Source organism: Nocardia sp. Marseille-Q1738 (genome assembly GCF_965283145.1).
Genome location: NZ_CBDIMS010000012.1, coordinates 115344 through 206531, shown reverse-complemented (window position 1 = coordinate 206531; position 91188 = coordinate 115344). Strand labels below are relative to the sequence as shown.

At 68.7% G+C, this 91188-nt stretch carries 87 protein-coding genes and 1 pseudogene (1 of these 88 cut by a window edge); 34 read left to right on the top strand and 54 right to left on the bottom strand.

Annotated features, from left to right (window positions below; genetic code table 11):
• Window positions 1-317 precede the first annotated feature (317 nt).
• Entirely contained in the window at window positions 318-923 is a 606-nt protein-coding gene (locus tag ACWPXK_RS31475) for a TetR/AcrR family transcriptional regulator (protein WP_454199794.1), read from the bottom strand.
• Window positions 910-1776 (bottom strand): alpha/beta fold hydrolase, encoded by an 867-nt coding sequence (locus tag ACWPXK_RS31470; RefSeq protein WP_454199793.1) that lies wholly within the window; start codon window positions 1774-1776, stop codon window positions 910-912. Before ACWPXK_RS31470 ends, ACWPXK_RS31475 begins: the two co-directional genes overlap by 14 nt.
• A gap of 150 nt (window positions 1777-1926) precedes the next feature.
• Here ACWPXK_RS31470 and ACWPXK_RS31465 point away from each other — a divergent pair, with 150 nt between their 5' ends.
• Window positions 1927-3357 (top strand): amidase, encoded by a 1431-nt coding sequence (locus ACWPXK_RS31465; RefSeq protein ID WP_454199792.1) that lies wholly within the window; start codon window positions 1927-1929, stop codon window positions 3355-3357.
• A 54-nt stretch (window positions 3358-3411) separates the two neighbouring features.
• On the opposite strand, the gene ACWPXK_RS31460 is transcribed toward ACWPXK_RS31465, so the two are convergent.
• Both ACWPXK_RS31460 and ACWPXK_RS31455 read right to left on the bottom strand, forming a co-directional pair.
• On the bottom strand, window positions 3412-3858 hold the full coding sequence (locus ACWPXK_RS31460; RefSeq protein WP_454199791.1) for a PaaI family thioesterase: 447 nt from the start codon (window positions 3856-3858) through the stop codon (window positions 3412-3414).
• Window positions 3859-3928: 70 nt separating this feature from the next.
• Entirely contained in the window at window positions 3929-5179 is a 1251-nt protein-coding gene (locus ACWPXK_RS31455) for an erythromycin esterase family protein (RefSeq protein WP_454199790.1), read from the bottom strand.
• 349 nt (window positions 5180-5528) lie between these two features.
• Between ACWPXK_RS31455 and ACWPXK_RS31450 the strand changes: the two genes are divergently transcribed.
• Together ACWPXK_RS31450 and ACWPXK_RS31445 are read left to right on the top strand one after the other, a co-directional pair.
• A complete protein-coding gene (locus ACWPXK_RS31450) occupies window positions 5529-5780 on the top strand; it encodes a hypothetical protein (protein WP_454199789.1) in 252 nt (83 codons plus the stop codon).
• A gap of 107 nt (window positions 5781-5887) precedes the next feature.
• Entirely contained in the window at window positions 5888-6481 is a 594-nt protein-coding gene (locus ACWPXK_RS31445) for an NUDIX domain-containing protein (protein ID WP_454199788.1), read from the top strand.
• A 234-nt stretch (window positions 6482-6715) separates the two neighbouring features.
• On the opposite strand, the pseudogene ACWPXK_RS31440 reads toward ACWPXK_RS31445, so the two are convergent.
• A pseudogene (locus tag ACWPXK_RS31440) lies at window positions 6716-6862 on the bottom strand (GTPase Era); the annotation flags it as partial.
• Window positions 6863-6943: 81 nt separating this feature from the next.
• The gene (locus ACWPXK_RS31435) at window positions 6944-7438 is read right to left on the bottom strand and encodes a nitroreductase family deazaflavin-dependent oxidoreductase (protein WP_454199787.1); all 495 of its coding nucleotides are present in this window, start codon (window positions 7436-7438) and stop codon (window positions 6944-6946) included.
• Between the two features lie 148 nt (window positions 7439-7586).
• Between ACWPXK_RS31435 and ACWPXK_RS31430 the strand changes: the two genes are divergently transcribed.
• The gene (locus ACWPXK_RS31430) at window positions 7587-8366 is read left to right on the top strand and encodes a hypothetical protein (protein WP_454199786.1); all 780 of its coding nucleotides are present in this window, start codon (window positions 7587-7589) and stop codon (window positions 8364-8366) included.
• A gap of 117 nt (window positions 8367-8483) precedes the next feature.
• On the opposite strand, the gene era is transcribed toward ACWPXK_RS31430, so the two are convergent.
• From era to ACWPXK_RS31400, 6 genes are all read right to left on the bottom strand, one after another.
• Complete coding sequence (gene era / locus ACWPXK_RS31425; protein ID WP_454199785.1) at window positions 8484-9407, bottom strand: GTPase Era; 924 nt, start codon at window positions 9405-9407, stop codon at window positions 8484-8486.
• Entirely contained in the window at window positions 9400-9786 is a 387-nt protein-coding gene (locus ACWPXK_RS31420; RefSeq protein ID WP_454199784.1) for a cytidine deaminase, read from the bottom strand. Before ACWPXK_RS31420 ends, era begins: the two co-directional genes overlap by 8 nt.
• Complete coding sequence (locus ACWPXK_RS31415; RefSeq protein WP_454199783.1) at window positions 9783-11147, bottom strand: hemolysin family protein; 1365 nt, start codon at window positions 11145-11147, stop codon at window positions 9783-9785. The genes ACWPXK_RS31420 and ACWPXK_RS31415 overlap by 4 nt, the downstream gene beginning before the upstream one ends.
• Window positions 11144-11698: an rRNA maturation RNase YbeY gene (gene ybeY, locus ACWPXK_RS31410; protein WP_364327761.1), complete on the bottom strand. Its 555-nt coding sequence runs from the start codon at window positions 11696-11698 to the stop codon at window positions 11144-11146. The genes ACWPXK_RS31415 and ybeY overlap by 4 nt, the downstream gene beginning before the upstream one ends.
• A gap of 62 nt (window positions 11699-11760) precedes the next feature.
• The gene (locus ACWPXK_RS31405; protein WP_454199782.1) at window positions 11761-12852 is read right to left on the bottom strand and encodes a PhoH family protein; all 1092 of its coding nucleotides are present in this window, start codon (window positions 12850-12852) and stop codon (window positions 11761-11763) included.
• A gap of 122 nt (window positions 12853-12974) precedes the next feature.
• Window positions 12975-13907: a LysR family transcriptional regulator gene (locus tag ACWPXK_RS31400; RefSeq protein WP_454199781.1), complete on the bottom strand. Its 933-nt coding sequence runs from the start codon at window positions 13905-13907 to the stop codon at window positions 12975-12977.
• A 68-nt stretch (window positions 13908-13975) separates the two neighbouring features.
• On the opposite strand from ACWPXK_RS31400, the gene ACWPXK_RS31395 reads away from it, so the two are divergent.
• On the top strand, window positions 13976-15199 hold the full coding sequence (locus ACWPXK_RS31395) for an MFS transporter (protein WP_454199780.1): 1224 nt from the start codon (window positions 13976-13978) through the stop codon (window positions 15197-15199).
• A gap of 23 nt (window positions 15200-15222) precedes the next feature.
• Here ACWPXK_RS31395 and ACWPXK_RS31390 read toward each other — a convergent pair whose 3' ends face one another.
• From ACWPXK_RS31390 to hrcA, 3 genes are all read right to left on the bottom strand, one after another.
• The gene (locus ACWPXK_RS31390) at window positions 15223-15963 is read right to left on the bottom strand and encodes a 16S rRNA (uracil(1498)-N(3))-methyltransferase (RefSeq protein WP_454199779.1); all 741 of its coding nucleotides are present in this window, start codon (window positions 15961-15963) and stop codon (window positions 15223-15225) included.
• Window positions 15964-17118: a molecular chaperone DnaJ gene (gene dnaJ / locus ACWPXK_RS31385; protein WP_454199778.1), complete on the bottom strand. Its 1155-nt coding sequence runs from the start codon at window positions 17116-17118 to the stop codon at window positions 15964-15966. It abuts the gene before it with no gap.
• 149 nt (window positions 17119-17267) lie between these two features.
• Complete coding sequence (gene hrcA / locus ACWPXK_RS31380) at window positions 17268-18299, bottom strand: heat-inducible transcriptional repressor HrcA (protein ID WP_454199777.1); 1032 nt, start codon at window positions 18297-18299, stop codon at window positions 17268-17270.
• Between the two features lie 180 nt (window positions 18300-18479).
• Here hrcA and ACWPXK_RS31375 point away from each other — a divergent pair, with 180 nt between their 5' ends.
• Window positions 18480-18863, top strand: coding sequence for a hypothetical protein (locus ACWPXK_RS31375; RefSeq protein ID WP_454199776.1), 384 nt, complete (start codon window positions 18480-18482; stop codon window positions 18861-18863).
• Between the two features lie 10 nt (window positions 18864-18873).
• Window positions 18874-19068, top strand: a complete 195-nt coding sequence (locus ACWPXK_RS31370; RefSeq protein WP_454199804.1) for an AraC family transcriptional regulator — start codon at window positions 18874-18876, stop codon at window positions 19066-19068.
• On the opposite strand, the gene ACWPXK_RS31365 is transcribed toward ACWPXK_RS31370, so the two are convergent.
• The 4 genes from ACWPXK_RS31365 to ACWPXK_RS31350 form a co-directional block, all read right to left on the bottom strand.
• Window positions 19003-19218, bottom strand: a complete 216-nt coding sequence (locus tag ACWPXK_RS31365; RefSeq protein ID WP_454199775.1) for a hypothetical protein — start codon at window positions 19216-19218, stop codon at window positions 19003-19005. The genes ACWPXK_RS31370 and ACWPXK_RS31365 overlap by 66 nt on opposite strands.
• A 255-nt stretch (window positions 19219-19473) precedes the next feature.
• Entirely contained in the window at window positions 19474-20679 is a 1206-nt protein-coding gene (hemW, locus tag ACWPXK_RS31360) for a radical SAM family heme chaperone HemW (protein ID WP_454199774.1), read from the bottom strand.
• Window positions 20676-20819: a hypothetical protein gene (locus ACWPXK_RS31355; protein ID WP_454199773.1), complete on the bottom strand. Its 144-nt coding sequence runs from the start codon at window positions 20817-20819 to the stop codon at window positions 20676-20678. Before ACWPXK_RS31355 ends, hemW begins: the two co-directional genes overlap by 4 nt.
• A 107-nt stretch (window positions 20820-20926) precedes the next feature.
• Window positions 20927-21334: an SgcJ/EcaC family oxidoreductase gene (locus ACWPXK_RS31350; RefSeq protein ID WP_454199772.1), complete on the bottom strand. Its 408-nt coding sequence runs from the start codon at window positions 21332-21334 to the stop codon at window positions 20927-20929.
• 208 nt (window positions 21335-21542) lie between these two features.
• Here ACWPXK_RS31350 and ACWPXK_RS31345 point away from each other — a divergent pair, with 208 nt between their 5' ends.
• The 6 genes from ACWPXK_RS31345 to ACWPXK_RS31320 all read left to right on the top strand — a co-directional run bounded on the left by ACWPXK_RS31345 (window position 21543) and on the right by ACWPXK_RS31320 (window position 27428).
• The gene (locus tag ACWPXK_RS31345; RefSeq protein WP_357721293.1) at window positions 21543-21635 is read left to right on the top strand and encodes an Ms4527A family Cys-rich leader peptide; all 93 of its coding nucleotides are present in this window, start codon (window positions 21543-21545) and stop codon (window positions 21633-21635) included.
• 126 nt (window positions 21636-21761) lie between these two features.
• Window positions 21762-23573 (top strand): nitrite/sulfite reductase, encoded by a 1812-nt coding sequence (locus tag ACWPXK_RS31340; RefSeq protein WP_454199771.1) that lies wholly within the window; start codon window positions 21762-21764, stop codon window positions 23571-23573.
• Between the two features lie 20 nt (window positions 23574-23593).
• Window positions 23594-24310, top strand: a complete 717-nt coding sequence (locus ACWPXK_RS31335) for a phosphoadenylyl-sulfate reductase (RefSeq protein WP_454199770.1) — start codon at window positions 23594-23596, stop codon at window positions 24308-24310.
• Window positions 24307-25239, top strand: coding sequence for a sulfate adenylyltransferase subunit CysD (gene cysD, locus ACWPXK_RS31330; RefSeq protein ID WP_454199769.1), 933 nt, complete (start codon window positions 24307-24309; stop codon window positions 25237-25239). Before ACWPXK_RS31335 ends, cysD begins: the two co-directional genes overlap by 4 nt.
• A gap of 1 nt (window position 25240) precedes the next feature.
• Window positions 25241-26536 carry a sulfate adenylyltransferase subunit 1 gene (locus ACWPXK_RS31325; protein ID WP_454199768.1) on the top strand — a complete coding sequence of 432 codons (1296 nt, stop codon included), beginning with the start codon at window positions 25241-25243 and terminating at the stop codon, window positions 26534-26536.
• Between the two features lie 130 nt (window positions 26537-26666).
• A complete protein-coding gene (locus tag ACWPXK_RS31320; RefSeq protein WP_454199803.1) occupies window positions 26667-27428 on the top strand; it encodes a sirohydrochlorin chelatase in 762 nt (253 codons plus the stop codon).
• Window positions 27429-27780: 352 nt separating this feature from the next.
• Here ACWPXK_RS31320 and ACWPXK_RS31315 read toward each other — a convergent pair whose 3' ends face one another.
• Window positions 27781-28398 (bottom strand): TetR/AcrR family transcriptional regulator, encoded by a 618-nt coding sequence (locus tag ACWPXK_RS31315; RefSeq protein WP_454199767.1) that lies wholly within the window; start codon window positions 28396-28398, stop codon window positions 27781-27783.
• A 104-nt stretch (window positions 28399-28502) separates the two neighbouring features.
• On the opposite strand from ACWPXK_RS31315, the gene ACWPXK_RS31310 reads away from it, so the two are divergent.
• Together ACWPXK_RS31310 and ACWPXK_RS31305 are read left to right on the top strand one after the other, a co-directional pair.
• Complete coding sequence (locus tag ACWPXK_RS31310; protein WP_454199766.1) at window positions 28503-29915, top strand: MFS transporter; 1413 nt, start codon at window positions 28503-28505, stop codon at window positions 29913-29915.
• Between the two features lie 8 nt (window positions 29916-29923).
• The gene (locus ACWPXK_RS31305) at window positions 29924-30607 is read left to right on the top strand and encodes an SGNH/GDSL hydrolase family protein (RefSeq protein WP_454199765.1); all 684 of its coding nucleotides are present in this window, start codon (window positions 29924-29926) and stop codon (window positions 30605-30607) included.
• Between the two features lie 265 nt (window positions 30608-30872).
• On the opposite strand, the gene ACWPXK_RS31300 is transcribed toward ACWPXK_RS31305, so the two are convergent.
• Window positions 30873-31847 carry a helix-turn-helix transcriptional regulator gene (locus ACWPXK_RS31300; protein ID WP_454199764.1) on the bottom strand — a complete coding sequence of 325 codons (975 nt, stop codon included), beginning with the start codon at window positions 31845-31847 and terminating at the stop codon, window positions 30873-30875.
• A 100-nt stretch (window positions 31848-31947) separates the two neighbouring features.
• Between ACWPXK_RS31300 and ACWPXK_RS31295 the strand changes: the two genes are divergently transcribed.
• Window positions 31948-32358 carry a VOC family protein gene (locus tag ACWPXK_RS31295; protein WP_454199763.1) on the top strand — a complete coding sequence of 137 codons (411 nt, stop codon included), beginning with the start codon at window positions 31948-31950 and terminating at the stop codon, window positions 32356-32358.
• A gap of 153 nt (window positions 32359-32511) precedes the next feature.
• Here the strand turns inward: ACWPXK_RS31295 and ACWPXK_RS31290 are convergent, their stop codons facing one another.
• Together ACWPXK_RS31290 and ACWPXK_RS31285 are read right to left on the bottom strand one after the other, a co-directional pair.
• The gene (locus ACWPXK_RS31290; protein ID WP_454199762.1) at window positions 32512-33306 is read right to left on the bottom strand and encodes an HAD family hydrolase; all 795 of its coding nucleotides are present in this window, start codon (window positions 33304-33306) and stop codon (window positions 32512-32514) included.
• A gap of 220 nt (window positions 33307-33526) precedes the next feature.
• A complete protein-coding gene (locus tag ACWPXK_RS31285) occupies window positions 33527-35716 on the bottom strand; it encodes an Hsp70 family protein (protein ID WP_454199761.1) in 2190 nt (729 codons plus the stop codon).
• A 507-nt stretch (window positions 35717-36223) separates the two neighbouring features.
• Here ACWPXK_RS31285 and ACWPXK_RS31280 point away from each other — a divergent pair.
• The gene (locus ACWPXK_RS31280) at window positions 36224-36985 is read left to right on the top strand and encodes an SDR family NAD(P)-dependent oxidoreductase (protein ID WP_454199760.1); all 762 of its coding nucleotides are present in this window, start codon (window positions 36224-36226) and stop codon (window positions 36983-36985) included.
• Between the two features lie 53 nt (window positions 36986-37038).
• Here ACWPXK_RS31280 and ACWPXK_RS31275 read toward each other — a convergent pair whose 3' ends face one another.
• The 9 genes from ACWPXK_RS31275 to ACWPXK_RS31235 form a co-directional block, all read right to left on the bottom strand.
• Entirely contained in the window at window positions 37039-38619 is a 1581-nt protein-coding gene (locus ACWPXK_RS31275) for an FAD-dependent oxidoreductase (RefSeq protein ID WP_454199759.1), read from the bottom strand.
• 5 nt (window positions 38620-38624) lie between these two features.
• A complete protein-coding gene (locus ACWPXK_RS31270; RefSeq protein ID WP_454199758.1) occupies window positions 38625-39641 on the bottom strand; it encodes an AurF N-oxygenase family protein in 1017 nt (338 codons plus the stop codon).
• Between the two features lie 214 nt (window positions 39642-39855).
• On the bottom strand, window positions 39856-40989 hold the full coding sequence (locus ACWPXK_RS31265) for an Hsp70 family protein (protein ID WP_454199757.1): 1134 nt from the start codon (window positions 40987-40989) through the stop codon (window positions 39856-39858).
• Between the two features lie 549 nt (window positions 40990-41538).
• On the bottom strand, window positions 41539-42534 hold the full coding sequence (locus ACWPXK_RS31260; protein WP_364327690.1) for a sulfate/molybdate ABC transporter ATP-binding protein: 996 nt from the start codon (window positions 42532-42534) through the stop codon (window positions 41539-41541).
• Window positions 42531-43337 carry a sulfate ABC transporter permease subunit CysW gene (gene cysW, locus ACWPXK_RS31255; RefSeq protein ID WP_454199756.1) on the bottom strand — a complete coding sequence of 269 codons (807 nt, stop codon included), beginning with the start codon at window positions 43335-43337 and terminating at the stop codon, window positions 42531-42533. Before cysW ends, ACWPXK_RS31260 begins: the two co-directional genes overlap by 4 nt.
• Window positions 43338-43386: 49 nt before the next feature.
• Window positions 43387-44187: a sulfate ABC transporter permease subunit CysT gene (cysT, locus tag ACWPXK_RS31250; protein ID WP_454199802.1), complete on the bottom strand. Its 801-nt coding sequence runs from the start codon at window positions 44185-44187 to the stop codon at window positions 43387-43389.
• Between the two features lie 129 nt (window positions 44188-44316).
• Window positions 44317-45363 (bottom strand): sulfate ABC transporter substrate-binding protein, encoded by a 1047-nt coding sequence (locus ACWPXK_RS31245; protein ID WP_454199755.1) that lies wholly within the window; start codon window positions 45361-45363, stop codon window positions 44317-44319.
• Between the two features lie 201 nt (window positions 45364-45564).
• Window positions 45565-45654, bottom strand: a complete 90-nt coding sequence (locus ACWPXK_RS31240) for an Ms4533A family Cys-rich leader peptide (protein ID WP_312038717.1) — start codon at window positions 45652-45654, stop codon at window positions 45565-45567.
• A 474-nt stretch (window positions 45655-46128) separates the two neighbouring features.
• Entirely contained in the window at window positions 46129-46410 is a 282-nt protein-coding gene (locus ACWPXK_RS31235; RefSeq protein ID WP_454199754.1) for a hypothetical protein, read from the bottom strand.
• 101 nt (window positions 46411-46511) lie between these two features.
• Here ACWPXK_RS31235 and ACWPXK_RS31230 point away from each other — a divergent pair, with 101 nt between their 5' ends.
• The gene (locus ACWPXK_RS31230) at window positions 46512-48494 is read left to right on the top strand and encodes a glycoside hydrolase family 15 protein (RefSeq protein ID WP_454199753.1); all 1983 of its coding nucleotides are present in this window, start codon (window positions 46512-46514) and stop codon (window positions 48492-48494) included.
• A gap of 264 nt (window positions 48495-48758) precedes the next feature.
• On the opposite strand, the gene ACWPXK_RS31225 is transcribed toward ACWPXK_RS31230, so the two are convergent.
• The 3 genes from ACWPXK_RS31225 to lepA form a co-directional block, all read right to left on the bottom strand.
• Complete coding sequence (locus ACWPXK_RS31225; protein WP_454199752.1) at window positions 48759-50579, bottom strand: dynamin family protein; 1821 nt, start codon at window positions 50577-50579, stop codon at window positions 48759-48761.
• Window positions 50580-50661: 82 nt separating this feature from the next.
• Window positions 50662-52887: a hypothetical protein gene (locus ACWPXK_RS31220; protein ID WP_454199751.1), complete on the bottom strand. Its 2226-nt coding sequence runs from the start codon at window positions 52885-52887 to the stop codon at window positions 50662-50664.
• A 401-nt stretch (window positions 52888-53288) separates the two neighbouring features.
• The gene (gene lepA / locus ACWPXK_RS31215) at window positions 53289-55166 is read right to left on the bottom strand and encodes a translation elongation factor 4 (RefSeq protein WP_454199750.1); all 1878 of its coding nucleotides are present in this window, start codon (window positions 55164-55166) and stop codon (window positions 53289-53291) included.
• A gap of 342 nt (window positions 55167-55508) precedes the next feature.
• Here lepA and ACWPXK_RS31210 point away from each other — a divergent pair, with 342 nt between their 5' ends.
• Both ACWPXK_RS31210 and ACWPXK_RS31205 read left to right on the top strand, forming a co-directional pair.
• On the top strand, window positions 55509-56063 hold the full coding sequence (locus ACWPXK_RS31210) for a type II toxin-antitoxin system PemK/MazF family toxin (protein ID WP_454199749.1): 555 nt from the start codon (window positions 55509-55511) through the stop codon (window positions 56061-56063).
• Window positions 56064-56069: 6 nt separating this feature from the next.
• Window positions 56070-56474 carry a DUF5360 family protein gene (locus ACWPXK_RS31205; RefSeq protein WP_454199748.1) on the top strand — a complete coding sequence of 135 codons (405 nt, stop codon included), beginning with the start codon at window positions 56070-56072 and terminating at the stop codon, window positions 56472-56474.
• 18 nt (window positions 56475-56492) lie between these two features.
• Here ACWPXK_RS31205 and ACWPXK_RS31200 read toward each other — a convergent pair whose 3' ends face one another.
• Complete coding sequence (locus ACWPXK_RS31200) at window positions 56493-57281, bottom strand: aquaporin (RefSeq protein ID WP_364327666.1); 789 nt, start codon at window positions 57279-57281, stop codon at window positions 56493-56495.
• 436 nt (window positions 57282-57717) lie between these two features.
• Between ACWPXK_RS31200 and rpsT the strand changes: the two genes are divergently transcribed.
• Both rpsT and ACWPXK_RS31190 read left to right on the top strand, forming a co-directional pair.
• Entirely contained in the window at window positions 57718-57978 is a 261-nt protein-coding gene (rpsT, locus tag ACWPXK_RS31195) for a 30S ribosomal protein S20 (RefSeq protein ID WP_454199747.1), read from the top strand.
• 168 nt (window positions 57979-58146) lie between these two features.
• Complete coding sequence (locus tag ACWPXK_RS31190; protein WP_454199746.1) at window positions 58147-58392, top strand: hypothetical protein; 246 nt, start codon at window positions 58147-58149, stop codon at window positions 58390-58392.
• Between the two features lie 6 nt (window positions 58393-58398).
• Here the strand turns inward: ACWPXK_RS31190 and ACWPXK_RS31185 are convergent, their stop codons facing one another.
• Window positions 58399-59310, bottom strand: a complete 912-nt coding sequence (locus ACWPXK_RS31185) for a helix-turn-helix domain-containing protein (RefSeq protein ID WP_454199745.1) — start codon at window positions 59308-59310, stop codon at window positions 58399-58401.
• 125 nt (window positions 59311-59435) lie between these two features.
• Between ACWPXK_RS31185 and ACWPXK_RS31180 the strand changes: the two genes are divergently transcribed.
• Window positions 59436-60506, top strand: a complete 1071-nt coding sequence (locus ACWPXK_RS31180) for an aldo/keto reductase (RefSeq protein ID WP_454199744.1) — start codon at window positions 59436-59438, stop codon at window positions 60504-60506.
• Between the two features lie 162 nt (window positions 60507-60668).
• Window positions 60669-60926, top strand: coding sequence for a DUF2798 domain-containing protein (locus tag ACWPXK_RS31175; RefSeq protein WP_454199743.1), 258 nt, complete (start codon window positions 60669-60671; stop codon window positions 60924-60926).
• A 92-nt stretch (window positions 60927-61018) separates the two neighbouring features.
• Here ACWPXK_RS31175 and holA read toward each other — a convergent pair whose 3' ends face one another.
• From holA to ACWPXK_RS31125, 10 genes are all read right to left on the bottom strand, one after another.
• A complete protein-coding gene (gene holA / locus ACWPXK_RS31170) occupies window positions 61019-61990 on the bottom strand; it encodes a DNA polymerase III subunit delta (RefSeq protein ID WP_454199742.1) in 972 nt (323 codons plus the stop codon).
• A 133-nt stretch (window positions 61991-62123) separates the two neighbouring features.
• Window positions 62124-64715 (bottom strand): ComEC/Rec2 family competence protein, encoded by a 2592-nt coding sequence (locus tag ACWPXK_RS31165; protein ID WP_454199741.1) that lies wholly within the window; start codon window positions 64713-64715, stop codon window positions 62124-62126.
• Window positions 64716-65059: 344 nt separating this feature from the next.
• The gene (locus ACWPXK_RS31160) at window positions 65060-66097 is read right to left on the bottom strand and encodes a helix-hairpin-helix domain-containing protein (RefSeq protein ID WP_454199740.1); all 1038 of its coding nucleotides are present in this window, start codon (window positions 66095-66097) and stop codon (window positions 65060-65062) included.
• Window positions 66098-66360: 263 nt separating this feature from the next.
• A complete protein-coding gene (locus ACWPXK_RS31155; protein ID WP_454199739.1) occupies window positions 66361-67203 on the bottom strand; it encodes a DegV family protein in 843 nt (280 codons plus the stop codon).
• A 3-nt stretch (window positions 67204-67206) separates the two neighbouring features.
• Entirely contained in the window at window positions 67207-67944 is a 738-nt protein-coding gene (octT, locus tag ACWPXK_RS31150; RefSeq protein ID WP_454199801.1) for a diglucosylglycerate octanoyltransferase, read from the bottom strand.
• A 709-nt stretch (window positions 67945-68653) separates the two neighbouring features.
• Complete coding sequence (locus ACWPXK_RS31145) at window positions 68654-69313, bottom strand: histidine phosphatase family protein (RefSeq protein WP_454199738.1); 660 nt, start codon at window positions 69311-69313, stop codon at window positions 68654-68656.
• Window positions 69314-69385: 72 nt separating this feature from the next.
• Window positions 69386-69802, bottom strand: a complete 417-nt coding sequence (gene rsfS, locus ACWPXK_RS31140; protein WP_454199737.1) for a ribosome silencing factor — start codon at window positions 69800-69802, stop codon at window positions 69386-69388.
• Between the two features lie 55 nt (window positions 69803-69857).
• Window positions 69858-70499, bottom strand: a complete 642-nt coding sequence (gene nadD, locus ACWPXK_RS31135; RefSeq protein WP_454199736.1) for a nicotinate-nucleotide adenylyltransferase — start codon at window positions 70497-70499, stop codon at window positions 69858-69860.
• Between the two features lie 94 nt (window positions 70500-70593).
• The gene (locus ACWPXK_RS31130; RefSeq protein ID WP_454199800.1) at window positions 70594-72549 is read right to left on the bottom strand and encodes a hypothetical protein; all 1956 of its coding nucleotides are present in this window, start codon (window positions 72547-72549) and stop codon (window positions 70594-70596) included.
• Window positions 72550-72551: 2 nt separating this feature from the next.
• Window positions 72552-74390, bottom strand: a complete 1839-nt coding sequence (locus ACWPXK_RS31125) for an HSP90 family protein (protein ID WP_454199735.1) — start codon at window positions 74388-74390, stop codon at window positions 72552-72554.
• Window positions 74391-74756: 366 nt separating this feature from the next.
• On the opposite strand from ACWPXK_RS31125, the gene ACWPXK_RS31120 reads away from it, so the two are divergent.
• Entirely contained in the window at window positions 74757-74978 is a 222-nt protein-coding gene (locus ACWPXK_RS31120) for a hypothetical protein (RefSeq protein WP_454199734.1), read from the top strand.
• A 68-nt stretch (window positions 74979-75046) separates the two neighbouring features.
• On the opposite strand, the gene ACWPXK_RS31115 is transcribed toward ACWPXK_RS31120, so the two are convergent.
• Genes ACWPXK_RS31115 through ACWPXK_RS31095 form a run of 5 tightly spaced genes read right to left on the bottom strand, consistent with a single transcriptional unit; the run spans window position 75047 to window position 79391 of the window.
• Window positions 75047-75388, bottom strand: a complete 342-nt coding sequence (locus ACWPXK_RS31115) for an MmcQ/YjbR family DNA-binding protein (protein ID WP_454199733.1) — start codon at window positions 75386-75388, stop codon at window positions 75047-75049.
• A 10-nt stretch (window positions 75389-75398) separates the two neighbouring features.
• On the bottom strand, window positions 75399-76823 hold the full coding sequence (locus ACWPXK_RS31110; RefSeq protein WP_454199732.1) for a vWA domain-containing protein: 1425 nt from the start codon (window positions 76821-76823) through the stop codon (window positions 75399-75401).
• A 3-nt stretch (window positions 76824-76826) separates the two neighbouring features.
• Entirely contained in the window at window positions 76827-77732 is a 906-nt protein-coding gene (locus ACWPXK_RS31105; protein WP_364327616.1) for an AAA family ATPase, read from the bottom strand.
• A gap of 49 nt (window positions 77733-77781) precedes the next feature.
• Window positions 77782-79047 (bottom strand): glutamate-5-semialdehyde dehydrogenase, encoded by a 1266-nt coding sequence (locus ACWPXK_RS31100; protein ID WP_454199731.1) that lies wholly within the window; start codon window positions 79045-79047, stop codon window positions 77782-77784.
• Window positions 79044-79391 carry a hypothetical protein gene (locus ACWPXK_RS31095; protein WP_454199730.1) on the bottom strand — a complete coding sequence of 116 codons (348 nt, stop codon included), beginning with the start codon at window positions 79389-79391 and terminating at the stop codon, window positions 79044-79046. The genes ACWPXK_RS31100 and ACWPXK_RS31095 overlap by 4 nt, the downstream gene beginning before the upstream one ends.
• Window positions 79392-79492: 101 nt before the next feature.
• Between ACWPXK_RS31095 and ACWPXK_RS31090 the strand changes: the two genes are divergently transcribed.
• The 6 genes from ACWPXK_RS31090 (at window position 79493) to ACWPXK_RS31065 (ending at window position 87547) form a co-directional block, all read left to right on the top strand.
• On the top strand, window positions 79493-80371 hold the full coding sequence (locus ACWPXK_RS31090; RefSeq protein ID WP_454199729.1) for a ribokinase: 879 nt from the start codon (window positions 79493-79495) through the stop codon (window positions 80369-80371).
• 51 nt (window positions 80372-80422) lie between these two features.
• On the top strand, window positions 80423-81790 hold the full coding sequence (locus ACWPXK_RS31085; protein WP_454199728.1) for a glutamine synthetase: 1368 nt from the start codon (window positions 80423-80425) through the stop codon (window positions 81788-81790).
• Between the two features lies 1 nt (window position 81791).
• On the top strand, window positions 81792-82871 hold the full coding sequence (locus ACWPXK_RS31080) for an amidohydrolase family protein (protein WP_454199727.1): 1080 nt from the start codon (window positions 81792-81794) through the stop codon (window positions 82869-82871).
• A gap of 94 nt (window positions 82872-82965) precedes the next feature.
• A complete protein-coding gene (locus ACWPXK_RS31075; RefSeq protein WP_454199726.1) occupies window positions 82966-84189 on the top strand; it encodes an RtcB family protein in 1224 nt (407 codons plus the stop codon).
• A gap of 176 nt (window positions 84190-84365) precedes the next feature.
• The gene (locus ACWPXK_RS31070) at window positions 84366-85319 is read left to right on the top strand and encodes an alpha/beta fold hydrolase (RefSeq protein ID WP_454199725.1); all 954 of its coding nucleotides are present in this window, start codon (window positions 84366-84368) and stop codon (window positions 85317-85319) included.
• A gap of 104 nt (window positions 85320-85423) precedes the next feature.
• Window positions 85424-87547, top strand: coding sequence for a RecQ family ATP-dependent DNA helicase (locus ACWPXK_RS31065; protein WP_454199724.1), 2124 nt, complete (start codon window positions 85424-85426; stop codon window positions 87545-87547).
• A 93-nt stretch (window positions 87548-87640) separates the two neighbouring features.
• Here the strand turns inward: ACWPXK_RS31065 and ACWPXK_RS31060 are convergent, their stop codons facing one another.
• Both ACWPXK_RS31060 and ACWPXK_RS31055 read right to left on the bottom strand, forming a co-directional pair.
• A complete protein-coding gene (locus ACWPXK_RS31060; protein WP_228838422.1) occupies window positions 87641-87949 on the bottom strand; it encodes a hypothetical protein in 309 nt (102 codons plus the stop codon).
• A 46-nt stretch (window positions 87950-87995) separates the two neighbouring features.
• A complete protein-coding gene (locus ACWPXK_RS31055; RefSeq protein ID WP_454199723.1) occupies window positions 87996-88235 on the bottom strand; it encodes a hypothetical protein in 240 nt (79 codons plus the stop codon).
• Window positions 88236-88675: 440 nt separating this feature from the next.
• Between ACWPXK_RS31055 and ligD the strand changes: the two genes are divergently transcribed.
• The 3 genes from ligD to ACWPXK_RS31040 form a co-directional block, all read left to right on the top strand.
• On the top strand, window positions 88676-89650 hold the full coding sequence (gene ligD / locus ACWPXK_RS31050; protein WP_454199722.1) for a non-homologous end-joining DNA ligase: 975 nt from the start codon (window positions 88676-88678) through the stop codon (window positions 89648-89650).
• Window positions 89651-89851: 201 nt separating this feature from the next.
• Complete coding sequence (locus tag ACWPXK_RS31045) at window positions 89852-90802, top strand: D-isomer specific 2-hydroxyacid dehydrogenase family protein (protein WP_454199721.1); 951 nt, start codon at window positions 89852-89854, stop codon at window positions 90800-90802.
• Window positions 90803-91016: 214 nt separating this feature from the next.
• Window positions 91017-91188: the 5' portion of an alpha/beta hydrolase gene (locus tag ACWPXK_RS31040; protein WP_454199720.1), read on the top strand. Its footprint extends 812 nt past the window's final position; 172 of the gene's 984 nt are visible here — the first part of the coding sequence; its start codon is at window positions 91017-91019; its stop codon lies beyond the right edge, outside the window.

Below are 91188 nucleotides of genomic sequence, written 5' to 3'. Positions count from 1 at the left end.
CAGCGCCTGCGGCGCTGGGTGTTCGCGGCCCCTTTGTGGCTCGCGTCCGAGCGACCGCCGCTGGCGACTTCGTCGCGGACGCGGCGGCCACTCGGACGCGAGCCGGGCCGCGAACGGGCAATGCTCGGTCTCGCTGCGCTCGAAATCGGGAGTCGGGCCGATACGGTTGCGTGCGGCGGAAACCGCGAGACCTCGAAGTTCACCGCTCAGCCGGGTGCCTGCTCAGCCAGTGTCAGCGGCTGGGCTTCAACGCCGAGCTGAGGCCGACGACCAATGGTCCGGTCGCCGGTTCTCAAAGCTGGTCACGCCGGGCCGATTCAGCCGTCGGTAAGGATGAGTCCGGAGATCAACAGCAGCACTGATTGCTGGGCCTGCGCGCGGGCGGTGTCCGGGTCGTCGGCGTGCGCGACGATCAAGGCGGCCTCGCTGATCACGCTGACGACGAGCTGGGCCAGCACGGGGATCGGGGCGTCGGCGATCAACCCGGCATCGCGGGCGCGCTCGAGCTGGGCGGTGATCAGGCCGAGGCCGTGGGCCGATTCGAATTCCCGCCAGGCCTGCCAGCCGAGCACGGCGGGGGCGTCGGTGAGCGCGATCCGCAACATCGCCGGGCGCTGGCAGATCTCCAGGAAGAGACCGAGGCCCGCCGTCATCCCGGCCATCACATCGTCGGAACCGACTGCGGCAATGGCATTTTCGATCTCTTTGGTCGTCTCGACCTCGATCTGCTCCAGCACCGCGAGGAACAGGCCGCGCTTGTCGCCGTAATGATGGTGCAGCGCGCCACGGGTGACGCCCGCCTCGGTGACCAGCTCTTCGGCCGAAGTTCCCGCGAAGCCGCGCTCGGTGAACAACCGCCGTCCGGCCTGTTCGAGCGCGGCTCTGGTGGCGCGAGAGCGGTCTTCCTGGCTACGGCGTGGCATGCAGCCGAGTGAACTCCAGAATCGATTCGGCGAGCAACTCGGGCTGGTCCTCCGGCAGGAAGGTGTAGGAGTCGTCGATGAGCGTCAGCGTCGCGTTCGGCAGGTCGCGGGCCAGGCGTTCGGCGAACGACACCGGGAACAGGCGGTCCTCGCGTGCCCAGGCCAGCAGTACCGGGATGTCGACGCCGGCGAAGTGCCGCGCGGCTTCGAGGGTGTACCGGCGATGCGCGGATTTCAGGAAGCGGCGCAGGTCTTTCCGGATCGCGGCCGACTTGCGGCTCGGCAGCAGATAGGAGTCGGTGATCTCCGGCGGCATCGGCCGCTTGGTGACCCAGCCGAAGGCCATCGGCAGGCGATGCAGTGCCCGGATGCGCATCACTTCGGTCAGCAGGCGGAGCGACCCGGGGATTTTCGCCAGCAGCGGGAGCGCCGTGAACGGCTGCGGCAGGAAGCCCTCGTAGCTGTCCACCGAGGCGAGTACGACGCGGCCGATCCTGGAACGGTCGCGGGACAGCAACACCTGAGTGATCGCTCCGCCGGTGTCATTGGCGACCAGCGTGACGTCGGTGAGGTCGAGGCGCTCGAGGAAAGCGGCGATCAGATCGGCGACACCGACCGGGGTCAGCTCGGCGTCGGGGACCGGAATCTCGTGCGAGCCGAGCGGCCAGTCCGGCGTCAGGCAGCGGTATCCGGCGGCGGCGATCGCGGGTACCACCTTGCGCCACAGGTCGGCGTTGACGAGCAGGCCGTGCACGAAGACGACCGGAGCGCCCTCCCCCGTCTCGTGGTAGCGGATGCGGCCGCCGGGCAAGTCCACCTCGTGGATGCGGCCTAGTGCTGTGCTGGTTGCCATGGGTCCTCCAGTCGTGTCGGGTCCTGGCCACTTTTACATACATACGGTATGTATGTCTATCCTACCCAGGGTGGATTTCGGGCCATTGATATGGACGCTTGACCAGATCGGTGGATACGGTTATCCGAAACACGACGAGACGGAGCTCAGATGACGGTGTCCGATCCGACCCGCCTTCCACCCGATACGCGGGAGCTGGGGCTGGCCGAACTGGCTGCAGCACTCGCGAGCGGCGCGATGACCTCGACCGCGGCGGTCAGCGGCGCACTCGACCGGATCGAGGCGGCGCAATCCACGCTCAACGCCTTCCGGATCGTGCGCCGCGACCGGGCGCTCGCCGAGGCCGCCGAGGCCGACCGGCGGCTGGCCACCGGGGAACGGCTGCCGCTGCTGGGCGTGCCCGTCGCGGTGAAGGACGACACCGACATCGCCGGCGAGCCGACCGCCTTCGGCTGCGGCGGCGAATTCGCACCGAAAACCGAAGACGCCGAATCGGTCCGGCGGCTGCGCGCGGCGGGCGCGGTGATCGTCGGCAAGACCAATACCTGCGAACTCGGCCAGTGGCCGTTCACCAGCGCCGCCTCGTTCGGCCACACCCGCAATCCTTGGGACCGCACGCGGACGCCCGGTGGGTCCTCTGGCGGGTCGGCGGCGGCCGTCGCGGCCGGATTGGTCCCTGCCGCATTGGGTTCCGACGGGGCAGGCTCGATCCGCATTCCGTCCGCCTGGACCAACCTGGTCGGTATCAAGCCGCAGCGGGGGCGGATCTCCACGTGGCCGGAAAGCGAACTGTTCTACGGGCTCACCGTGCACGGACCCCTGGCGCGCACCGTCGCGGACGCGGCGCTGCTGCTGGACTCCGCAGCCGGTCCGCACACCGGCGACCCGCACACGCCCGCCCCGATCACCGCCTCGGACGCCGTCGGCCGCGACCCCGGCCGGTTGCGGATCGCGTTGTCGCTGCGAATTCCGTTCACCACGACCAAGACCGCCCTCGATCCCGAGGTCGAGCAAGCCGTCCGAAAAACCGCCGACACCCTGCGCAAGCTCGGCCACACGGTGACCGTGGCCGACCTGCACTACGGCATCATGATCGGCGCCTCGTTCCTGCCGCGTTCGCTGGCGGGCATCCGGCGTGTGTACAACCGGATGCCCGGCCTCGAAGTCGACCCGCGCACCACCGCCAATGCCCGGATCGGCCGCGTGTTGGACGGCCCAGCTCTATACGCGGCACGCCAACTGGAACCATTGCTACACAGGCGAATCGGCCACTTCTTCCGCGACTACGACGTGGTCCTCGCCCCCACCACCGCGACTCCCCCACCGCGCGCCGAGGAGATCGACGGCATCGGCATCACCGCCACCAACAACCTCATCACCGCCGCCTGCCCCTACACCTGGCCCTGGAACGTCCTCGGCTGGCCGAGCGTCAACGTCCCCGCGGGCTTCACCGACTCCGGCCTCCCCGTCGGCGCCCAACTGATGGGCACGGCAAACACCGAAACCCTCCTGATCTCGCTGGCCGCCCAACTCGAATCCGAACTGAACTGGCAACGCCACCGCCCCACGCCCTGGTGGTGACCCGGCACGATTCGACAAACTATTCCGCCGGGTTGGCGGATAGTGTTCGAGCCGTCAGACAGCCGTGACGCCGAACGGGATCACCTTCGTGGTTGCGGTGGCGGTGGCGACCACCGTTCCATCGGAACCGGCCAGCGATGCTTCGACCCGCACGATGTCCCCGTTGCGGTGCACGATGCGCCCCCGGCCGATCAGACGCCCCGGAGCGACGGGCTCGAGGAAATTGACGTTCAAGTCGAGGGTGGACTGAAACTCGTCAGGCCCCAGTGTGGCCAGCACGCACGGGCCGATGGTGTCGTACAGCATCGCAGCCAGGAAGGCGCCGAGCACGTTGCCCATCGGATTCACGAAATCTTCGGTCGCCGTGAATGCCAGCTCGATCGTGCCTGCTTCGAGATCGGCGTCGATGAACTCCAGCCCGAGCGTCGTCGCAGCCGGCGGCATGGGCGCATCACCGCGCATCGCATCCCAGAACGGTCCCGATCGGTCTTTGTCGGACAACATCACTCCTCAACTCGACGAAAAAGGCTGTCCCACAATGACTGCCTGCGGAGTACGCGGCGCGGCCGGTCTAGAACGACATTGTGAAGTGCGCGGTGACGGTGGGACTGGACAGGACCGCGTCGAACGCGTCCGCGACCGGCATCTCCATTTCCGCACTCTGACTGCGGATTCGGTCGGGGAACGACCCTCCGGCGAACGGTCGGAGGTCGGTGAGCGTGATGTCCGCACCGAGCCCTGCGTCGACGAGCGCGCCCTCGACACTTCCGGGTCCGGGCGGGGCAATCGGGATATCGGCTACGGAGAACCCCACGTCGGGCGTGTCGTCCGGGTGCATCTCGGGGACGCTCGCCGCGGTATGTGTCAGCGCCAGCGCCCGGTAGTCTTCGCCCAGTTCCCGAGCCAGATAGTGGCCCATCGGGTACGCCCACAGCGCGCCGCCGTAGGAGATCGGCGTCTTCTGGATGTGGTTGTTGTGGGCGGCCAGCACGATGCGGGTGCCGGGTGCGGCGCGGTCGAGGTGCCAATGCACCATCTTCGACATATAGCGCTCGCGCACGGAGGTATCGAGGGACAGCCCACCCTCGGCGAAGACGGCGCTCATCGCCCCGAACATGTAGTCGGCGTGGCAGGCCGCTTCGATGTCACGCAGGGCGATGTCGTAGCGGCCCTGGTCACTGCGGGCGACGTAGTGCGGTTCCAGAGCACGTGCCCGCAGCAGCAAGCGAGCCAGGGACGCGGTCAGGGCGTTCTGATCGGCCCGATCCAGCTTCTCCCAACCCGGCGCTGCCGCCGCCACCGAGCCTCCGGAGAACCGGTCGGAGACCCGCAATGCCGTCTCGATCAGTGGAACGGCCTCGGGGTCCACCGTGCGCAGGTAATCCGCGACGGGCTCCAATGCCGGACGCAACGTACCGCCCGCCTGAGGGATATCGATGCCGACGAAGTCGACCGGGTGCCCGCCGTTCCGGTTGTACCGCCGCAGCCAGTGCGCGAACTCCCCGGTCACACCGGCGAACGTGGTGCCCCGCATCCCGGGCAGGTCGGCCTCGTCGGCCGTGCCGCGCAGCCAGCGGTCGAGTTCCCTGCCTTCGGGGAACCCGAACTCGAATGCCAGCACGGTGAACCCACACTGTTCGGCGAGGTAGCGGACAATCCGCTGCCGGGCGGCGGTGAATTCGCGGACGAAGTGGCAACCCTCGCCGACCGCGAAGACGCGCGCGTCGCCGACGACGTCGCGCAGCGGCTCGAGGTCGTCCAGTGGTGCGTCCGGGTCGAGAGTGCTCAGGACAGCGGTGTGCCGACGGATGTTTTCGGACATGAGAAAATGCTCCGTTCTCGGGGTACGAGTTCGAGGGAAATCACCGAGGGAGAGCAAGGCGGCCCGATTTCCGATCAGCTCGATCGGTCGGTGCCCGCGCTCCGGTGGAGCGCGTCAGAGAAAGAGGCTGCCGGTTGCCATGATCACGACCGTACCGGCTGGGCGCTGCCGCGACCACCGGTGACCGCTACGACGGATCGTGGCTGCCGTCAGCAGCGGGGTATGTTGCGCCGGGCGTTGGCAGAACTAGTCCTTCGTCAGGATCCTGGTGAACAGGAATGCCCTCTTCGGGGGCGGTTCTCGCATTTCCGTCGATACCCATTCTCACGCGTGTGATAGGGATGGTTGCATGGCAACCGCACACCCGCCGCCACGGATCCCCCAGTGCGAGTTGTGTGGCGGCCCCCAGATCGGCAACCTCCGCCTGGTGAGCCAGTACCACGTCGGCATACACCCGAATAGCCGCAACCTCTGGGCGAAGCCGCTGTCGGCATTGAACGCTGTCATGTGCCTGCGCTGTGGACATACGATGTTCTTCGCCGCCGAGCTCGCGAAGGTCCAGGAGGAGGCCGAGAAGCACCCCGAGCGGTTCACCTGGTGATACCGCCGGACTCCCCGGTTACCGTAGAACCTCCCTGCTTCAACTCTTCTCGATCACTACATCAGAAGGTCAGCGGGTGAGTGCCGATAGGTTTGTGCTTGTCGGCGATGTGCCATGTGCGGAAGCCCTGTCCAGCTGCGTGCAGACGGACGGGTCGAAACCCACGCGGGTCCAGTGGTGACAAGATCGCCCAGTGCCGTATCGCCTCGGCCGACTGTGGAACTCGAGGAGATGCCGATGGCGGACCGTCACCTGGTAGACGTTCACATCCTGCTCGTGCGCGACGACGAATTGCTGCTGACTCAGCGCCGAGGAGATATGTTCGCAGGCCGGTGGCATCTACCATCGGCAAATTGGATGCAGGCGAGCCGATCACCGCTGCCGCCGTCCGTGAAGCCCATGAGGAAGTCGGCGTGCTCATCGACCCGACCGACCTCCGATTCGTCCACGCGGTACACGCCGCCGGTTCCGGCCCGGAGCCCCGGCTGGGGATGTTCCTTCAGGCACGTCGGTGGGTCGGGGAGCCGGTAAATCGGGAACCGGAGAAGTGCGCGGCTGTGCAGTGGTTCCCGATAGACCAGCTGCCCGATGACTTGATCGAGTACCCCGCCATCAGGATCCGCGCGTTCCTCGACGGCCGAGCGCAGCTCAGCGAGCACGGCTGGAATACACCGGCTGCGGTCGCCGCCGTCAGCCTCTAACCGGTGGTTGGTGCGCTCATGCTGGGCGTGCGCCAGCTCGACCAGCTTGGCACGGATGTAGCTGGTTGGCGCTTCGGCGAGCTGGAGGTTGACTGAGAAATTGAACTCGTCGCGGGCCAGCATCGACTCATCGACACCCCCGTCGGTCAAATCCACCGGCGTATCGCGGTAGTGATCAGCGCACGCGCCTGGCTGCCATAGCTTGCCTAGGGCAACGCTCGGCAGGACCTTCTAGATGACGACCGCCAGCGAGTGCGGCAGTTCTCGCGGACGCCGTCGAGAGCGGCCTCGCAGATGAGCTTGGACGATTGGGGCCCTCGAGCTCGTAGGTGAGCTCGCCGTCGGGTAGAAGGCCGGGCCCTCCGGCATCTTCGCGGCGATGCCTCGATCAAGACCTCGACAGGCGCGAATGGCATACGGGCCATGGTTTTCTCCGGGTCAGGAGCCGGACAGTCGGCGCTCTCACCGCTCGATCCGTGTCTTGCGCAGGCGCAGGACCTCGTTCACACCGAAGAGCCGCAGTCCGAAACGTTCCGATCTCGACTGAGCCTGGGCGACTGATGCGGCGGGGACCAGTTCGGGTTCGGTGACCTGGTAGGAAGCACCTTCGTGGATCACCTCGGCGGTGCCGGTGGCCAGCACATTTTTGAGCCAGTCGGGTGTGGTGCCGTAGGGCAATGAAATGAGGAAGTGGTCTGCGGCTTCGGTGATGCCGATCGGTGTTTCGTAGGCGTTGCCGCTGGACCTGCCCGTGTGGCGGACCACAGAGGCATAGGCGCCGGGTCGCCCGGCGGTCTTCATGGCGCGAGGGTTCATGAAGCGGCGGTTGAAGTGGCGGACCACTGCGAGGCCGGGAGCGTAGCTCGTGCGCATCACCACCAGCAGGAAGAGGCACCAAGCCAGGGCCAGCCCCACCGGCGTGCCCGCGACTATCGCGATCCATATCCACATGGTCACGCCAATCTCTTACGTTGTAAGTCGGGTATTGCAAGGGAAGCATTACAACGTAAGGCTGTCAAGAGCGGGTAACCGATGGCGTCGAACTTTGATCGACCGGCCCGCGGCTGTCATGCTCAGTCGCCGATCGGATCGGAGGAGGACACGCGTGGGCACATGGGGCGTGGTATGCGCGTTCGACGAGGAAAAGTTCCGGACCGCTGTCATCCCCGCCTTGAGGTCGGGGCCTGACCACCCAATCGTCGCGAATGGCATTCGTCGCTGGCGAGCCCACTCCCTCGTGGCGCTCAGCGTCGAGACCCCTGGTGATTTCGAGGGACTGGCTACGGTGATGACCCATGTCGACGACTCGTTCTCCGCCTGCGATCTCGGACGTGACTTCCACGTCGTGAACGGGACGCTCGCCAAGGGGTTCGAGCCGGTGGGCGACGGATCGGACTACGACGGATCGGTATGGGATTACGTTGATTTCGTCGACCTTGTGGAGTGGATCATCACCCGTGAGTCGCTGCGCGCCTACGCGTGGCTCGGCAGCCGGGGGTCGTATGTCTCGCGGGTCTTCAGTGAGTACCCGCGCCGAGAGCCCTCACCTGCCACTGAACTCGACAAACTGCTCGAACGACTGGACAACGGCGCAGCTTACTTGATCGAAGGTGCCAGTGGAGAGGGTATCCACGGCTGGCTCGACGCCGCCGAAACCCGACGCTTGGCCTCCCTGATATCACCGAAACCCGAGGGCGATGTCGGCGAGCTCTCCACGACCGACAAACGCTGGATGCAGGCGCAGTTATGGGCGGTCTTGGACTGGGCGATCGACCGCGATCTCGGCCTGCTGTGGGGACGTGACCTCACGATCCTCTACGACAAACATCCTGAGGCCACATTCTTCGACGAAGGCGAAACGCTGCCGATAGAGCTATGGCGGTGACCGCCTGCATGACTCTGAATCCCTGGTTCACAGCTGTTCCAGCGGCGTCTCTGACCGAGGCTGTATCGGACCGGCGTCGAAGGAAGAGTTCACTGGAAACTCCCCTGGGTGAATCGATCAGAACCCGAGTTTGCCCAGTTGCTTGGGATCGCGCTGCCAGTCCTTCGCCACCTTCACATGCAAATTCAAATAGATGCGGGTGCCGAGGATGTGTTCGATCTGTTTGCGGGCGTTGGTGCCGACTTCCTTCAGGCGGGAGCCGCCCTTGCCGATGACGATGGCTTTCTGGCTGGGGCGCTCGACGTAGAGCAGGGCGTGGACGTCGAGCATGTCCTCGCGCTCCTCGTAGGGCAGGATGTCCTCGATGACGACGGCCAGCGAGTGCGGCAGTTCGTCGCGGACGCCCTCGAGCGCGGCCTCGCGGATGAGCTCGGCCATCAGGGTTTCCTCGGGCTCGTCGGTGAGCTCGCCGTCGGGGTAGAAGGCCGGGCCCTCCGGCATCTTCGAGGCGATGACGTCGACCAGGACCTCGACCTGTTCGCCCTTGACCGCCGACACCGGCACCACGTCGGCGTCCGGGCCGAGCAGCTGGGCGACCGCGAGCAGTTGCTCGGCGATCTGGTCACGGCTCACCTTGTCGATCTTGGTGACCACGCCGAGCAGCGTGGTCTTGGGCGCCATCTGCTTGATCTGTTGCACGATCCAGCGGTCGCCAGGGCCGATCTTCTCGTCGGCCGGGATGCACAGCGCGATCACGTCGACTTCCGAATACGTATCCCGCACCAGGTCGTTGAGGCGCTGGCCGAGCAGTGTGCGCGGACGGTGCAGGCCGGGCGTGTCGACCAGAATCAACTGGGCGTGCTCGCGATGCACGATGCCGCGAATGGTGTGCCTGGTGGTCTGCGGACGCGAGGAGGTGATCGCGATCTTCGCGCCGACCAGCGCGTTGGTCAGCGTCGACTTACCGGTGTTCGGCCGGCCGACGAAACAGACGAACCCCGAACGGAATTCGTCCTCACGGGCCTTCGATCGATCACCCACCGTGCACCTCGCCCGAGTCGGCGGTCACCGCGTCGGCGGCGTCGGCCGAATCGTCGACGATTTCGAACACCGCGCCGTCGCGGTCGGTGAAGATGATCCGCGCCTCCGCGGAGACCTCACGCACCGCGGTGACGCCGAAATCGGACAACCGCCCACCGACCACCACGGCCGCCTCGAATCCCTCGGCGCCACTGGAGAGCGCGGCGGCCACCGCTGCTTGCAACGCCGTCAGCCGCAGCGCGGTCAGGTTCACCTCGCCCGCGGCGTAGGTGCGTCCGTCCGTATCGCGGATGGCCGCGCCACTCGCCCCGCCGGTGCGGCCGAGCGCCCCGCGGGCCAGCACGACCAGCTTGTTGTCCTCGGCGTCCAGTTCGGTCATTCGGTGTCTCCGTCCTCGTCGCGATCGGCCGGGCTCTCCCGCTCCGATCCATTGGCCTTGCGCTTCCCATTGGGATTGTCGCCGCTGGTTTTCCCCGCCGGGACCCTCTCGCGCGCTTTGCGGACCACGACGGTGTTCACCCGCACCCGCCCCCGCGCGTCCGCGCCGCCTTCGCCGCGCAGCACCAGCCCATGAACCTCGACCTTCGAACCGGGCAGCGGCACCCGCCCGAGTTCGTGGGCCATCAGGCCGCCGACGGTGTCGACGTCCTCTTCCTCGATCTCCAGCCCGTACAGCTCGCCGAGGTCCTCCACCGACAGCCGGGCCGATACCCGGTAGCGCCCATCGCCGAGGTCTTCGATGGGCGGGGTCTCGTCGGTGTCGTACTCGTCGGCGATCTCACCGACGATCTCCTCCAGCACGTCCTCGATGGTCACCAAACCCGCGATGCCGCCGTACTCGTCCACCAGCAGCGCCATGTGGTTGCGCCTGCGCTGCATCTCGTCGAGCAGGCTGTCCAGCGGTTTGGAGTCGGGCATGAACACCGCCGACCGCATGACCTGACGCACCCGCACCTTGCGGCTGCGATCCGCATACGGCACAAGGTCTTTCAGGTAGACCACGCCGAGGATGTCGTCGACGTTTTCGCCGATCACCGGAATCCGCGAGTGCCCGGAGCGCACCGCGAGCGACATCGCCTGCGCCGCGGTCTTGTCCGCCTCGATCCAGACCATCTCGGTGCGCGGCACCATCACCGCGCGGGCGGGGGTGTCGCCCAGTTCGAAGACCGACTGGATCATCCGGCGTTCGTCGTCGGCCACCACGCCGCGCTCACTGGCCATCTCGACCACTTCGCGCAACTCGATCTCGGAGGCGAAGGGACCGTTGCGGAAACCTTTGCCCGGCGTGATCGCGTTGCCGAGCAGAATCAGCAACCTGCTGAGCGGGCCGAGCAGCGCGCCGATGAACTGCAGCGGCAGCGCCGCGGCCAGCGCGATCGAGTACGCGTGCTGACGGCCCAGCGTGCGCGGACCGACTCCGATCACCACATAGGACACCAGCACCATCACCAGCGCGGTGACCAGCAGCGCCCAGTTCTGCTCCCAGACCGTCATCAGCCCCGCGACCAGCAGCACCGTGGCGCCGATCTCGCACAGAATCCGCAGCAGCACCATGAGATTCACGTAGCGCGCCCGGTCGGCGACGATCCGGGTCAGGCGCACCGCACCCGGCCGGTCGGCTCGGACCATGTCTTCGGCGCGCGCGGGGGAGATGGTGTTCAGCGCGGAATCGACCCCGGCGAAGACCCCACCCACCGAGATGAGCAGGACCGCCAGCAGAACGAGGGTCAGGGAATTCACGCGGGATCCAGGGAATCACCCGGTGTGGTGAAGCCCGCCTTACCCAGCAACCGCGCGTCGCGTTCGGCGAGCTCGGCCCGCCGCCGCGCTTCATTCAGGCTCTCGTACCACTCCTCGAGCAGCGTAGCCTGCAGCGCGAACATCTCCTTCTCCTCCTCCGGCTCGGCATGGTCGTAGCCGAGCAGGTGGAGCACGCCGTGCACGGTGAGCAGCGCGAGTTCGTGGTCCAGCGAGTGACCCGCCTTGCGCGCCTGGCCGGCGGCGAATTCGGGGCACAACACGATGTCGCCCAGCATGGACGGGCCGGGCTCGGGGCTGTCGGGCCGTCCGCCCGGCTCGAGCTCGTCCATGGGGAAGGACATGACGTCGGTCGGGCCGGGCAGGTCCATCCAGCGCATGTGCAGGTCGGCCATGGTATCGAGATCGACGAGTACCATCGACAGCTCCGCGGCCGGGTGCACGTCCAGCCGGGCGATCACGAACCGCGCGACGCTGACCAGCTCTTCTTCGGGCACGTCGATACCCGACTCGTTGGCGATCTCGATGCTCACCCGAATAGCCTACGATCCCCGCGATCGCGTCGGCGGAGCGGAGCCCCGCCCGGCGGAACGCGTTATCGGCGCTCCGACCGGCTCGCGGCACGCCGCTGCGCCCGGTTGCCGCCGTAATGCGGAGCGACCGGCGGACGTGCCTCGGCCTCGGCCCGGTCGTAGGCGTCGACGATGTCCGAAACCAAGCGGTGGCGGACCACGTCGCTGCTGGTGAGCTCGGCGAAGTGGATGTCCTCGATTTCGCCGAGGATCTCGCTGGCCGCGCGCAGACCCGACCGCGCGCCGGTGGGCAGGTCGACCTGGGTGACGTCACCGGTCACCACGATCTTCGACCCGAACCCGAGCCGGGTCAGGAACATCTTCATCTGCTCGGCGGTGGTGTTCTGCGCCTCGTCGAGGATGATGAACGAGTCGTTGAGGGTCCTGCCGCGCATGTATGCCAGCGGGGCGACCTCGATGACACCGGCCGCCATCAGCTTCGGAATGGCCTCCGGATCCATCATGTCGTGCAGCGCGTCGTAGAGCGGGCGCAGGTACGGGTCGATCTTCTCGTTCAGCGTGCCGGGCAGGAAGCCGAGCCGCTCCCCCGCCTCGACCGCGGGCCTGGTGAGGATGATCCGGTTGACCAGCTTGGATTGCAGCGCCTGGACCGCCTTGGCCATCGCCAGATAGGTCTTGCCGGTACCCGCGGGACCGATGCCGAACACGATGGTGTTGGCGTCGATCGCGTCGACGTAGCGCTTCTGATTCAGCGTCTTGGGCCGGATGGTCCTGCCGCGCCGGGACAGGATGTCCAGGCTGAGCACCTCCGCCGGAGATTCGCTGGAGCCCTCGGTGAGCATCGATACGGTGTGACGCACCGCCTCGGGAGTCACCACGCGATTGCGGCCGGTGAGCGCGACCAATTGCTCGATGACACGCTCGGCGAGCGCGACGTCGGCCGCCTTGCCGGTGAGGGTGACGGAATTGCCTCGGACGTGGATGTCCGCGTCGAGCAGGGATTCGAGTTCACGCAGATTCTGGTCGGCGGAACCGAGGAAAGGGAACACGGATTCGGGAGCGAGTTCGATACTCGAACGCACGGTGCGCGCTGCGGGATCCGAACCGGTGTCGCCGGCGCCGATGCCTGCCGCTGGGGTGATCGGGTCGCCCATCTCGCCTTGTGCTCTCAAAAGTGGCTATAGCCTGCTTTCCGGTCTCGACTGCTGTGTTGAGAAAAGTTTAACCCGCCCCACCGACACGGCCCAGTGAATATGCTGCTAACGGACTCCGGTGCTCACCGGATTCCCCCACGCCGCCGCGCCCAATCCTCGGTGAAATCGCGGAAGCGCCGCACCGCGTCCGACGGCGTGGCGGCGGCAGGCCAGACCATCCCGACCGCGCGAGCCGCGCCCGCGTCGGCGAGCGGCACCGTCACCGGGCCGGACAGCGGCCCCGCCGACAGCCGATCTTCCCGCGGCAGGATCGCCACCCCCAATCCGGCCGACACCAGCCCTGCCACGGTGACCAGATCGCTCGATTCGAACGCGATCCTCGGCCGGATATCCTCCGCGGCGCACAACTCGTCGAAGATTCGCCGCATCCCGAACCCGCAGTGCATCGTGATGAACTCCGCGTCGGCCACCTCCGCGAGCCGGACCTGCCGCCGCCCGGCCAGGCGATGCTCCGGCGGCAGAGCGAGGACCAACGGCTGCCGCAGCACCACCCGCCACCCGACGCCCGCGACGGCCGGACGAGGCGAGACGATGCCCAGATCCGCCGCACCCTCGAGCACACGCTCGGTCACCGCTTCGGCCGCGCCTTGCCACAGCGTTATCGTGATCCGTCCGGAGACCCGCCGGAACTCGCTGATCAGCTGCGGCACCAGCGAAGCGCCGAAGGAATGCTGGAAGGACAGCCGGACGACGCCTTTGGCCGGGTTCACGCGATCGGCGACGGCCTGTTTCGCGGCATCGAGCTCGGATCGGGCGCGACGCGCGTGTTCGTAGTAGATCCGGCCGAACTCGTTGAGCGTGATGCGCTTGCCGCGCCGGTCGAACAGTTCGACGCCGACCCTGCGCTCCAACCGCGCCAGCATGCGCGAGAGGGTCGGCTGGGCGATGTGCAGCCGCTCCGCCGCCGCGCCGACGCGTTCCATCTCGGCGAGGGTCGTGAACCACTCCAGATCCTCGCCCAGCATCTGCGGCCTCTCTATATGCGCGTACTGCATCAACTTTATCGTTATTATTCATTTCCGTTCCGAAGTGCGGCTGGCGATCCTGGATGACAGGAGGAGCCATGACCACGACGCAGAGCACAGCGGCGACGGACGTCGCGCACGAACGCAGGATCACCGCGGCACTGTTCGCGGCGGGTCTGACGACCTTCGCGTCCATGTACAGCGCTCAGGCCCTGCTGCCGAGCCTCTCGGCCGCGTTCGGCGCCACACCGGCGCTTGCAGCGCTCGCGGTGTCGCTCACCAGCGGTTTCCTGGCGCTGGCGATCATCCCGGTGAGCGCGTTGTCGTCCCGTATCGGACGGACCAAGGTCATGATCGGCTCCGCTGTCGCGTCGGCCGCGATCGGACTGCTGCTGCCGATGAGCCCGTCACTGGAGATACTGCTCACCGGCCGAGCGCTACAGGGGATAGCGCTGGCGGGCGTGCCCGCGGTGGCAATGGCCTACCTGGCGGAGGAGATCGGCGGCGATGGATTGGGCGCCGCGATGGGAATCTACGTGGCGGGTACCACGATCGGAGGGCTGGCCGGGCGCTTGATTCCGGCGTTCACCCTGGACCTGGCGTCCTGGCGCTGGGCGCAGGCGGCGGCCTCGATCGCCGCGGCGGGCTGCACGGTGTGGTTCGTCCGGTGGTTACCACCGTCTCGCGGGTTCGTCCCCCGGCCCGCCGGAATCCACACGGTGCTGGGTGACCTCGCCGGTCAGCTGCGTCATCGGGGGCTGCTCGCGCTGTTCGGATTGGCGTTCGTGCTGATGGGCGGGTTCGTCTCGATGTACAACTACCTCGGCTACCGGCTGACCACGGCGCCGTTCGGGTTGCCGGAAGCGCTGGCCGGACTGGTGTTCGTGCTGTACCTGGCCGGAACGGCGGCGTCGGCGGTGTCCGGGCGACTGGCGGATCGGGTCGGCAGGCATCGCGTGCTGGGGATATCGCTGGGTGTGATGACGGTCGGGCTCGCGGTGACGGTGCCGAACCACATCGGCACCGTGGTTCTCGGCGTATTGCTCTACACCGCGGGGTTCTTCGGCGCGCACACGGCGGCGAGCGCATGGGTCGGCGCGATGGCCCGAGGCAACCGTGGTGCCGCGTCGTCGCTATACCTGTTCGCCTACTACCTCGGCAGCGCGATTGTCGGCGGCGTTGCGGGCATCGCCTACGCCGCGGGCGGGTGGATCGGATTGTCCGGCGGCATCGGCGTGCTGCTGGTGATCGCGGCATTGCTGGTGTGGGCGTTGACGGTTTATGGACGTGGGTCGCCGCGGACCGCGATCGTCGGCGACTGATCGCGAACGTCAGCTCGGTGACTTCACCAGCGTGGCGTCAGAGCGCCCAGGGCGCCGAGGGCGACCGCGGCGGCGGTGGACGTGCGCAGAACCGTTGGGCCGAGCAGGGTTATTTCGGCGCCCGCCGCGGACAGCGCGGTGAGCTCCGCATCGTCCAGCCCGCCTTCGGGGCCGACCACGAGGACGATTTCGGCGGCGTCGGCGAAGGGCAGTCCGGTGAAGCGGGCGGTGCCGGATTCGTGCAGCGCCGCGACGATCGCGCCGTCCGCCTTCGCCTGCCGGACCAGCTCGAGCAGATCCCTGGTGCGATGCAGGTCGGCGACCTCGGGAATGTAGGCGCGGCGGGACTGGCGGGCGGCCGAGCGGGCCGCGGCGCGCCACTTGTCGACCGCCTTGGCCGCCTTGCCTTCCCAGTTGGCGACACAGCGCGCCGCCTGCCACGGGATGACGGCGTCCGCGCCCGCCTCGGTCATCAACTCGACCGCGAGCTCCGAACGGTCGGATTTGGGCAACGCCTGGACAACGGTCACCAGCGGCGCCGGTGGGGCGACCAGCACTCGGTCGCGCACCGTCAACTCGAGCCGATCACGTTGCGCCGCTACGACTTCCGACTCGGCCAGCACACCGCGGCCATCGGAGAGCGTGATCGGCTCCCCGACCCGGATGCGGCGCACCGTGGCGGCATGCCTGCCCTCCGGGCCGTCGAGCACGGCGATCGCGCCCGGCTCGGGCACCTCGTCGAGGTAGAAGACGGTCGCGGCCACCTAGCGCCCGCTGAATGACGCGCGCAGCCGCGCGAACAACCCACTGTTGTGCTCGGACTGCGCCGACATCACCTCGGCGCGCTCCCGATCGCGCATCCCCTTGAACTTGCGCAGCAACTCGGTCTGCTTGCCGTCCAGCTTGGCCGGGATCACGATGTCCAGGTGCGCGAGCAGATCACCGCGCGCGCCCGAACGCAGGCGCGGCATGCCGTGACCGCGCAGCACCGAGATCTCCCCGGGCTGCGTGCCCGCCGGAATGGTCAGCTCGGTCGGGCCGTCCAGGATGGTATCGATCACGACGGTGGTGCCCAGTGCAGCGTCGACCATCGGCACTCGGATGGTGCAGTGCAGGTCGTCGCCGTCGCGGACGAACACGTCGTGCGGCTGCTCCACGATCTCGACGTATAGGTCACCCGCGTGGCCGCCACCGGGACCGACCTCGCCCTGCGCGGCCAACCGCACCCGCATGCCGTTCGCGACACCCGCCGGAATCGGCGCGGCGATCTCCCGGCGCGCCCGCACGCGGCCGTCACCGCCGCACTTCTGGCACGGATCCGGGATGGTCTCGCCGGCGCCGCGGCAGGTCGGGCACGGACGCGAGGTCAGCACCTGACCGAGGAAAGAACGCTGCACCGACTGGACTTCGCCTGCGCCGCCACAGGTTTCGCAGCGAACCGGCCTGGATTTGCCGTTCGTGCCCGCACCCTGGCACAGGTCGCAGAGGATCGCCGTGTCCACGGTCAGGTGCTTGGTCACGCCCACCGCGCACTCGGCCAGGCTCAGCCGGGTGCGGATCAGCGAGTCCGCGCCCGGCTGGACGCGGCCGCGCGGCTTGCGCGCGCTCGTCGATCCGCTCATACCGCCGAAGAACGCCTCGAACACGTCGCCGAGCCCACCGAAGCCCGCGCCGTTGAAGCCGGCACCACCGGCACCGGCGGATTCCAGCGGGTCACCGCCCATGTCGACGATGCGCCGCTTCTCCGGATCCGACAGCACCTCGTAGGCGGTCGACACTTCCTTGAACTTGGCCTGCGCCGCCTCGTCGGGGTTGACGTCGGGGTGGAGCTCACGCGCCAGCTTGCGGTATGCCCGCTTGAGTTCCTGGTCGGTCGCGTTCTTCGCGACGCCGAGCAGTCCGTAGTAGTCCCGTGCCACTTGAGTCTCTAGTCCTTGGTCGTTTCGACGGTGCCGCCGGTGCCCGCGCACGCGTTCACCGCGCGCCGACAACAGCATTAGTCTTGTGCACTCAACTTTATCCGGCCGAAAGGTCGAGCGTAGCAGTGGCGTGGGTGGCCGGTGTCACGTCAGCGCTCGGCCAGGACCTCGCCGATATACCGGGCGACGGCCGCTACCGAGGCGATCGTCCCTGGGTAGTCCATCCGGGTCGGTCCGAGCACGCCCATGCCGCCGAGCACCGCACCCGCCGCGCCATAGCCGGTCGACACCACCGAGGTGCCGCGCATTTGCTCGACCTGCGTCTCCTCGCCGATCCGCACGGTGACCCGCCCCGGCTGCTGGGCCGCGGCGAGCAGCTTCAGCACGATCACCTGTTCCTCCAGCGCCTCCAGCACCGCGCGCAGCGAGCCCGGGAAGCCGAAGTCGGCGGCATTGCGGGTGAGGTTGGCGGTGCCGCCGAGCACCAACCGCTCCTCCGGATGCTCCACCAGCGTCTCCACCAGCACCGTGGACACCCGGATCAGCACGTCACGCAGGCGCACCGGCGCGTGCTCGGGCAGCTCCGCGACCGACGCCGAGGCCGCGGCCAGGCGCTTGCCGTCCATCGCGCCGCCGAGCATGCCGCGCAGCGCGGCCAGATCCTCGTCATCGATCACCGCGCCGAGGTCCACCAGGCGCTGGTCGACGCGGCCGGTGTCGGTGATCACCACCAGCAGCAGCCGCGCCGGATTGAGCGCGACCACCTCGATGTGCCGGACCGTGGACGCCGACACCGTTGGGTACTGCACGACCGCGACCTGCCTGGTCAGCTGGGCCAGCAACCGGACACCGCGGCGCAACACGTCGTCGAGATCGACGCCGGACTCCAAGAACTCCATGATCGCCCTACGCTCGGCCGGCGACAGCGGCTTCACCTCGGAGATCCGGTCCACGAACTGCCGATAGCCCTTGTCGGTGGGGATGCGCCCGGAACTCGTGTGCGGTTGCGTGATGTACCCCTCGGCCTCGAGCACCGCCATGTCGTTGCGCACCGTCGCGCTGGAAACACCCAGGTTATGCCGCTCGACCAGGGTCTTCGACCCGATCGGCTCCTTGGTCGCGACATAGTCCGCGACGATCGCGCGCAGGACCTCGAAGCGCCGATCCTCGGTGCTCGACATCGGCACCTCCTCGCTTTCGTCTCCGGTCGCGCCGTACTACCGGCGCCCACCAGCCATTACAGGCGAATTCCCGGTTCGTCTGGTTATCCAGTCTAATTGCCGGCAGCCGGATCGCTCGCCTGTGCGGGCTCCCCGTCGCCCGGACGCTGACCGAGCCGCACCGGCACCTGATCCGAACGCGTGCAGGACAGCCCGCACTATCGGCTGCTGGCCAACCACATCGTCCAGTTGACCACCGACGCCGAAGCGCTCAGTGCCGACCCGGCGGCCGCGGTGTCCGGCTGCGCCGGCATCGAATTGATCCGGGGACTGTTGTTGTCGGCGGGGAGCGACGACAGCAACGCCGCCGTCATCCCGTCCGACATCCTGCTGTCCCGCATCCGGGCCTACGTGCGGCGCGACCTGACCGACCCCGATCTGGGCGCGGAACATCGCCAAGGCGCACAACATATCGGTCCGGCAGGTGTACAAGATCTGCGCGAACGCGGAATACAGCCTCGAGTAGTGGATCATCAGTCAGCGGTCGAACAGGTGCGCGCCGATCTGATCAAGTTCGGAGCATAAGCACCGGACGATTTCGACGATCGCTCGACGCTGGGGTTTTCGCGACCCGTACCACTTCGCCCGGCGCCTTCGCGCCGCCTACGGACTCTCGCCGCGGGAATGGCGCAGGATCACGCCGGCCGCGGACGAGCCGCGTGGGTCAGCCGCGATCCGCGACTCTGGCCTGCTTGCCCGCGCGGGCGTCCAGGCCGAGCATCGCCAGTAACGACTGGCAATCGGAGGCGTCCTCCGCGTAACTGGCTACGGTGCGGGCGGCGACGGCGCACTGGCGCGCGGTCGCCGCTTTCTCGGCTGCCCGCGCTTCCGCGAACTCGCCTGGTTCATGGACAAGAGTGATGTGTCGTGCCGACGCCATGAGTCTCCTTGGGGGTTGGGTCGCAGCCTACGTTGCCTGTTGCCGCCGCGGGGCCGAAACCGGACGCGGAGTTCGCCGAATCCCCGAATCCCCGACTAGGAGTCGGACCGGGCCGGTGCGGAGCACCATTACACGCCATACCGCTTGTGCGAGTTACCAATGCGGTCGTCTGCGCCGATCCGCTGCCCAATTCCCCTCGGCGTAAAGGGAAATGGTCGTCGTCGGGGTAGGGCCCTCGTCGGGTGCCGATGCCGTTCAAGCGAGCAGCTCACGGACGACGCCGTCAGCAAGGAGGCGGCCTCGGTCGGTGAGGACGAGACGATCGTCGGTGCGGAGGGCGAGACCGTCGGCTATCACGTTGTCCACGGCGGAGATGGCGTTGGGGGCCAGCTCGGCCAGGGACAGGCCGGTGCGCAGTCGAACCGCGAGCATGATCCGCTCGGTATACCGCTCGCCGTCGGTGAGCGCTTCCCAGCCTGCCGCGGGTAAGCCGCCAGCACCGACCCGGTCGGCGTACCGCGCCGGGTGTTTCACGTTCCACCAGCGCACTCCCCCGACATGACTGTGCGCGCCCGGCCCCGCGCCGAGCCAGTCGCCACCGTCCCAGTAGCCGATGTTGTGCCGGCAGATCGCGGCGGCGTTCGCCGCCCAGTTCGACACCTCGTACCACTCGAGTCCGGCCGCGCGCAGCCTGGTGTCGATGCGTTCGTAGCGCGCGGCGAGCACGTCGTCGTCGGGTGCGGGCAGTTCGCCGTGACGCACTCGGCGGGCCAGCGCGGTGCCGTCCTCCACGATCAGCGAGTAGGCCGAGACGTGGTCGACACCCGCGCCGAGCACCGCGTCCAGGCTGGCGTCGAGATCGGCGTCACGCTCGCCCGGCGTCCCGTAGATCAGGTCGAGATTGACGTGCTCGAATCCGGCGGCGCGCGCCTCCCGCGCGGCGGCCACCGCACGCCCCGGGGTGTGCGTGCGGTCGAGCACCTTCAGCACGTGCGCCGCGGCGGACTGCATGCCCAGCGACACCCGGGTGAACCCCGCCTCGCGGATGCGGTCGAAGAATTCCGGTGACGTGGATTCGGGATTGGACTCCGTGGTGACCTCGGCGTCGGCGGCGAGGGGGAACTCGCCCCGCACGGCGTCCAGTACCGCGGCCAGCCCGTCACCGCCCAGCAGCGAGGGTGTCCCTCCGCCGACGAAAACGGTGGACACCTCCGGTGTGGCGGTCGGCAACGCCGCGAACTCCCGCGCTGCGGTGGCCAGCTCGCCGCGCAACGCCTCGAGCCACGACTGCGGCGACGCCGACGTGCCGAGCTCGCCCGCCGTGTAGGTGTTGAAGTCGCAGTATCCGCACCGCGTCGCGCAGAACGGGACGTGCACGTACACCCCGAACGGTCCCCCTCCGAAATCGCGCAGCAAGGGCGCGGAGGTGGCGCTCCGGGGCGCGGTGACGGAAGGACTCACGTGTCCAGTGTGAACGTCGCCGTGTCGGCCCCGACATCCGGGACACTCGCGGCGGGGCCGGGCACGACCAATTCGTCCTCGTTCTTCCCAGCTCCGGCCAGCGAGCGGCCGCGCCGCCGGACGCGAGTCGATGTCCGCACCGCGCCGGAAAATCACCTCGCGAGTGGACCGGAAACTCCGGCGGCGCCGAGTTCTACGCCGCCCACCGGCCGCGCTGATCACATCGCGCGGCCGCCGCGCGAACGGCTCAGTCCGCCACGACCGGGGTGTTCTGGTTGGCGGTGAGCAGCCAGCGGCCGTCCTCCTTGGACATCACGTACATCGGCGAACCCTCGCTGTCCATGGCGCCGTCGTTGGTGAAGTAGCGCTGGCGCACCTTCACCGCCGCCACGTCGGGCCGGATGAACAGAACGTGCTCGACCTCGTAGGTCGCCTTGCCGTGCGCGGTGGCCCCCGGCAGCACCTTGGCGGTGAACTCGGCGATGGCGGCGCGGCCGTAGAGCCGTTTTCCGTGCCCGGTGGTCCAGATGGCGTCTTCCCGGAACAGCGCGATGAACTCGTCGACCAGCTCGTTGTGCTGGGCGTGTTCGACGGCGGCGACCACCGCGCGGATGGCTTCGATCTCGGCGGTGGTGTCGATGGCTGCTGTACTCATGGCGAACAGCCTGTTACCTCGACCTGACTCAAGGTCAAGCGGCGTGCGTGGCGTCACACCGAAACCGGACGTAGCACTCGCCGCGCTCGCGCCCGAACTATGACTGCCGTCACAAACGAGGTCGAGCGTCCAGGGGATTTCCCGCCATATCGCGGAAAATGCTGCCAGTGGGGTCGGAAGGCCCTGGCTGACGTGGCACAATGGCCGCATGCGCGCTTCGGGAGTACGACTGGTGGCACGTCGCCACGTCGATTACAAGCGCGTCTGCAGCGCCTGCTGTCTGCCCGGTTCCCTCCGGTAGCTCAGCGGCGCCCGATCCCGGGTCCCCGGCGATCCCCGACTTCCTCGGTCCGCTGACACCGTAGGCGTGAGTCAGCCCCTCACGCCCTCAGCAGGATGTACCACCCACCCCGCAGGAGCGACCCCCATGACGTCGAGCACCGACGCCGGTCCGACCGATCAGCCCACGCCCGAATCCCGGCCGGGGCAACAGACGCGCCCCGAACGCCCCGCCTCCGAACGCCGTGTCCGCCCGGACCGCCCGCGCCGCGAGGCACCCGCGGGGCCGCGCGTCCGCACCGGCAAGCCCGTGCGCCGCAAGGCCGAGGGCCAGTGGGCGCTGGGTTACCGCGAGCCGCTGAACCCGAACGAACAGTCCAAGAAGGACGACAACCCGCTCAACGTCCGCGCCCGGATCGAGAACATCTACTCGAAGACCGGATTCGACGGCATCGACAAGGGCGACCTGCGTGGCCGGTTCCGCTGGTGGGGCCTCTACACCCAGCGCGAGCAGGGCTACGACGGCAGCTGGACCGGCGACGAGAACATCGACATCCTCGAAGCCAAGTACTTCATGATGCGCATCCGCTGCGACGCGGGCGCGCTGAACGTCGCGCAGTTGCGCACGCTGGGTCAGATCTCCACCGAGTTCGCCCGCGACACCGCCGACCTCTCCGACCGCGAGAACGTGCAGTACCACTGGATCGAGGTGGAGAACGTTCCCGAGATCTGGAAGCGGATCGAGGCGGTCGGCCTGAAGACCACCGAGGCGTGCGGCGACTGCCCGCGCGTGGTGCTCGGTTCCCCGCTGGCGGGCGAGTCGCGCAGCGAGATCATCGATCCGACGCCGGCGATCGAGGAGATCGTGCGCCGCTACATCGGCAAGAAGGAGTACTCCAACCTGCCGCGCAAGTTCAAGACCGCGATCTCCGGCCAGCAGGACGTGGTGCACGAGATCAACGACGTCGCGTTCGTCGGCGTGGTGCACCCCGAGCACGGGCCCGGTCTGGACCTGTGGGTCGGCGGCGGCCTGTCCACCAATCCGATGCTTGCGCAGCGGGTGGGCGTGTGGGTGCCGCTGGACGAGGTTCCCGACGTGTGGGAAGGCGTGGTCGCGCTGTTCCGCGACTACGGCTATCGCCGCCTGCGCACCAAGGCCAGGCTCAAGTTCCTGGTCAAGGATTGGGGCATCGAGAAGTTCCGTCAGGTGCTCGAAGACGAATACCTGAAGCGCAAGCTGATCGACGGCCCCGCGCCGGAGCAGCCGACCGAGCCGATCGACCACGTCGGCGTGCAGCGGCTGCGCAACGGGCTCAACGCCGTCGGCTTCTCCCCCATCGCGGGCCGGGTCTCGGGCACCATCCTGACCAAGGTCGCCGACGCGGTGGAGCGGATCGGCTCCGACCGCATCCGGTTCACCCCGTACCAGAAACTGATCGTGCTCGATGTTCCCGACGACAAGGTCGACGCGCTGATCGACGAGCTGGAACCGCTCGGCCTGCAAGCCCGCCCCTCGCTGTGGCGGCGCAACTTGATGGCCTGCTCCGGCATCGAGTTCTGCAAGCTGTCCTTCGCCGAGACGCGCAAGCGTTCCCAGGCGCTGGTGCCGGAGCTGGAGGAGCGGCTGGCGGATCTCAACGCGCAGCTGGATGTTCCGATCACCGTCAACATCAACGGCTGCCCGAATTCCTGCGCCCGCTCGCAGATCGCCGACATCGGCTTCAAAGGCCAGCTGGTCGACGACGGCAGCGGGAATCAGGTGGAGGGTTTCCAGGTTCACCTCGGTGGCAGCCTCGGCTTCGACAGCGCCTTCGGACGCAAACTGCGTCAGCACAAGGTGACCACCGGCGAACTCGGCGACTACATCGAGCGAGTGGTGCGCAACTTCGTCAAACAGCGCGAGGACGGCGAACGATTCGCGCAGTGGGCGGTACGCGCCGACGAAGCCGACCTGAGATAAGTGTCGACGGGAGATCAACTGTGACAACCGAACTCGCGGAAAAGCTGTCCGAGGACGAGCTCCGCGCCATCGCCGCTCGCGGTGCGGCCGAACTCGACGGCGCCTCGGCCACCAAACTGCTGCGGTGGACCGAGGACACCTTCGGCTCGGGCTACATCGTGGCCTCCAACATGCAGGACGCGGTGCTGGTGCATTTGGCCTCCCAAGTGCGCTCTGGCGTGGACGTGCTGTTCCTGGACACCGGCTACCACTTCGCCGAGACCATCGGCACCCGCGACGCGGTGGAGGCGGTGTACGGGGTGAACGTGGTCAACGTCCGGCCGGAACACACTGTGGCCGAACAGGATCAGTTGCTCGGCAAGGATCTGTTCGCCCGCGAACCGAACGAGTGCTGCCGGTTGCGCAAGGTCCTCCCGCTGCAGAGGTCGCTCGCCGGATACAACGCCTGGGTCACCGGCATCCGCCGGGTCGAAGCGCCGACGCGGGCGAACGCGCCGCTCATCTCCTTCGATGACGCGTTCGGACTGGTGAAGATCAACCCGATCGCGCCGTGGTCCGACGACGAGATGCAGGACTACATCACCACCCACGGCATCCTCGTCAATCCCCTGGTGGAGGAGGGGTATCCGTCCATCGGCTGCGCTCCGTGCACACGGAAGCCGGAGCCGGGATCCGATCCGCGAAGCGGCCGTTGGGCCGGCCTCGCCAAGACCGAATGCGGGTTGCATCAATCATGACCGAAACGATTCGTAGCGAACGTTCGCTCGGCATCAGCGATTTCGACACGCTCGCCGCGCTGGAGTCCGAGGCGATCCACATCTTCCGCGAGGTGGCGGGCGAATTCGAGCGGCCGGTGATCCTGTTCTCCGGCGGCAAGGATTCGACCGTGCTGCTGCACTTGGCGCTCAAGGCGTTCTGGCCCGCGCCGCTGCCGTTCGCGCTGCTGCACGTGGACACCGGGCACAACCTGCCCGAGGTGCTGGAGTTCCGGGACAAGGTCGTCGAGCGTTACGGCCTGCGCCTGCACGTGGCCAAGGTGGAGGACTACCTCGCCGACGGCCGCCTCACCGAGCGCCCCGACGGAATCCGCAACCCGCTGCAGACCATCCCGCTGCTGGACGCGATCAGCGAGAACCGATTCGACGCCGTGTTCGGCGGTGGCCGCCGCGACGAGGAACGCTCGCGCGCCAAGGAGCGGATCTTCTCGCTCCGCAACGCGTTCGGGCAGTGGGACCCGAAGCGTCAGCGTCCCGAGCTGTGGAACTTGTACAACGGGCGGCACGCACCGGGCGAGCACGTGCGCGTGTTCCCGCTGAGCAACTGGACCGAGCTGGACATCTGGCGCTACATCGCCCGCGAGGACATCGATCTGGCCAGCATCTACTACGCGCACGAGCGTCCGGTGTACCTGCGCGACGGAATGTGGATGACGCCCGGCGTGTGGGGCGGCCCGCGCGAGGGCGAGGTGCTGGAGACCCGCTCGGTGCGCTACCGCACCGTCGGCGACGGATCCTCCACCGGCGCCATCCTTTCCGACGCGGCCGACAACGAGGCGATCCTCGCCGAAGTCGCCGCGTCCCGACTGACCGAACGCGGTGCGACCCGCGGTGACGACCGGGTTTCCGAGGCCGCGATGGAAGACCGCAAGCGAGAGGGTTATTTCTGACATGTCCGACCTATTGAGGCTGGCCACCGCCGGTTCTGTCGACGACGGCAAGTCCACTCTGGTCGGACGCCTGCTCTACGACACGAAATCCGTTCTGGCCGACCAGATCGATGCCGTCACCCGAGCGTCGGTGGACAAAGGTCTCGCCACACCGGATCTCTCGCTGCTCGTGGACGGGTTGCGCGCGGAACGCGAACAGGGCATCACCATTGATGTCGCCTACCGCTACTTCGCCACGCCGCGCCGCTCTTTCGTGCTCGCGGACACCCCCGGGCACGTGCAGTACACCCGCAACACCGTCTCCGGCGCGTCCACCGCGCAGCTGGTGATCCTGCTCGTCGACGCGCGCAAGGGCGTCATCGAGCAGACCCGCAGGCATGCCGCGGTGCTCGCGCTGCTCGGCGTGCCGAAGCTGGTGCTCGCGGTGAACAAGATCGACCTGGTCGACGACGCCGCCACCGTGTTCGCGGCCATCTCCGCGGAGTTCACCGAGCTGACCCGCACGCTGGGCTGGTCGAGCGAAGACGTACTGGAGATCCCGGTCTCGGCGCTGCACGGCGACAACATCGCCACGCGGTCGGACAACACCCCGTACTACAACGGCCCCTCGCTGATCGAGCACCTGGAGTCGGTGCCGGTCGACGCCGACAGCACCGGCAATCACGCGCTCGGCCTGCGCTTCCCGGTGCAGTACGTGATCCGCCCGCGCACCGCCGAATACCCGGATTACCGCGGCTATGCGGGACAGATCGCCGCGGGTGCGGTCGCGCCGGGTGACGAGGTGGTGGTGCTGCCCTCCGGTATCCGCACCACCGTGGAGCGGATCGACACCCCCGACGGCGAGCTCGCGGTGGCGCAGACCGGCCGCAGCGTCACGCTGATCCTGGCCGACGACGTCGACATCTCGCGCGGCGACATCATCGCCTCGGCCGCCGACGCGCCGGAGCCCATCGACACGTTCGACGCCACCGTGTGCTGGCTGGGCGACAAGCCGCTGCGCCCCGGCGCCCGGCTGCTGCTCAAGCATGGCACCCGGACCACCCAGGCGATCGTCGGCACGCTGCTGGAGCGCTTCGACGAGCAGCGCCTCGCGGCCGACCCGAACCCGGATTCGTTGGAACTCAACGACATCGGGCGCATTTCGGTGCGGGTCGCCGAGCCGATCGCGGCCGACGACTACCGGGTGAACCGGCACACCGGCAGCTTCCTGCTGATCGACCCGGCCGGTGGTAACACGCTGGCCGCCGGTCTGGTCGGCGATGTACTGACCGCGGTCGAGGTCGGCACCCGAGTCTGACATGGCCGCTGCCCGAGTTCGGTTCGGTGATCCGCAATTCGTGCGCGGATGGGCGCCGAGTGCCGCGACGGCCCGGCCGTCCGGCCGAGCGGGCCGTGCGACGTCCTGGCTCGGCCACGCACCGGGCGCGATGCGCGGTGTAACCGCGGCACGGCCGCCCGCGCTCATCGCGGTGGCCCACGGCAGTCGTGATCCGCGGTCGGCAGCGACGGTGTCGGCGGTGGTCGCCGCCGTCGCGGCCGCACGCCCGGATATCGACGTTCGGCCGGCCTTCCTGGATTTGAACGCGCCTTCGGTCGAACAGGTCGTGGATGCTGTTGCGGCGCAGGGACATACGCACGCCGTGGTGACGCCGCTGCTGCTCGGCAGCGCGTTCCACGCCAGGGTCGACCTGCCCGGTCTGCTCGACGCGGCCCGCGCCCGCCATCGCCAGCTGCGGTTGACCCAGGCCGATGTCCTCGGCGCCGACGCCGTACTGATCGGAACGCTGCGCGATCGTGTCCTCGCCGCCTGCGAGGTCGAGCATGCCTCGGCGGATCGGCGGATCGGCGTCGCGGTCGCCGCGGTCGGATCGTCGTCCGCCGCCGCCAACGCCCGCACCGCCGAGGTGGCCGCCCGGCTCGCGGCCCGCACCGGCTGGTTCACCGAGATCTGCTTCGCGACCACGGAACCATCAGTGACCGAGGCGATTTCACGTCTGCACGCCCGCGGCGCCGACCGCGTCCTGGTCGCACCCTGGTTTCTCGCGCCCGGCCTGCTGACCGACCGGCTGCTCCACGCGGCACCCGATGCCGTCCACACCGACGTGCTCGCCCCGCATCCAGCGCTCACGGCCGTCATCCTGGATCGCTACCACGCCGCCATCGCCGAGACACCTGCGCTCTCGGCCTGACTCGGCGAGACCGGATCGCGCCGATTCCTTCCCCGCCGAAACATGCGAAAGCTCAGTCGGACCGAATATACGGCTCGGGTCCGGAGCAGCCGAGCGCCCCGGACCCTGACCGAATCGACTACGGAATCAGAAGCGTTCCAAACAATTCGGAGACCATACGGACAACTTGATCGATGAAGCGCGGAATCATCACGTTCCCTCCTGCCGTCCAGTGAAGTTACCAACCAGTCCGTCCTGAATTTGCTATCCAGCAACGGATTAGCAGGAATTCGTTGCAGACCGTGCAACGGATGGAACCGCCGGTGTTCGCACAGCGCTGCCGCCGGATTCCTGATCGTCGCGAGGTAGCGGCTCAGCCGAGTAGGTCGTCGACGACGGTGCGGGCGGTAGCGACGCCGCGCTCGTCGCCCATTTGCCGCGCGGTGTGCGCCGCGGCGATCACCGCGTCCAGTTCGAACGCGATGGAATCAGCGGTGCGCGCACCGAGATGGCCTTGTTCCTGCGCGCGGCGAATTTCCTTGACCAGCAAGGCGAGCCAGTCCCGTCGGTCCGCGGCGATGGCGTCGCGGACCGGACCCGGCCTGCTGTCGAACTCGGCGAGGGTCGCGACGCGGAAGCATCCTCCGGGGAACGCCGGGTCTGCCACCTGGCCGAACCAGCGTTCCACCAGGGCGCGCAGACGCGGCAGTCCGCGGGGCTCACTCATGCTCGGCGTGATCACCTCGTCGATGAACACCTGTCGCGCGCACGCGACCGCGGCGAGTTGCAGGCTTTCCTTACTGCCGAAGAGGGTTGCGATGCCGCTCTTGCTGACGCCGAGGTCGCTGGCCAGCCGCCCGATACTGAGCCCGGTCAGCCCTTCGACGGAAGCCACGTCGGCGGCGCGGCGGGCAATCGATGCGCGGGATCGCGCGCCCTTGGCCAAGCGCTGATCGGCGCCGCGCGGCGGGTCGGTGACGGACTCGGTCATGGTCCCATTCTTCCACTCGACGGTTGCATATACGAACGTACGGTCGTACTTTAATTGTACGAACGATCGTGCGTTTTGTTTCCCGCAACCCCGAAGGACTTCCCATGACCGATGTAACCGCGCGGGCGGAAAGCCCACCGACCGCGACCGCGGCTACCCGCACACTGCTGATCGCTTGCGGCGCGGCATTCATCGCCTTTCTCGACCTCTCGGTCGTCAACATCGCCTTCCCCTCCATCGCCCGCGACTACCCCGGCACACCGGCCACCACGCTGACCTGGGTAGTCAGCGGATACGCGGTCGCCTTCGCCGCACTGCTGACCCCGGCGGGCCGGTTCGCCGACGCGCTCGGGCGCCGCAGGCTCTTCCTCGGCGCCTTAGCCGGTTTCGCCCTGACCTCCCTGCTATGCGGTCTCGCGCCCACCGCGGGGTGGCTCATCGCGGGCCGGTTGCTGCAAGGCGCCACCGCGGCGCTGATGGTGCCGTCCGCCCTCGGTCTGGTACTCGCCGCCACCCCGCGCGAGAAGATCGGCGCGGCGATCGCAGCCTGGTCGGCCGCGGGCGGGTTCGCCGCGGTGGTCGGTCCCACGTTCGGTGGCGCGCTGGTCGAAGGGTTCAGCTGGCGAGCGGTTTTCGTGATCAACGTGCCGGTGGCCGTCGCACTCATGGCCGCGACGACTCGCATACCGGCCTCCGGCGTCCGGCCGCCCGGTGGTGCGCTACCGGATCCGCTCGGCACGCTCGCGGTCGCGCTCGGTCTCGGCGGATTGGTCGCGGGCGTCACCGAAGGGCAACGCTGGGGCTGGACCTCGGCCGCGACGCTCACCGCGCTGATCGGCGGCGGGCTGCTGGTGGTGGCCTCGCTCGCGCGCTCGGCACGTCACCACGATCCCGCGATCGCCGTGGAGCTCTGGCGCAGCAAGTCGTACGCGCTGGCCAACGCGACCTCGTTCGTCTTCGGCGCCGCGATGTTCGCCTGGCTGCTGTCGGGACCACTGTTCCTGGACGCGATCTGGGGCTATTCGGTACTCGGCTCCGCGGGCGCGATGACCATCGGGGCGGTGGCCTCGATGGTGACCGCGACCGTCGCGGGCCGGGTCGGCTCTGCCACGGCCAGGCGGTGGCTCGGCGTGCTCGGCGCGTTGATGTTCGTCGCGTGCACGGCGTGGATGAGCACGGATGCCTTCGGTTCGACTCCGGCGCTGTGGTCGGCGTGGATTCCGGCCGGCGTGCTGGGCGGTGGCGGCATCGGGTTCCTCGTCACCGTGCTTGGCACCGCGGCCGCGAGTTCGCTTCCGCCAGAGCAATTCGCCGCGGGCACCGGCATGAATCTGACGGCGCGGCAGGTGGGCGGCGCGCTCGGCGTCGCCGTGCTCGCCGCGGTGTTCGCGGCGCGTCCCGACGACCCGCTCGGCGCATTCCACACCCTGTTCGCCGTCTGCGCGGGTATCGCCGCCGTGGCCGCCTGCCTGGCGGCGCTGCCCATCCGCACCCCGTCCCTCTCCACCGACAGCTAGGACCATCCGTGACCGACAACGACATTCGCACCGAAGCAAACGACCCGATGCTGCTGTCCCCTGAGGAACAACGCCGCCTGCTCGCCGACGCGCCGTGGCGGCGATACGCGGTGCTCGGCGACTCCATCGCCCAAGGCGTGGGCGACCCGAGCCCGGGGTATGAACCCGTGGGTTGGGCCGACCGGGTCGCCGCCGTGCTCACCGCGGCACGTCCCGATCTCGCCTACGTGAACACCGGCCGGATCGGTGCCACGTCCGCGCAGGTCATCGCCGAACAGTTGCCATCCGTACTCGAATTCCGGCCCGACTTGGTGCATCTCAGCTGCGGCGGCAACGATCTGTTCCTGCCGGGCGGCGACATCGCCGACCTGCGCGAGAACCTGGACACCCTGTTCGGGACACTGGCCCGGACGGGGGCTCAGGTCGTCACCTTCACCCTGGCCGACGTCTGGGAAATCGAGCGCATGGCGCCGATGCGGCCGATGCGCGACCGCATGGCCGCGCTCAACGACCTGGTCCGCGAGCTTGCCGCCCGCTACGACGCGCTCCTGCTCGAACTCTGGGACCACCCGCTTCGCCTGCGCACCGACCTGATGAGCGCCGACCTCATCCACTTCAGTACGAGCGGCCACGCCGTGCTCGCCTCGGACATGGTGCGGACGTTGGCCGACCACATTCCCGCCCCTCGCTGAGTCCCCATCGGGACGTGGCGGAGGCTCTCCCGGGAGTTGCCACCGACATGTCCCGATCATGCGACGCCTCAGTGCGGTCAGCTGCGCAGTGCACTCTTCAGCTGGCCCGCCGGTCCGTCCATGACGTACACCGCGCTACACGCGACTGCCCACGCCGCCACGAGCCCCAAGCGACTTCTGTGGCACTCGGCTCACAAAGCGACTGTCGCACCACCACGATCCGTGACGTCGCATGCAGGCCAATGGATCTGCCCGTGCGTGTTCGTCAGGAGGTAGCACCGGACGCGCTGTCCGCGCCGGGGCGGTAGCGGTCGAGGAGTTCGGCGCCGAGGCGGGCCAGCTCCGCGCGTACCTCCGGTGGACCGAGGACTTCGATCGATGCACCCCAACCGGCCAGTTGCTGGGCGATCATCCACGCCGTCGGGGCGGTGACGCGGACCCGGACGCGACCGTCGTCGGCCGGGCCGTCCACGAGGCAGTTCCTGCCCTGCTGGTCGCGCAGGATCGGCAGCAGGCGCTCGGGCACGAGGACGGTCGCGGCGGTGGTCGAGCGCCGCTGCTCCATCTCCTCGACCACCTCCGCCCAAGCGGCCGACAGATCGAAATCGTCCGGACGACGGGCCGCTTCGCCGGTCGGGATCGCTTCGGCGATGCGGTCGACACGGAAGGTTCGCTGTCCGCGCTCGGTCCCGGCGATCAGGTACCAGACGGCGTCCTTGTCCACCAGGCCCCAAGGGTCGACGAGACGTTCGGAGCGCTCGCCGGTCCGGTTCGCATAGCGCAGCCGAACTTTGTTGCGCTGGACAACCGCCCGTTGCAGCAGCGACACGACCGGCGGCAACTCGCGGTCGGTCGCACCCCAGCGGGCCGGGTCGATCACGACGGCGTCCGCCGCCGCCTCGGCGTCGCCGCGGAACGTCTGCGGAAGTGCCCGCACCAGCTTGCGCAGCGCGGATTTCGCTTCCGGCACCGCACCCGCGGACGGACCGGCAAGCAGGAACAACGCCCGCGCTTCCCCCGCGGTCAACCCGGTCAGGTCGGTCCGGGCGCCGCCTACCAGCGACCACCCGCCACCGCGTCCCGGCTGCGGATACACCGGCACCCCGGCCGCCGACAACGCCTCGAGATCCCGCCGCGCCGTGGCGACCGAGGTCTCCAGCTCGGCGGCGACCTGCGCGGCCGTCACCCGCCCGCGGGTCTGCATCATCAGCAGGATCGCCACCAACCTGTCCGCTCGCATGCGCACAATTCTGCCGCTAAAAGTGATCATTTGGTGCGCACTTTTGGCCGGATGATGGATTTCACCAGCAAGAACGAACACCAACCGAAGGAGAACCCCCATGCTGCGCGGAATGGCGACGAGCACCTTCTACGCCGACGACCTCGAGGCCGCCAAAGACTGGTACAGCGAGTTCTTCGGCATCGCGCCGTACTATCACGTCCCGAACGGCTACTACGAATTCCGCATCGGCGATTACCAGCACGAATTCGGCATCGTGAACCGTGCGTACGCCCCCGAGGGCGCGCGCAACGCGCCCGGCGGCGCCATCGTGAATTGGCATGTCGACGATCTGCAGGCGACGTTCGACCGGCTGCTGGAACTCGGCGCGACGGTCTACGACCCCATCACCCCGCGCGGCAACGGCGAGGGCTTCGTCACCGCCTCGGTGGTCGACCCGTTCGGCAACGTCCTCGGACTGATGTCGAACCCGCACTACCTCGAAGTCCTCGCCAAGACCGGCCCCGCGTAACCGGACGAGACATGGCATGGCGTCGGGCGCGTTCGCTTCGCCCGGCGCCATACCGAGTGTCGGCTCTGCCGCGACGGCGCCGAACGATCATCAGTAAACGCGACGCTGACGATCAGTCCCGCACCGCGACCGGCACGTGGCTCGGCCGATTCGTCAGGGACGAAACCAGCGCTCCAGGACCGTGGCGACCCCGTCTTCGAGGACGTGACCGGTGACCTCGTCGGCCAGCCCGCGGATCTCCGCGGGCGCGTTGCCCATCGCTACCCCATGCCCTGCCCAGCAGAGCATTTCGCGGTCGTTGTAGCCGTCGCCGATGGCCAGCGTCGCTTCGCGCGGGACGCCGAGGGCGGTGCGCAGACGTTCCAGCGCCCAGCCCTTGGACACGCCCTCCCGCGCTACCGTGAGCCACGGCCCGAACTCGCCGTGTACCCAGCTCGCACCAGGGACGCGAAGGGAGCGCAGCGCGAGCAACATCTCCTCCAGCGAACCGTCCGGCAGCCAACCGTTCAGGCGGGGGGTTGGTTCGCTGCTCAACACGTGATGGTCGACGAGCAGAAATTCCCCGAGCGAGTATTCGCCGGGGCCGGCGCCGGTGGCCCAGGTTCCCATACCGACCTTCTCCACCGCGAAGATCATCTCCGGAAACAACGCGCGCAACGCGGTGATGGCGGGCGCCGGGTCGAATACCTGCACGGCGACCGGCTCCGCCTTGGCCACGTCGATGTGCACGGCGCCGTTCGAGCACAAGGCGTGCCCGTCGCACAGGCCGAGTTCGACGAGTACGGGACGCGTGGCCAGCAGGGTTCGCCCCGTCGTCACCACGACATGCGCACCCGCCGCTACGGCTGCGCGTACCGCCGCGAGCACGCGTGCACTGATCGGTGTGCCGGTGTCCAGCAGCGTCCCGTCCACGTCCAACGCGATCAACTGGGGTCCCCCGGATGCCATCAACCTATTGTGCCTCCGCGATGCGATACCCGTCAGCGAATCTCGTGTGCCGAGAAAGGAACGCACACTGGATGTTTCGTCCCGGCGGCCACGTCTTCCACTGCGATGACACGAACGTTCACCGGCACCGCCGACCAGTCGGCTGACTCGGTCCACCGAGCAGAACAGTAGCCGCCGTCTGCACCGCACACCGCAACGCGGTCGACCTTGCTGGACGCTACTAGCGACCGTGGGCTCCACCACCGGCACCGCCCGCGCCCCCGGCTGCTCCCCCGGACCCGCCGGGCTTCGATCCTCCGACCGACCCCGACCGACTCGATGATCCGCCGGAAGACGAAGCACCCGACGAGTTTCCGTTTACGGAACCACCCCGAGAAGACGCACCGCCCGATGCGGACCCACCGGTCGAGGTGCCACCGGTCGATCCAGAGGAACCACCGGTCGACCCACTCGACGAGGAACCACCCGACGAGGAACCACCCGTCGACCCACCCGACGAGGAACCACCCGTCGACCCACCCGATGAGGAAACCCCAGACGAACCATTCGAAGACGAATCACTGGCGGACCCATTCCGCGCGGAATTGCCGGTCGAACCGCTGGTCGGCGCGGTGCCGCTGGTGGAATCGGCGCTGGAAGACGTTCCGCCGGTCGCGGATTGATCGGAACCTCCGGGCGAAGTGTGTCCGGTCCCACCCGGCGACGAGCCATCCGTTGTGCTCGTTCCGGAAGAGTCACCCTGACCGCCCGATGTCGTCCCAGGCCCCTGCGTGTCGGACGTGCCGGTAGCGGGAGTATCCGTCGTTGCGCTAGGGCTGGTCGGGCCAGAAGCCGGGTTCGACCCGGGTGCTGTCGAACCGTACTCTGGCGCAGGCCAACTCACGCCGGGCGCCGGGATGGGCGCGCCAGGTTGTGTCGGCGTGGGCGTCCCGGCGGCGGGAACGGGAAGCTGACCCGGCTCCGGAGGCAGACCGGCCCCAGGAGGCTGACCGACCACGAGCCGACCCGGCATACCGGACGCGGGCGGCCGAGCGGGATCCTCGGGCGCGGGCCGGATGACCGGATCGAACGGCAGCGGGTTCGCGAAGTAGGCCGGATCGCCATATCCGCCGCGACGCAATCCGCCTGGGGTACAGCAGTTTCGTGGATCGCGATGCGAACCGATCCGGGACTCGGATACCGAAGGACCATAGCCCGCGCTGCGCGGTACCGGCGTAATGAATCGGGTGTAGGCGGAAGCCCGCGGGGACAGGAGCGCGGGCAGCACGCGGTTCGAATTCCATCCGGCTGGCGAAGACATTCGAGACCAAGCCTCCGCGAGCTGCTCGCCGCTCATCTCATAGAGCAGGTTGTCGGCTGGTACCTCGAGATCCGGAAGACGCAGCATGGGCGACAACTCGGGAACGGTAGGTCCGCCGAATACGGTTACCGCCGACATCGCGACCGCGGAAACCACTGCCGCACTGGAGAACACAGCCACGCGTGGCGCATTGCCGCGGTCGCTCGCGGCGCCGAGGGCCATGGTTCGCGCCGCCATGAGGGCGGCGCCCGCGGCGATGGTATGGCCCGGGTCGGCCGAAATCACCACGGGACGGCCGAGTTCGGCAACCGTACGCGCCACTTCGGCGGGGCGGGACGCGCCGCCCACCAGCAGGATGCAGCCGATATCGGACATCGTGATGCCTGCCGACCGCACACAGTCACGGACCAGTTCGAGGGAGTCCTGCACATGCGCGACGCGCAGTCCGTCGATGTCGACCAGGGAGGTCATCGGCAGACGCGCGGACTCGGGCGAGACATCAGGAGCGTAGCGCGCGATCATCGAACCCAGCGGCCTGCCGCCGAAGTCGTAGGATCGCACCGGCTTTCCGATCATGGGATGGTTGTCCCAGTCCGGGCCGACCCGCACGATGGTCACGTCGAGACTCGTGCCGCCGAGGTCGTAGACCAGCACGAAGCTGGTCTCCAGCGGGCCGTGCTCGTGTTCCAGCCATTCCGCGGCCGCGACGGGCTCCGGCACCAGAAGCACGTCGCCCGCACCCGATAGGTCCAGCGCTTGGCGCAATAGCGAGACCTGCTTGTCGGAGTACATCGCCGGGTAGGTCGTCACGACGCCCGCTTCGTACGCACCCGGCTCGACCGCGCGGAGTTCGTTCACCACCGCCGCGACGAGATTGGCAGGCGACCAGATGCGCCCGCCGACGATCACAGCGTCCGGATCACGACCCAGGTCGGCGAAATCGGTCACCGCCATGCTGAATTGGGGAATCCCCCCGAGGCGCAGTCCGCCCGCGCTGTCGAACGTCACCGCGGTGCGCCGCGACCGCACCGCCGGCCGCGTTCGCTCCGCGGTGACCGAAGCCGTCACGGAGTTCACCGCACCGATGCTGAAACCCAGACCTGTCGTCATTCGCTATCCCGTCAACGCACCGTGACCACGTCCATCACATGGAGTCCCCTGTGGCCGCGGTCGTCTTCCAAACAGCCACCACAGGTTAGCTGTTTCACGACCGCATGGATGCGCAATTGATATGGAATGTTTCGCCGATCGCCATAATCGCCCGAATTGCCAGGTAAACGTCCCAGAACTGCCGCGTTCAGCCCTCTCTACATTGCCCAATACGGTTGCGCTCGGAGACATTCCGCTACCTCACAGCGATCTCGATATCGCCGCGACAATCCAACCGGAGGATGGTTTCCGGCGCTGAAACACACCGCACGACAGACACTTATCGGTTGGTTACCAAAGTGTTGCCCGAGCTGTGAATTTCCAGCTGCCGCCACTCAGGGCAGCTCGTTGACGTATCAACGCAACGTCCGATATACGCCAGCATCGCCGTCGGCCCCCGGCTTGACTCGACAGCGAGACCCCACCACCGAGGTGGGATCGCGAGAGTCGAAAGAGAGAAGTGAAACCATGCCAACACGATTCGCCGAGCAAGTCGTCCTGATCACCGGCGCCAGCTCGGGCGTGGGCAAGGCGGTGGCGATGCGGGTCGCGGGCGAAGGCGCCGCGGTCGTGCTCGGCGCGCGCGGCAAAGACGCGGGTGAGCGGGTCGCCGCCGACATCCGCGCGGCCGGCGGGCGCGCGCTGTTCGTGCCGACCGATGTCACGGTGGAACAGGACGTGGCCCGGCTGACCGAGGCGGCGGTCTCCGAATACGGCCGCCTGGACGCCGCATTCAACAACGCGGGCGCCGTGCGCGCGTTCGGACCGATCTCGCAGATCGACGAGGCGGGCTGGCGCGAAGACCTGGAGCTCAACCTCACCAGTGTGTTCTACGGCCTGCGGCATCAGGTTTCCGCGCTGGCGGCCTCCGGCGGCGGCGCGATCCTGAACAACGCGTCGAATCTCGGCGTGGTCGGGATGGGTTCGGTGGCGCCCTACGTGGCGGCCAAGCATGGCGTGATCGGCTTGACCAGAGCGGTGGCGCTGGAGGCCGCCGACCAGGGCGTCCGGGTCAACGCGCTGGTGTCCGGGGCGGTCGACACTCCGGCGTTCCGGAATTCGATGGGCGCCACGCCCGAAGGGGAGGCGGCCATCGCCGCCCTGCACCCGATGGGCCGCATCGCCACTCCGGACGAAATCGCCTCGTTCTGCGCCTACTTGCTCAGCGGCGAGGCGAGTTTCGTCACCGGCGCGGCACTGGCCATCGATGGCGGATTCACCGCACGCTGACCCAAGGGTCCGCCTCGAGGTACCGGTGCAGGCGGGGTACCTCGAGGCGGAGTTCAGGCGCGAGCCAGCAGACGGCGGACGCGGCCGGGGCGAGCGGCTCCGGCGGCGCGCACCGCGGGCTGACGCAGACGCACCAAGCGGTCGAACTCCGCGGCGGTTCCGGTGGGTTCGGGTAGCCGGCCCGCGTTGAAGTCCGCGGCCAGCTGCCGGACCGTCTCCTGCGCACAGGACTTGTTCGTGCCGATGAAACCGGTGGGTCCGCGCTTGATCCAGCCGGTGACGTAGGCGCCGGGCACCACCGAGCCGCCCGCGCGCTCCAGCACGCGGCCTTCCGCGTTCGGAACGACTCCCGCTCTCTCGTCGAACGGCACGCCCGGCACCGCGACGCCGCGGTAGCCGACCGAGGTGAGCACCATTCCGGCCTGGACCCGATCGGTCTCTCCCGTCGCGACCGCGCGAATACGTCCGTCCGGGTCGGTGACGAGCTCAGTGCGGCCGATCTCGATGCCGGTCACCCGGTCGGTGCCCAGGATTTCGGTGGGCGCGGCAAGGTAGCGGAATACGATTCGCTTGCGCTCACCGACGGGCCTGGTGCGCACGCTGTGCAGCAGTCGCAGCTTCTGTTCGACATGGAAGGGCAGCTCCGCGCCGAGGCGGGGCAGCTCGCCTTCGATCACGATGTCCACATCGCAACCGAGCAAACCGACGAATTCCGGCACCGTGAACGCGGATTCGAGTGGGCCGCGCCGACCGAGCACGACAACTTCCTCCACCTTGCTCTCCCGCAATGCCCGTAGCGCATACGGCGCGATGTCGGTGCCGGCGAGCGCATCCGGGTCACTGGTCAGGACACGCGCGACATCGAGGGCGACATTGCCGTTGCCGACGATCACCGCACGCCGACCGGACAGGTCGAAAATCCGATCCACGTAATCGGGATGCCCGTTGTACCAGGCCACGAAGTCGGTGGCCGACACGTTGCCGGCCAGGCCCGCACCCGGGATGCCGAGCTTGCGATCCGACGACGCACCCACCGCGTAGATCACCGCGTGGAAGTGGTCGAGCAGTTCGGCGGGTGAGACGTGCGCGCCGACCTCGACATTCAGGTACGACCCGAACCCAGGTTGCGCCGAGATCACGTCGAACAGCGCGCCGACCTTCCGGGTCTTGTCGTGGTCCGGCGCGACGCCGTGCCTGGCCAGCCCGTAGGGCACCGGCAGCCGATCGAGCACGGTCACCGACACGTCGGGCTGGGTCAGCAGCTCATCGGCGGCGTACATCGCCGACGGACCCGACCCCACGATCGCCACCCGCAACGGCGTGCGCTCGGTGTGGATCCGCGCCGCCGGCACCGGCCGGGCCAGCAGCGGGCGCGGCCGGGTCTGCCGGTAGAAATCGGCGTTGATCTCGATGAACGGCTTCTGCTCTTCGGTCAGCTTCGTCGATGACACGATGGCGTCCACCGGGCACGCGGTAGCGCACGCACCGCAGTCCACGCATGCCTTGGGGTCGACGTACAGCATCTCCGCCGTCCGGAAGTCCGGTTCGTCGGGCGTGGGATGGATGCAGTTGACCGGGCAGGCGTACACGCAGGACGCGTCGCTGCAGCAGGATTGGGTGACGACGTAGGGCATACGGCTCAGGCGACCTTACTCGCGGCGCGCAGCGGCTCCGACCGATACCGCGTGGCGTGGCCGTCGATCCCGAGCGCCTTCCAGACGGCCTTGGCGACCGGGTTCATCAGTCCGATGTCCTTGGCCAGGGTGCGCACGTCGCAGAAGTAGTCGCTGAAGACCTGCTTGGCCTCCTTGGACCCATGGAACAGCTCCTTGCGAACCTGCTCCGGGATGTCGAACTCGGCGAAGAACGACCGCGGCGGGGTCACGATGGCGCGGCCGAGGATCCACATGACGATCGGCATGGCCAGCGAAAGAATGAACTTCTGCATCGGCTTGGCCTGCGGCACATGGTTCTTCAGGAACTCGTGCGCGAAGGAGATGTGCCGCGCCTCTTCCGCGACGTGAATCGCCATCACGCCGCGCATGATCGGGTGCACCTCTTCGCCCGAGCGCAGGATCTGCTTCTGGATGTGGTCGATCGGCTCTTCCCCGGCCAGCACCGCCATGAAGAACAGGTTCGGGAACCACGCCGCCACCGGCGCGCCCAGGTACTTGAACTTGCTGACCAGCGGGCCCATGCCGGGCACGTCCAGCCCGATCCGGTTGACCATCTCCTGGAACATCAGGGTGTGGTTGTGCTCCTCGATCATCTCGTGGGAGCAGTACCGGAACTCGGGCGAACCGTTCGGCAGGCCGAAGTTGTGGATGACCATGCCACTGATCAGGATCGACTCGAATTGCAGGCCGACCTTGGCGATATTCGCCTGCCGGTATTTGCCGACCGCGATCTTCTGCTCGGTCGACAGTGCCTGGTACCAGGGGTGGCGGGCCACCGTATCGGCGGAAACCGGCAGGATCCAGCGCTCCTCACCGGCGTCGGCGGCGAAGTCGGGATTGTCCCAGTCGATGTCCTCGAACGGGTCGAAGTGCTTGTTGACCGAACCCTCGGAGAGCAGCAGCAGCTTCGCGGCGTACTCCTGCGCCTTCTCCAGATCGGGATCCACTGCGGGCGTCACGGCTGCGGACATCGTCGTCACTGCCTCTCCTCGATGTAACCATTTAACTGTATCTCATGGTTACACCAACAGAGAGTTACGTCAACCCAGCGGTTGCTCGGGCCGTCCGGCGATGCGCGCCCTCATCACGCGCACCGCCGGACGGCCCATGCATTTCACCGGCCCGGATCTGCACCGAATAGGCGCAGTCGGACGAAGTCCTCCGCTGCCCCCCGGGCCGAGCGGAGGCAGCCACCTAGCCCATGAGCGCCCCGTCCCCCGCCGCCAACAGCGAGGTCGCGAGCCCGGTGGTCCACACCCCAGTGACGACGGCCGCCCTGCTCAACCGGCGCCTGGTCCGGCGGGACAGCATCAGCGCGCGGGTGGCGGCGCGACGACGGGCACGGCGGCGCCGGATGCGTCGCTGCTCGGCCGCCGCCTCCGCCACGGCCGCCGCCCTGCGGCCCAGGATCGCGGCGCCGTCGGCGATGGTCCGCTCGGGATCCGGCGCCGTGATCACCGGCCTGGCCAATTCATCCGCGAGCACCTGGGCGACCTCCGCGGGACGCGCCGCACCGCCGACCACCAGGACGCAGTCGACATCGGCCATGGTGACGTCCGCCACGCGCAGGCAGCGGTACACGAGCTGGACGGATTCCCGGATATGGCGGGCGCGCAGTTCGTCGGCGGCCGCGTCGGTGACCGACTGCGCGACCGAGGACGAGGGCAGATCGTGTCCGGCATGTTCGGCGACCAACGCACCGAACGCGCGTCCGCCGAATTCGGTCGAGCGCAACGACACACCGACTACCGGATTGCGCGGACACCCCGCCCCGACCCGGACCAGGGTGACGTCGAGCCCCGCGCCGCCAAGATCGTAGACCAGCGCGAGTCCGGGCATCAGCGGACCGCGATCGGCTTCCAGCCAGGCCGCCGCCGCGACCGGCTCGGCGACCAAGGCGACCTGTCCGAGTTCGACGCCGTCCAGCGCCGCGCGTAGCGCGTCGACCTGCTCGTCGGCATAGCGGGCGGGATAGGTCATCGCGATGCCGATGCCGCCGCCGGCCGGATGATCCTCCAGCACCTCGCCGACCAGGCACTTCGCGACCGTGGCGACGAGGTCCGCCGGCGCGAGCGCGCGGTTGCCGACCCTCGCCCAGGTACTGGAACGCTGCGTGAGATCGGCGAACTCGGTCACCGCGCGACCGTGCCTCGGCAGCATGCCGACCCTGGCCACGCCGGTGCTGTCGAAGACCAATGTGGTCCGGCGCGTGATGGTCTGCGGGCGCTGCGTTTTGCGGCGCCCAGGCGGAGACTTGGCCGAACCCTCCTCCGCGAGAACGGAAACCGTGTTCACCGTACCGATGCTCAATCCGAGACCAACCGCCATCGCAAACCACCCCGATCGCCGTGCCGATTTGCTTCGAACGCCGTCCAGGCAACCACTCCGCGATCTTCCTGCCAAGGCCGGACAACCGATTGTCCGCAGGCCGCCTGTCGTTGGCCGCGTTGCTCGCGCGGTCGTCGGCGCGCTCACCTGCGCACACCAGGGCGGACATTCCGTCCGGTCGGATTTCGTTGCGACACGCGGAGATCGACACATGCCCGGTTATGGTTTGCCAGGACTCGCGTTTTATACCGCTCTGTCCGGAACGAAACCGCCGGACATGCGGAGACACCCCTCGGCAAGTCCGAAATCCGAAGTGCGGGCGATTTGCCGCTTCAAGGCGGGCAGCAATCGGACAACGGGTAGTCGCATCCGCTCACACACCTGGCTCGACGTCGCGATCACCGGCATCGCGATACGACCCCCGTGCCGTCAGCTCGGCCCATCACCGCACCGCGGACTGGCACGAGACGGCCGTCGCCGAACACCCGAGAAGCACAGCAACTTTCCAGCACACAGCTGCCGGATCGAGTCGCGGCTATCCGAAATGTCCTAGTGCGCAGGAAGTTCCGGAATGCGGGTGGCCCGGACGTAGACCGTCTCGCCGTCCGAAAGCCGCAGCGCCTCCGCGTCACCGCGGGTGACCTGCGCGGCGAACAGGTCGCCGGTCGCGGCGTTGCGCAGTTCCACCCGCACCTCGAAGCCGAGATGGACCACGCGCTCCACCGTAGCCCTGGTGACGCCGGCGGATTCCGCCGTGCCCTCGTGCTCGGCGTGCGCCATGCTCGGGTCACGACCGACGCGAATGTCGTGTGGACGCACCAGATGTCCGTTGAGCCGGGCCACGGCGCCGAGGAAGGACATGACGAACTCGTTGGCGGGCCGGTCGTACACATCCTCCGGAGTGCCGATTTGCTCGATACGGCCCTTGTTCATCACCGCGATGCGGTCGGCGACGTCGAGCGCCTCCTCTTGGTCGTGGGTGACCAGCACGGTGGTCACGTGGACCTCCTCGTGCAGGCGGCGCAGCCAGGTACGCAGATCGGCGCGAACCTTGGCGTCCAGCGCGCCGAACGGCTCGTCCAGCAGCAGCACCTGCGGATCGACGGCGAGCGCGCGGGCCAGCGCCATGCGCTGACGCTGGCCGCCCGACAGCTGCGCGGGGTACCGGTGCTGGAAGCCGTCCAGCCCGACGATGCCGAGCAGCTCGTCGACGCGCTTGTTGATCTCGTTCTTCGGGCGCTTGCGGATCTTCAGGCCGAACGCCACGTTGTCGCGCACGGTCATGTGCTTGAACGCCGCGTAATGCTGGAACACGAAACCGATGTCGCGCTTCTGCGGCGGCACCCGGGTGACGTCGCGGCCCGCGATGCTGACCACGCCGGAGTCCAGCGACTCCAGCCCGGCGATCGAGCGCAGCAGCGTCGACTTGCCCGACCCCGAAGGGCCAAGCAGCGCGGTCAGCTCACCGGAGGGGATGTCGATGGTGACGTCGTCCAGGGCGGCGAACGAACCGTAGTTCTTGTTCGCGTTGGTCACGGTGATCACTTTGCGTCCCGCTTACGTTCGAGGAGGGTCATCAGCAGAAGGGTGACGAGCGCGATGCCCATCAGCAAGGTCGCGGCGGAGTAGGCGCCGAAGGTGTTGTGGTCGTTGATGTACCGGCCGTGCACCAGCAGCGTCAACGTCAGCGACTGGCCCGGCAGCGCCGAGGACACCATGATCACCGCGCCGAACTCGCCGAGCGCGCGGGCCACGGTGAGCACCACACCATAGGTCAGGCCCCATCGGATCGCGGGCAGTGTGATCCGCCAGAACGTCTGCCACCGGGACGCACCGAGGGTGGCCGCGGCCAGCTCCTGGTCGTCGCCGATCTCGTGCAGCACCGGCTCGACTTCGCGCACCACGAACGGCAGCGTGACGAAAATGGTCGCGATCACCATGCCGGGCAGGTTGAAGATCACCTTCAAACCCAGGTCTTCCAGCCCGCCGAACCAGCCACCCGCGCCCCAGAGCAGGATCAGCGACACGCCGACCACCACGGGCGAGACCGCGAACGGCAGGTCGACGATGCCCTGAACCAGATTGCGGCCCGGGAAGTTTCCACGGACCAGCGCGAGCGCCGTCACGATTCCGAAGACGACGTTCACCGGGACGACGATCGCCACGATCACCAGAGACAGCTGGAACGCCGAGATCGCCGCGGGTGTGGTGATCGAGTCGACGAACGCGCCGACGCCCCGTTCGAAGGTGCGCAACAGAATGATGACCAACGGCAGCACCAGCAGCACGAACAGGTAGCCGAGCGCCACCGTCCGCAACGAAATGCGGGTCAACGGGGACAGTTTCATCGGGTGTGCTCCATCCTGCGGGAGTCGCCGACGGATGCGCGATCGTGTCTCATCGGGTCGCCTGTTCCTTGCGGGCGCTGCGTTCGGCGAGCAGCCGCAGCACGAGCAGCGTCGCGAACGAGATGGCGAGCAGTGCCACGGACACCGCCGCCGCGTTCACCGGCCGGTCGATCTCGATCTGCTTCTGGATGTACTGGGAGGCCATCTCGGTCTCGCGCGGGATCGCACCACCGATCAGCACCACCGACCCGTATTCACCGATCGCGCGGGCGAAGGCGAGGCCGCCGCCGCTGATGATCGCGGGCGTCAACGCGGGAAGCACGATCCGGCGGAACGTGGTCCAGTTGTTCGCGCCGAGCGAGAGCGCGGCCTGCTCGACCTCGCGGTCGGCCTCGATCAGCACCGGCTGCACCGAGCGCACCACGAACGGCAGCGTGACGAATGCCAGCGCCACCACCAGGCCCGGCTGGGTGGCGTTGAGGTGGATGTCGATCGGGCTCTGCGGTCCGTAGAGCGACAGCAGCACGATGCTGGCCACGATCGTCGGCAACGCGAACGGTAGGTCGATCAACGCGTTGACCACGCCCTTGCCGGGGAACTGGTCGCGCACCAGCACCCAGGCGATGAGCGTGCCCATCACCACGTTGATCACCGCCACCACCACCGAGACGAGCACGGTGATGCGCAGCGAGTCCAGCGCGGCGGGCGCGGTGACGGCGTCGACGAAGCCGGACCAGCCGTCCTCGAAGCTGGTCACGGTGAGCGCCGCCAGCGGCAGCAGCACGATGATGCTCAGCCACAGCACCGCGGTGGCGATGCCGAGCGGGCCGACCGAGCCGGTCACGCGCAGCCACGACCAGTTCCAGCGCCCGGTGCGGCGCGCGGCGTCGGAGACGCCGGGACCGTCCGCCTGCGCGGTCCCGGCGTTACTGCTGTCAATCACAATCGTCCAGTATCCCGTGTAACGAGGGTCACCCTGCTACTTGGTCGCCTTGTCGTAGATCACCGCGACGGAGCCGATGTTCGCGGCGAACAGCTCCTTGTCCACCGTCTTCCAGCCGCCGAGATCGGCGATCGTCCACAGCTGCTGCGGGGTCGGGAAGTCCTTGGCGTAGTCGGCGGCGACCTTCGGGTCGACCGGGCGGAAACCGGCGGCGGCCCAGGCCTTCTGGCCTTCGGCGGTGAACAGGAAGTCGCGGAAGGCGACCGCCTTCTCCTGGTTCTTGCTGTTCTTCAGCACCGCGACCGGGTTCTCGATCTTGAAGGTGACCGGCGGGACGATGTGCTCGATCGGGTCGCCGTTGCGCTCGGCGAAGATCGCCTCGTTCTCGTAGCTCAGCAGCACGTCACCGGTGCCCTGCAGGAAGGTCTCGGTCGCCTCCCGGCCGGACTTCGGCTGCACCTTCACATGGTCTTTGGAGACCAGCTGGCTCAGGTAGTCCAGGCCCGCCTGCGGGTTCTTGCCGCCGTCGCTCTTGGCCGCGTACGGCGCCAAGAGGTTCCACTTGGCCGAACCGGAGCTGAACGGGTTCGGGGTGACCACCTCGATGCCCGGCTTCAGCAGGTCGTCCCAGTCCTTGATGCCCTTCGGGTTGCCCTTGCGCACCACGAGCGCGACCACCGAACCGAACGGAATTCCCTTGGTCGCGTCGGCGTTCCAGCTGGCGTCCACCAAGCCGGCGTCGACCAGTCGGGTGATGTCGGGCTCCACCGAAAAGTTTACGATGTCCGCTTCGGCTCCGTCCTTCACCTTGCGGGACTGGTCGCCGGAGGCGCCGTAGGACTGCTTGATCTGGACGCCCTTGCCCTGCTCGGTCTTGTTGAACTCGGGGATCACCTTGTCGAAACCGGGCTTCGGCACGGCGTAGGCGTAGAGGTTCAGGGTGCCCGCGCTGCCATCGGCGTTGTCTCCCCCGACTGTGTCGCTGGCTCCGCCGCCGCACGCGGTCAGCGCGACCGCCGCGAGTGTGGCAAGGGCAACGGCGCTGTAGCGTCGGCGCGGCGAAAGCCAGGATTTGCGAGCCATCGGGGTGGACCTTTCGTGCGGACCGCCAGCTCTCCGGTAATACGTCGGTGGCGGCGACAGTGGTGTTGATCAGTAGACCTGCCGACGACATACGACGGCAGTGGCGCGACTATCGGCCGCGACGGGCCGGGAGGACGAGCACATCCGCGGGAAGCGCGCCAGTCTACTGGGAAACGAGACGCGGACGTGCCCGGTCGCCGATCAACGACAGTAGATGTCCGCGACCGCGAGGTCACCGACAGCAATCAACGCCAACTCATGGCGGACCTGCGGGACTGCGCTCGACGACACGGGCCGACTGTAGCAGAGCGCCCGGCGGAGTTCGAATCGAAGATCGCAGGAAGAGCGGGGTTTCATCGCATGTTCACCGGTGCGCATCGCGTGCGTACCCTGTCCCCCTGCGGTCGCGGCCGCGGGCGCATCCCGCCGACCGCATGGTCCTGGTTATCTTGCGGTCACTGCCGAGATACGGCATTGGTGCCCGGCACGCTGCGTAGTTCCCCAGGAACGTCACACCAGCCGCCCCGGAGCATCGCGACGCCGGATCAGCGACGAGATGACGCGGTCGCCGCCCCCGCATACGCACGAATCCGACCTGACCGCGGACCGGCTGGACAGCGCCCGAAGATGGTGGCTCCGTCGCGCAAACCCGCTCCGCGGATCGGTGGGAATTCCAGCGGCGCCGCGCTCAGCGGGTGATCAACCAGGCGACGACGATGAGCACGAGCAGAGCGACCAGCGCGAGCTGGACCCGCGAACGAGGCATCAGCGCGCTCCGCTCTGCACGGGCCTGCGGTCCTCCGCGGCGACCTGCTCGGGATCGGGCATCGCCGCCGCGGCGATCGGTGCGGGCCGCACCGGCACGATATCGGCGGCGTACCGGCGGTCGAGCATGCGCAGCACGGCACGCAGGACGCGGTCGAGCCCGTAGGCGATGGCGAAGCTGATCGGGACCATGCCCACGAGGACCACCAGGAACTGCGGAATGAACGGCAGCCCCGCGACCCACAGCTCGAAACCGTCCCACCATCCTGCGATGCGATGCACGGCTCCAGCCTAGTCGGTTCGCCGCTGGGCTCCGTAGGACCGGGAACCGCGACGGCCACCCAGCAGTGGACGAGAGGCCCGCATCGACCCCAAGATGGGGTATGGCGTCCGCAGATGACCTCATCGCCAACGACACCGACGGCATGCCGTCGAACCTGGCCGAGCCGCACCGCCACGGTGCCCACCCGCCGATCGATGACTACGCGTTCCTGTCCGACTGTGAGACCAGCTGCCTGGTCGCCAGCAACGGCGCGGTGGAATGGATGTGCGTGCCGCGGCCGGACTCGCCGAGCATCTTCGGCGCGATCCTGGATCGGAGCGCGGGCCACTTCCGCATCGGGCCCTACGGCGTCAACGTGCCCGCCGCCCGCCGCTACCTGCCCGGCGGGATGATCCTGGAGACCACCTGGCAGACCGGCACCGGCTGGCTGATCGTGCGCGACGCGCTGGTGCTCGGCGGGTGGCACAACCTCGATCAGCGCAGCAGGACACACCGGCGCACGCCGATGGACTGGGATGCGGAGCACCTGCTGCTGCGCACGGTGAAATGCGTGAACGGCACCGTCGAGCTGGAGATGAGCTGCGAGCCCGCCTTCGACTATCACCAGGCCACCGCCCGCTGGGAGTACACCGGCAAGGTGTACGAGGAGGCGACCGCGGTCCGCAGCGACGACCCGAGTGCCGGTCCGACCCTCGTGCTCACCACGGATCTGCGCCTCGGCCTGGAGGGCAGGGAGGCCCGCGCCCGCACCAGGATGAAGGAGGGCGACGAGGTCTTCGTCGCGCTCACCTGGTCGGAGCTGCCCGCACCGCGTACGTTCGAAGAGGCCGCGCACAAGATGTGGCAGACCACCGAATGCTGGCGCCAGTGGATCACCCTGGGCAAGTTCCCGGACCATCCGTGGCGCAACTATTTGCAGCGCAGTGCGCTCACGCTCAAGGGACTCACCTACGCGCCGACCGGAGCACTGATGGCGGCGCCGACCACATCACTACCGGAAACCCCTGGCGGCGAACGCAACTGGGACTACCGCTACACCTGGGTGCGGGATGCCAGTTTCGCGCTGTGGGGTCTGTACACGCTCGGCCTCGACCGCGAGGCCGACGACTTCTTCGCCTTCCTCAACGACGCGACGACCGGCGAGAACGGCGAACCCGTTCCGCTGCAGGTGCTCTACGGCATCGGCGGCGAGCGGGAGCTCACCGAGACCGTCCTCGACCATCTGAGCGGTTACGACAACGCCCGGCCGGTGCGGAAGGGCAACAACGCCTACAACCAGGACCAGCACGATATCTGGGGCACCATGCTGGATGCGGTGTACCTGCACGTGAAGTCGCGCCAGCAAGTGCCGGAGACCTTGTGGCCGCTGCTGGTCCGCCAGGTGCACGCGGCCATCGCGCATTGGAAGGAGCCCGACCGCGGCATCTGGGAAGTGCGCGGCGAGCCACAGCATTTCACCTCGTCCAAGGTGATGTGCTGGGTGGCGCTCGACCGCGGCGCGAAACTCGCCGAGCTGCACGGCCAGTACGAGCACGCCGAAGAGTGGTACGGCATCGCCGAGGAGATCAAGGCCGACGTCCTGGCCAACGGGGTGAACTCCGACGGCGTGTTCACCCAGGTCTACGGCGGCGACACGCTGGACGCCTCGCTGCTGCTTGTGGTGCTCACCCGATTCCTGCCACCGGAGGATCAGCGGGTACGCGCCACCGTGCTCGCCATCGCCGAGCGCCTCACCGAAAACGGCCTCGTCCTGCGATATCGCACCGAGACCACCGATGACGGATTGAGCGGCGTGGAAGGAGCGTTCACCATCTGTTCGTTCTGGCTGGTCTCCGCGCTGGTCGAGATCGGCGAGACCCAGCGGGCCAGGCATCTGTGCGAGCGGCTGCTCGGCTTCGCCAGCCCGCTACGGCTGTATGCCGAGGAGATCGACCCGCGCAGCGGCCGCCACCTGGGCAACTTCCCGCAGGCGTTCACCCACCTCGCGCTGATCAACGCCGTCACGCACGTGATCAGGGCCGAGGACTCCCGGCACGCAGGCCAATTCCAGCCCGCGCACACACCACCCGGTCATCCTGTCTGACAAAACTGGGTGGTTTCCTCTACCACCACCCGGTCACCCTGTCTGACAAAACTGGGCGGTTTCCTCTGCCACCACCCGGTCATCCGGTCTGACAAAACTGGATGGTTTCCTCTACCACCACCGGGTCCCACAGCACGAGTCATTCCCCTGACTGCCAGTCCTTGCACGCAACTGCCGATTTCGCAAGAACATGGGTAACTCACCGGGAACGCCCAGAGCTCGAGCGGCACCCAACGCAGGACCTGAACGCAAATCCCGCGCCACCTAACTAGTACGGCCTAAAGGTTCGGAGAGGCGGGCAGCTTCCTCGCGCAGTACGCGTAGTTTGCCCAGCCGCGCCTCGAGCTCGGCGATCCGTTCCTGTCCGCGGTCGGCGTACTTTCCGTAGTTCTCCTCGGCGAGCCGCAGTGCTTCGTCCGCGCCGCGCGAGGCCTCGGTCGCGATCTCGGTGAAGTGGTCGCGCAGCACACGCTGCATGGCGCGCAAGCGGTTTCGCGATTCCTTGCCGACCTGGAAGATCACGTCGTCCATCAGGCGGGCGACCGCGACCTTGGCCTCGGCGCGGCGACGCAGCTTGCGGTTCTTGCGGTCGTCCCACAGCGCGTTCACGCCGAGCAGGACGCCCGCGCCCGCCGAGTACCAGTTCACCAAGGACATACCGAGCAGGCTGGTGGCAAGGCCGACCATCAGGATGCCGCCGTAGGAGCCGCGCAGACCGGTCAGGAACTGCTGGGTCACACCGGCTTTCGCGCTCTCCAGCGGCTCCAGGGGCTGCACCGCTTCGAGTACCTCCCCCGGATTGGCCAACCGCAGGTCGACCAGCGGCGCGGCACGGTTGTGGGCCGGGAACTTGGCGGCCACCTGCTCGCCCAACTCCACCGAGCGATAGTGCGCCACGGCGAAATTCTCTTCGACGGCCTCGCAGATTCGCGCGTCCAGGTCGGCGCCGAAATCCCTCCACCGGCGGGCCGGATCGGTCCTGGCGATCTCGGCCTCGGCGTCGCGGATCAGGCTGCGCAGCCGGTGACGCAGGTCGTGCTCGATGTCGGCCATCAGCTCCGTGCCGCCGTCGACGAGGGTGACCTGCCAATTCGCTGTGCGCTGCCGCAACTGCTCGGCTTCATCGCGGGCGCGGACGAGCTGGTCGGTGATCTCGGCCCTGCGGTGCGGATCACGCAGCGCCTCGGCCTCGTTCCGCAGCGTCAGCGCGAGGTGGTCGCAGACCAAGCGGATATCTCCGACCCCGGCTTCCAACGCCACCGCGTCCGCGCGGGCGATCACGTAGTCGCGCAGATGGTCGATCAGTTGCGGCACACCCGACTCGATGTCGCGCTGGTAGTCGCCCATCGTCCCGGCCTGCCGATGCAATTCCGCGGACACCGGCGCGACCGCGAAGCCGAGCCCTGCCGCGTCGAGCAGTTCCCGATTGCGTTGCTGGGTGTGCGACCAGTGCGGAAAGACGTCGATCTTGTTCAGCACGCAGATCACCGTCGGGCAGATCTGCTGGATGCGCTGCAATTCCGCGATCTGTTCCATGGTCAGCTCGGCGCCCGCGTTCCCGACGTAGAGCACGGCGTCGGCCGCGGCGATCATCGACCAGGTGGTGCGGTTGTCGCCCAGCGCACCCGGCGCGTCCATGACCACGACGCCATCGGCCAGCAACGGGCTCGGCTGGGTGAACTCGGCGCGGACGACACCCTGGGCGGCCAGGGCCGGACCCGGATCGAGCGGGTCGACCGACTGGCGTTCGGTGCGACCGTATTCGGTCTGGCGCACCAGCGTCGCGGTCGGCTCCGGGCCGTACTCGACGATCACCGGGACGCTCAGATCGCTGTTCGTCGCACTCACCGAGGCGCCGACCAGGCTGTTGACCAGCGTGCTCATACCGTTCTTCGGATGACCGACGACCACGAGCCGCACCCGGGGATCACTCACCCTGGCGCGGACCATGTTCAGCCGGCTGCCGAGATCGTCACGCCCGGCGGATCGGGCCGTCTCCCGCAGCTCGTCGAGTATTCGGATGAGCGGGGCCATCGCATCCGGATGTTTCACCGTTGCGGCCGTCAGCCCGGCAGCGGCAGACAACCCTCCTCCTTAATCTCGATGACTCTCGTTCGATATACCCCCTGCGTATGCTCCGCAGTCGTCCAATCCCCTTGCAGCCCTGCTACAACAGCGAGACGTCGAGCACACCGGACGCGGTGTGGTGCGTCTCTGCTATGGCCGAGTCGGGCAGCAATGCGCCGGACAGACCACTTCCGGAGGCCATCAGCGCGGAGTTGTCGTAGGTATGGTCGGCGACCGGGTGGTCGACCGCCAGCGGCGCCGAGATTCCTTGCGGCTTGGGGTCGATCACCTGCGGCTTGACCGGCACCGGCGGCTGGGTGGGGGCGATGTGGGTCGGGACCGGCGTGTGCGGCTCGACGGTGGGCGCATGAGCGGGCGCGCTGTAGGTCGGCGCCACGGTCGGCTGGTCGGGCGCGGAGAACGTCGGATCGGACGGGCGACTCACGGTCGGCACATCATCGCTCGGGATGTCGTTCGTCGGCCGAGTGCTGTGCGACGTTCCCCCGGTGCTGGGACGGCCGGTATTGCCGCCCGGTGTCGTCACGTCGTCGTCCGAGGTGGACGGAGCGCCGTGCGTGGGCGCCGGGGTGACGGTCACGCCGGGGATTTTGGTGGTCGTCACGTCCGGGCCGGTGGTGATACCGCCGTGTGGCGCCGTGGTGACGCCGGGGAGCTTGGTGATGTCATGGTCCGGCGTCTTCGGCACGGACGGGGTGGTCACGTCGCCGGGGACACTCGGCGTCGGTGTGGTCTTGATGATCGTGGTGGGGTTTGTCACCGTCGTCGGCGTTTGCGTCGGGTGCGACGGTTGCGGATCGGTCACCGGCGCCGGCTTCACCGGCGGCGTCGGGCGGACCGCGTCGAACAGCGCGGGCAGCGACGCGGCCGGTGCGGTGAGTACCGACGGCCCCTCCGGCGCGGCAAACACATTCGCGATCGGCGTCGAGGCCGCATCGGGCTGGACCGTGGTCTGCAGCGGTGTGACCGCGACGACCGGAGCGGCGGCGACCGCCGCGGGTGCGGGCGCGGGCATCGGGGCGGCGGGAGCCACCGAGGCGGCCGGTGCCACCGCGGAAGCAGGGGCGACCGAAGCCGCGGGAGCGACCGAGACGACGGGGGCGGTGCCGATGGGGGCCGAGGCGGCCAGCGGCTGCGCGGCACCCGACGTGGCCGAGGACTGCACCGCGGAGGACGCCGCCGAGGACTGCGCCGCGGACGTGCCCGTGGTCGGCGTGCCGAGCCCGCCGAGCAGGCCGGTACCGCCCTGCCCCGGCGCCTGCGTCTCGGTGACCGCGCGGTCGGTGCCGTCCGGCACGCGGATGCCGTCGGCCAGCCAGTCGGTGTACTCGTCGAGCTGGTCGCCGACCTGGCCGACCCCGAGGTCGACCTGCATCTCGGAGGTGAAGTAGATCCCGTTCGGACCGAGCCCGGCGTCGACCGACCACTGCGTGCCGACGAACATGCCGAGCTGGTCGCCGCCCGCGCCGATGCCGTCGAACGGATCACCCGCGGTCGGCGCCGCGGCGACCGGGCTGGTGCCGGGCAGGTCGAAGACGGTGGAGCCGGGTGCGACGAAACCGTTCGCACCGGGCAGGCCGAAACCGTGTCCGGCCTGGCCGAGGCCGTGGCCGGGCAGGCCGAACCCGTGCCCGCCGGGCTCGTCGAGTTCGCGGGAGGACTCGGACCGTACACCGGGGAGCGAAAGTCCGTTGGACACGTTGCCCTGGCCCGGAATGGCCGATCCGCCCGGGAAACCGCTATCCGTGCCGGGGATACCGCCCAGTCCCGGGACGCCGCCACCGGACTGTCCGGGCACCTGCATGCTGTTCGCACCCGCGTCGCCGCCCGGCAGGCTCGGCAGCGACATCCCGGCGTCGGCGCCACCCTCACCGCCGAGCGTGGGCAGCGACAGCCCCGCGTCGGTGCCGTTGTACTCGCCGCCGAGCGTGGGCAGCGAAAACTCGGCGGGTGCGGCGCCGGTGCCGGGCAGCGGGATCCCCGGTGCCGGGTTGCCATGCGCCACCGGAACATTCGATGCGTGCGGCGGGAACGGATCCAGCTCGACCGGATCGGGGAAGGTGATCACCGGGCTCGGCTGGTCGGGATCGGGATCGGTGCTGTGCGCCCAGCCGGTGTTCCAGCTGTCGAGCCGGGATTCGCCGGGCTGTGCGGGTACGCCGCCACCATTGGCGGCCACGAGGGCGCCGCCGGTGACGTAGGCGCCCGCTCGCGCGACCCGCGCGACGCCGGTGGCCACCCGGTAGGCGGTGTCGCCCGCGCGGTCGGCCGCTTCGTTGTCGTCATCGAAGGGCAGATCACGCGTCATAGAAGCTCCACTCTCGGTTGTCCAGCATCCTCACCACGCCGGTCCGACCAAGTGAAGATCACCCAACAGTATTTCGGGAATACTCGCCTGTCACATTCTCCAGGACTGTAGGGAATACGGCTGTGGCGAGCAACACAACCTTGCCATCCGAATTACCGGACCGAAAGCCCTATTTCCAGCGGCCTTCCGGACTGGACGCGGTCTCCAATACCCACCGCTACCAGGCCTGATCGAAAAGGTCACGATCCCAGCGGCGATGAGCGCCCGAGGGAATGGCCGCCAGAGGCGATGGATTCCCGGAGTTGCCCCGGCGATCGGTCAGCCGGACGAGTTGCCTTGCGGCACGGCCGAACTCGACGACGGCACGCCCGCCCGTGTGACCGCACGCGACGGGCCCGTGCCTACTTCTTGTCCTTCGGCTTGTCCGAGGCGGCGTCGGAGGACAAGGCGGCCACGAAGGCTTCCTGCGGGACGTCGACCCGGCCGATCGTCTTCATCCGCTTCTTGCCTTCCTTCTGCTTCTCCAGCAGCTTGCGCTTGCGGCTGATGTCACCGCCGTAGCACTTCGCGAGCACGTCTTTGCGGATGGCCCGGATGTTCTCCCGCGCGATGATCTTCGAACCGATCGCGGCCTGGATCGGCACCTCGAACTGCTGGCGCGGAATCAGCTCGCGCAGCTTGGTGGTCATCTTGTGGCCGTAGGCCTGGGCGGCGTCCTTGTGCACGATCGCGCTGAACGCGTCCACCGCCTCGCCCTGCAACAGGATGTCCACCTTCACCAGCTGCGATTCCTGCTCGCCCGACTCCTCGTAGTCGAGGCTGGCGTAGCCGCGGGTGCGCGACTTCAGCGAGTCGAAGAAGTCGAAGATGATCTCCGCCATCGGCATGGTGTAGCGCAGCTCGACCCGGGTCTCGGACAGATAGTCCATGCCGCCGAGTTCGCCGCGGCGGGACTGGCACAGTTCCATGATCGAGCCGATGAACTCGCTCGGCGAGATGATGGTGCACTTCACGACCGGTTCGTAGACCTTGCGCACCTTGCCTTCCGGCCAGTACGACGGATTGGTGACGACGTGCTCGGCGCCGTCTTCCATCTCCACCCGGTACACCACGTTCGGCGCGGTCGAGATCAGGTCCAGGTCGAACTCGCGCTGCAGGCGCTCGCGGGTGATCTCCATGTGCAGCAGGCCGAGGAAGCCGCAGCGGAAGCCGAACCCCAGCGCCACCGACGTCTCCGGGGTATAGGTGAGCGCTGCGTCGTTGAGCTGCAGTTTCTCCAACGCGTCACGGAGGTCGGGATAGTCGGACCCGTCCACCGGGTACAGGCCGGAGTAGACCATCGGACGCGGCTCGCGGTAGCCGGTGAGCGGCTCGCTGGCGCCACCGCGCGCGCCCGTCACCGTGTCGCCGACCTTGGACTGACGCACGTCCTTCACGCCGGTGATCAGGTAGCCGACCTCGCCGACGCCGAGTCCCCGGGTCGGTTTGGGTTCCGGCGAGACGATGCCGATCTCCAGCAGCTCATGGGTGGCGCCGGTGGACATCATCTTGATCTTCTCGCGCGGGGTCAGCTTGCCGTCCACCACGCGGACGTAGGTGACCACGCCGCGGTAGGTGTCGTAGACCGAGTCGAAGATCATCGCGCGGGCGGGCGCGTCGGCGTCGCCCACCGGCGGCGGCACCTGAGCGATCACCTGGTCGAGCAGATCGGCCACGCCCTCGCCGGTCTTGCCGGAGACGCGCAGCACGTCCGAGGGCTCACAGCCGACGATGTGCGCCAGCTCGGCGGCGTAGCGCTCCGGGTCCGCGGCGGGCAGGTCGATCTTGTTCAGCACCGGGATGACGGTCAGATCCTTGTCCAGCGCCAAGTACAGATTGGCCAATGTCTGCGCCTCGATGCCCTGCGCGGCGTCGACCAGCAGGATCGCGCCCTCACATGCCTCCAGTGCCCGCGAGACCTCGTAGGTGAAGTCCACGTGACCGGGCGTGTCGATGAGGTGCAGCACGAAGTCGGTGTCCGCGTGCTCGCCCGTCCGCGGCCTCCATGGCAGCCGCACGTTCTGGGCCTTGATCGTGATGCCGCGTTCGCGCTCGATATCCATCCGGTCCAGATACTGGGCGCGCATCTGCCGTTCCTCGACCACACCGGTCAGTTGCAGCATCCGGTCGGCCAGCGTCGACTTGCCGTGGTCGATGTGCGCGATGATGCAGAAGTTCCGGATCCGCGCGGGATCGGTGAACGTCGTGTCGGCGAAGCTGGCGGGCACTCCACTCCTCATGGGTATCGGCAAACTGCTCCCATCGTCCCATGAGCAGTGTGAAGCTTCGGCCGGTGGTGCTGTGTTCGATTTGCAGCGCCTGCGGCGCTGCGTGTTCGCGGCCCCGGGAAGTCTCGCGTCCGAGCGACCGAGACTCGCGCCTGCGGCGCATGCGCTTCGGTCACTCGGACGCGAGACGGGCCGCGAACGGTGCTCGTAAGACTCGCACCCGACGGGGCTTGGAATGTCGCCCCTTGCTTTCCCGTCTCCGGGACTCATGTGCGCCCGGATCCTGGATGACCCCGGCGACACAACGGATTCGGCGCAGGTGAGAACGCGGGGGCGCGCCGTTATTCTCCAGAGATGGCCCGAAGTTGGAACTCCCTCGGCAAGCAGATCGGCCTTCTCGCGGCGGAGCAGGGCCCGAAGATCGTCAAGCAGCAGGGCCCCAGGCTGGTCGATCGCCTGGTGGGGACGCTGGGACAGCGGCGAACCGCCGGTGGCGTCTCGGTGCGGCCCGCCGCATCGATTCCGGTACCGACGGCCGAGCGAGCCCGGCAGATCGTGTACTCACCCCAGTTGGACGGACGCGCCGACCCCGGCGAGATCGTCTGGACCTGGGTGCCGTTCGAGGAGGACCCGAGCAACGGCAAGGACCGGCCGGTGCTCGTGGTCGGTCGCGACCGCCGCACGCTGCTGGGGCTGATGCTGTCGTCGAATCCGGAACGCGCGTTCGACCGCAACTGGGTCGGCATCGGCTGCGGATCCTGGGACCACGACGGACGACCCAGCTGGGTCCGGCTCGATCGGGTGCTCGACGTGCCGGAGGCGGGCATCCGCCGCGAGGGAGCGATCCTGGAGCGCAAGACCTTCGACCTGGTCGCCCATCGGCTGTGCGCCGAATACTCCTGGCACTGAGCGGCCATGTCGCGCGTGCTCGGGCCGACCAAGATCGCCATGCTGATCACCGACATCGGCTTCCTGCTCTACTGGGCGATCGCGTTCGCCCAGGTGATCCCGCCCGAATGGGCGTACAAGGATTACACCGACCCGATCCTCAGCGACTGGAACTACTCGTTCGTCGTGCTGGACCTGGCCGCGAGCGTCACCGGCCTGGCCAGCCTCTGCCGCACACCCGGCTGGCGCACCCTGATGACGGTTTCGCTGACCTTGACCAGCGTCGCCGGGCTGCAAGCCATCGCATTCTGGACGCTGCGCGGCGATTTCAGTGTGCTGTGGTGGGTGCCCAATCTGTTCCTGCTGCTGTTCCCGATTCCGGCCCTGGTCACTCTGGTATGCACCGGGCCGCAGGAGCGGGCCGAGAGCTGAGTCCCGGGCGGTTGCCGATCAGGAGATCATGTCGCGGGACCGGCCGAACAGCAGGCCGTACAGCAGAGCACCGAGGGCGCCGCCGATCAGGGGGAACACCACGAACGCCCAGACCTGTCCCATCGCGCCGTCCTGATAGGGGGCCACGGCGAGGCTGCGGGCCGGGTTGACCGAGGTGTTGTCCACCGGGATAGACACGAGGTGGATCACCGCCAGCGTCACACCGATGGACAGACCGGCCAGCGGCACGTCGGAGATCTGGTCGGTCGAGGACAGCACCACGAAAACCAGCAGCGCCGTCAACATCACCTCGACGATGATCATGGCCGCCATCCCGTAGCCGTTCTGCACGACCACCTCGCCGAGCGGCCCCCTCGCCGCAGCCGGGCTGTGCTTACCCCACCCGTTCGCGCCGAGGCCGTCGATCGAGCGGTCGTACGACGGCAGGTTCTTGGCCAGCGCGAACAGCACGAGACCGGCCAGGAAGCCGCCGATCAACTGCGCGATCACGTAGCCGCCCGCGACCACAGCGCCGATCCGGCCGAGCAGCAACTGCCCGACCGTGACCGCCGGATTGACGTGACAACCCGAGATCGGCCCGATCGAGTAGACCAGGAACATCAGCGTCAGGCCGAAGGCCAGCGCGACTCCCAGCGGACCGACCTTCTCCCCCGCCAGCACCGCCGTGCCGACACCGCCGATCACCAGGACGAAGGTGCCGAGCGCCTCGGCGCCCCATTTCTTGCTGTTCGGGACCGGTTCGTTCTCGACAGCCTCTTCGACGACTTCCTGGGCCGTTGGAGACATGTGCTGTACCGCCTCTCCGAGTATTCAGGCCGTACTAGTTGAGTGCCTCGGGATCCGCGTTCAGGTCCTGCATTGGGTGCCGCTCGCGTTCTGGGCGTACCCGGTGAGTTACCCATGTGCTCACGAAATCAGTTGTCCAGGTCACGGCGAGTTCGGTATGCAGCCGCTGGATCGCGCAGCCCGGGCCGTACCGGTCTTCTAGCACGCTACGCGACCCGGATGCCTCGCACGGCGATCTTCGCAATGTGTCTATATGCGAGCCGCGCGATCTCTACGACGACTTCGACACGGGCGGGCTGGTGTCGATTTCGTGTGCCAGAGGGCGACTGGTACTCTCGATCTTCGGCGCTGCGTTACCCGTTCACTCCGGGTGTTTCGCGCGCTCGACGAACTTTTCCCAGAACAGACCACCAGACAGGAACACGAGGAAACAGGCGTGGCCAACATCAAGTCCCAGATGAAGCGGATCCGCACCAACGAGGCGGCGCGCAAGCGCAACCAGTCGGTCAAGTCCGCGCTGCGCACCGCCATCCGTAGCTTCCGCGAGGCCGCGGCCGCCGGTGACAAGGAGCAGGCCGCCGACCGCCTGCAGTTCGCCAGCCGCAAGCTGGACAAGGCCGCCTCGAAGGGCGTCATCCACGCCAACCAGGCCGCCAACAAGAAGTCGGCGCTGGCGCTGGCTTTCAACAAGCTCTGATTCACCCGGTACCGGGCGCCGGTACCGCACCACGCTGAGACGCAGCCGCCGTGGCCTCGATGACCACGGCGGCTTTTGTCGTGCCCGCACCCCCGCCCAACCTGCCTTATTCCCGGGGTTTCGGGATCGGCCCACGCCGTGTCAGAGGTTCCAGCTACCATTCCGCGCATGGTAACCGTGTATGCCAATCAGACGGTCGTCCGCGCCGAGGATCTGCCAGACGTGATCCGCGCGGCCGAGGTGCTCGGATTCGGACTGAAGATCGAGAATGTCCTCGTTCCCGACGACGAAGGCGGTTACTCCTCGGAGTGGATCGTCACGCGCGACGAGGACATCCCCGCCTACGAGGAGTGGGAAGGGCGCTACGAGGACGCGGACGACGATGGGGAGCTGGTGCTCAGCTCCGCGGAGTAGCTCTGGTCATGCCTCGTCTGCCGTGGCTGCGAGCCGATCCAGCGCCGTCTGGGAATCCTCGTCCGCGGCACGGTAGATGATGATCCGCTGGTCGGGATCCTGCACCGGCATCAGCACCTCGTAGGTGACCACCAGCGGACCCACCACCGGGTGCCGCAACGGCTTGTTCCCGCGTCCCTGCACCCGGACGTCGTGGCGCGCCCACGCCTGCGCGAACTCGGCGCTCTGTGCGGTGAACCCGGCGATCAGGTCGGCCAGCGCCTGGTCGTCGGGATGCGCCGCCCAGGCCGCGCGCAGATCCGCGATGCCCTCGCGGATGATGCGCTCACGCTCGACGTAGAACTCCCGCATGCCCGGGTCCATCAGGCACAACCACATGGAGTTGCGCTGCCGCGGCGGCAAGGCGCCGAAGTCGGTGATCAACAGCGCCATCTCCCGGTTCCAGGCCAGGATGTCGTAGCGGTGGTTCACCAGCATCGCGGGCAGCGGCGACAGATCCCGCACCAGCATGGCCAGCGCGGGCGCGGGCACCGTGCTCGGCTTGCCGGTGTCCGGCTGCCGCTGCCGCGCCAGGTCGAACAGGTAGGCGCGCTCGTCGCTGGTCAACCGCAACGCCTGCGCCAGCGCGGTCAGCACCTCCGCCGACGGCCGCAGCCCGCGCCCCTGTTCCAGTCGCACGATGTAGTCGGTGCTCACACCCGCCAGTTCGGCGACTTCCTCCCGCCGCAGCCCCGGCGTCCGCCGCGCCTGCCTGCGCTGCGGCAATCCGAGATCGGCCGGTGTCAGGCGCTCGCGCCGGGCCCGCAGGAAGGCCGCCATTTCCTGGACCCGATCCGCGCCGCTCGGCGGCCCTGCGTGGTCACGCAAGCTACCGCCTCCGGGCCTGAGGTCCTTGGTCGCGTTCACCGTGCCGGTCATCATCGTCGATCCTACGGCTGACTAGGACTGGCCTTCCCAGGAAGAAGCTTCCCTTACCCGTCCCCGTTCGCCGCTGAAGACTGTCTTTCGACAAACATGGCATCGCGAACGACAAGGAGCTGGACATGTCCGGAGCTCGCACCCTCGACACCTATCGGCTGCTCGGCCGCTCGGGTCTCCGGGTGTCTCCACTGTCCCTGGGGACCATGACCTTCGGCGCCGATTGGGGATGGGGCGCAGACCGGGACGAGGCCCGCAAGATCTTCGACGCCTACGTCGAGCGGGGTGGCAACTTCATCGACACGGCCAATCAGTACACCAACGGCACCTCCGAGCAACTGCTCGGCGAATTCACCGCGGACAACCGCGAAAGCCTGGTGCTGGCAACCAAGTACACCATGCTGCGCCGACCCGGCGACCCGAATTCCGGCGGCAACCACCGCAAGAGCATGGTCGCCTCGGTGGAGGCCAGCCTGCGCAGGTTGAACACCGACTACATCGACCTGCTCTACCTGCACGCCTGGGACTTCCTGACGCCCGTCGAGGAAATCCTGCGCGGCATGGACGATTTGGTGCGCTCGGGCAAGGTGCTCTACGTCGGCATCTCCGACGCGCCTGCCTGGCAGATCGCCCGCATGCAGACCATCGCGGACCTGCGCGGCTGGTCGCCACTGATCGCACTGCAGATCGAGTACAGCTTGATCGAGCGCACCGTCGAACGTGACCTCATCCCCATGGCACGCGAATTGGGTCTCGGCGTGATCCCGTGGTCACCGCTGGGCAGTGGTGTCCTCACCGGCAAGTACAGCCGCGCCGATCTCGACCATGAGGTGGAGAGTTCGCCCGAGGGCAGCCGCAAGAATGTGGCCGCCGCCAGCGGCTCGCTCACCGAGCGGGGCCTCGCCATCGCCGACGTGGTCGAGCAGGTCGCGGCCGAGATCGGCACGACGCCTGCACGAGTCGCGTTGGCCTGGACCCTATGCGACCCCGCCGTCACCTCGCCGATCATCGGGGCGCGCACCGTGGCACAGCTCGAGGACAACCTCGGCGCACTCGACGTCGAGTTCGACGTTGCTCAGCTCGCCCGGCTGGAGCAGGCCAGCGCCGTGGATCTCGGCTTCCCGCACGAGTTCCTGACCCGCCCGATGGTCCAGAACGTCACGTTCGGCGACCTGAAAATCGAAGGGCGCGACTGACCTTCGGTCCCGTGCGGCGGTGCGAGCCGACTTGCACTGCCGCACGAGACTTGCTTAAGCTCGGTGCCGCGACCTCGCGTCGCCGTAAGCGTTCACGTCAACCAACGCATGGCCCGCCACAAGGCGGCGTCGTCGACTGACGAGACCTTTACGGAGCGACCGATGAATTCCGCGAACCCCCAGTCCCGCACCGGCTTCGGCAAGCTGCCCGCCCGCTACACCTCGGTGATCATGCCGATGCTGTTGTCGATCCTGATGACCTGCATCGTCTCGTTGATCAGCACCCTGATGAGCGACGGCCTCGCGCTCGCGGTGTGGTTGCGTTCCTGGGCCGTGTCCTGGCCCATCGCCTTCCCGACGCTGCTCCTGGTGCTGCCGGTAGTGCGCCGTATCACCGCGACGCTGGTGGAAGCGCCGTAACGGCAGCGGCGCTGCTTCGCCCGGCCCGTTCGACGCCGCGACCTGGTCCGAGCTCGATTCAGCGCCGCGCGGTCACCGCGGTGCGCTGGCACTCAACTTGCTCCGTGCAGGTCCAAGATCTGGGCCAAGGCGTGTTCCAAGGCGTATCCGGAGTCGGCGGCGCCACCCTTGACATCGGCGTTGAGGGTGGCGACCACCTGGAGGGCCGAGCCGATGGTGGCCGGGGTCCAGCTACGGGCCTGGGCTTGGGCCTTCTTCACTTTCCACGGCGGCATGCCGAGCTGCTGGGCGAGTTTGAACGGGTCGCCCCGCCCGGCGGAGCCGACGCGCGCGATGGTGTGCACCGAGTCGGCGAGCGCGTCGGCGAGCAGGACATGCGGCACGCCGCGGTCGTTCGCCCACCGCAACGCCTCCATCGCACCGGGGCGGTCCCCCGCCACCGCGAGTTCGGCCACGTCGAACCCGGACACCTCGGCCTTGCCCGAGTAGTAGCGGCGCACAGCTGCGACATCGATCTTCCCGCCGGTGTCGGCCGACAGCTGCCCGCACGCCGCGGCCAGCTCGCGCAGATCCGAGCCCACGGCCTCCAGCACGACCTGCACGACCTCGCCGGACACCCGCACCCCCGCAGTGCGGAACTCACCGCGCACGAACTCGACTCGCTCGGCGGCCTTGGTCAGTTTGGCGCAAGCGTGCGTGACGGCTCCGGCCTTCTGCAGGGCGGGCGCGAGCGCCTTCGCTCGCCCACCGCCGGAGTGCAGGACCACCAGCACCACGCCTTCGGCCGGGTTCTGCGCCGCCTCGGTGATCACGGCGACCGCGTCCTTACCCGCCTCGGCCGCCGACTCGAGGATGATCACCCGATCCTCGGCGAACAGCGACGGACTCAGCAGTTCCGCCAGCTCGGCGGTGCTCGCGTCACCCGCGCGCAACCGATCCACCGGCACTGCGTCCGGATCCGGCGCCAACGCCCGCACCTGCGCCGTCACCACACCCAGCGCACGCTCGATCAGCAGCTCTTCTTCCCCCAGCACCAGGTGCACGGGCGCGGGACGCTCGCTCACCGCAGTGCCTTCCCAGCGCCGGACTCCGCCGTGCCCGAGGGCACTGCCGTATCGGTCCACTCGTCGCGCTCACTCACAGGCCCGATCCTACGATCCCCTACCGACACGCCCGCCGACTCCTCGCGCCCATGCCCTATTTCTGCCGCCCGGGTGAACTCGTTATGCGCAGGCGCCCGCCCTCGCCCATGACCGCGATGTCGCCATGCTGGTCGGTTCGGGCCACCGTCGCGCCGAGAGCGTTGAGGTCTGCGAGGACGGTTGGGTTGGGATGTCCGAATGTGTTGTCGGCGCCGACGCTGACCAGCACGAGCCGGGGGCGCACCGATTCGAGAAATTCTTTTGTGGTGGTGCGGGATCCATGGTGTGGGAGTTTGAGGATGTCGGCTTGAATAGGGATTCCGGCACGCATCAGCGCGCGTTGTGCGGGGGCTTCGATGTCCCCGGTGAGCAGGATCCGGCCTGTGGGCGTGCGGGCGGAGACGACCACCGAACGGTCGTTGGCGTCCTCGGTTTCGGCACCCCGGATCGGCCGTGGACCGGTCTTGGCAGGCGCCAGCACCTCGAGTTCGACTGCCCCGAAACTCAACACGTGTCCGGCCGACAACTCCAGCAAAGGTACTCCAGCGCGCCTCGCGACGGCCGCGACCTGCGCCAAGTCAGTGACAGGGCCACGCGGATCGTCCCCGCCGGATCGGCGCCCCACCGCCACGCGCCCGTATGCCGCGGAGCTACAAGGCGTTTGCGTTCGCCATGCCGTGCGACTCATCGCAGCATCACTGTGGCCGGGTCCGTTTGCAGCCGGTGCGATGGGAGTCGCCGGCGCACATCCGGCAGCTGTCCCGGGAGTCGATGGGGCGGGCACCGTGAGCGGGGGAATTCTGTCCAGTTCATGAATGCCTACCGCTATCGCGTCGACTGTGCGGTCGTGGAGCGCGCCGGTTAGTCCGCCGATGTGGTCGGCGTGGGGATGGGTGAGGATCAGCAGCGGGATACGGGAGATGCGCAAGCGATCCAGGCAAGTTCGAATCGGCCGTGGGGTGGGTCCTACGTCGATGACGATTGCGGCGCCGGGACCGGCCGCGAGGGCGAGGCCGTCGCCTTGGCCGACGTCGCATGCGGCGATGACCCAGCCCTTCGGCGGCCAGCCGGGATGCCACAGGCGGACCGGGATCAGGACCGCCGCGATGCCGACCACTACCGCGGCGACGATCCGGCGCACGGCCTGCGCCCGCAACGCCGGGATAGCGACCGCGACGACAGCGCCGGCGATCAGCCCGCCCGCGAGACCGCCCGGCACCGTGACGGACGCGCCGGGGAGCGCCGCCGCGTGTCGGGCGACCGACAGCAACCACCACAGCGGCGGTGCCGCACAGCGCAGGAAGAGGTCGGCGAGCGGCGACCACAGGCAGGACAGCACCGCACCGCTCGCCCCGATCACGGTGATCGGCGCGATGACCGGTGCCACGAGAACATTCGCCAGCACCGCGACCAGACTGAGCTTTCCGGTGAGCGCGATCATGATCGGCGTCGTGACCGCGAACGCCCCGGCCGACACCGCGACGATCTCGGCGGGCATCCGCCACCATCCTTTGGCGCGCAGCCAGTCGGCCCAGCTGGGTGCCAACAGGATCAGACCTCCGGTCGCGACTACCGACAGGGCGAAACCGGCGTTGGCGGCAAGTCCTGGCCACAGGGCCAGCAGCCCGATGATCGCCGCGCACAACGCGGGCAGCGCCTGTTTTCGACGACCGGTGAGTACGGCCAGCAGGGTGATCGCGCCCATCGCCCCGGCGCGCAGCACGCTCGGGTCCGGCCGCGCGATGACCACGAACATCAGCAGCGCCGCGGCAGCTACCGCCGCTGCGGCGCGCGGCCCGAGTGTGAGCAGACGCACGGCGAACAACACGACCGAAAGCAAGATCGTGAAGTTGGCGCCGCTGACCACCGTGAGATGTTGCAGGCCGACGAGCTCGAAGTCGTCGCGCACGTGGCCGGGCAGCGCGGAGGTATCGCCGACGACGAGCGCGGGCAACAGACCAGCGGCGTCGGGCGGCAACGCTCGCGCGGCCGACGCCGCGAAATCGGCGCGTACCGAATTCGCGATCCGCTGCCACCAGGGCAGCGGCCCGGCTGTCGTCGGCGGCCCCTGCGCGTTCAGCGCCACGATGGTGAGATCGGATCGAATCGGCAGATCCACCCGAGCCCGGAACTCGACCGGCCTGCCCGGTGATACCTTCGCCCACTCATGCCCGGAGGCCAGTACCACCACCGCGCCACCGACGCGTACCTTCGTGCCGCCGCGCCGGTACTCCCGCAGAGCCGCCGGGACCACCCACTGCTGATTATCGCCGAATACCTTGCCCCGCACCGGTTCAGGGTCGCCCGTCGGCGTGACCACCACGCGCAGCGACTGTCCCGATGCCACGCGCAACGGATGCGTCGCGACACGATGTTCGCGCCAAGCCGCCGCGGCCGCGAACCCGGCGGCGAGAACCACGGCGGCCAGCGCCACCACCGCCACGGCCCGCCAACGTTCACTGCGGTGGGCGACAGCCCACAGCAGCAGGCCCCACAGCCCGATCGCCAACACCGCCAATGCCGCGCTCACCGCGATCCCGGCCTTCCAGCCCGCCGTGAGCGCCACAATCGTCGCACCCCAACAGCACAGCGCGGCAGGCAGCAGCCGGGCGTCGAGCACCTGGAACGCGCCGGGATCACCGTCCACTGCAGTGTCCTCGACCGGGCCGCGACCAGCACGGGCAGTGGCGCCGACCTCCGGCGATCGCGCTTTCGATGCCCGTCTCCGCCAACCTCTCCGACCCTGTCGACCACCGCCGGTCGTCGTGCCGACCTCGGACGAGCCCGCCTCCGACATCCCCATCCGCCGGGACACCTGGCCCTCTCGACTACCGTTGCCGGTCGGACCGAACTCTGGCAACCGCGCGCCCGATGTTCCTCTGCGCCGGGCTACCTCACCCTGCCGACCACCGTTGGAGGTCGTGCCAGCCCTGGACAACCCTGCGCCCGATGCCTGGGTATCGCGGGCAACCTCACCCTGCCGACCGGCGTTCATACCGTCACCAGATCACGCAACCGGGCCAAGCGGGCGGGGCCGATCCCGTCGACCTCACCGAGTTGCTCGACCGAGGTGAAGCGCCCGTTGGTCGTACGCCAGGCGACGATGGCGCTGGCGGTGACGGGCCCGACACCGGGAAGGGCGTCGAGGTCGGACTCGGATGCCGCGTTGAGGTCGAGCTTGCCCGCCCGAGCCGACGGACGGCCTGGCGTACCCGCGGAGCCGGACGAGGGACGACCACCGCCGCTGACCGTCGTGCTGCCCGGCTGCGGGCCGGGGTTCGCCGCAACCGGACCGACCAGCACCTGGTCTCCGTCCGACAGCCGCTGGGCCAGGTTCAGACCGCTGGTGTCGGCGCCGTCGCTCGGCCCGCCCGCGGCGGCGAGGGCGTCGGCGACGCGCGATCCCACCGGAAGCCGGACCAGGCCGGTGCGCTGGACGAGGCCGACGACGCTGACGACCAGTTCGGTCGTCGAACCGTCCGGGCCATCAGGCATCGCACCCGGTGTCACGACCGCACGCGCCGAGGCGGACGGACCGGACGGTCCCGCGGCGACCGTCTGCCGCATCACCGGCACCGGTGGCAGCGGCTGGCTGATGGGCCGCTCCCGGAACACGATCACCCCGGCGACCACCATCGCGGCCAGCCCGGTCAGCGCGAGCGTGCGCACACCACGACGCCCCGGATCGAGCCGAATGCCCCGGAATCGTTCCGGGACAAGACGGTCCCGCCAGCGCGGTCCGGCCGCCGGTTCCTCCAGCCAGCCAGGAGACCGCACGCGGCCGACATCATCCTCATCGGCTCGGCCGGGAGACGGGTCGGCAGGCAGCCGCTCGAGGTCCCACTTCCCCGCCCAGTCCGCTCGATCATCCGACCGGGACTCACTCGTCCCCGCGGCATCGCCGGGTGAACTCCGATCCCTCGCCGACCGCCGTCCGCCTCCCCCCGGCTCGATCGCACTCGCGCCGACCCGGGCGGTCAGGTCGCCGAGTCGCCGCCGCACCCGCTCGCGTTCGTCCTGTCGTGACATGGCGGCGACGCTAGTGCCGCCGCGTTCCGGAAAAGCCCGCGCGACCAGCCGATTCAAGGAACCTGTTGATAACCGCCGCGCTGTGCACAACTCGGCGAGAGTCGCCCGTGGTATTCCGCTTGCCGCGCCGTCGCGACCTCCATCAAAGGACGCAGTGCGCGCTCATTTCCCGCGCTCTGCGCCGGTCGAGTGGCGAAACCTGCCCTTCAGCGCAGATCCTTGGCGAAGCAGTTCGACAGCGGCAGAACATGGTACGGGGAGAATTAGGCACAACCACCTGGGACGACGAGCACGCCGACGGCGCCGAGCCCGAGATGCACCGCCAGCGCGGGGCCGAATTCGGCGACGATGAGTTCGCGGATGCCCGGAATGCGTTCGCGCAGCTGGCCCGCGATGGTGTGCGCGGCATCCTCGGCGCCGAGGTGCTGCACGCCCACCGCCGCGCCGTCGTCACCGGCCGCGCCGACGGCCGCGGCCACGAGTTTCGTGTACGCCTTGGAGCGGGTGCGGACCTTCTCGCGCAGTTCGAGCCGGCCTTCGACGATGTGCAGCAGCGGCTTGGTGACCAACTCGGTCCCGAAGAACGCCGCCGCCGACGACAGCCTGCCGCCGCGGCGCAGCTGCTCGGTGCGATTGACCAGGATGAACGTCCGGGCGCGCGCGGAGGCGGCGACCGCCGCGTCGTAGACGACGTCCAGCGGCGCCCCGGCCCGCGCCCGCCGGGCGGCGGCCAATGCGGGCAGCCCGGTGGCCAGCCCGGCGCCCAGGGAATCGACCAAGCGGACCCGATCGGCGGCATCCATGTCGCGAACGGCCTGCCGACCTGCCTCCCAGGTCCCGGACAACTGCCGCGAAAGGTGCACCGCCACAACGCCGTCGCCGCCGCTGCGCTCCAACGCCTGCTCGTACACCACGCGCAGCTCGCCGGGTGAGGCGGCCGAGGTGGTCACGGTGTCGGCGGCGTAATCGATGTCGACCGGGTCAACACCCTCCCTGATCGCCCGGTCACCGATCAGCACGTGCAGTGGGACGACGGCGATATCCAGCTCGTGGAGGTGTTCGGCAGGGAGGCTGGCGGACGAATCGGTGACGACCACGACGGCCACGGACTACCGAACCTCCTGCAGGGTCTTCACCATCGCGTTGGCCACGGCCGTGTGCCCCGCCCAGCCCCAATGGATGCCGTCCGGGTTGGCCTCACCGGAGAAGACGTTGTCGCGCACGGCGTCAGCCAAGTCGACCAACGGCACCGAGGTTCGCTCCGACCAGGCTTGCACCGCCGCGACAGCGCGCGGCCGACCGGAGTGCACGCGTCCGTAGGCATCGCAGTTGTGCACCGAGGGCAGCACCGCGACGACCGGCAGATCAGGGCGCAGCTGCGCCAGCGCGGTGCGGGACTGTTCCAGGTAGTCGACGCTCACCGTCGGCGGAAGGGCTACGGGGCGGCCGAGTTTCGCCAGTTTCGGCTGCAACCAGTTGTAGGTGGCGCGGACGATGCGGCGCAGGGCGGGCGGGCGCACGTAGCGGATCAGCTCACGCAGCGCGGTCGGCAGCGGCGACGGCAGCGTGTCCATGCCGCCGACGGCGAACACCACCGCACCGGCGCGCGGCACCGCGGCCCACACCCGTGGATCGCCGATCAGCGCCCAGTAGGCGTCGCGGCAGGTCCAGCCGATACGCGCGACCAGCTCGACATCCCAATCCAATTCGGCGGCCACCAGGTTCGGCCAGATCCGCGGATCATCGGCGGGCAGGCCGCCCTTCGGGCCGAAATAGGAGAGCGAGTCGGCGATCACCAGCAGCACCGGACGCGCGGTCGCATCCGGCTTGTCGGCCTCGTCGGCCACCAGTTCCGTGCTGAGAGACGCGGAGTCGGCCGCTACAGCGGGCGCGGAGGCTTCGGAGGTCTCGGCCGCCACGGCGTCGGCCGATTCGGCTGCCGCGGTCGAGGACTCGACCAATTCGCCGGTCAACGCGGGTGATCCGGCAGGCGCCGGGGTATCGGAAGTCTCTACGGCCACGGCGTCGCCGGATTCGGCTGCCACCGAGGCGGATTCGACCACTACGCCGGTCAGCGCGGGTGATTCGGCAAGCGCGGACACGTCATCGATAGTGACGGCGACCGACTCGCTGCCCATCACCGAGGCTTCGGAGTCGTCCTCGGCCGTTCCGGCCGACGCGGAGCCGTCGTCCTCGGCCGCACCGGTAGACGCGGGCCCGTCGCTATCGCCGACCGCGGAATCGACACCGCCGGATCGCGCGACGACGGGCTCGACATCGGCACCGGCACGAGCATCCTGCTCCACCCCGGTGGCGGCTGCCGCGGATACCACCGCCACCGATCGATCGTCCTCCGCGTCTCCTCCGTCGGCTTCCTCGGCGGGCGACTCGGCCGGGCCGCTGGATTCCCCCGCGCCCGAGGACGCCGCCTCGGCCTGCGCTCCGGGTTCGCGCGCCACCGATGGCGGGCCGCCGAACAACGCGTCCGGCAGCTGCCGCTCGGCCTTCGCCGACACCTTACGGAACAGTTCGTCCGGGACCGATCTGATCGGCTCTTCAGAGGACATCTGGTGCTACCTTCGCCGCTGCGTTCCACACATCCAGACGCCAGCCGGGCTGTTCGATGCTCGGGCCGTGACTGCTCAGCTGCACCCAACTGGTGTTGGCCAATCCTCCTAGGATCGGCCAGTTCTGCGGCGGCAGGTCGAGCAGCGCGGCCGTGAGGGCGGCGATCAGCCCGCCGTGCGCCACCAGGATGATAGTCCGGCCGGGCCAGTCTTGCCGGTCGGCCAGCAACTCTCGAACAACCGGCAGGGATCGCGCGCCGACCTCGAGCTTGCTCTCGCCGTTCGGCGGTGTGTAGCTCGCGTCCAGCCGCCACGCCATGCGCGCACCCGGATAGTCCGCGTCCACCTCCAGGTGGGTGAGTCCCTCCCAGTCGCCGAGGTTGGTCTCCCGCAGCCTGGTATCCGGCACGACGGTGAGGCCGGTGTGGTCGGCCAAAGCGGTCGCGGTGTCGAAGGCCCGGCGCAGATCCGAAGAGTGAATCGCGATGGCATTGCGCGAAACCAATTCCCGGGCGGCTTCTTTGGCCTGCCTGCGACCGAGTTCGGTGAGATCGGTGTCGATCTGGCCCTGCATCCGGTCGGTGGCGTTCCATTCGGTCTGCCCGTGGCGCAACAGAATCAGAGTGCGCACGCCGGCATGTCTGCTCACGACTCCGCCTCGCCGGCGCTCGGCTCCGTCGTACGCAGCCGCGCGCTGTGCCTTTGCTTCACTCGCTGACGCTCACTCACGACCGCGCTCGTCCTCCGTCGCCGCGGCGCGGCCCTGGGGTCCGGGCCCGGTGACGCCTTCGACCGGCACGACCGGGCAATCCTTCCAGAGGCGTTCCAGCGCATAGAAATTGCGCTCGTCATTGTGCTGGATGTGCACCACGACGTCGACGTAGTCCAGCAGCGCCCAGCGGCCTTCGCGGGTGCCCTCGCGCCGGACCGGCTTGTGCCCGGCGGCGCGCAGCTTCTCTTCCACGTTGTCGACGATGGCGTTCACCTGACGCTCGTTGGGCGCGGACGCGATCACGAAGCAGTCCGTGATCACCAGCTGCTCCGACACGTCCAGCACCACCACGTCGGACGCCAGCTTCTCGTCGGCGGCCCGCGCGGCGACCTGGGCGATCTCGACCGACTCCACCGACGCACTCATCTCCGCACCTCGCCGGCGCTCGACCTCATGGCCGCACCTTTGCGCTCGCTCACGCTCAGCTACCTTCCGCTGCTCCGGGCACATACAGGTGCCGCTTCGATATGTACTGCACCACCCCGTCGGGGACGAGGTACCACACCGGCCGGTTCTCGGCGGCGCGGCGACGGCATTCGCTCGATGAGATCGCCAACGCGGGGATTTCGATCATGGTCACCGCATCGGCCGGAAGATCTCGCAGATGGTCCTCGAGATGATCGGTGTTCAGCTCGTACCCCGGACGGCTCACCCCGACGAACTTCGCCAGTTCGAACAGTTCCGCCCAATCCTGCCATGTCAGGATGCTGGCCAGCGCGTCCGCACCGGTGATGAAGTACAGCTGCGCGTCGGGATACTGCGCTTGCATCTCGCGCAGTGTGTCGACGGTGTAGGTGACCTTGCCGCGGTCGATGTCCGCGCGGCTGACCGAAAACCGCGGATTGGACGCGGTGGCGATCACGGTCATCAGGTAGCGGTCCTCAGCCGGGCTGACCCGATCGTGTGACTTCTGCCACGGCTGCCCGGTCGGGACGAAGATCACTTCGTCCAGCTCGAAGCGATGGGCGACCTCGCTGGCGGCGACCAGATGCCCGTGGTGGATGGGGTCGAACGTGCCGCCCATCACCCCGAGCTTGCGGCCGCGCCGACCTGTCTCGTGCATGACTGCCGAGCTTAACGGGTCGCCTCGGGCCGGTCAGCAGGGCGGACGCCAACTGGCGACGCCCGCCCGCACACCGACCCGCGAGGGCTCGACGCTAACCGGCGGACTCCGGGACGCCGCTCAACTCCAGCATGCGAGCCAGGTGAGCGCGGGTGCGTGCGAGTTCATCGGCCGCCTCCGCCGACTGCTCGGCCAGCGCGGCCAGCTCACCGATCAGCGCCCGCATGGCCGAGAGCCAAGGTCCGGGACCGGCGCCGCCGGACACCTGGAGCCAGGCCGCCGACCGCAGACAGCGCGCCCGCGCCGCCACCTCACCCAGCCGTGCCCACGATTCGGCCGCGCGGTGGTAGGCCGCCACGGCCTCCTCGTCCTGCCCGCAGTGCTCCAGCGCGGTGGCGGCCGACCACGCGAGCTGAGCGTGCAGCGTCGACCGCTCCGGATCGTGCTCGACCAGGCGGGCCCCGTCGAGGAAGTGGTGCGCGGCCTCGCGGTGCCGGTTCAGCGCGGTCAGCGATCGGCCGAACTGCTTGCGGACCATGGCCAGTTCGGCTGCCGGATAAGGTATCTCGGCGCTGGCGAGCGCCTGTTCGAACAGGGCGACCGCCTCGCCGTGGCGGTCGGCGCGGTGGAACGCGCGGGCGGCGACCAAGGTGTGGTGCAGCACGTCCGGTTCGGACAGCCCTTCCCAGCGAGCGGCGGCACGCACGGCGGCGTCGGCGAGGTCGAGCGCGCGGTCCGGTTGGCTCGCGATGGCGATGACCAGCTGCGCACCCAGCCGGGCGGCCTCCGCTCGCGGCAACACCGGCGCGCCGAGTGCCAGGGCCTCCCGCAGGTGGGCCTCCGCCTCCTCGGGTGCGTTGCCGAGCCGGGCGGCGCCGAGTTCGGCGAGCCGCCGCACCTCGGCGGTCAGATCACCGGAGAGCTCCACGGGAGCCGCGTACAGGGCGTTCGCCGCCCGGGGCAACCGGCTGCGCAGGCCGAGCGGCAGCCCGTCCAGCAGTGGTCGCGCGGCGAGCCGGGCGGCCGTGCGCAGGCCGACCGCGCTGTTGCCGTTGCGGGCGTCGTAGCGGGCGCACAGCGCGCCGATCTCGACTTCGAGATCCGCGCGGACCGACTCCACGGTCCCGGACGCGAGCGGGAGATCGCCCAACCGCAGTGCCACCAGCCTGCGCAGCAGCACGCACACGCCGGTCGCGAACGCCAGCCGTGCGGCGGCGTCGGCACCCGGGTCGGTGAGCCAGCTCGCGTGTTCGGCCAGGATCTCCAGCCCGCGCGCCTCGTTTCCGGTCAGTGCGCAGAACTCGGCGTGCAGCGCCACCGATGCTCGGAGGTCCTCGGCGTGCCGGACCAGGGGGTAACCGGTCAGATGCGCGTTGCGTGCGGCGGCGACGCGACCGGTGCGCACCAGCGGAAGCAATGCCTCGGCCAGCACCCGGTGCGGTTCTTCGGCGCAGGTCCGGTCGCCGTCGAGCACGGGCTGCCACTGCGCGAGGCCTGCCTCGTCGTCGCCGAGTGCCACGCTGGCCGTGCCCCATTCGTTGCGCTCGCAGGCGTCGCAGTCGGACATGCTGTCGCGCGGGGCTGCCATCGCCGCCTCCAGCCACTCGGTGGCGGCCACGCTGTCCCCGGTCTTGCGTGCGAGTTCGGCGCGCAGCGCCAGCACCGGGCGCAGGCTGTATCCGCGCTGGCGAAAGCGGTTGTCGAGTTCGTCGAACCAACGGTGAACCGTGGGCAGCGGAATCGATGGGTTGTCGATCATCCCCCAGGTCATCCACTTCAGATGCCAGTGCACCGAATGGGTCATCGGTCCCAGCTCGACGGGGTGATCGTCGTAGATGCGCAGCAGCCTGCCATAGGCGACCGGCACCAGATCGCGTTCCCCCGCCAAGGTGTACGACTTGGCCAGTTCCAGCAGCACACGGCCTTCGAGCGCGCGGTCCGGTCCCGCTTTCGCGGCCGCGGCCAGCGTTTCGAGTCGCTCGTTGCGCATGCGGCCGTGCGGTAGCGCGGCGACCTGCGCCAACTCCGTGGTGATCGTGGCGGTGTCCATGCTCACTCGGCCCCTTCGCCGCCGTGCGTAGCCCAGCCGAGGAATTCGCCGAAGGCGCGGTTGAGCAGTGCCGTGTCGGCCGCGCTGAGCGGGCGATGGGTCATCAGGAGGGCTTGGCCGTACAGCGATTCCACCGCCGTCTTCAGCAACCCCGGGTCGTCGATGCGGGCCAGTCTGCGCACGATCGGGCTGTGGTAGTTCAGGACGAGCTGAGCACGTGGCGCGGCGGCCGCTAGAGCGCCGAGGATCTCGGTCCACAATTCGTCCGCGCCTTCGGCGGTCTGCGCCCTGGCTCGTTCCGTGCGGGCGGCGCGTCCATCGAGGTAGAGCGCAGGCACCGATACCGGATGGAAGGCCCGGACGATCACGTCGCACGACAGCGGGTCGAGTACGGTGCGCGCCAGTGTGAGCACCGGCACGAGCGCCAGCTCTTCGGCCGGGTCGACCGGATCGAGCGCCGCGGTGATCGCCTCGGCGTCGAGCTCGACCACCTCGACGCCGCGCACCAGCCGCGGCAGCAGCGCGACCAGCTCGCGGTCGTAGGCGTAGCCGCCGTTGACGACGCCGATACCTTGCGCGGCGGCGGTCGAGGCCACCTGGCGGAACTCCTCGACCGTCGAGGTCACCCGCACCGTGCGATGGCTGCGGGCGAACTCGGTCAGCGGCACGCGTCCGTCGGTGGTCTCGAAAGTCAAGTGCGGCAGCATGATACGGAGCAGATCGACCGAATGCCTGGCCATCGCCTTCACCCCGAGCGCGTGCACCGACAGGAACGCGGCCAGCCGCCGCGGCTGCTCGACGGCGATCTCGGTGAGCCAGTCCCTGATCTGGTCGCCGAGCACCTCCCGGACGACGGCCAGCCGGTCGTCCTCGTAGAGCGCTTCCCGCGACGCGGTGGGCCGCAGCGTGTCGGTGTCGATCACACAGCGCACGAAGAACGCCCAGTCCGGCAGCACGCCGCGCACCGCGTCCCCCAGCAGCATCCCCTTCAGGTACACCCGGTGCGCACTGCTCTCGGTCGGGTTTCCTGGCTGGGAGAGCACATAGGCCACGCCGCGCACCCCGGCCGGACCGGCATCGAGTTCGATCGCGTCGAGCGGCGGGAAGCCCAGCGTCCGGCGACCGTACTCGAGCAAGGCGGCTCTTCGGTCCTCCGCGGTCGGATACGTGCGCCGCCATACCGGAACGCCGTCGGTGACCGACTCCACGACACCATCGGATTCCACGGTCACCTGGTAGGGCAGCAGCGACCCGAATTCGCGCGCCAGATCGATCACCCGCCGCGGCTGGAACCATGCTCGAGCCCCGCCGCGCGGGGTGAGCCACACCGTGGTGCCCGGCTCCGGATACTCATCGGGATCGAGGGTGCGCACCATGTACGTGCCGTCGGCGGCGGCCAGCCACTCGACCGGCGGGGCCGTGGTGTCGGTGGCGGATCGGGTGACCACGCGGATGGTCTCGGCGACCGTGAAGCAGGCCAGCAGCCCGATGCCGAACTGGCCGAGGAATTCTCGCCGTGCGCCTTCGATGTCGTCACGCTTGGACGAGCGGCCGATGGTGGCCAGGAACCGGTGGACATCGGACTCGGTCAGACCGACGCCGGGATCGCTGATGCGCAGGCCGGACTCGTCCACAACGAGCCGAATCACGGGATACGCCAACGCCTCTCGGCTGGCGCGGGCTGTAACCGCGTCGACGGCGTTCTGCAACAGCTCACGCAGATAGACCCGTGGACCAGAGTAGAGGTGATGGGAGAGCAGATCGACGATCCCACGCAGATCGACCTGGAACGAATAACTGTTGTCTACCGCCGCCGGACCTCGGGGCGTTCTGTTCACCATGGGTGCCGATCTTGTCGGTGTGCGCCAAAGGTTCGCTTAACGAACGCTTTTCGGTCATTGCGATGCATGTCAGCGTCGCACGATCGCCTCGGACGACAGGTCGACCGGCCGGCACATCCGTCGGCCGCGACCGTACCCGCGGATATGGTTCCCGCTGGAAGCGTTGAACATTCAAACCGCAGCAGCCCAGGCGAATCGCCGGTGTTGCCGACGCGAGCGGCCACAGCCGACACCCGTTGTTAGGGTCTGCAACTGCAGGCGGCAAGGCGCCTGCCCGGGGCGACCGACGTCCACCCGGACACAGCTCGATCACCCGGACGAATGACCAATCCAAGCTGTGCACACTTCGATTCGAAGGAGGACATCGTGCGATTCGTCAAAGCAGGTGCCATCGCCGTGGCACTGGCCTGTTCGACAGTCGCCGGCGCGGGCGCGGCGCAGGCCGACCAGACCATCGTCGTGAACGTGGAACTGCTGAGCTGCGCCCTCGAGGCCGGAGTGGACTTGGGGGCGAATGTCGGCCTCGGCCTCATCACCGTCTCCGAGGAGGTGTACGCCGAACTCCACGCCGCCGGCTGCCTGCACTGAGTCCATCGGGCCCGTCCGGCCCGTCGCAAGCCTGCGACGGGCCGGACGGCCTTCCCGCTGCCGTTGGCTCAGACGGTGGGGCGCTTGGACTTCGGTAGTTTGCGCACGATCGCTTCGTAGGACAGGTCGACCAGCTCGTACAGTTCGTCATCCGGGATCGTGCCCGCGAGCCGGATGGTGTTCCAGCCGTACCGGCCGATGTATGCCGACGTCGCCACGTCGTCCGGATACACCCGGACCAGTTCGTCGGCCTCCTCGCGGGTACGTCCGCATTTCAGGCCGACCGAGGTATCCCCGAGAAATGCGAATATCTTGTCGCCGACCTTGGCGACGACATCGCCCTCCCAGGGCTCGTCCTGCCAGGCGCCCGGCTTGGCCAGGCAGTACGTCAGCAGTGCGGCGTCGTCCATGCACAGTCTCCTACACCGGCAGCAGCCGGGACACGACCGCGGTGAGCTGCTTGGCCGAGCGGCATTCGTGCATCTCGATCACCTCGCGGTACTTGTCCGCGGCGGAATCACCGGTGCCCCACTGATCGCGTCGTTCCGGATTCAGCCAGTGTGCGTGCTTGGCGACCGAGACGAGCGACCGCAGTGTGGCCAGTTCCGGGTCACGGTAATTCGTGCGGGCGTCGCCGAGGATGAGCAGCGAACTGCGACTGGTGACGGCGTCCGGGTAGTCCCTGGCGAACCCGGCCAGCGCCTGGCCGTAGTCGGAGTGCCCGTCGAAGCCTGCCACGTTCGCCTCGCTGAAGATCCTGGTCATCGCCCGGTCCAGCTGGGTGCGCGGATCGAAGAACCGGGTCACCTCGTCGACCTGGTCGACGAACGCGAAGATCCGCACCCGGGAGAACTGTTCGCGCAACGCGCTCACCAGCAGCAGGGTGAAGTTGCTGAAACCGGCCACCGAGCCGGAGACATCACACAGCAGCACCAGTTCCGGGCGGCCGGGCCGCGGCTTGCGGTTCACCAGATCGATCGGCACGCCACCGGTCGACATGGATCTGCGCAGGGTGCGGCGCAGATCGATCTCGCCGCGGCGGGCGTGCCTGCGCCGCGCGGCCAGGCGCGAGGCCAGGATGCGGGCCAGACGCTGGGTGCCGCGTTTGAGTTCGGCGAGTTCGGCCTCGGAGGCCCGCAGGAAATCGACCTCCTCGGCTTGGCGGGCAACGCCGTAGCCGGCCACCCGCTCGCGGCCGATCCGTTCGGCGACGCGACGCCTGGTCTCGGCCTCGACCGTCGCGCGGAAGTCGGCGATGCGCTGCCGACCGACACGGCGGGCGATCTCCATATCGAAATCACTGGTGTCGGGTCCGGCCCCCAGTCCGGCCAGAATCTTGGCCAGCAAGGTCTGTGGCTGTACCTCTTTCAGCGCTTTGTACGCCGAAAACGACGAGTGGCTGGCGGCCTGGTACTGACCGAGCTGCTCGACCAGCTGTGCGGCCAGGGCTTCCAGCTGCCCGGTCGCTTCCTGGGTGAGCAGTTCGGCGAGCAGCTCACGCAACGCCGGGATGTCCACCTCGCCGGACAGCATGCGAGGAATCTCGACCTCGTCCGCCGCCGCGGTGCGTTCCCCCAACGCGGCTGGGAACCACAGGTCGAACAGCCCGTCGAAGGTCGCGCGGTGCGTAGTGCGCCGCAGCAGCGCGCAGGCCAGGCCTTCGCGCAGGACCTCGCGGTCCATCAGGTCGAGGACGGTCACCACGCGGCCCGCGTCCACCGTCTCGGAGGGGCCGACCGGAATCCCGCGTGCCCGCAGCGCCTCCACGAATCCGACCAGATGGCCGGGCAGTCCGTGCGGCGCGCTCAGCGACGCGATATCCGCAGGGACCGATCCCGCCGCCATGGCTCAGGCCAGCTTCAGTTCGGCCAGCGCACGCTGGTGATCGCTCTGGTGCTTCAGCACGACGCCGAGGGTGGCGCGGACGGTCGTGTCGTCCAGATCGCGCAGGCCGAGCGCGAGCAGCGTGCGGCCCCAATCGATCGACTCGGCGACCGAGGGCAGCTTCTTCAGCTGCATACCGCGCAGCACGTGCACGATCCGCACCAGCTGCGCGGCAACCGCGGCGGACAGCTCGGGCACCCGGCTGGCCAGGATGCGCCGCTCCAGTTCCTCGTCCGGGAAGTCCAGGTGCAGGTAGAGGCAGCGGCGCTTGAGCGCCTCGGACAGGTCGCGGGTGGCGTTCGAGGTGAGCACCACGAACGGCTTGCGGCTGGCGGTGATGGTGCCCAGTTCCGGCACGGTTACCGCGAAGTCGCTGAGCACCTCCAGCAGGAGGCCCTCGATTTCGATGTCGGCCTTGTCGGTCTCATCGATCAGCAGCACCGTGGGATCGGTGCGCCGGATGGCGGTGAGCAGTGGCCGCGACAGCAGGAATTCCTCGGTGAAGACGTCGGCCTTCGTCTCCTGCCAGTCGTTCTCGCTGGAGGCCTGGATGCGCAGGATCTGCTTGGCGTGGTTCCACTCGTACAGCGCGCGGGCCTCGTCGACGCCCTCGTAACACTGCAACCGGACCAGCTCGGCGCCCGAGGTCTGCGCGACCGCGCGCGCCAACTCGGTCTTGCCGACGCCCGCCGGTCCCTCGATCAGCAGCGGCTTGCCGAGCCGGTCGGCGAGGAACACCGACGTGGCGGTGGCCTTGTCCGCCAGGTACCCCGTGCTCGCCAAACGCTCGATCACATCGTCCACCGATGCGAAGACCGGTTCCTGAACCGTACTGTCCGACACCACCCCGTACCTTTCTTCCGAACCCATCCTCACGGTACGGCAGTGCCACTGTGGCGTCGTCCGCGGCCGGTGTGGGTCAGACGGGCCGGATCTGGCCTTCGCCCCAGACGATCCACTTCGTCGAGGTCAGTTCCGGCAGCGCCATCGGGCCGCGGGCGTGCAGCTTCTGGGTCGAGATGCCGATCTCGGCGCCGAAGCCGAACTGCTCACCGTCGGTGAACGCGGTGGAGGCGTTCACCATGACGGCGGCGGCGTCGACACGGCTGGTGAACTCGCGCGCGGCGGACACGTCGCCGGTGACGATGGCCTCGGTGTGGCCGGTGCCCCAGGTGTTGATGTGCTCCACCGCCGCGTCCAGGTCGTCGACAACCTTCAGCGCGATGTCCAGGGTGAGGTATTCCTCGCCCCAATCGGCGTCGGTGGCGGGAACCTGACCGGGCAGGTCGCCGTGGATGGTGACGTTGTGCCGCTGCAGAGCCTCGGTGAGCTTCGGCAGCGCGGTGTCGGCGATCGCCGCGTCGATCAGGACGGTCTCGGCCGCGTTGCACACGCTGGGACGGCGGGTCTTGGCGTTGATCAGGATCTGCTCGGCCATGTCCAGATCGGCGGCGGCGTGCACGTAGACGTGGCAGTTGCCGGTGCCGGTCTCGATGGTGGGCACCTGCGCGTCGCGGACGACCGCGTTGATCAGCCCGGCGCCGCCACGCGGAATGACGACGTCGACCAGGCCGCGGGCCTGGATCAGATGGGTGACGCTGGAGCGGTCCTGGCTCGGCAGCAGTTGCACGGCGTCGGCCGGGATGTCCTGCGCAACCAGCGATTCGCGCAGCACGGCGACGAGCGCGGCGTTGGAGCGGGCGGCCGAGGACGAGCCGCGCAGCAGGGCGGCGTTGCCGGACTTGAGCGCGAGCCCGAACGCATCGACCGTGACGTTCGGCCTGGCCTCGTACACCATGCCGACCACACCGAGCGGCACGCGTACCTGCTTGATCTCCAGGCCGTTCGGCAACGTGGAGCCGCGGACGACCACGCCGACCGGATCGGGCAGCCCGGCCACCTGGCGCAGTCCGGAGGCGATGCCGTCGATCCGGGCCTTGGTCAACCGCAACCGGTCGAGCAGCGACTCCTCGGTGCCCGCGGCCTGCGCTGCGGCGATGTCCTCGGCGTTGGCGGCGAGCACCCGGTCGGCGGCGGCCAGCAGCGCGTCGGCGGCGGCGTGCAGCGCGTCGTTCTTCCGCGCGGTCGTCAGCCGCGCCAGCGTCCGCGACGCGACTCGGGCCTTGCGCGCGGCCTCGTGCACCACCTCACGGACATCCGGCTGGGTCGTCATTCCTACCGTCATGGGTACAGCCTACGCACCGGCGGCACTGCCGATTCCACCTGCTGGGCCACGCCGGCATCCGGTCGGCAACTATGGCCGCGAGAAGCACGATGGCCGCGAGAAGCACGCCGCAAATCGCTGTCGGCCGCGTGCGCGTTGGTGTGCTCGGCCGGTTGATGGCCGCAGGGCGGCGCGATCGGAGGAAAACCGGCCAGCGCCGCCGGTGCCGGATAGTCGAACGTCGCGGTCGTGGACAACGGGCCGTTGGTGGGCGACTCGGGACTTCCCGGCACCGCAGTGCGATCATCAGCGGTCGGTGAGCCGAGGTCGGTGATCACGGTGCGTCCCGCAACTGCTTCCACCACTCCCCGGGCACCTCGTTGCGTGGCGGAGTGGGGCGAGAATGCGGACGGTCGGACACGCGGCTACGTGCACGGCGTGGGTTCGGCGACTACCGTCCGGCGTCATGACGGCCGAATCGGACGCTCCGGCGATCGTGGTGCTCGGCAGCATCAACATGGACCTGGTGACCACCACCGCGCGGCGGCCCGTTCCCGGAGAGACGGTGCTGGGCACGAGCTTCGCCATGGTGCCGGGCGGGAAAGGCGCCAATCAGGCCATCGCGGCGCGGCGAGCCGGCGCGGCGGTGCGATTCCTCGGGGCGGTCGGCGACGATGTGTTCGCCGCCGAACTGCGCAGAACCCTCACGGATTCCGCCGTGGCCGTCGACGGGCTGCGCACCGTGGCCGGACCGAGTGGCATCGCCACGATCATTGTCGACAGCGACGGCGAGAACAGCATCATCGTCGTCGGCGGCGCCAACGCGCGGATGACCGAGCTCACCGAGGACGACCTGGCGGCCATCGCAGCGGCCGATGTCCTGGTGTGTCAGTTGGAGATTCCCATCGACACGGTGGCCGCCGCCGCGCGCCACGCCCGCGCGCACGCCACGACCGTCCTGCTGAATCCCTCGCCGGTCCGCCGTCTGCCCGCCGAGCTGTGGGCCGATGTGGATGTGGCCGTGGTGAATTCGGGTGAAGCCGAACAGCTACGCGACGACCTCGAGCCGGTTCCGCACGTGGTGGTGACGCGTGGGGCGGCAGGCGCGGACTATCGCGGGCCGGGCGATACGCGGCTGTCGTGCCGCAGCCCGCGAGTGGACGTCGTCGACACCACCGGGGCGGGCGACGCGTTCACCGGCGCGCTGGCCGCCGCCTGGCACCGCGGCCCGGAATGGGCGCTGACCTGGGCCTGCGCTGCCGGTGCGCTGGCGACGACCACGCTGGGCGCGAGCAGCTCGCTGCCGACCCGAGAAGAGATCACCGCCGCACTGGTCGCCGAATAAGGACGTGCGCGCCTCGGCTCCCGGTGCGCCCGAACCGATATCGTGGTACCCATGGCCACGCCGGATCGCATCCCCGCCGACGGCGACACCGCGCTGACCGACCAGCTGGACGCGTCCATGATCGTGTTGAGCTTCGTCGACAACGCGGGCATCACCCGGGTGAAAGCGGTGCCCAAACAGCGGCTCGACCTCGCATCCTGGTACGGGGTCGGCGTGTCCCCGTGCTTCGAGACCTTCGCCTTCGACGACCTGATGACGGTCGGGCGCTATCTCGGCGGTCCCGACGGGGATCTGCGCCTCGTCCCTGATCTGTCCAAGTTGACCGAACTGGCCTGCCAGCCCGGCTGGGCGTGGGCGCCGGCCGACAAGTACACCCAGGACGGTGCCCGCTTCGTCGCCTGCCAGCGCCACTTCGCGGCCCGGCAGGCGGAGACGGCCCGTGCGGCTGGGCTGGGGTTGTCCATGGCCTTCGAGACCGAATGGTCCGTGGGCCGGGCCGACGACACGGACGGCTTCACACCCGCCGTCCACGGCCCCGCCTACGGCATCGTGCGGCTCGGGCAGGTCGCCGAGTACGCCGCCGACCTGGTCGCGGCGCTGGACCGGCAGGGTGTCGCGGTGGCCCAGTTCCACCCGGAATACGCACCCGGCCAACTGGAATTGTCGGTGGAGCCGTCCGAGCCGGTCACCGCCGCGGACGAGGCCGTCCTGGTCCGGCACACGATCCGTCAGGTGAGCGCGCAGCACGGCTGGCGCGCGCTGCTGGCGCCATGCATCGAACCGGGCGGCGCCGGGTCCGGAGCACACCTGCATCTGTCCGTGCACGACGACGAGGGGCCCCTGCTCTCGGGCGGTGACGGTCCGCACGGGATGCGGCGCACCGGCGAGGCGTTCTTGGCGGGCGTGCTGCGTGAACTGCCCGCGCTGGTCGCGGTCGGCGCGGGCAATCCGGCGAGCTTTCTGCGGCTGGAGCCCTCACGCTGGGCCGGGGTGTGGCAGTGCTGGGGTCGCGAGACCAGAGAGGCAGCGCTGCGCTTCATCACCGGGGTGCGCGGCACCGAGGGGTGGGCGGCCAACGCCGAGGTCAAGTGCTTCGACGCGACCGGCAATCCGTACCTGATCGTCGGCTCGGTGATCGCGGCCGGGCTCGCCGGCATCGCCGAACAGTTGCACTTGCCTGCCGAAATCACCGGGGACCCGGTATCTTTCGATGCCGAAGCCCGCAGGATGTCCGACGTGCGCCGACTGCCGACCACACCGGCCGAGGCCGCCGAGCACCTCGCCGCATCCCGGGTACTCGCCAGCGCGATGGGCGCCGAGCTGCACGATGCGCTGCTCACCGTGCGCCGCGCGGAAGCCGAGCGATACGCCGACGCGAGCGCCGAAGAAATCGTCGCCCGCACGCGTTGGCGGTTCTGACGTGCTCACCGACGACGTGCCGCTGACCGACCACCACTGTCACGGCGTCGACATCGGCACGCTGGATCGTCCCGGTTTCGAGCGCCTGCTCGGCGAAGGCGCGCGGGGCAGTTTCGATTCCGCGATCGGGCTCGCGGTGCGCCGCTGGTGCGCGCCCGCGCTCGACCTGCCCGCGCACGTCGGCCCGGACGTCTATCTGCGCCATCGCGCCCAGCTCGGAGCAGGGGAAGCCGCCGCGCGGCTGCTGCGCGCCGCAGGCGTGACCCGATGGTTCCTGGACACCGGAATCGGCGGTGGAACAGCGGATTTCGCCGCTCTGGTGGACGGAGACGTGCACGAAGTCGTGCGCCTGGAAGAGGTCGCCGAACAGGTCATCGCGCAGGTCGGCGCGGTATCGGGCGTCTACGACCGGATCGAAGCCGAGCTGCGTGCGCGTGCCACCACCGCCGCCGGGTTCAAGACGATCGTCGCCTACCGGTGCGGCTTGGATTTTCCGCCGCGGGATCACCCGCCGACCAGTTTCGCGCCCGAACACCGGCTCACCGATCCGCATGTGCTCGGCTGGCTGGTCGGGCTCGGCGCGCGGATCGGGGCCGAGCTCGGCCTTCCCCTGCAATTCCACACCGGGTTCGGCGACCCCGACCTCCACCTGCGGCACAGCGACCCGCTGCTGCTCACCGACTTCCTGCGCCGGACGGCGGGCAAAGGGCTCTCGGTGATGCTGCTGCACTGCTGGCCGTTCCATCGCCATGCCGCCTACCTCGCTCACCTCTTCGACCACGTCCACGTGGATCTGGGCCTCACCATCCCGTATGTGGGGCACCGCGCCGCGGCGGTCCTCGCGGAGACACTGGAACTCGCCCCGTTCCGGGCGCTGTGCTACTCCTCGGACGGCTACGGGCTGCCGGAATTGCACTACCTGGGCGCCCTGCTCTGGCGACGCGGACTCGGCACGCTGATGGACGAGTGGATCGCCGCCGACGTGATCACCACCGCCGACGCGGAAGCCCTGGTCACGGCCATCGCGCACGGGAATGCCGAGCGCGTCTACCGCACGGCGCTCGACCAGGTCACCGGCTGAAAAATCGGACCGTCCGGTCGGTCGATATTCGGGTGCATCCGCCGCTCTCGGTCCCTACCGTTGATGGTGAGAAACCAACGAGAGGATCGAGACCATGTTTCCCGTCGAGCTGCGCGGCACCAAGGCGCAGACGCTCATGTGGGCCCACGAGCACGAGGTCGATCAGGCCGCGCTCCGGCAGCTGCGCAATATCGCCGCGCTGAAATGGGTCCACGGCGTCCGCGTGATGCCGGACGTGCACCTCGGCAAGGGGGCCACGGTCGGCTCGGTGATCGCGATGAAGGACGCGGTGTCGCCCGCCGCGGTCGGGGTGGACATCGGCTGCGGCATGGAGAGCGTCCGCACCGACCTCACCGCGGCCGACCTGCCCGACAACCTGCACTCGCTGCGCTCGCGGATCGAGGCGGCGGTGCCGGTCGGGTTCCAGGCCCACCACGACCCGGTCGATGTCACCAGGCTCGGCACCCAGGTCGCCGGGCTCGGCGTGAGCACCGCGACGCTGCGCGCGGGCTGGGACCGCTTCTGGGGTTCCTTCGACGCGCTCGACGAGCACGTGCAGTTCCGGGAGTTCAAGGCGCACAAGCAGATGGGCACGCTCGGTGGCGGCAATCACTTCATCGAGGTCTGCCTGGACCAGGACGACCGGGTGTGGATCCTGCTGCACTCCGGCAGCCGCAACATCGGCAAGGAACTCGCCGAGCGGCACATGACGATCGCGCGAACGCTGCCGCACAACGTCGACCTGCCCGACCGTGATCTGGCGGTCTTCGTCTCCGGCACGCCGGAGATGGAGGCGTACCGGCGCGACCTCACCTGGGCGCAGGAGTACGCCGCGCGCAACCGCGCGGTCATGCTCGCCCTGGTCTGCCGCGCGGTCGGCGCCGAATTCGCCGGGCGCGGAGTGCGTTTCGAGCAGCCGATCTCATGTCACCACAACTATGTGGCGGAGGAACTCATCGATGGTGTGCCGATGCTGGTGACCCGGAAGGGCGCCGTGCGCGCGGGCGAGGGCGATCTCGCGCTCATCCCGGGCTCGATGGGCACCCGCTCGTATGTGGTGCGCGGCAAGGGAAATCCGGCTTCGTTCCAGTCGGCCTCGCATGGCGCGGGACGGCGGATGAGTCGCAATGCGGCGAAGAAGCAGTTCACCGTCGCCGATCTCATCGCCCAGACCGAGGGCGTCGAGTCGCGCAAGGATGCGGGCGTGGTCGACGAGATCCCCGCTGCGTACAAGGACATCGACGAGGTCATCGCGGCACAGCGTGACCTGGTCGACGTCGTCGCGACACTGCACCAGGTGCTCTGCGTCAAGGGGTGACGGCCAGGTAGTTCCGCGCCGGGCGATCACGTTCGCCCGGCGCGGATTCCGCGTTCACCGCCGCCGCAGAGTGGCGGCGAGACCCACCCCGCCGTCGGAAGCGATTCGCGGCGAATGCGCCGTGGACCGTACCTATCGGTCTGGATTACCTGCCGATCTTCTCGTTACCATCGGATATGCCCTGGCGGCCCTCGTTCTTCTCATCCGCTCCGGAATCGGACCCGGCGGCCGGTCCCCCGGAGATCGGTGGTGTACGGCGCTCGTTCGTCACCGCGCGCGGCGTCCGCTTCCACGTCACCGAGGCGGGTCCCGCCGACGGACGCGCCGTGCTCGCGCTGCACGGCTGGCCACAGCACCATTACGCGTACCGCCACCTGCTCGCCGATCCACCGGACGGACTGCGGATCATCGCGCCGGACTTGCCCGGGTACGGCTGGTCCGGTCCCGCGCCACACCGGTGGGCCAAGGAGGACGTCGCCTCCGACCTGCTGGCTCTGCTGGACGCGCTCGGCCTCGACCGCGTCCTGCTGGTCGGGCACGACTGGGGCGGCTACGTAGGTCACCTGCTCGTGCTGCGAGCGCCGGAACGATTCGACGCGCTGCTCGCGCTGAACATCGCCCATCCCTGGCAGACGCCGCGCGGTTTCCTCCCGCACGCTTGGCGGTTCCTGGTCTACCAGCCACCGATCGCGGCGTTCGGCACGTACCTGCACCAGCGCACCCGCTTCCTGGAACGGCTCATCTTCGCCGGTGCCGTGCGCAACCGCGACCAGTTCGGACCCGAGGTGGTCCACGCGTACGCCGACCGCTTCCGCGACCCGGTCTGCGCCCGAGCCGCGACCGATACCTACCGCACTTTCCTGCTGCGCGAAGTCCCCCGGTCCGCCGTACGGGGCGAACAACGCCGAGCAACCGTGCCGATCCACGCGCTGTTCGGTGTCGCCGACGCCGCGATCCATCCCGCGCTCGCGTCGGAGAAGACGGCGCGCGCCGACGACTACCGCCTCGAACTGGTCCAGAACTGTGGCCACTTCATCGCCGAGGAACGGCCCGACCTGGTCCGGGCCCGACTGGTAGAGCTGGCCGCAAGGACCGTCAGGCGCGGGCCTACGGGCAGCCTCGGCGGCTGACAGCGTTCCGGCGGACCAGCGCACTAGAGCGTCACGCAGCTCTTCGCTCTGGGTACGGTCGGGCGCACGGGCACGTGTCGGTGCCCTCGGGCAGGATGAAGCGCATGACCACGGCGACCGATGTCTCTTCGATCGACCTCACCGCCCCCGACCTGCGCGAACATGCCGAGCAGCTGGTGCGCGAGCTGGCGGGGCCCGATGCGCGGCTGCGGGAGGATCAGTGGACCGCCATCGAGGCGCTGGTCGTGCGGCGGCGTAGGGCGCTGGTGGTGCAGCGCACCGGCTGGGGCAAATCGGCGGTGTATTTCATCGCCGCCAAGTTGCTGCGCAGGGGCGGTCGCGGGCCGACGGTGATCGTGTCGCCGCTGCTGGCGTTGATGCGCAACCAGGTGGCTGCCGCGCAGCGCGCCGGGGTGGTCGCCGCCACCATCAACTCGGGCAATGTGACCGAATGGGACGAGATCCACGCGCAGGTCGCCGCAGGCGCGGTCGACGTGCTGCTGGTCAGCCCGGAGCGGCTGAACAACCCGGATTTCCGAGATCAGGTGCTGCCCCGGCTCGCGGCGGACGCGGGTCTGGTGGTGATCGACGAAGCGCACTGCGTCTCGGACTGGGGCCATGACTTCCGGCCGGATTATCGCCGGATCCGGACGCTGATCGCCGACCTCGGCTCCGATGTGCCGGTGCTCGCGACCACCGCCACCGCCAACGACCGGGTGGTCACCGACGTCGCCACCCAGATCGGCACCGACACCCTGGTGCTGCGCGGCACGCTGGATCGCGAGTCGCTGCACATGTCGGTGGTCCGCTTCGACGACGCCGTGGAACGCACCGCCTGGCTCAGCGGTCACCTGCACCGGCTGCCCGGCTCCGGCATCGTCTACACCCTCACCGTCGCCGCCGCCCACGATCTGGCCGACGTATTGAACTCGCACTGCCACAACGTCGCCGCCTACACCGGCCAGACCGACCCCGCCGAACGCGAGGCCTTGGAGGCCGCGTTGCTGAACAACGAGGTGAAGGCGCTCATCGCCACCTCCGCGCTGGGCATGGGATTCGACAAACCCGACCTCGGCTTCGTCGTGCACGTCGGCGCGCCCTCCTCGCCCATCGCCTATTACCAGCAGGTGGGTCGCGCCGGGCGCGGCACCGATCGCGCGGAGGTGGTCCTGCTACCCGGCCCCGAGGACGCGCGGATCTGGAGTTACTTCGCCTCCGTCGCCTTTCCGCGCGAGCACATCGTGCGGGCGGTGCTCGACGCGCTGGACTCCGATCGGGCGCTGTCCACCGCGGCGCTGGAACCGCTGGTGGAGCTGAACCGCTCCCGGCTGGAGATGGTGCTGAAGGTGCTCGACGTGGACGGCGCGGTGCGCCGCGTGCGCGGCGGCTGGATCGCCACCGGCCAGCCCTGGACTTACGACACCGAACGCTACGAGCGCTTGTCCCTCGCCCGCGAGGCCGAACAGCAAGCCATGATCGACTACCAGTCGACCTCGCGCTGCCGGATGGAATTCCTGCGCCGTCAACTCGACGACCCGGGACTACCCGCCGATTCCGGGGCTTCGCCCGGCTGCGGCCGCTGCGACAACTGCACGGGCAACCGTCCCGACCGCACTGTCACCGCCGAAACCGTCGCGGCGACCAAGGCTCGTCTCGACCGTCCCGGCATCGATCTCGCGCCACGCAAACAGTGGCCCACCGGCATGGCGAAACTCGGGATTCCCTTGTCCGGCAAGATCTCCGGTGGCGCCGAGACCGGCCGCGTGCTCGGCAGGCTGTCCGATCTCGGCTGGGGGCAACGCTTGCGGACGCTGCTCGACGGCCCCGACGCCCCGGTCCCCGACGCGGTCTTCGACGCCTGCATCGCCGTTCTGCGCGAATGGGATTGGGCAACTCGCCCCACGTCGGTACTCGCGCTGGAATCCGCACGTCATCCGGTGCTCACCGCCAGCCTCGCCGCCCGGCTCGCCGAGGTGGGCCGCCTGCATGACCTGGGCATCCTGCGCTCCCGCCCGGACCGGCCGCCGGTCTCCGCCGCGAACTCCGCCCATCGCGTCGCAGGACTGTTCGACTCGTGGGAAGTCCCCGACCTCACCGCCGTATCGGGCCCGATCCTGCTGGTGGACGCCATCACCGACACCGGCTGGACGTTCACCGTCGCCGCCCACGCACTGCGCGCGGCAGGCGCCGACGCGGTCCTGCCGTTCGCGCTGGCCACGCCGACGTAGCGGCAGGGTGCGGTGGCAGCACACGGAACAAGCCGGCCGCGCGAATCCGTACAGACCCGCAAGCGGCCGACCCGGACACACCGGTCTCTGCGATCAGAGACTGAGGGTCGCCCGTAGTCGCGCGTCGAGGGATTCGGTCTCCGATGGTGTCAGCACGTCGAGGTATTCACTGAGCCAGGGGCGGTAGGCGCGGTGCAGTTCGAGGGTGTCGGCCCAGCCGTGCTCGGTCTTGGTGGCCAGCACGTGACCCGGGTCGGCGTCGCGCAAGGGGATGACGTGCAGCCAGGGGTAGCGCGAGGTGATCACCGCCGAATCGGATACCAGCACGACCGTCATGCGCCGCGGGAACGGCGTGCCGTCGCTGAGCGTCGGGGCATAACGCCAGATTTCACCGCGTCTCATGCTCTGTCGCTTTCGGCGTGAGCGGGCCCGCCATGGCTACGCACGCTCATGCCGCGCCGCTGGCGTCGTCTTCGGCGGCCTGGGTGAGCGTCACGTCGTCGTATGCGGCGGCCAACTCGGCCTCCTCGTCGATGATCAGGGCGGTCAGGCTGTCGTGCACGAGCGTGGTGCGCACCGCGGCATTGATCACCGAGGACAGGCTGCGGTTCTGGCGATCGGCGACCTGCCTGACCCATTCCGCCACCTGAGGGTCCAACGTGACGGTCACGCGTGTCGCCTTGCTCATACCCGTATGCATACCAGAACGATGCAATACCCGTGCCCGGTTCGACGCAGTGGTTTTGCGGCTGCCTCGCCTGCACTCCGCCCGCGCGGGACTACGTCCGGTCGGCTGCCTCACTCCGCTCGGCCCCGGCGCGGACCACGGCCGCAGTTCCTCCCGCTGCGCCACTTATTCCCTCCTCTCCGCTTCCGCCCTGCGCTACGCCCGGTTGCCGGATGCCTCAGCCCCGCTCGGATTTACCTCCCGGCTCCACTACGCGTCTGCCTCTGTCTTGGCCCGCGCGGGGCCCGCAGCACGTCGGCGCGGCGGGCTGAAACCGGAGCCGCCAACTTCCGCCCACGGTATGCGGACGGTGTGTTCGACGCGCGGGATACTGGTCCGCCTTTCGGCCCACGCGTGCTAGGAACCGGACCACATCCGGCTGCGGCCGTTAAGGTCGACACGTGGCCCGCAAATCCGCTGCGTCGGCGCTCGAACTCGAGGTCGGCGACCACACGATTCGCATCTCCAACCCGGACCGGGTCTACTTCCCGGAAACCGGCGCGACCAAGCTCGACTTGGTGCAGTACTACCTGAGCGTCGGGGACGGCATCGTCAACGCGCTGCGTGACCGGCCCTGCATGCTGCACCGGTTCCCGAAGGGATTGGCCGGTGACAAGGTGCACCAGAAGCGGCTGCCCGCGGGCGCGCCGGACTGGATTCCGACTGTGCGGGTGTACTTCCCGCGCTACGGCAGGCATGCCGACGAACTCTGCGTCGAGAAGCTCGCGGATGTCGTCTGGGCCGTGCAGATGTCGACGGTCGAGTTCCATCCGTGGAACTCCCGCGCCGCCGACACCGAACGTCCCGACGAGTGGCGCATCGACTTGGACCCGATGCCGGACTGCCCGTGGTCACGGGTGCAGCGCGTGGCGGGCGTCGTGCACGAGCTGCTCGACGAGCTCGGTGCCGTCGGCTGGCCGAAGACCTCCGGTGGCAGGGGACTGCACGTGTACGTCCGGATCGCGCCGAACTGGGGGTTCCAGGAGGTGCGCCGGGCGGCGCTCGCGTTCGCCCACGAGGTGGAACGTCGCGCGCCGGATGACGTGACCACCACGTGGTGGCGTCGCGACCGCGACCCGGCAATGCTGTTCGTCGACTACAACCAGAACGCGCGCGACCACACGATCGCCGCCGCCTACTCGGTGCGCGGCGTCCCCGCCGCCACGGTCTCCACCCCGGTGCGCTGGGCGGAGATTCCCGACATCGATCCGCGCGACTTCACCATCTCCACCGTCCCCGCCCGCGTCGCCGAGCTCGGCGACCTGCACGCCGGCATCGACGACGCGGTGTTCCACCTGGATCAGCTGCTGGAGTGGGCGGACCGGGACAAGGTGGACGCGGAGCTGGACGAGCAAACCGATCAGGACCAGAACTAGCACCGCGTCGGCGGACACCACACGCCACCGCCCACGCGGCGGTGCTACGGTCGCAACGGCGAGTCCGACCGCCGTTCGTCCCAGCGCGACCACGTCGTACTGCACTGAAGGAGGTCTATCCGTGCGCGAGCGTCAGCGAGCGAACCGAGGACACAGTGCGCCCTCGCGCACGACGGAGCCGAGCGCCGGCGAGGCGCAGTCGTGAACCGCCCGGCAGTACCCATCGCCATCGGCCCGACCGAACCTCCCCCCACGCTGGTGGAGAAGGCGGTGCTGGAGGCGGGCGCCGCGATTGCCGACCTCGACGAGGCGCGCGGGCTGATCTGGGTGGGCGGACCCGGCGAGTTCCCGGACGAGCTGCCCGCATCCCTGGAATGGGTGCAGCTGTCGGCCGCCGGGATCGAGGACTGGTTCACCGCCGGCATCTTCGCCAAGCATCCGCACATCCGATTCACCTCCGCCGCAGGCGCTTTCGCGGCGAGCGTGGCCGAGCACGCGCTCATGCTGCTACTCGCGGGCGTGCGTTACCTGCCCGAGCATCTGCGCGCGGCGGGGTGGCGACAGCAGGACTTCTTCCCGCACGTCGGTACGCTGCGCGGCAAGACGGTGACCATCGTCGGCGCGGGCGGCATCGGCCGTGCGCTGATTCCGATGCTGATCCCGCTCGGCGCGCACGTCATCGCGGTGAACCGCAGCGGTCGTCCGGTCACCGGCCCGGGTATCCCGGCCACCGTCGAGACGATCTCCGCCGACCGTATCGGCCGGATCTGGCCGCGTACCGATCACGTGGTCATCGCCGCGCCCGCCACGCCCGCCACCAGGCATCTCATCGGCGCGGACGAACTCGCCCGGCTCAAGCCGTCGTCCTGGATCGTCAACGTCGCCCGCGGCAGCCTGATCGACACCGACGCGCTGGTGGCCGCGCTGGCCTCGGGCGCGATCGGCGGCGCCGGGCTCGACGTCACCGATCCGGAACCGCTGCCGGACGGTCATCCGCTCTGGGTACTGCCGAATTCCATTATCACGCCGCATGATTCGAATCCGCCGCAGCTGCGGTTGGCGGCATTCGCCGATCACGTCGGCGACAACGTCCTGCGGTTCGTCACCGGACGCCCACTGCTGGCGCCGATCGATCGCGAGCGCGGGTACTGAGCAGAAAAAGCCTGGGTCGCAGCGAGTCCCACTGGCACACCAGACGACGCCGGAACTCGAAATCACCTGCCGCGACACGTCGCTCGGCCGGGCAGCTCGGCTGAGGAATTCCTCGAACACCACGGTCTTATCGTTCGCGTAGTGCTGGACGAACTTCCAGCCAGTTCATAATGTGCCATTGACAACTGGCACATTCATAACTGATTCTTAGGGTATGACAAGGTCAACGAGGACCTCGGCTCCCGGCGTTCCCGCCGCGCCTTCCCCGCACGCCACCGTGGCCGCGGCCGCGGCCCGACTCGGTATGCGGCCGCTGAACTGCGCGATTCCTATGAACACAGCGGGCGTCTGGTTTGCCCGCAAGCTCATCGCCACAGTGATGGCCC

Bases quoted from the DNA above. Each gene is read 5' to 3' on its own strand.
- ACWPXK_RS31325 (WP_454199768.1), top strand. From the start codon at position 25,241: ATGTCCGACCTATTGAGGCTGGCCACCGCCGGTTCTGTCGACGACGGC.
- nadD (WP_454199736.1), bottom strand. From the start codon at position 70,499: ATGCACGAGACAGGTCGGCGCGGCCGCAAGCTCGGGGTGATGGGCGGC.
- ACWPXK_RS31445 (WP_454199788.1), top strand. From the start codon at position 5,888: ATGTGCCATGTGCGGAAGCCCTGTCCAGCTGCGTGCAGACGGACGGGT.
- ACWPXK_RS31315 (WP_454199767.1), bottom strand. From the start codon at position 28,398: ATGACCGAGTCCGTCACCGACCCGCCGCGCGGCGCCGATCAGCGCTTG.
- ACWPXK_RS31290 (WP_454199762.1), bottom strand. From the start codon at position 33,306: ATGGCATCCGGGGGACCCCAGTTGATCGCGTTGGACGTGGACGGGACG.
- ACWPXK_RS31130 (WP_454199800.1), bottom strand. From the start codon at position 72,549: ATGGACACCGCCACGATCACCACGGAGTTGGCGCAGGTCGCCGCGCTA.
- cysW (WP_454199756.1), bottom strand. From the start codon at position 43,337: ATGAAACTGTCCCCGTTGACCCGCATTTCGTTGCGGACGGTGGCGCTC.
- ACWPXK_RS31395 (WP_454199780.1), top strand. From the start codon at position 13,976: ATGACCACGACGCAGAGCACAGCGGCGACGGACGTCGCGCACGAACGC.
- ACWPXK_RS31200 (WP_364327666.1), bottom strand. From the start codon at position 57,281: ATGTCTCCAACGGCCCAGGAAGTCGTCGAAGAGGCTGTCGAGAACGAA.
- ACWPXK_RS31405 (WP_454199782.1), bottom strand. From the start codon at position 12,852: ATGGGCGACCCGATCACCCCAGCGGCAGGCATCGGCGCCGGCGACACC.
- hrcA (WP_454199777.1), bottom strand. From the start codon at position 18,299: ATGTCGAGCACCGAGGATCGGCGCTTCGAGGTCCTGCGCGCGATCGTC.
- lepA (WP_454199750.1), bottom strand. From the start codon at position 55,166: ATGAGGAGTGGAGTGCCCGCCAGCTTCGCCGACACGACGTTCACCGAT.
- ACWPXK_RS31230 (WP_454199753.1), top strand. From the start codon at position 46,512: ATGGCGTCCGCAGATGACCTCATCGCCAACGACACCGACGGCATGCCG.
- ACWPXK_RS31075 (WP_454199726.1), top strand. From the start codon at position 82,966: ATGTTTCCCGTCGAGCTGCGCGGCACCAAGGCGCAGACGCTCATGTGG.
- ACWPXK_RS31105 (WP_364327616.1), bottom strand. From the start codon at position 77,732: ATGGGTTCGGAAGAAAGGTACGGGGTGGTGTCGGACAGTACGGTTCAG.
- ACWPXK_RS31365 (WP_454199775.1), bottom strand. From the start codon at position 19,218: ATGGCGTCGGCACGACACATCACTCTTGTCCATGAACCAGGCGAGTTC.
- ACWPXK_RS31320 (WP_454199803.1), top strand. From the start codon at position 26,667: ATGCGCGGTGTAACCGCGGCACGGCCGCCCGCGCTCATCGCGGTGGCC.
- ACWPXK_RS31475 (WP_454199794.1), bottom strand. From the start codon at position 923: ATGCCACGCCGTAGCCAGGAAGACCGCTCTCGCGCCACCAGAGCCGCG.
- ACWPXK_RS31085 (WP_454199728.1), top strand. From the start codon at position 80,423: ATGGCCACGCCGGATCGCATCCCCGCCGACGGCGACACCGCGCTGACC.
- ACWPXK_RS31060 (WP_228838422.1), bottom strand. From the start codon at position 87,949: ATGAGACGCGGTGAAATCTGGCGTTATGCCCCGACGCTCAGCGACGGC.
- ACWPXK_RS31310 (WP_454199766.1), top strand. From the start codon at position 28,503: ATGACCGATGTAACCGCGCGGGCGGAAAGCCCACCGACCGCGACCGCG.
- ACWPXK_RS31190 (WP_454199746.1), top strand. From the start codon at position 58,147: ATGGTAACCGTGTATGCCAATCAGACGGTCGTCCGCGCCGAGGATCTG.
- ACWPXK_RS31450 (WP_454199789.1), top strand. From the start codon at position 5,529: ATGGCAACCGCACACCCGCCGCCACGGATCCCCCAGTGCGAGTTGTGT.
- ACWPXK_RS31280 (WP_454199760.1), top strand. From the start codon at position 36,224: ATGCCAACACGATTCGCCGAGCAAGTCGTCCTGATCACCGGCGCCAGC.
- ACWPXK_RS31125 (WP_454199735.1), bottom strand. From the start codon at position 74,390: ATGGTGAACAGAACGCCCCGAGGTCCGGCGGCGGTAGACAACAGTTAT.
- ACWPXK_RS31185 (WP_454199745.1), bottom strand. From the start codon at position 59,310: ATGACCGGCACGGTGAACGCGACCAAGGACCTCAGGCCCGGAGGCGGT.
- ACWPXK_RS31340 (WP_454199771.1), top strand. From the start codon at position 21,762: ATGACGTCGAGCACCGACGCCGGTCCGACCGATCAGCCCACGCCCGAA.
- ACWPXK_RS31205 (WP_454199748.1), top strand. From the start codon at position 56,070: ATGTCGCGCGTGCTCGGGCCGACCAAGATCGCCATGCTGATCACCGAC.
- ACWPXK_RS31090 (WP_454199729.1), top strand. From the start codon at position 79,493: ATGACGGCCGAATCGGACGCTCCGGCGATCGTGGTGCTCGGCAGCATC.
- ACWPXK_RS31420 (WP_454199784.1), bottom strand. From the start codon at position 9,786: ATGACCGAACTGGACGCCGAGGACAACAAGCTGGTCGTGCTGGCCCGC.
- ACWPXK_RS31345 (WP_357721293.1), top strand. From the start codon at position 21,543: ATGCGCGCTTCGGGAGTACGACTGGTGGCACGTCGCCACGTCGATTAC.
- ACWPXK_RS31070 (WP_454199725.1), top strand. From the start codon at position 84,366: ATGCCCTGGCGGCCCTCGTTCTTCTCATCCGCTCCGGAATCGGACCCG.
- cysD (WP_454199769.1), top strand. From the start codon at position 24,307: ATGACCGAAACGATTCGTAGCGAACGTTCGCTCGGCATCAGCGATTTC.
- ACWPXK_RS31470 (WP_454199793.1), bottom strand. From the start codon at position 1,776: ATGGCAACCAGCACAGCACTAGGCCGCATCCACGAGGTGGACTTGCCC.
- ACWPXK_RS31300 (WP_454199764.1), bottom strand. From the start codon at position 31,847: ATGCGAGCGGACAGGTTGGTGGCGATCCTGCTGATGATGCAGACCCGC.
- ACWPXK_RS31350 (WP_454199772.1), bottom strand. From the start codon at position 21,334: ATGAGTACAGCAGCCATCGACACCACCGCCGAGATCGAAGCCATCCGC.
- ACWPXK_RS31065 (WP_454199724.1), top strand. From the start codon at position 85,424: ATGACCACGGCGACCGATGTCTCTTCGATCGACCTCACCGCCCCCGAC.
- ACWPXK_RS31295 (WP_454199763.1), top strand. From the start codon at position 31,948: ATGCTGCGCGGAATGGCGACGAGCACCTTCTACGCCGACGACCTCGAG.
- rsfS (WP_454199737.1), bottom strand. From the start codon at position 69,802: ATGAGTGCGTCGGTGGAGTCGGTCGAGATCGCCCAGGTCGCCGCGCGG.
- ACWPXK_RS31275 (WP_454199759.1), bottom strand. From the start codon at position 38,619: ATGCCCTACGTCGTCACCCAATCCTGCTGCAGCGACGCGTCCTGCGTG.
- ACWPXK_RS31175 (WP_454199743.1), top strand. From the start codon at position 60,669: ATGAATTCCGCGAACCCCCAGTCCCGCACCGGCTTCGGCAAGCTGCCC.
- ACWPXK_RS31400 (WP_454199781.1), bottom strand. From the start codon at position 13,907: ATGCAGTACGCGCATATAGAGAGGCCGCAGATGCTGGGCGAGGATCTG.
- ACWPXK_RS31455 (WP_454199790.1), bottom strand. From the start codon at position 5,179: ATGTCCGAAAACATCCGTCGGCACACCGCTGTCCTGAGCACTCTCGAC.
- ACWPXK_RS31285 (WP_454199761.1), bottom strand. From the start codon at position 35,716: ATGACGACAGGTCTGGGTTTCAGCATCGGTGCGGTGAACTCCGTGACG.
- ACWPXK_RS31180 (WP_454199744.1), top strand. From the start codon at position 59,436: ATGTCCGGAGCTCGCACCCTCGACACCTATCGGCTGCTCGGCCGCTCG.
- ACWPXK_RS31220 (WP_454199751.1), bottom strand. From the start codon at position 52,887: ATGACGCGTGATCTGCCCTTCGATGACGACAACGAAGCGGCCGACCGC.
- ACWPXK_RS31160 (WP_454199740.1), bottom strand. From the start codon at position 66,097: ATGTCACGACAGGACGAACGCGAGCGGGTGCGGCGGCGACTCGGCGAC.
- ACWPXK_RS31465 (WP_454199792.1), top strand. From the start codon at position 1,927: ATGACGGTGTCCGATCCGACCCGCCTTCCACCCGATACGCGGGAGCTG.
- ACWPXK_RS31210 (WP_454199749.1), top strand. From the start codon at position 55,509: ATGGCCCGAAGTTGGAACTCCCTCGGCAAGCAGATCGGCCTTCTCGCG.
- ACWPXK_RS31100 (WP_454199731.1), bottom strand. From the start codon at position 79,047: ATGACGGTAGGAATGACGACCCAGCCGGATGTCCGTGAGGTGGTGCAC.
- ACWPXK_RS31115 (WP_454199733.1), bottom strand. From the start codon at position 75,388: ATGGACGACGCCGCACTGCTGACGTACTGCCTGGCCAAGCCGGGCGCC.
- ACWPXK_RS31245 (WP_454199755.1), bottom strand. From the start codon at position 45,363: ATGGCTCGCAAATCCTGGCTTTCGCCGCGCCGACGCTACAGCGCCGTT.
- ACWPXK_RS31265 (WP_454199757.1), bottom strand. From the start codon at position 40,989: ATGGCGGTTGGTCTCGGATTGAGCATCGGTACGGTGAACACGGTTTCC.
- ACWPXK_RS31055 (WP_454199723.1), bottom strand. From the start codon at position 88,235: ATGAGCAAGGCGACACGCGTGACCGTCACGTTGGACCCTCAGGTGGCG.
- ACWPXK_RS31110 (WP_454199732.1), bottom strand. From the start codon at position 76,823: ATGGCGGCGGGATCGGTCCCTGCGGATATCGCGTCGCTGAGCGCGCCG.